The organism is Tepidiphilus sp. HLB4 (assembly GCF_054823945.1).
Map to the genome: position 1 here is coordinate 1 of NZ_JSYB01000018.1, position 108,697 is coordinate 108,697.

The window sequence follows — 108,697 nt, forward strand, 5'->3', positions numbered from 1 at the left end:
CTTGCGCTTCGCCATCCGTGAAGGCGGCCGTACCGTCGGCGCCGGCGTCGTCTCCAAGATCATCGAGTAATTGCCTTGCCCGTACAGCCCGGCGGGGATCGCTCCGCCGGGTTTTTCTTCTCCCTCGCTCTTTGGAATGAATCATGAACAACCAGAAGATCCGCATCCGCCTCAAGGCATTCGATTATCGGCTGATCGACCAGTCCGCGCACGAGATCGTCGAGGCGGCCAAACGCACCGGCGCCGTCGTCCACGGCCCGATTCCTTTGCCGACCAAGATCGAACGCTACAACGTGCTGCGCTCGCCGCACGTGAATAAGACTTCGCGCGACCAGTTCGAGATCCGCACGCACCGGCGTCTGATGGACATCGTCGAGCCCACGGACAAGACCGTCGATGCGCTGATGAAGCTCGATCTGCCCGCCGGCGTGGACGTCGACATCAAGCTGATGTAACCCCCGCTTGCATGCGGGATCGAACCGCCTTATAATGACGTGTTTTCCCCGCTGCGGCGGGTCGTTTTTCGTAAACGTCCGGTCAATCGTAACCGGTTCGAGGAGAACAACATGAGTCTAGGCCTTGTCGCTCGCAAGGTGGGCATGACTCGGATTTTCACCGAAGATGGCCAGTCCATCCCGGTGACCGTGCTCGAAGCCTCAGCCAACCGTGTGACGCAACTCAAGACGCCCGAGACCGACGGCTATGCCGCCGTCCAGATCGGGTTCGGGTCGCGCAAGCCCTCGCGCACCACCAAGGCGCTCGCCGGGCATTTCGCCAAGGCGGGGGTCACTGCGGCGCGCGTGCTGCGGGAATTCCGCGTCGATCCTGCCGAGCTCGCTTCGCTGCAGCTCGGTCAGGAACTGTCCGTGACGATGTTCCAACCGGGACAGAAAGTCGACGTCACTGGCCGCTCCATCGGCAAGGGCTTCGCCGGCGCGATCAAACGCCACAACTTCAGCTCCAACCGTGCCTCGCACGGCAACTCGATCACCACGCGCGCGCCCGGCTCCATCGGCATGGCGCAGGATCCCGGCCGGGTCTTTCCCGGCAAGCGCATGGCGGGGCATCTGGGCGACGAGACCGTCACGGTGCAGAATCTCGAGATCGTGCGCGTCGATGCCGAACGCAATCTCCTGCTCGTCAAGGGGGCGGTTCCCGGTGCCAAGGGCGGCGACGTGATCGTGCGCCCGGCGGTCAAAGGCTAAGGCGAGGTGGATATGGAACTCAAGCTATTGAATGCGCAGGGTCAGCCTGCCGGAACCGCTCAGGTCTCCGACACGCTCTTCGCCCGCCCCTACAACGAGGCGCTGGTGCATCAGGTCGTCGTCGCCTATCAGGCCAATGCTCGGCAAGCTACGCGCGCCCAGAAAGATCGCTCGCAGGTGCATCACTCCACCCGCAAGCCGTGGCGCCAGAAAGGCACGGGCCGCGCGCGCGCCGGGATGACCTCCAGCCCGCTGTGGCGGCATGGTGGCAAGATCTTCCCGAGCTCGCCCGAGGAAAACTTCAAGCAGAAGGTCAACCGCAAGATGTTCCGTGCGGCCATGGCCACCATTCTCTCGCAGCTCGCCCGGGAAGACCGCCTGGCGGTGATCGACGACTTCCGCGTCGAGGCGCCCAAGACCAAGCTCGTCGCCCAGAAGATCAAGGACATGGGTCTGGCCGGTACCCGCGTGTTGCTCGTCACCGACGAACTCGACGAGAACCTGCTGCTCGGCAGCCGCAACCTCAAGGACGTGCTGGTGCTGGCGGCGCATGAAACCGACCCGGTGGCGCTGGTGCATTTCCCCAAAGTGCTGCTCACCAAGGGCGCCGTGGCCAAATTCGAGGAGATGTGGCAATGACGATCAGCGAAGAACGCCTCTATCAGGTTCTGCTCGGACCGCAGATCTCGGAGAAGGCCACGATGCTTGGGGAGCGCCTCAACCAGGTGGTGTTCCGCGTCGCCTCCGATGCGACCAAACCCGAGATCAAGGCCGCCGTCGAAAAGCTTTTCGAGGTCGAAGTCCAGGGCGTGCGGGTGCTCAACGTCAAAGGCAAGGAAAAGCGGATGGGGCGCATCACCGGCCGTCGTTCCGGCTGGAAGAAAGCCTTCGTCTCGCTCAAGCCGGGCCAAGAGCTCAGCTTCATGGCCGGGGAGTAAACCATCATGGCAGTGATCAAGATGAAACCGACTTCGCCTGGCCGCCGTGCCATGGTGCGGGTCGTCAACAAGGAACTCTACAAGGGGCGGCCGTATCCCTCTCTCGTCGAGGCGATGACGCGCCTGGCGGGCCGCAACAACGCGGGGCGCATCACCACGCGGCACAAGGGCGGCGGGCACAAGAAGTTCTACCGCATCGTCGACTTCCGCCGCAACAAGGACAACATTCCGGCCAAGGTCGAACGCATCGAATACGATCCGAACCGCTCGGCACACATCGCGCTGCTGTGCTATGCCGATGGCGAGCGCCGTTACATCCTCGCGCCGAAGGGGCTGACGGTGGGGCAGACGGTGATGAGCGGCCCGCAGGCGCCGATCAAGCCCGGCAACGCGCTGCCGATCCGCTCCATCCCCGTGGGTTCGACGCTGCACAACGTCGAGCTCGTTCCGGGCAAGGGCGGGCAGCTTGCCCGAGCCGCCGGGGCGTCGGTGCAGCTCGTCGCGCGCGAAGGCGCCTATGCCCAGGTGCGGCTGCGCTCGGGCGAGGTGCGTAAGGTCCACGTCGAGTGCCGCGCCACCATCGGCGAAGTCGGCAACGGCGAGCATTCGCTGGAAAAACTCGGCAAGGCCGGCGCCTCGCGCTGGCGCGGGATCCGTCCCACCGTGCGCGGCGTGGCGATGAACCCGATCGACCACCCGCACGGCGGTGGCGAAGGGCGCACCGGCGAAGGCGGCGTGCCGCGCAGCCCGTGGGGTCAGCCGACCAAGGGATATCGCACTCGCCGCAACAAGCGCACGGACAACATGATCGTCCAGCGCCGGCACAAGCGTTAAGGGGTAAGCCATGGCACGTTCAGTCAAAAAAGGGCCGTTCGTCGACGCCCATCTGCTCAAGAAGGTCGAGCAAAGTCGCGCGACCAACGACAAGCGTCCGATCAAGACCTGGTCTCGTCGCTCCACGATCATTCCCGAGTTCATCGGGCTGACGTTCGCGGTGCACAACGGCCGGCAACACGTCCCGGTCTTCATCACCGAGGCGATGGTCGGGCACAAACTCGGCGAATTCTCCTTCACCCGCACCTTCCGAGGGCACGCCGCGGGCAAGAAGGCCAAACGCTAACGCTCGAGGATACGAGATATGGAAACCAAGGCTATCGTGCGCGGCGTGCGCCTTTCTCCCCAGAAAGGCCGACTCGTCGCCGACCTCATCCGCGGCAAGCCGGTGGCGCAGGCGCTCGACATTCTCGCGTTCTGCCCGCAGAAAGGCGCGCATTTGATCCGCAAGGCGCTCCTGTCGGCCATCGCCAATGCCGAACACAACGACGGTGCCGACGTCGACGAGCTCAAGGTCAAACGCATCATGGTCGAGAAGGGCGTGGTGCTCAAGCGCTTCCGGGCGCGGGCCAAAGGGCGCGGGGCGAAGATCCTCAAGCCCACGGCGCACATCATCGTTGCGGTCGGAGAATAAGGAGCAAACATGGGACAGAAAATCCATCCGACCGGCTTTCGCCTCGTCGTCACCCGTGACTGGGCTTCGCGCTGGTTCGCGCCGAGCAAAGATTTTCCGCGCCTGCTGCAGCAGGACGCCCAGGTGCGCGGCTACCTGAAGAACAAGCTCAAGCACGCCGCGGTGAGCCGCATCGTCATCGAGCGCCCGGCCAAGAGCGCCAAGATCACGATCCACTCGGCGCGTCCAGGCGTGGTCATCGGCAAAAAGGGCGAAGACATCGAGCTGCTCAAGGCCGACCTCAACCGCCGCATGGGCGTGCCGGTGCACCTCACGATCGAAGAGATCCGCAAGCCCGAGCTCGACGCGCAGCTCATCGCCGAGTCGGTCGCCACCCAGCTCGAGAAGCGCATCCAGTTCCGGCGGGCGATGAAGCGCGCGATGCAAAATGCCATGCGGCTCGGCGCCAAAGGCATCAAGATCATGACTTCCGGCCGTTTGGGCGGAGCCGAGATCGCGCGTTCCGAATGGTATCGCGAAGGCCGCGTGCCGCTGCAGACGCTGCGCGCCGACATCGACTACGGTTTTGCCGAGGCGCAGACCACTTACGGCATCATCGGCGTCAAGGTCTGGCTCTACAAAGGTGACATCCTGGCGCGCAACCAGGCGCCGCAGGAGCCCGTCGAACGGGAAGCCCGGCGTCCTTCGCGGGGCCGTCGCGAAGAAGGAGAGGGCGCGCGTCGTGGTCGTCGCACCCGCGCCGCCAAAGCGAACGTAACTTCGGGAGTGGGCGATGCTGCAGCCGAAACGAACTAAATTCCGCAAGGTCCAGAAGGGCCGAAACAAGGGACTGGCGACACGCGGGGCTTCCGTTTCCTTCGGTGAATTCGGTCTCAAGGCCATCGGTCGCGGGCGACTGACCGCCCGCCAGATCGAGGCCGCGCGGCGTGCCATGACCCGCCACATCAAACGCGGTGGGCGCATCTGGATTCGCGTGTTCCCCGACAAACCCATTTCCAAGAAGCCGGCCGAAGTCCGGATGGGGAGCGGGAAAGGGAACCCCGAATACTGGGTCGCCGAGATCCAACCGGGCAAGGTGCTCTACGAGATGGATGGCGTGAGCGAAGCGCTCGCCCGTGAAGCCTTCGCGCTCGCGGCCGCCAAGCTGCCCTTCAAGACCATCTTCGTCACCCGCAAGCTGGGAGCGGCATGATGAAAGCCAAGGAACTGCGCGAAAAAAGTGTCGCCGAGCTCGAGCAGGAGCTGATTGCGCTGCGCAAGGCGCAATTTTCCCTGCGGATGCAGCAGGCGACGCAGCAACTGACCAATACCGCGGCGATGCGCGCCACGCGGCGTGACATCGCCCGCATCAAGACCCTGCTGCGGGAAAAAGGGGTGCGTAAATGACCGAAGAAGTGCAAAACAAGACCCGGCAGCGCATGGTCGGGCGCGTCGTGAGTACGGCCCGGGCCAAGACCGTGGCCGTGCTGGTGGAACGTCGCGTGGCGCATCCGCTTTACGGGAAGATCGTTACCAAGTCCCGTAAATTCCATGCTCACTGCGAGGACCCGGCCGTGGCGCTCAACGACATCGTCGAAATCGAGGAGTGCCGTCCGATCTCCAAGACGAAGACGTGGAAAGTCGTCCGGCTCGTCGCCAAGGCGGCGTTGGCCTGATTTTTTCCCTTGCATTTTCCTGCCGCATCAGTTATAGTGCCGGACTCTCGCCCCGTCGTATGGCGGGGCGCTTCGCTTTCCCGTCCGCCCGTCGATGAAGTCGGGCGGACGTGCGAGTCCAAGACTGTCCGCACTTGCGGTATAAGTTGGAGAAATTCATGATCCAGATGCAGACCCTCTTGCAGGTCGCCGACAACAGCGGCGCGCGCAAGGTCATGTGTATCAAGGTGCTCGGCGGCTCCAAGCGCCGCTACGCCAACATCGGCGACATCATCAAGGTGTCGATCAAAGAGGCCGCGCCGCGCGGTCGCGTGAAAAAGGGCGATGTGTATAACGCCGTCGTGGTGCGTACCGCCAAGGGCGTGCGCCGCCCCGACGGTTCGCTCGTCAAGTTCGACGGCAATGCGGCCGTGCTGCTCAACAACAAGTTCGAGCCGATCGGTACGCGCATCTTCGGTCCCGTCACCCGCGAGCTGCGTACCGAGCGCTTCATGAAGATCGTCTCGCTCGCCCCCGAAGTCATCTGAGGTGTCGCAATGAAGAAGATCCGTAAGGGCGATCAGGTGATCGTGATCGCCGGCAAAGACAAAGGGCGCCGGGGGGTGGTGACGCGCCGCGTCAATGACGAGAAGCTCATCGTCGAGGGCATCAATCGCGTCAAGAAGCACGTGCGCCCCAATCCCTTGCGCGGAATCCCCGGCGGCATCGTCGAAAAAGAGATGCCGATCCACATCTCCAACGTCGCCTTGTTCAATCCGCAGACCCAGAAAGCCGACCGGGTCGGGATCCGGGTGCTGGAAGACGGCCGCAAGGTGCGCTTCTTCAAGAGCACCGGCGAATTGGTGGATGTCTAAGGAGCGAACATGGCCCGGTTGCTGCAACAGTACAAAGAAAAGATCGTGCCCGAACTCATCAGCAAGTTCGGCTACAAGTCGATCATGGAAGTGCCGCGCATCACCAAGATCACGCTCAACATGGGTGTGGGTGAGGCGGTGGCCGACAAGAAGGTTCTGGAAAATGCCGTGAAGGATCTTGCCGCCATCTCCGGTCAGAAACCGGTGATCACCAAGGCGCGCAAGTCGATTGCCGGCTTCAAGATCCGCGAAGGCTATCCCATCGGCTGCAAGGTGACCTTGCGCGGGGAACGTGCCTACGAGTTCCTCGATCGGCTCATTTCGATCGCGCTGCCGCGTGTGCGTGACTTTCGCGGCGTGGGCGGAAAAGGGTTTGATGGTCGCGGCAACTACAACCTTGGGGTGCGCGAGCAGATCATCTTTCCGGAAATCGAATACGACAAGGTCGATGCGCTGCGCGGCATGAACATCACGATCACGACCACGGCGAAGACCGACGAAGAGGCCAAGGCGCTGCTGGCCGCATTCAAATTTCCCTTCCGGAATTGAGGCTGACATGGCAAAGAAATCGATGATCAACCGCGAGGAAAAGCGTCGCAAGCTCGTGGCCAAGTACGCGGCCAAGCGTGAAGCGCTGCTCGCCAAAATCCAGGACATGAGTCTGTCCGAAGAAGAGCGCATGCAAGCGCGCTTCGAGCTGCAGCAGCTGCCGCGCAACGCCAGTCCCACGCGGCTGCGCAACCGCTGCGCGATCACCGGCCGTCCGCGCGGAACCTTCCGCAAATTCGGGCTGTGCCGCCACAAGCTGCGCGAGATGGCCTTCCGCGGCGAAGTCCCCGGCATGACCAAGGCGAGCTGGTAAGGGAGTCCGAAGATGAGCATGTCTGATCCGATCGCCGATATGTTGACGCGCATCCGCAATGCGCAGAAGGCGGAGAAGCCCACCGTCGAGGTTCCCGGCTCCAAGCTCAAGGCCGCGATCGCCCGAGTCTTGCACGAAGAGGGCTACATCGATGGGTTCGAGGTGCGTCAAGAGGGGCCGAAGTCGACCCTGGTATTGAAGCTCAAGTATTACGCCGGTCGCCCCGTGATCGAACACATCGAGCGGGTCTCTCGTCCCGGTCGCCGTATCTATCGTCCGGTTGCCGAGCTGCCCAAGGTCATGAACGGCCTGGGCGTGGCCATCGTGTCGACCCCCAAAGGGGTGATGACCGATCGTGCCGCCCGCAAGGCGCAGGTTGGCGGCGAAGTGCTCTGTTACGTCGCCTAAGGGAGATCGAGATGTCGCGTATCGCAAAACAACCGATCGAGGTTCCGGGTGGCGTCGAGGTGAAAATCGACGGCAGCCGCGTGGCGGTCAAGGGGCCGCTCGGTGCACTCGAGTTCGCCTTCAATCCGGCCGTACGCATCGTCAAGGAAGGTAACGTCTTGCGCTGTGAGGCCGACGAAAAACTTCCCGGCAGCGATGCTCAGGCTGGTACCGCCCGTGCCATCCTCGCCAACATGGTGCATGGCGTGGCCAAGGGGTTCGAGCGTCGCCTTACCCTGGTCGGCGTGGGGTATCGGGCGCAGCTCCAGGGCAACAAACTGAACCTTTCCTTGGGCTACTCGCATCCGATCGAGCACGAGCTGCCTGCCGGCATCAAGGCCGAAGTGCCTCAGCCGACCGAAATCGTGCTCAAAGGGGCCGACAAGCAGCAGCTCGGTCAGCAAGCCGCCAAGATCCGCGCCTATCGTCCGCCGGAGCCTTACAAGGGCAAAGGCGTGCGCTATGCGGATGAAATCGTGGTCTTGAAAGAGACCAAGAAGAAATAAGGGCATTCGATCATGAACAAGAAACTTGCACGTCTGCGCCGCGCCCGCAAAACCCGGGCGAAGATCGCGCAGCTGAAGGTGCCGAGTCTGACGGTCTACCGTTCCAACTCGCACATCTACGCCCAGATCATTTCCCCGTGCCGTTCGCGCGTTCTCGCTGCAGCGTCTACGCTCGACAAGGACCTGCGCGAAAAAGTGAGCAATGGCGGCAACAAGGCCGCCGCGGCGCTCGTCGGCCGCGCCATCGCCGAGAAGGCCAAGGCGATCGGCATCGAGACGGTTGCGTTCGATCGCTCGGGGTATCTCTATCATGGTCGCGTGCAAGCCTTGGCTGAGGCCGCGCGCGAAGCCGGGCTCAAATTCTGATACGGGAAAAGCGATGGCCAGGAATCAGCAAGACAAGCGGCGGCCTGCAGAGGAGCGGCAGGACGAGCTCAATGAAAAGATGGTGTCGATCAACCGCGTCAGCAAGACCGTCAAGGGCGGCCGCATTTTGAGTTTTGCGGCGCTGACGGTCGTTGGTGACGGTGACGGCGGCATCGGTATGGGCAAGGGCAAGGCGCGCGAGGTGCCGGTAGCGGTGCAAAAGGCGATGCAGTCGGCCCGGCGCGGCATGGTCAAGGTGCCCCTGAAAAACGGCACGATCCAGCACACGGTGATCGCCAAGCACGGTGCCTCCACGGTGATGATGAAATCCGCCCCTCCGGGGACCGGGATCATTGCCGGCGGCGCGATGCGTGCGGTGTTCGAGGTGATGGGCGTCAAAGACGTCATCTGCAAGATCGTCGGCTCGACCAATCCGTACAACGTCGTGCGTGCCACGATCAAGGGGCTGACGGCCACCCGCCGCCCCTCCGAGCTCGCTGCCAAGCGTGGCAAGACCATCGAAGAAATCGTGGAGTGAGCCATGGCGAACGATAAAGTCAAGGTGACCCTGGTCCGGTCGCTGATCGGCACCCGGAAGGATCATCGCGCCACCGTGCGCGGGCTCGGCCTGCGACGCCTCAACCATACGGTGGAACTGGCCGATACGCCGCAGGTGCGCGGCATGATCGCCAAGGTTTCTTATCTCCTGAAGGTCGAGGGCTGACATATGCGACTCAACACCATTCAACCGGCCGAGGGGGCCAAGAAGGCGAAGAAGCGGGTCGGACGCGGCATCGGTTCGGGCTTGGGCAAGACCTGCGGCCGCGGCCACAAAGGCCAGAAATCGCGTTCGGGCGGCTTTCACAAGGTCGGCTTCGAGGGCGGTCAGATGCCGCTGCAGCGGCGCCTGCCCAAGCGCGGTTTCGTTTCGCCCACGGCCGGTGACGTCGCCGAGGTGCGCCTCTCCGATCTCGAACGCATCCCGGTCGACGACATCGACCTGCTCGTGCTCAAGCAGGCGGGCGTGGTGCCGCGCGCGGCCAAGGCGGCCAAGGTGATCCTTGCCGGCTCGCTCACGCGCAAGCTCACCCTGCGCGGCATTGCCGCCACCAAAGGGGCCAGGAACGCGATCGAGGCGGCCGGTGGCACCCTTGTCGACGCCTGAAGCGGGTAGCCCGTCGTGACCAAAGCGACCCAACACGCCTCGGTCGGGAAGTTCGCCGATCTGAAACGCCGCCTCTGGTTTTTGCTGGGAGCGCTCGTCGTTTTCCGGATCGGCGCGCACATTCCCGTGCCGGGCATCGACCCGGCCAAGCTCGCCCAGCTCTTCCAGACGCAGGGCGGTGGCATTCTCGGCGTCTTCAACCTCTTCTCCGGCGGAGCGCTGTCGCGCTTCACGATCTTCGCGCTCGGGATCATGCCCTACATCTCGGCTTCGATCATCGTGCAGCTCATGTCTTACGCCTTTCCGGCGCTCGAGGCATTGAAGAAAGAAGGCGAAGCGGGGCGGCGCAAACTCACCCAGTACACCCGCTATGGCACGGTGGCGCTGGCGCTGATGCAGGGCTTGGGGATTGCGGTCGCCCTTGAGGCGCAGCCAGGGCTGGTGCTCGAGCCGGGCCTGATGTTCCGTTTCGTCACGGTGGTGACGCTGGTCACCGGCACCATGTTCCTCATGTGGCTGGGCGAGCAGATCACCGAGCGCGGCATCGGCAACGGCATCTCGCTCATCATCTTCGCCGGGATCGCCGCCGGTCTGCCGAAGGCTCTGGGCGGACTCTTCGAGCTCGTCTCGAGCGGTTCGATGCATCCGCTCTCGGCGCTCTTCGTCTGCGCCCTGGTGGTGCTGGTGACGGCCTTCGTCGTCTTCGTCGAGAAGGGGCAGCGCAAGATCCTGGTCAATTACGCCAAGCGTCAGGTCGGCAACAAGATCTATGGCGGCCAGAGCTCGCACCTGCCCCTGAAGCTCAACATGGCCGGTGTCATTCCGCCGATCTTCGCCTCGTCCATCATTCTCTTTCCTGCCACGCTCGCGCAGTGGTTCGGGGCGGGCGAGCGCTTTGCTTGGCTCAGGGATCTCGCGGCGGCGCTCTCGCCCGGTCAGCCGGTGTATATCCTGCTCTATGCCTTGGCCATCGTCTTTTTCTGCTTCTTCTATACCGCGCTCGTCTTCAATGCGAAGGAAACGGCGGAGAACCTGAAGAAGAGCGGTGCCTTCGTGCCCGGCATCCGTCCGGGTGAGCAGACGGCGAAATATCTCGACAGGGTGCTGATGCGGCTCACGCTCGCCGGGGCGATCTACATCACCCTCGTGTGCCTGATCCCCGAGTTTCTCATCCTCGAGTGGAACGTGCCGTTCTACTTTGGCGGGACGTCGCTGCTCATCATCGTGGTCGTGACGATGGATTTCATGACGCAAGTGCAGTCGTACGTGATGTCGCACCAGTACGAGAGTTTGCTCAAGAAGGCAAACTTCAAGACCGGCGCGCTGCGGAGGAAGTAAGGGATGGCCAAGGAAGACGTCATCGAAATGCAGGGCGAGGTGATCGAGACGCTGCCCAACGCGACTTTTCGCGTGCGCCTCGAGAACGGCCACGTGATCCTCGGCTATATTTCGGGCAAGATGCGCATGCACTACATCCGCATTCTTCCCGGCGACAAGGTGACGGTGCAGCTCACGCCGTACGATCTCACGCGCGGTCGCATCGTATTCCGTTCCAAGTGAAGAATCCAAGGAGAACTCCATGAAAGTCCAAGCTTCCGTGAAGCGGATCTGCCGCAACTGCCGTATCGTGCGGCGCAAGGGCGTGGTGCGGGTCATTTGCAAGGAAGCGCGCCACAAGCAACGCCAAGGTTGAAGCCGGGGCGCGAATCTTTTATACTTGAGAATTTCGTTTTTTGGGGTGAGTGCAGATGGCCCGTATCGCTGGGGTGAATATCCCGAATCACAAGCATACCGAGATCGCCCTCACGGCGATCTACGGCATCGGTCGTTCCCGTGCCCGCAAGATTTGCGAGGCCGCGGGCGTGCAGCCGACGGCCAAGGTCAAGGATCTGACCGAAGCCGAGCTCGAGCGCCTGCGCGAGGAAGTCGCCAAGTACAAGGTCGAGGGCGACCTGCGACGCGAGATCACCATGAACATCAAGCGGCTGATGGACTTGGGCTGCTATCGTGGTATGCGCCATCGCCGCGGACTGCCCGTGCGCGGACAGCGTACCCGTACCAACGCGCGCACCCGCAAAGGTCCGCGCAAGACCATCGCTGGCAAGAAGAAATGATGAGGTCGTTCCATGGCTAAGACTACGACGAAGGTGCGCCGCAAGGTCAAGAAGAACGTTGCGGAAGGCATCGCCCATATCCACGCGAGTTTCAACAACACGATCATCACGATCACCGACCGTCAGGGCAACGCGCTCTCGTGGGCAACCTCCGGTTCGGCTGGCTTCAAGGGCTCGCGCAAGAGCACGCCGTTCGCTGCCCAGGTGGCGGCCGATGCCGCCGGCAAGGCAGCCCAGGAATGCGGCATCAAGAGCCTGGAAGTGCGCGTGCAGGGTCCTGGCCCGGGGCGTGAATCCTCGGTACGGGCGCTCGCTGCGCTCGGGATCCGCATCTCCAGCATCCAGGACGTGACGCCGATTCCGCACAACGGCTGCCGTCCGCCCAAGAAACGTCGGATCTAACAGGAGTCGAACGTGGCACGCAATCTCGATCCCAAGTGCCGGCAGTGCCGGCGGGAAGGCGAAAAGCTCTTCCTCAAAGGGGAAAAATGCTTCACGGACAAGTGCGCGATCGAGCGCCGTAGCTATGCCCCAGGTCAGCACGGTCAAACCTCCGGTCAGCGCCTGTCCGAATTCGGTCAGCAGCTGCGTGAAAAGCAGAAGATCCGTCGCCTCTACGGGGTGCTGGAAACCCAGTTCCGCCGCGTCTATGCCGAGGCGGCCCGCCGTCGCGGCCAGACCGGCGAGAACCTGCTGCAACTGCTCGAAGGCCGGCTCGACGCCGTGGCCTACCGCATGGGCTTTGGCGCCTCACGCGCCGAGGCGCGCCAGATCGTGCGCCACAACGGCGTGACGGTCAACGGTCGCCGCGTCAACATCCCTTCCTACCTCGTGCGCCCGGGCGACGTGATCGAGCTCACCGAGAAGGCGCGAGGCCAGCTTCGCGTGAAGGCGGCGCTGGAAGCGGCCGCGCAGCGCGGTTTTCCCGAGTGGATCGAAGTCGACGTGCAAGCGGGCAAGGGGGTGTTCAAGGCCTATCCGCAGCGCGCCGAGCTCTCGCCCACGCTCAATGAAAACCTCGTGGTCGAACTCTACTCGCGATAAGCCCCTCGCAGCGACGAGAAACTGAGGATACGCATCGATGTCTTTGGATAGCCTGCTGAAACCGCGCAGCATCGACGTGGAAAATCTGTCGCCGGTGTTGGCGCGCGTCACGATGGAACCGTTCGAGCGCGGCTTCGGCCATACGCTGGGCAACGCGCTGCGGCGCGTGCTGCTGGCGGCGCTGCCCGGTTGCGCGCCCACCGAGGTACGCATCACCGGACTGCTGCACGAGTATTCGACGATCGAAGGCGTGCGAGAAGACGCCGTCGATCTGTTGCTCAATCTCAAAGGCGTCGTGTTTCGGCTGCATGAGCGCGACGACGCGACCGTGCGCCTCGAAGCCGTGGGGCCCAAGGTGGTGCGCGCTGCCGACATCCAGCTGGGTCACGGCGTCGAGGTCATCAACGGGGACCACGTCATCGCCCACGTCGAAGAGGGCGGCCGCCTGGAGATGGAGATCCGCGTGCAGCGCGGCCGGGGGTACGTCCCGGCCTCCGCGCGCAAGACGGAGGGCGATCGTGCCATCGGTCACATCCTGATGGACGCGTCCTTCAGCCCGGTGCGGCGCGTGGCCTATACGGTCGAGAGCGCTCGTGTCGAGCAGCGCACCGACCTCGACCGTCTGGTGCTCGAGCTGGAAACGAATGGCTCGATCGATCCGGAGGAGGCGATCCGCTACGCCGCCCGGGTGCTGGTCGACCAGCTCTCCGTCTTCGCCGATCTCGAAGGGCGGCAACCTGCCATCCGTTCCGAGAGCGGCGCGGCGATCGATCCGCTTCTGCTGCGCCCGGTCGACGACCTGGAGCTCACGGTGCGCTCGGCCAATTGCCTCAAGGCCGAGAACATCTACTACATCGGCGACCTGATCCAGCGCACCGAGCAGGAACTCCTGAAAACCCCCAACCTCGGCCGCAAGTCGCTCAACGAGATCAAGGAAGTTCTCGCCGCGCACGGTCTGACGCTGGGAATGAAACTGGAAAACTGGCCCCCGCCCGGTTTGGAAAAACTCGGCTGACGGTCAACGCACGAGGAAAGAACAATGCGTCACGGAAACGGATACCGCAAGCTCAACCGCACGACGAGCCATCGCCAGGCGTTGATGCGCAATCTGGCCAACGCCCTGCTGCGCGAAGAGGTCATCAAGACCACCCTGCCCAAGGCCAAGGAACTGCGCCGCTTCGTCGAGCCGCTCATCACGCTGGCGAAGAAGCCGACGCTGGCCAATCACCGGCTCGCCTTCGCCCGTCTGCGCGATCGCGAGATCGTGCTCAAGCTCTTCAACGAAATCGGCCCGCGCGTGCAGAACCGTCCCGGCGGTTACACTCGCGTGCTGAAGTTCGGCTACCGTGACGGCGACAACGCGCCGATGGCGATCATCGAGCTCGTCGACCGTGCCGGTGCCGAGGCCCAGCCGGCGCAGAACGCAGGCTGATCACTCTCTCCTTGGCGGGGAGCAGACCGAGCGCCGCACCGCTTTCCGGGTGCGGCGTTTCGCTTTTTTCAGCCTTGCGCAAGCCGCCCGGCGAGGTAGCGCCCGGTCGCGGAATCCGGATGATGGGCGATCGTCTCGGGCGTGCCGCAGGCGACGATCCGGCCACCGTCGGCCCCCGCGCCAGGCCCCAGGTCGATCACCCAGTCGGCGTGGGCGATCACGTCGAGCTGATGTTCGATCACCACCACCGTATTGCCCCGGTCGCGCAGGGCGAAGAGCGCAGTGAGGAGCTTCTCGACGTCGGCCCAGTGCAGCCCCGTGGTCGGCTCGTCGAGCACGTAGAGGGTGTGCCCCGTGTCGCGGCGCATCAGCTCCGCGGCGAGTTTCAGCCGTTGGGCTTCGCCGCCGGAAAGGGCCGTGGCGGGCTGGTTGAGCGGCAGATAACCCAATCCCAGTTCTCGCAGGGTCTCCAGCTTGCGCCGCAGCGCCGGGTGCGAGCCGAAGGGATGCAGTGCCTCTTCCACGGTGAGCGAGAGCGCCTCATGGATGTTCAGTCCGCGGTAGCGGATCTCCAGCGTCTCGCGGTTGTAGCGTTTCCCGCCGCAGGCCTCGCACGGCAGGTAGACGTCGGGGAGGAATTGGAGGTCGATGCGCCGGTAGCCCTCGCCTTCGCATACTTCGCAGCGCCCCCCTTTCACGTTGAAGGAAAAGCGGGCGGCGCGATAGCCCCGGGCGCGCGCTTCGGGCGTCGCGGCGAAGAGCTCGCGTACCCCGTCCATGATCCCGGTGTAAGTGGCCGGGTTCGAGCGCGGCGTGCGTCCGATCGGGGACTGATCGACGCGGATGAGTTTGTCGATCGCCTCGATCCCCGCAACCCTATCGCAGGGGGCGCGGTATGGGCGGCCAGTGAGATGTCCGAGGACGGCCGGCACCAGCGTCTCTTCCACCAAGGAAGATTTTCCCGAGCCGGAGACCCCGGTGACGACGACGAGCCGTCCCAGGGGAATTTCGACGTCGATCCCTTGGAGATTGTGGGCGCGGCAGCCGTACAGCCGCAGCATCGGCTCGCCTTCCCGGAGCGGGAGGGGGCGATGGGCCACCTGCAGTGGCCGTTTCAGATAGGGGGCGGTTCGGGAACGTGGCGAGGCGAGTAGCGCCGGCAGTGGCCCCGAGACGAGGATCTCGCCGCCTTCGCGCCCGGCGCCGGGGCCTATCTCCACCACGTGATCGGCGCGGCGAATCGCCGCTTCGTCGTGTTCGACCACGACCACGGTGTTGCCCAGATCGCGCAATTCCTCCAGCGTGCGCAGCAAGTCGTCCTGATTGCACGGGTGCAACCCGATGGAAGGCTCGTCGAGCACGTAGAGTACCCCGGTGAGCCCCGAACCGACCTGGCTCGCGAGCCGGATGCGCTGCGCTTCCCCGCCGGAGAGGGTATGCGAGGCGCGATCGAGCGTGAGATAAGCAAGGCCCACCTGCAGCAGAAAGCGCAGGCGCGAGCGGATCGCGCCCAACGTCAGCTCGGCCACTGGATGCGCGGCGCAGGCGGCGGAGATTTTTTCGATCGCCGCGGCGCAGCCCGACAAGGGCAGCGCCGTGAGCTCCGGCAGGCTCATCCCCGCCACGCGCACGGCCCGGGCGAAGGGTTGCAAGCGGCTGCCGCTGCAGGCAGGGCAGGGCAGGTCCTGCCAGGGCAGATCCAGCTTCTTCTCCTTGCGCGCTCTGTCTTCATCGGGGCGGTGGCGCCGCTCGAGATAGGGGATCCAGCCCTCGAAAGGATGGGACTGGCTTACCGTGCGGCCGCCATCGAGCGGGTAGCGAAAGTAGATGGCTTCTCCCCCCGAACCGAAGAGCAGGACCCGGCGCACCGGCTCCGGCAGCTCCTGCCACGGCGTGTCCAGGGAGAAACCGTAGTGCGCCGCTAAATCCTCCAGTAGCCGCGCCGAGAAGGCATTGTCCGCATCGAGCCCGGGTAAGGCGCCCTCGCGCAGGCTGCGTGCGCCCGCCGGCAGGCGATCGGTATCCAGTCTCCATTGTCGTCCCGTGCCCTCGCAGGCGGGGCAGGCGCCGGCCGGGTGGTTGAAGGAGAAACACTGGGGTTCGAGCGCAGGGGCGGTGAAACCGCAGCGAGGGCAGGAGGGCGTGGCGCTGAAGACCAGCTCTTCGCCGGCGTCGAGGTTGCGCACGATGCAGCGCCCGTGTCCCATCTTGAGTGCCAGTTCGAGCGAATCGGCGAGCCGGGCTCTTGCCTCGCCGCGCACGCGGATCCGGTCGATCACCAGGCGCAGCGGTCCGGCGGGCGCTTCTTTCAAGCCGTCGAGCTCGATGAACTCGCCTCCGGCTTCGAGGCGGGTGAACCCCTGCGCCCGCAAGGCCGCGAGCGTGCCGCCGGCTTCGCCCTCGATCGCGACAGGAGCGAGTAGGGCGATGCGCCGCCCGGCCAGGGTGCGCGACAGCTCCTCGACGAGCTCGCTCACCGGGCGATGCGTCAGCGCCTCTTCCGGATGTTCCGGACAATGCGGCGTGCCCAGGCGGGCGAAGAGCACGCGCAGATAGTCGTGGATCTCGGTGAGCGTGCCCACCGTCGAACGCGGGCTGGGGGTGAGCGTCTTCTGCTCGATGGCGATGGCCGGAGAGAGCCCCTCGATCGCATCGACCTCGGGCCGCGGCAACTGGTCGAGGAACTTGCGCGCCTGGGTGGAGAGCGATTCGACGTAGCGCCGTTGTCCTTCGGCGTAGAGCGTGTCGAAGGCGAGCGAAGACTTGCCGGAGCCGGAGACGCCCGTGATGACGATCAGTCGATGTTGGGGAAGATCGAGATCGACGTTCTTGAGATTGTGGGTACGCGCGCCGCGAATACGGATGAAGGCCATGGAGAGGCGGCTGGCAAGAAGGCACGAGGTGCGGCGTAACTGCCCGCGGGGGAGGATTTTCGTGTCTGCAGATGGGTCGTGCAGGATTCGAACCTGCGACCAACGGATTAAAAGTCCGCTGCTCTACCGGCTGAGCTAACGACCCGTCGAAGAAGGCAGAATTATAGGGAATCGTCCGCAGAACTGTCAAGCGATTTCCGCGTCTTTTCCTTCTGGGCAGGGCAGAGAAGGATGGCGAGGCTGCGCTTTCCTTTGACGCCTCATTATGGAACAATAGCAGCAACGAAGAATCGAGGAAACGACCATGCTCGACCGGGAAGGATACCGCCCGAACGTCGGCATCGTGCTCGTCAACGCGCGCAACGAGGTGTTCTGGGGCAAACGGATCCGCGAACATTCCTGGCAGTTCCCGCAAGGCGGCATCAAGAAAGGGGAGACGCCGGAAGAGGCAATGTACCGCGAGCTGCATGAGGAAGTCGGGTTGCTGCCGCAGCACGTCCGCATCCTGGGGCGCACGCGCGACTGGCTGCGCTACGACGTGCCGCGGCGCTGGGTGAAGCGCCAGTGGCGCAATGTCTATCGAGGGCAGAAGCAGATCTGGTTCCTGCTGCGTCTGGTGGGGCGTGACTCCGACGTCTGTCTGCGCGCCACCGCACACCCCGAGTTCGATGCCTGGCGCTGGGCGCACTACTGGGTGCCGCTCGATGCGGTGATCGCCTTCAAGCGCCGCGTCTATCAGCTTGCCCTGATCGAACTGTCGCGCTATCTCGACGTGCCGCCACCGCACACCCAGCCGCAGTATCGCGAGCTGATCGAGGAACTGCCGCCCGACTTGCCTGCCGCGCCGCGAATGGAGGAACGCCATGGACGCTGAACGGCTCGACGCGCTCGACCGGATGATCGTGGAATTCGATCGCGCCTTGCGCACCGTGTTCGCGCCGGCAAGGGGTGCCCGGCCCATGCCCGGGGCCGATTTGCCCGGCGGCCCGCTCGAAGAGGCCGAGCGCCGGCACGTGGAGGGGCTGTTGCGGGTGGATCACACCGGCGAGATCTGCGCCCAGGCGCTCTATCAGGGGCAGGCGCTCACCAGCCGCGACCCCGCGATCCGCGAGGCGCTGCGCCGCGCCTCTGACGAAGAGGTCGATCACCTCGCTTGGACCGAAGCGCGTCTGCATGAGCTCGGCGGACGGACCAGCCTGCTCGATCCTCTGTGGTATCTGGGTTCCCTGGCGATCGGAGTGGCGGCAGGGGTGGCAGGGGACGACTGGAACCTGGGCTTTCTCGCCGAGACCGAACGTCAGGTCGAGCGCCACCTCGAGGGGCATCTGCAGGCGCTGCCGCAGGCGGATCGGCGCAGCCGCGCCATCCTCGAGCAAATGAAGGAAGACGAGGCGGGACATGCCCGGCTCGCGGAGTCGCTTGGCGCCCGGCCTCTGCCAGCGCCGATCCGCGGCGCGATGAGGCTCGCTTCCAGGGTGATGACCACGCTCGCCTACCGCATTTGAATCGCCGCCAGCGGCGGGGTCACGCTTCCTCGACGATCTCCCAGGTGTGTTCGAGTTCGGCCGTCTTGCCGAGCATGATGGACGCCGAGCAGTATTTTTCCGCCGAGAGCTTCACCGCCCGCTCGACGCGGTCCGCATCCAGTCCCCGGCCGCGCACGACGTAGTGGAAGCGGATGCGGGTGAAGACTTTGGGGTCGCTCGGGGCGCGTTCGGCCTCGAGCCGTACTTCGCAGCCGCGCACCGCCTGCCGCCCTTTTTCCAGGATCATCACGATGTCGAAGGCGGTGCAGCCGCCGGCACCGGCGAGCAGCAGCTCCATGGGGCGCGGCGCCAGATTCCGTCCGCCCGCCTCCGGGGCTCCGTCCATGGCCACCAAGTGACCCGAGCCCGTCTCCGCCAGAAAAGTGCGCCCCTCGACCCAGCGAACCGTGCATTCCATGTCACATCCTCCGTGTTTTGCGCAGTGCAAGATTGTAGGGGATTTCTTGATAAGAGAGTCTGATTTTGTTATCGAAAAGTTTATTGTGCAGCGCGCCATTTTTTCTTGCTTTTTACGCCAGGCATCCCTATCATACGCATCAACGAATCACGACTTGTGTGGTTCGACCGGTGTCTCCTCCACCCTCCTCCTTTGGTGTGGATTGAACGCCGCCTCTTCGAGGCGGCGTTTTTTTTTTCGTCTGCCCTGGAGGATGCGATTGACAAGGGGGCTCTCCTTGCGCTAACATCGCCTGCTTTCCAGAAGGGCCAGACTCGGGCCTGAGATGATCGAGGATACGCATGAAAACGTTCTCCGCCAAGCCGCACGAAGTCACGCGTGACTGGTTCGTCGTCGATGCGTCGGGCAAGGTGCTGGGTCGGCTCGCGGCCGAGATCGCCCGTCGCCTGCGTGGCAAGCACAAGGCGATCTACACCCCCCACGTCGATACCGGTGATTACATCGTGGTCGTCAACGTCGACAAGATCCGCGTCACGGGCAACAAGGCTACCGACAAGAAATACTACCGCCACTCGGGTTATCCTGGCGGTATCTATGAGACTACATTCGAGAAGCTGCTGCAGCGCCATCCCGAGCGGGTGCTCGAGAAAGCGGTCAAGGGCATGCTGCCCAAGGGGCCGCTGGGTTACGCGATGCTGAAGAAGCTCAAGTGCTACGCCGGCGCCGAGCATCCGCACGCCGCGCAGCAGCCAAAAGTGCTGGAAATCTGAGGAGTCAGCGATGGCGGTGTCGTACAATTACGGAACGGGGCGGCGCAAGGAAGCCGTCGCCCGCGTGTTCATCAAGCCGGGTTCGGGCAATATCGTCGTCAATGGCAAGCCGCTCGACGAATTCTTTTCCCGCGAGACGGGGCGCATGATCGTGCGTCAGCCGCTGAGCCTGCTCGAAGTCGAGAATCGGTTCGACATCATGGTCAATGTCGACGGCGGCGGCGAGTCCGGCCAGGCCGGCGCGGTGCGCCATGGCATCACCCGGGCGCTCATCGATTACAACCCGGAATGGAAGGCGCAGCTGCGCGCTGCCGGGTTCGTGACGCGCGACGCGCGCGAAGTCGAGCGCAAGAAAGTCGGCCTGCGCAAAGCCCGTCGCGCCAAGCAGTTCTCCAAGCGCTGACCGTCTTCGTCGGTTCCGTTTCATGGAAAGCCACCCCCGCGGTGGCTTTCGTCGTTTTCGGATGGCGCTCTCGATTTTTGATCGCGGCCGGGTGATAATCGCATCTGGTGATCCTTGGAGGTCGGACGATGATCAAGGTAGGGGTTGTCGGTGGCACGGGCTATACGGGCGTAGAATTGCTGCGGCTGCTCAGCCACCATCCCGAGGTGTCGCTCGAGGCGATCACCTCGCGCACCGAGGCCGGAATGCCGGTGGCCGAGATGTTTCCCAGTCTGCGCGGCCACGTGGACTTGCGTTTCGCCACGCCCGACGAAGCAAGGCTCGAGCGCTGCGACCTCGTCTTCTTTGCCACCCCCAACGGCGTGGCGATGAAAGAGGCGCGGCGACTCCTGGATGCCGGAGTGCGCCTCATCGATCTCGCAGCGGATTTTCGCCTGGCCGACGTCGACCAATGGGAGCGCTGGTATGGCATGACGCATGCCGCACCCGAACTCCTTGAGGAAGCCGTCTACGGCCTGCCGGAAGTCGAGCGCGAGGCGATCGCCCGTGCGCGTCTGGTGGCCAACCCTGGCTGCTATCCCACCGCGGTGCAGCTCGGTTTCCTGCCGCTGCTCGAGGCGAATGCCGTCGCGCGCGACGGGTTGGTGGCCGATTGCAAGTCTGGCGTCTCCGGTGCCGGGCGCAAGGCCGAAGTGCATACGCTCTTTGCCGAAGCCGCGGACAACTTCAAGGCCTACGGTGTGGCTGGTCACCGCCATCTGCCCGAGATCCGTCAAGGGCTGCAGCGCATCGCCCGCGGCCTGCCGGTGGAATTGACCTTCGTGCCGCATCTCACGCCCATGATTCGCGGCATCCATGCCACCCTCTATGCGCGGCTCACGGACCCGTCACTCGACGTGCAGGCGCTCTTTGCCGAGCGCTATGCCGGAGAACCCTTCGTGGACGTGCTGCCGGCTGGTTCGCATCCGGAGACGCGCTCGGTGCGCGCGAGCAACCTGTGCCGCATCGCCGTGCACCGGCCGCAGGGAGGTGACGTCGTCGTCGTGCTCTCCGTGATCGACAACCTGGTCAAAGGGGCGGCAGGGCAGGCGGTGCAGAACATGAACCTGATGTTCGGTTTTCCGGAAACCCTGGGGCTAGACCTGGTGCCAGTGAGCCCCTGAAACCACGGGAACGGCGCGCGCCATTTCCGGTCCATAACTCCGTCGCGCCCGCGACGACCCTGACGAGGAGCCCATATCATGACGACCGAAACCCAGACCGACGACGTGCTCATCTTTACCGACAGCGCCGCCGCCAAGGTGCGCGAGCTGATCGAAGAAGAAGGCAACCCGGACCTCAAGCTGCGCGTGTTCGTGACCGGCGGCGGCTGTTCCGGCTTCCAGTACGGCTTCACCTTCGACGAGGAAGTGGCCGAAGACGACGCCGTGATCGAGAAGGGCGGCGTGACGCTGCTCATCGATCCCATGAGCTACCAGTACCTGGTCGGCGCCGAGATCGACTACGTGGAAGGAATCGAAGGGGCGCAGTTCGTGATTCGCAACCCCAATGCCACCACCACCTGCGGCTGCGGACAGTCTTTCTCCGTGTGACGCTTTCGGCAAAGATCGGCGAACGATAAGGGAGGGAGCGATGCAGATCGCAGGGGGAGTGTTTCTCATCACCGGTGGCGCCTCCGGCCTGGGAGCGGCCACCGCCCGCATGGTCGTGGCCGGTGGCGGCAGATTGGTACTTGCCGACCTCGACGAGGCGAAGGGCCAAGCGTTGGCCGCCGAACTGGCTGGTAACGCCTATTTCGTACGCACCGACGTCACCGACGAAGCGAGCGCCAAGGCAGCCGTCGCGGCGGCGGACGAGCGCTTCGGCCGGCTCGACGTGCTGGTCAATTGTGCTGGCGTCGCTCCGGCCGAGAAGATCGTCGGCAAGGAAGGTCCGCACCGGCTGGAATCTTTCGCCCGAACGATCCAGATCAACCTCATCGGCACCTTCAACCTGATGCGCCTGGCCGCTGCCCGCATGAGCGCCAACGAACCCAATGCCGAGGGGGAGCGCGGTGTCATCGTCAATACGGCCTCCGTGGCCGCTTTCGACGGTCAGATCGGGCAGGCGGCCTATGCCGCTTCCAAGGGGGGAGTGGTGTCGCTCACCCTGCCGGCGGCGCGTGAATTGGCCCGCTGGGGGATCCGGGTGATGACCATCGCTCCCGGGATCATGGAAACGCCCATGCTGTTGGGGATGCCGGCCGACGTGCAGGAGTCCCTGGGTAAGATGGTACCCTTCCCGCCGCGCATGGGGCGTCCGGCCGAATATGCCGCTCTGGTGCGGCACATCGTCGAGAACGTCTATCTCAACGGGGAAGTGATCCGCCTCGACGGCGCCATCCGCATGGGGGCAAAATGAACCGCAGCGGAGACGAACGAAGGCAGGGATGAACGAGACCACCTTGGAGCGGGCGGAGAGCGCTGCCGGCGCAGAGGAAAGCTGCTATCACTGTGGCCTGCCGATCCCGCCCCAGACGCATTTCACCGTGGTGATCGACGGCCGGGCGCGGCGCATGTGCTGTGCTGGCTGTGCCGCCGTGGCCCAGGCCATCGTCGATAACGGTTTGTCCGACTACTACCGCCATCGCGATGCCATGCCCGAGCCGGTGCGAGAAGCCCTGCCCGAGGTGGTGCGCGAGCTCGAATCCTTCGATCTGCCCGAGCTCACCGAGCAAGTCTCGCGGCCGGTGGGCGAGCACGAGCGCGAGGTCACCCTCATCCTCGAAGGCATCACCTGCGCGGCCTGCGTCTGGCTCAACGAACAGCACCTGCGCCGTCAGCCGGGCGTCACCCACGTCGAGATCAACTACGCCACCCGCCGTGCGCTGGTGCGCTGGGACCCGGAGCGCACCAGCCTGTCGCGCATCCTCAAGGCGATCGCCGAGATCGGCTATCGCGCCCATCCCTTCGATCCGAAGAAGGCCGAGGAAGTGGCCCAGCGCGAACGCCGTTCCATGCTGTGGCGCGTCTTCGTGGCCGGCTTTGCCTCGATGCAGGTGATGATGTATGCCATTCCCACTTACTTGGCAGGTGAGGGGGACATGCCGGCCGACATCGAACGCCTGCTGCATTGGGCAAGCCTCGTGCTGACCCTGCCGGCGGTGTTTTATTCCTGCGGACCGTTTTTTGCCAACGCCTGGCGCGACCTGAAGCTGCGGCGCATCGGCATGGACGTGCCGGTGGCGCTGGGCATTGGCGTGGCGTTTCTCGCCAGCCTCTGGGCGACCGTCAGCGGCCAGGGCGAGGTCTACTTCGATTCGGTGTCGATGTTTGCCTTTTTTCTGCTGGGGGGGCGTTTCCTCGAAATGCTCGCGCGCCAACGGGCGGTGCGTGGCCTGGAAGAAGTCGCCCGCGTCATCCCTGCGGTGACCGAACGGCTAGAGTCTGGTACCTGGGAACGGGTGCCGGTGGCGCGGCTCGCGCCGGGCGATCGCATCCGCGTGCGTCCTGGACAGACCATCCCCGTCGATGGACGCGTGGGTTTGGGACACAGCGAAGTGAGCGAAGCCATCCTCACCGGGGAGAGTCGCCCCATCCCCAAGGCCGAAGGGGATCTGGTGCTCGGTGGCAGTCTCAACGGCGGCGGGGTGCTGGAAGTCGTGGTGGAGCGCGTCGGTGAGGAGACGCGGCTTGCCACCATCCGCCGGGCGATGGAGCGCGCCCAGAGCGAGAAACCGGCGCTTGCCTCGCTCGCCGACCGCTATGCCAGCCGTTTCATCATCGCGGTGCTGGGATTGGCCGTGATCACCATCGGGCTGTGGGCATGGATCGATTCCTCCCGCATCGTTCCCATCGTCGTCTCGGTGCTCGTCGTCGCCTGTCCCTGCGCCCTGTCGCTGGCCACTCCCGTGGCCTTGACGGCGGCCACCGACGCCCTGATGCGCTCGGGGGTGTTGGTGACGCGCGGTCATGCCCTCGAGACCTTGGCGCGGCTCACCGACATCGCCTTCGACAAGACCGGCACGCTCACGCGCGGGCAGCTGACCGTGGTCGAGGTCTTGCCGGCGCCCGGGCGCGATGCGCGGCAGGCGCAGACGCTCGCTGCGGCGCTGGAGGCGGCGAGCGAGCACCCCATCGCACGCGCGTTCACCGGGACGGCGCCGGCAAACGTGCCGGTCGCGGCATTCGAGGCCATCACTGGCCAAGGCTTGAGTGCCCGGGTCGCCGGCAAACGGACCTGCATCGGTCGTCCCGAGTGGGTGGCCTCGACGCTTGGGCTGTCCCTCGAGGCGATGCCGCGCGCAAGCGATGATCGTGCGCTCACGCGCGTGGCGCTGGGGGACGAAACCGGCTGGATCGCCGTTTTCGGTCTGTCCGATGTCCTGCGTGAGGAGGTACCGGAGCTGCTGCACGAACTTCATGGACTCGGTTTGCGCACGCATCTGCTCTCCGGCGATGCGCCGGAGATCGCGGAAACGGTGGCGCGCACGCTCGCCATCGACGAGGTCCGCGCCGGCCTCACGCCCGAAGGCAAGATCGACGCCTTGCGTCAGGTGATGGCGCAGCCGGGGCGGGTGGTCGCCATGGTCGGCGACGGCGTCAACGACGCGCCGGTGCTCGCGGGGGCGCATGTCTCGGTGGCGATGGGTGGGGGGGCGGATCTCGCCCGACTCAATGCCGACGTCGTGCTGCTGGGCGACGATCTCTCGGGCATCGCACGCGCCATACGCCATGCGCGGCGCACGCTCGCGATCGTGGCGCAGAACCATCGCTGGGCCTTTGCCTACAATCTGCTCGCCATCCCCTTCGCCATGGCCGGCTGGGTGACGCCGTGGATGGCGGGGCTCGGCATGGCGGCGAGTTCCCTGGGCGTGGTGCTCAATGCGCTGCGCCTGCAGCGCGCGAGGTGAGACGATGGAAAGCCTCTATATCCTGATTCCGCTGTCGGTGGTGCTGGTGTTCGTCATCGGGCTCGTCTTCTGGTGGTCGGTGAAGAGCGGACAGTTCGACGACCTGCAGGGGCCGGCCTACCGCATCCTCTTCGAGGATAGGGACGAGGCCGGCTCCGGCGATGCGGTGCCTCCCTCAGGCAAGCCGGCGGATGAAGAAAAAAAGTGATGTTGTTTGACTTGCGTCAAAAACCTCTATGAAGACAAGGAATAGAATCTTCCTCGGTTTGGGTGCGAATCCAAGCCGTTTTTGGGTTCCTTGTCTCTCTGTTGGGGTTGGGGCACGCTGGGGCGTGCCCCTTTTTTTGTCCCCGCCGCCACACTTTTCCTGCGTTTGCTACGCCATCGACTAAAATGTTGACTGAAGTCAACACGACTTTGCACGTGCGGCGTATCCTACCGCCTGTCGCAGTCGGCGGACGCGCCGGGGTGATTTCGGTAAGTTCTCATTGGAGAGGTGACCATGCAAACGGAAACGACTTATAACTACAAAGTCGTGCGCCAGTTCGCCATCATGGCGGTGGTGTGGGGCATCGTAGGCATGCTGGTCGGGGTGTTGATCGCCGCCCAGCTGGTCTGGCCGCAGCTGAATTTCCCTCAGCTCGGCGAGTGGTTCCACTTCGGGCGCTTGCGCCCCTTGCACACGAACGCGGTGATTTTCGCCTTCGGCGGCTCGGCGCTCTTCGCCACGTCCTACTACGTGGTGCAGCGTACCTGCCACACCCGGCTCTTTGCGCCGGGCTTGGCAGCCTTCACTTTCTGGGGCTGGCAGCTGGTGATCGTGCTCGCCGCGCTCTCCTTGCCGCTCGGGTTCACGACGGCCAAGGAGTATGCCGAGCTCGAGTGGCCGATCGACATTCTCATCACGCTGGTGTGGGTGTCGTACGCCGTGGTGTTTTTCGGCACCATCGCCAAGCGGCAGGTGAGCCACATCTACGTCGCCAACTGGTTCTACGGCGCCTTCATCATCGCCGTGGCGCTGCTGCACGTGGTCAATAGCGCCGAAGTTCCAGTGCTTGCCGCCGGTCTTCTCACGCCGAAGTCCTATTCGGCCTACGCCGGGGCGCAGGATGCCATGGTGCAGTGGTGGTACGGCCACAACGCCGTGGGCTTCTTCCTCACCGCCGGGTTCCTGGGCATGATGTACTACTTCGTGCCCAAGCAGGCCGGTCGTCCGGTGTATTCTTACCGGCTCTCCGTGGTGCACTTCTGGGCCCTCATCTTCACCTACATGTGGGCCGGTCCGCACCACCTGCACTACACTGCGCTGCCCGACTGGACCCAGTCGCTGGGGATGATCTTCTCGCTCATCCTGCTCGCGCCGTCGTGGGGTGGGATGATCAACGGCATCATGACGCTCTCCGGTGCCTGGCACAAGCTGCGTGACGACCCGATCCTCAAGTTCCTCATCGTGTCGCTCTCTTTCTACGGCATGTCGACCTTCGAAGGCCCGATGATGTCGGTGAAGACGGTCAACGCCCTGTCGCACTACACTGACTGGACCGTGGGTCACGTGCACTCCGGGGCGCTCGGCTGGGTGGCGATGGTGACCATCGGTTCGCTCTACTACCTGATCCCGCGGCTCTACGGCAAGGTCGAGATGTACTCGAAGGATCTGGTCACGGCGCACTTCTGGATCGCTACCATCGGCATCGTGCTCTACATCGCCTCGATGTGGATCTCGGGCGTGATGCAGGGTCTGATGTGGCGCGCCACCAACCCCGACGGCACGCTCACCTATGCCTTCGTCGAGGCGGTGAAGGCCTCCTACCCCTTCTGGACCATCCGGGTGCTCGGCGGGCTGTTGTTCCTGACCGGGATGCTGGTGATGGCCTACAACGTGTTCAAGACCGTCGCGGGCGCCAAGCCCGTCGATGCGCCGGTGCTGGCTCCGGCCCATGCGTGAGGGAGAGTGAATCATGGCCAATTCCAAACACGAAATCCTCGAGCGTAGCGTCACGCTGCTCATCATCGCCACCTTGCTGGTGGTGAGCATTGGTGGCCTGGTCGAGATCGTGCCGCTGTTCTTCCAGCATTCGACCACCAAGCCGATCGACCGGCAGGGTAATCCGCTCGATGTCAAACCCTACGACGCGCTGCGCCTCACCGGTCGCGACATCTACATCCGCGAAGGCTGCTACAACTGTCATTCGCAGATGGTGCGTCCCTTCCGGGCCGAGACCGAGCGTTATGGCCACTACTCGGTGGCGGGCGAGTACATCTACGACCGCCCCTTCCAGTGGGGGTCCAAACGTACCGGTCCCGATCTGCACCGTGTGGGCGGCCGCTATTCGGACAACTGGCACATCGCGCACCTGCGCAACCCGCGCGACGTCGTGCCAGAGTCCAACATGCCGGCCTTCCCCTGGCTCGACCGGCCGATCAGCCAGCGCGACATCAACGCCATCCAGGACAAGATGAAGGCGCTTCGTGCCTTGGGCCACCCCTACACCGACGAGGAGATCGCGCAGGCGCCATCCATGCTCGAGGGCAAGACGGAGATGGAGGCCCTGGTGGCCTACCTGCAGGGCCTCGGCCGGGCGTTGTCGAATTTCCAGTGAGTGAGAGGAGGGCGTGATGGACATCAACGACCTGCGTTCCTTGGTGACGGTGCTGTCGTTCCTTTGCTTCATCGGTATCTGCGTTTGGGCGTACAGCCGCGCCGCCAAGCCGGCGTTCGAAGAAGCCGCACGCCTGCCGTTCCTCGAGGACGACGACCCGGTGCTCGCCAACGATCACAAGGAAGGGAACTAAAATGGCAGACTTCATCAATGGGTTCTGGAACGCGTACGTGATGGTGCTCGTGGCGCTGAGTATCGCGTTCTGCATCTTCATCATCGCCTTCAACATGCGGGTGAGCGGCAAGGTGGGTGAGCTGCAGCCGCACAAGTGGGACGAGACGCTGCAGGAGTGGAACAACCCGCTGCCGCGCTGGTGGATGTATCTGTATTGGCTCACCATTTTCTTCGGCATCGCTTACCTCATCATCTACCCCGGCTTCGGCTCTTTCCCTGGCATCGCCAAGTGGACCTCGGTGGGGCAGTGGGAGCAGGAGATGAAGAAGGCCGACGAGCAGTATGGTCCGAAGTTCGCCAAATACCGCAACATGGACGTGAAAGCGGTGGCGGCCGATCCCGAGGCGATGGGCATGGGCAAGCGGCTCTTCCAGACCTACTGCATGCAGTGCCACGGGGCCGACGCGCGCGGGGCCAAGGGCTTCCCCAACCTGACTGACCATGACTGGCTGGGCGGGGACGGCTCGCCCGAGTACATCAAGACCACCATCACCGCGGGGCGCATGGGCGTGATGACACCCTTCAAGGACATCCTCTCCGAGGATCAGATGAAGGACGTGGCCAATTACGTGCGCTCGCTCTCGGGCCTGTCGCACGACGCGCAGCGCGCGCAGCGGGGCGCCCAGGTCTTCGCCGAGAACTGCGCCGTCTGTCACGGGCCGGACGCCAAGGGGAATCCGCTGCTGGGTGCGCCCAATCTCACCGACGACATCTGGCTGTGGGGCTCGTCGGAGGCCCAGATCATCTCCAACGTGACCAACGGCATCCAGAACCGTATGCCGGCGTTCGGGGAATTCCTGGGCGAGGATAAGGTCCACATTCTCACTGCCTACGTGTGGGGCCTGAGCAACAAGCAGTAAGGTCTGAGGCAGCAAAACCCGCGGCGGGGCGTCTGGGGGCGTCTCGCCGCATCTTCCCTTCCCGCCGGAGTGCTTCTGTTCTATAAAGAACGCGGGTCCTGACGAAGAGTCTTCCTCATCATGAACGAACCGCTGAAAACCGCCGAGACGCGCCCTGCCGCGAAGGCCGCTGCTTCCGAAGAGGCGCCTTCCACGCTCTACGCCAAGCGCAAGAAACTCTATGTCCGTTCCACCACGGGGCCTTTCCAGCGGCTGCGGTGGTTCTTCGTCTTTCTCACCCAGGCGATTTTCTACGGTTTTCCGTGGCTCACCTGGAACGACCGTCAGGCGGTGCTCTTCCATCTCGTCGAGCGCAAGTTCTACCTCTTCGGCTGGGTGTTCTGGCCGCAGGACGTCTTCTACCTCTCGCTCATCCTGATCCTGTCGGCCTACGCGCTCTTTTTCTTCAGTGCCGTGGCCGGGCGTGTGTGGTGCGGCTATACCTGTCCGCAGACGGTCTATACCGAGATCTTCCTATGGTTCGAGGAAAAGATCGAGGGCGATCACATCAAGCGGCGCAAGCTCGACGCTTCGCCCTGGACCATGGAGAAAATCCTCAGACGCGGCGCCAAATACGCCGTATGGATCATCTTTTCCCTCGTCACGGGCTTCACGCTGGTCAGTTATTTCACGCCGCAAAGAGAGCTGTGGCATGAGCTGCTTTCCTGGAGCTTCGGCCCGTGGGAGACTTTCTGGATTTTCTTCTACGCCGGGTTTACCTTCCTCCTCGCCGGGGTGCTGCGCGAGCAGGTGTGCAAGTACATGTGCCCTTATGCGCGCTTCCAGGGCGTGATGTTCGACCCCGACACCCTCATCATCACCTACGACGCCGAGCGCGGCGAGCCGCGCGGGCCGCGCAAGAAGGGGGTCGATCCCCGGTCGCTGGGCCTGGGGGATTGCATCGACTGCGGCATCTGCGTGCAGGTCTGTCCCACGGGGATCGACATCCGCAACGGGCTGCAGTATGAATGCATTGCCTGCGCCGCCTGCATCGATGCCTGTAACCAGGTGATGGACAAGATGGGTTACCCTCGTGGGCTCATTCGTTACACCACCGAAAACGCGATGGCGAATCATTGGGACCGTGCCCAGACCATCCGGCGCGCGCTGCGTCCGCGGGTGCTCATCTACGGCGTCATCCTCATCGTGGTGGCTTCGGTGCTCTTCTGGAAGATCGCCACGCGGCCCGACGTGCGCGTCGACGTGATGCGCGACCGGGCCGCGCTCGCGCGCGAGATCCGCGGCGGCTGGATCGAGAACGTCTATACGCTCAACATCATGAACATGGTCGAACGGCCGCGGCGCTTCACGCTCACGGTGGGTGGTTTGCCCAACCTCAAGCTCGAGGGCCCGGCGGAGTTCGACGTGCCGCCCGCGACGACCTTGCCGCTGACGGTGCAGGTGCAGGCGCCGGCAGGAACGGCCCCCGCCGGGACGCACAAGATCTATTTCGAGGTCAAAGTGGTGGGCGAACCCGAAGATGTGACGCGAGAAGTGGCCACCTTCATCATTCCGGAGTAAGGCAATGGAAGCTCGGATGGATGCGCGCAATACGTCCCGGACGATACCCTGGTACCGCCAGAAATGGCCATGGCTGCTGATGCTGCCGCCGGCGGCAGCGGTGGTGGGCGGGTTCATCACCCTGTGGCTGGCGATCAAGACCTGGGATGGCTTGGTGGTCGACGATTATTACAAGGAAGGCTTGGCGATCCGCAAGACGATGGATCGATCGCTGAAGGCCGGCGAGCTCGGCCTGACCGCCTATGTGAGCATCGATGCCGAGCGTCTGCGCCTGCGCTTCGACGAGGAGCGCGCCAAGGCGAGACCGCCTTTTCTCGTCGTGACGCTCACCCATCCCACCCGGGCCGGCATGGATCAGGTGGTGCGTCTGGTGCGCGACGAGGGGCGCTACGTCGCGCCGATTGCGCCGCTCAACGCTGGGCGCTGGCTGGTGCAGATCGAAGATGAGTCCCGCGAGTGGCGACTGAACGGGACCGTGCATGTTCCCACAGAGAGCGAGGTGAAAATCGAACCGTTCGTACCTGCAGCAGACTGAAAGGAGGGACGTGCCATGTCGGATGCACTGCGTGAATTGTTTTCATCGGGGATTGGCTTGCTGAGCCTCTTCACCATCGCCTTCATCATCGTAATGGCGTTTTACATCTACCGCTACGTCAAGCAGCAGATCCAGGAAGAGGAAAAAAGTGGCAGCACCACCGCCTCTTCGGGGCAACAGCAGCACCGTTTGTCGTAACGCGAAACGAAAAAGGCCGCACGATGCGGCCTTTTTTGAGTACAGCGGGCAAAGGGGCTCAGCGGTAGACGAGCACCGGCAGCTTGCTGTGGGTAAGCACTTTTTGCGTCTCGCTGCCGAGCAGGAGGCCCGCCAGACCGCGTCGGCCGTGTGAGGCCATGAAGATGAGGTCGCAGCCGTGGCGCTGGGCGCAGTCGATGATCGCCTCCCACGGCGTGTCGCTCACCACCGTGTCGGTGTCGCACGGCACGTTTTCCTTTTCCGCCATCGCCTTGGCTTCGGCGAGGATCCGGTCGGCTTCTTCCTTGGCCGCGCGGCGGAATTGATCCGGCGTGGTGGGGTCGATCAGGGCGCCTTCGCCGTAGACCGGCAGCGGAAAATCCGGTTGGGCGTAGAAAAAGGTGATTTTCGCGCCAATGCTTTTGGCAAAGGCGACGGCGCGCTCAGAGGCGCTGCGCGACAGATCCGAGCCGTCCGTCGGCACCAGAATGTGTTTGAACATCGTGCTCCCTCCTCGAGTAGGTTAACATCGACCCATTATAACCACGCTCGGCCGAGGTGCAAGATGACGAAGAAAGGGCGACGACCGGGAAATGATGCCGAAAACCATGAAGGACACGGTGCAGGAAAAGGGCGCCGTCGCGAGCCGCCCCATTTTTTGCGCCGGCACCTTCCTCTCTTTCCCGAGGTGCGTTTCCTCGGGGGAGTGCAAGAGGTCACGGGGTCGTGTTACCACGTGGCGGCGCCTGGCGGCGAGTTTCTCGTCGAGTGCGGCATGTTCCAGGGAGGGCGCGAGGCGACGCGCAAGAACCTGGAAGCCTTCGCGTTCGATCCTTGGGCGCTGCAGGCGGTGATCGTCACCCATGCGCATCTGGATCATTCCGGTTTGCTGCCGCGTCTGGTGGCCTTGGGCGCAAGGGCGCCGATCCATGTGACGGAGGCGACCGCCGATTTGTTGCGGGTGATGCTGCTCGACAGCGCCCACATCCAGGAAAAGGAATGGGAGTGGCTCTCGAAACAGTCGCATCGTACCCGCCGCCGTCTGATGGTCTCCGATGCGCCGCTCTACACGGTGGCGCAGGCACAGGAGAGCCTGCGCTGGCTGCAGCGACACGATTATGGGCGCTGGTTTCCCGTGGTGGCGGGTGTTCGGGCCAGGTTTCATGACGCCGGGCACATCCTGGGGTCGGCCATCCTCGAGCTGGAGCTCGAGCGCGGCGACGGGGCGCTGCGCCGCTGGGTGTTCAGCGGGGATCTGGGCATGCCGGGGAGGCCCTTGGTGCGCGATCCAGCGCTGATTCCTGAAGCCGACGTCGTCTGGGTCGAATCGACTTACGGCGATCGCGAGCATCGCCCATGGGACGAGTCGGTCGCCGAGCTGGAGACGGTGCTGCGCCAGACGCTGCCGCGGGGCAACGTCGTGATCCCGGCCTTTGCCGTCGGTCGTACCCAAGAGATGATCCTGGTGCTCGCCGATCTGGTACGCCGCGGCCGCTTGAATTCTCTCAACGTGGTGGTCGACTCGCCCATGGCCACCGAGGCGAGCGAGATCTCGGCGCGCCACCTCGATCTGTGGGATGAACCCAGCCGTGAGCTTTTTTCCTGGATGCAGCGTAACCGCGACCGTTTCCGTCTGCGATTCACGTCAAGCGTGGAGGAGTCGATGGCGCTCAACGGCGTGCGCTCGGGGTTGGTGATTGTTTCAGCCAGTGGCATGTGCGAGGCCGGTCGCATCAAATATCACCTAAAATACAATTTGCCCCGACCGGAGTGCGCCATCGTCATCGCTGGTTTCCAGGCGGCGGGTACCTTGGGGCGACGGCTCGTCGATGGGGCGCAACAGGTGACGATCTTCGGGGAACGAATCGCGGTACGGGCCGGTCTCCATATGATAGGAAGCATGTCGGCGCATGCTGACCGGCAAGGTTTGCTCGGCTGGTTGCGCGGTTTTCGGCGCCCGCCGCAGCAGTGTTTCGTCACGCACGGTGAATCGGGGCAATCTCAGGCGTTCGCGGATACGATCCGCAGCGAGCTCGGTTGGTCCAGCGTCGAGATCCCGGCTCGCGGTCAGACGTGGCAGGATTCTTGGCAACGAGGAGGCCGTCATGGCGAGAAGTAGGGCACGCAATCCGCGGCAGGAGCCGCGCGAGGAAGTGGAACGGCGCATCGAAGAGATGCCCGAACAGGTGGCGGAGATCGTGCATCGCGCCATGGAGGGAAGTTTCGATCCCTTGGGCAACATCGCTCCCATCCTGCACGCGCAGGTGCTTTGGGCCTTGCATCCGGTGGCGCTGTGGTCGAAGGAGATCGAGCTCGGCAAGCGCAACGTCGCGCTGATGCGCTATGTCGCGCAGCGCCTCTCGGGTCAGTCGGCCGAGCCGCCTTTCGTTCCCGAGCCCTATGACATCCGTTGGGACCATCCCGTATGGACCGAATCGGCCTGGTGGTCGGCCCTGCAGCAGGGCTATCTCGGTTGGGGGCAGTCCCTGGTCGAGATGGTGCGCCAAACCCCCGCGATCGACGAGCGCGAACGGCGCCGCGCCGTTTTCTGGACGGGGGAATTCGTCAATGCGCTTGCACCGACCAATTTCTTTTGGACCAACCCCAAGGCGCGCGAGCTTGCCGCCAAGACGTGGGGGTTGAGCCTCGTCGAAGGGTACAAGAACTTCCTGTCTGACATGGCTGCCGGCATGGTGCGGATGACGCGGCCGGACGACTTCCACGTCGGGGTGAACCTCGCCACGACGCCGGGGGATGTGGTGCACCGCAATGGGCTGGTGGAGATCATCCGCTATGCGCCGACCCGGCCGCAGGTGCATCGCCGTCCGGTGGTGATCGTGCCGCCGTGGATCAACAAATTCTACGTACTCGATCTCACTCCCGACAAGAGCCTGGTGAAGTATCTGTGCGACCAAGGGTTCGAAGTCTTCATCATCAGCTGGAAGAACCCCACGCCTGAGATGGCCAACACGACCTTCGACGACTATCTCATGCAGGGGGTGGACGTGCTCGTCGAGACGGCACGCTCGATCACCGGCGCCGACAAGGTCAATGCGGTGGGCTATTGCATCGGCGGTACGGCCCTGGCGAGCTACCTCGCGGTGATGAACCGCAAGCTGGGAGCGGACGCCTGCCCCGTGGCGGATGCGACCTTCTTTACGACCCTCGTCGATTTCTCCGCCCCGGGCGACATCGAGGTCTTCATCGATCCGGCCACGGTCGATTTTCTCTGCCGCAAGATGCAGCTCGATGGCTATCTGCGCGGCGAGGACATGGCCGAGGCGTTCCGCCTGTTGCGCTCCAACAGCCTCATCTGGCGCTACATCGTACACGGCTGGCTCTATGGCGAGGAGCCCGAGCCCTTCGACGTGCTCTACTGGAACATGGATCCGACGCGCATGCCGGCGAAGATGCACTGCTGGTATCTGCGCGAGTTCTATCTCAACAACCGCCTCATCCAGCCCGATGCGCTGACCTTGGCCGGGGTTCCCGTGGATCTGCGCCAGATCGTGCAGCCGGTCTATGCCGTGGGCACCGAGGACGATCACATCGCCCCTTGGCAGCAGACCTTCAAGCTGATGCGGCACGTGCGCGGTCCGCGGCGCTATGTGCTGTCGAGCTCGGGGCATATTCTGGGCATCGTCAATCCGCCAAAGAACCCGCCCAAACGCAAGTATTGGGTGAGCGATCTCACCGATCCGGTGCCGCGGGCCGATTCCTGGCTCAAGTCGGCATCCGAGCATCCCCATCCCAACAGCTGGTGGGGGGACTGGGTCGAGTGGCTCAGGCCGCAGGCGGGCGAACTGGTAACGCCCAAAGACCGGGCGAGCGTGCCTTCGCTCGGGTCGGCGCCGGGAACCTACGTGCTCGAGCACTGACGCGGCTTGCCGGTTCGTTTTCAGTGCGACAGGGGCGCCTGGATGAGGGCGCGCAGACGCTCCCGGTCGCACAGGCGGATGTTTTTGTGCTGCACCTCGATGAGCCCTTCTTCCTGGAAATGCGACAGGGTGCGGGAGACCGTCTCGAGCTTGAGCCCGAGGTAGGAGCCGATTTCTTCGCGCGTCATCCGCAGCCGGAATTCCGTGCCGGAGAATCCACGGGCGGCGAAGCGCTGGGCGAGGTTGAGCAGGAATGCGGCAAGCCGCTCTTCGGCGCGCATGGTGCCGAGCAGCATCATGACACTTTGTTCGCGCACGATCTCGCGCGAGAGCACCTTGTGAAATTGCGCTTGAAGTCCGTGGATTTCGCGCGCGAGCGCTTCGAGGCGGGCGTATTCGATCACGCACACCTCGCTGTCTTCGAGCGCGATGGCGCTGACGACGTGCAGCCCCGTGCTGATGCCGTCCAGCCCCAGGAGCTCGCCGGTCATCTGGAATCCGGTGACCTGTTCCCGGCCGTCTTCGAGCACGATGGTGGTCTTGAACGAGCCGGCGCGGATGGCGTAGAGTGCTTGGAAGGGGCTGCGCACTTCGTAGAGCGCTTGATGGCGTTTGAGCTTGCGCCGCGTTCCGATGAGTTCCTCGATGCGGGCGACGTCTTCTTCGCTCAGCCCGACTGGCAGGCACAGCTCCATGAGGTTGCACTGGGAGCAGGCCACTCGCAGCTGGCGCAGGGTGGGCGGAAGTTGGAGGTCCATGGCGCTTCTCTGGGGGTAAAGGAAACGTTTTCGTTGATGGCGGTCAACTCATCGTCGGCCGTTTCGTGCCATATTATGGAGGTTGCCGCAGGCGTTCATGAGCACCGCGATGCAGGAAACCCATCGTCTCGTCGTCGACCCGGAGCTGATCCGTCGTTTCGACATCAGCGGGCCGCGTTATACCTCTTACCCCACGGCCGATCGCTTCGTCGAAGCCTTCGGGCCGGCCCAGTATGCCCGCTGGCTTGGCAGCCGCGAGGTGGGGGGGCTCAACCGGCCGCTGTCATTATACGTGCACATCCCCTTCTGCAATACGATCTGTTACTATTGCGCCTGCAACAAGATCATCACCAAGGATCATTCCCGCAGCGCGCGCTACCTCGATTTCCTCGAGCGCGAGATCGAGCTCGTCGATGGGCATCTGGCTGGCGGCCGTGAGGTTACCCAGCTGCACCTGGGCGGCGGCACGCCCACTTTCCTGGCCGAAGACGAGATGCGCCGGTTGATGGCGGCGATCCGGGCGCATTTCCAGCTCGCCGAGCATGGGGAATTCTCCATCGAGGTCGACCCGCGCAAGGTGGATGCGGCGCAGGTGGCCTTGCTCGCCGAGCTCGGATTCAACCGCATGAGCATCGGGGTGCAGGACTTCGACCCGCTGGTGCAGGCCGCGGTCAATCGCATCCAGAGTTTCGACGAGACGGCGGCGGTGCTGGAAGCGGCGCGCGACAATGGCTTCAAGTCGGTGAGCATGGATCTCATCTATGGTTTGCCGCACCAGACGGTGGAGCGGTTCGCCGCTACCCTCGAACGGGTGATCGAACTCTCGCCCGATCGCCTCTCGCTCTACAGCTATGCCCACCTGCCGCGGCTCTTCAAGCCGCAGCGGCGCATCGAGGAGGCGGCCCTGCCCACGGCGGCCGACAAGCTCGGCATCATGAAGTACGCCATCGAGCGTCTGGTCGATGCCGGCTACGTCTATATCGGCATGGATCACTTCGCCAAGCCCGACGACGAGCTGACGATCGCCCAGCAGCAGGGGCGCCTGCACCGCAATTTTCAGGGCTATTCGACCCAGGCCGAGTGCGACATGATCGCTTTCGGCATCTCCTCCATCAGCAAGCTGGGGGCGATCTACGCGCAGAATCACAAGACCGAGGAAGACTACTACGACGCGCTCGAGCGCGGTGAGCTGCCGGTGCTGCGCGGGGTGGAACTGACCGCCGACGACGTGCTGCGCCGTTCCATCATCCAGGCGTTGATGTGCCATTTCGAGCTGTCGATCGAATCGATCGAGATCGCGCATCTCATCGACTTCCGCCGTTATTTCGCGCCGGAGCTGAACGACCTGGCGCGCATGGCCGAGGCGGGGTTGGTGGAGATCGGAGATCGCTGGATCACGGTACTGCCGCCGGGGCGGCTGCTGGTGCGGGCGATCGCCATGGTGTTCGACCGCTACCTGCGCCACGACCGCGAACGCGCCCGCTATTCGCGCGTGATCTGAGGCGGCGACGTGGCCTGGAGCGGTTTCCTCGCGGTCTTCCTCATCGGGCTCCTGGGCGGGGTGCATTGCCTCGGCATGTGCGGCGGCATCGTCGGCGCGCTGTCGCTGCAGACGGCGCAGGGGGCGAAGTGGCCGCTGCATCTGGCCTACAACCTCGGACGCATCACCACCTATACCCTGCTGGGGGCGCTGTTGGGCTGGCTGGGGGCGATCGGCGGGATGCTCGAAGGGGTGCTGCCGGTGCAGCTCACGCTCTACGTGCTCGCCAACCTCATGCTGGTGGCCATGGGGCTCTATTTCCTCGGCCAGACGCGCTGGCTCGCGCCATTCGAGCGCGCCGGCCACCGACTCTGGCAGCGGATCCAGCCGCTCACGCGCCGTTTCCTGCCGGTGCGCTCGGTGGCGCAGGCGTTTCCGCTCGGTCTGCTGTGGGGGTTCCTGCCCTGTGGGCTCGTCTATAGCGTGCTTGCGACGGCGCTGCTGGCGGGCGACGGGGTGCGCGGTGCCGGGGTGATGTTCGCCTTCGGCCTTGGGACGCTGCCCAATCTGCTCGCCGCCGGGTTGCTGTTGCGGCGTTTTCGCAACGTGGCGGGACACCCTTGGGTGCGCCGCGCCGCGGGCTTCTTGGTGGTCGCCTTCGGGCTTCTCGGCCTGTGGCGCGCGCCGCAGCTGGGCGGCATGATCTGGCAGGGCGTGGTCTGCCACCCCTGAAGCCGCAGGCTGCCGTTATATAATCCTCCTCGACAGGGCCGGCGCACGCCGCCGGCTGCGATTTTTTTGTACGAGGGAGGAGTTTTCATGGCTTTCGAACGCGTTTCCGCCGGCAAGGACGTGCCCAACGACATCAACGTCATCATCGAGATCCCGGCACAGTCCGATCCGATCAAGTTCGAGGTAGACAAGGATAGCGGCGCCATTTTCGTCGATCGCTTCATGGGTACGACGATGCGCTATCCGCTCAATTACGGCTATGTGCCGCACACGGTGGCCGGTGACGGCGATCCGGTCGACGTGCTCGTGGTCACGCCGTTTCCGCTGCAACCGGGGGTGGTGATCCGTTGCCGTCCGGTGGGCCTGCTGAAGATGGAAGACGAATCGGGAGTCGATGCCAAGGTGGTGGCGGTTCCGGTGTCCAAGCTCACGCCGCTCTACGACAAGGTGCACTCGCTCGAGGATCTTCCGGAGCTCCTGCTGAAACAGACCGTGCATTTCTTCGAACACTACAAAGATCTGGAGCCGGGCAAGTGGGTCAAGGTGCTCGGCTGGGCGGGCGTCGAGGAGGCCAAGCAGGAGATCCTCGCCGGCGTGAAGAATGCCTCGTCAGCCCAGTAAAACGGCGCAGAGAGGATGAACGCGCTGCGCCTGGGCCTGGCCCAGATCGACCCGGTGGTGGGGGATTTCGCCCACAACGCGGCGCTCATCGCCGGGGTGTTCGCGCGGCTTGCCGCACAGGGCGCGGAGCTCGTCCTCACGCCGGAGCTCGCCCTGAGCGGCTATCCGCCGGAAGACCTGCTCCTGCGCCCTGATTTTTATCGCGCGGCGCGGCGCCATCTGGAATCGCTGGCGGCGCTCACCACCGAGGAGGGTCCGGCGCTTCTCGTGGGCGTGCCTTGGGCCGACGAGGGCGGTCGCTTCAACGCAGCGGCGCTGCTGCGCGGCGGCCGTATCGACGGGATCTATCGCAAGCGTCTGCTGCCGAACTACGCCGTCTTCGACGAGAAACGTTACTTCTGCGCTGGCAATGAGCCCTTCGTCTTCACCCACCGCGGCGTTCGGGTGGGGGTGGTGATCTGCGAGGATGCCTGGTCGGCCGGGCCGGTGGAAGAGACGGCGGTGCAGGGGGCGGAGCTCGTCGTGGCGCTCAACGCGTCGCCCTATCACCAGCAGAAGTGGCGTGAGCGCCAGGCCGTAGTCGCCGAGCGGGTCCGGGCCTCTGGCCGGGCGATGCTCTATGCCAACCTGGTTGGAGGGCAGGACGAGCTCGTCTTCGACGGTGCTTCTTTCGCCGTCGATGCGCAAGGCGCCTTGGCCTGGCAGGGACCGTTCTTCGCCGAGGCAGAGGCGGTGCTCGAGTGGCGCGAGGGGAGTTGGCAGCCGCATGCCCCTTGCTTCGATCCCTTGCCGCCCGAGGAGGAGCTCTATCGGGCGCTGGTGCTGGGGGTGCGCGATTATCTCGGCAAGAACGGTTTCCCCGGCGCGATCATCGGGCTCTCGGGCGGCATCGACTCTGCGCTCACGCTGTGCCTTGCCGTCGACGCGCTTGGGCCCGAGCGCGTGCGCGCCGTGATGCTGCCTTCGCCCTATACGGCGACCATGAGCCTGGAAGATGCCGCGACGCTCGCCGCCCGGCTCGGGGTGCGTTACGACGTCATTCCCATCGAGCCGGCGATGAATACGTTCTCGGCGATGCTGGAGCCTTTCTTCGCCGGCTTGCCGCCGGATACCACCGAAGAGAATCTGCAGTCGCGCATCCGCGGGGTGCTGCTCATGGCGCTTTCCAACAAGACGGGGGCGCTGGTGCTCACCACCGGCAACAAGAGCGAGATGGCCACCGGCTACGCCACGCTCTACGGCGACATGGCAGGCGGCTTTGCCGTGCTCAAGGATGTGTATAAGACTCAGGTGTATCGGCTCGCGCGCTGGCGCAACCGCAATGGTGAGGTGATTCCCGAACGCATCATCACGCGTCCGCCTTCGGCCGAGCTCAAACCCAACCAGTGCGACCAGGATTCCTTGCCGCCCTACGACGTGCTCGATCAGATCATCGAGCGCTACATGGAATGGGAATGCTCGCCACGGGAGATCATCGCCGCTGGGTTCGACGCTGCGGCGGTGCGTCGTGCCGTCACCCTTTTGAAGCGCAGCGAGTACAAACGGCGCCAGGCGCCGATCGGCGTGCGGGTGAGTCGCCGTGCCTTCGGGCGCGATTGGCGCTATCCCATCACGGCGCGCTATGCCGACGAATACGACGAGGAGAGCGGAGCATGAAAAAGATCGAGGCGATCATCAAGCCGTTCAAGCTCGACGAGGTGCGGGAGGCGCTCTCCGAGATCGGCGTGAGCGGCCTGACCGTCACGGAGGTCAAGGGCTTCGGCCGGCAGAAAGGGCACACGGAGCTCTATCGCGGCGCCGAATACGTGGTCGATTTCCTGCCGAAGATCAAGGTGGAGGTGGTCGTCACCGACGATCGCGTCGCCCAGGTGGTCGACGTCATCATGGAGACGGCGCGCACCGGCAAGATCGGCGACGGCAAGATCTTCGTGCTGCCGGTCGAGCAGGTGATCCGCATCCGCACCGGCGAGACCGACGGCAACGCGATCTGAGCCGAGTCATTCGCGGGGCGCGCGCAGCAGCACGATGAGCGCGCCACTGCCGCCGCGCGTGGGCGGGGCTTCGCAGAAGGCGAGGATCTCGTCGCGCTGCGCAAGCCAGCGCCGCGACAGGTGGCGCAGCACGGAGAAACCGCCTGGCGAGCGCAGACCTTTGCCGTGGATGACGCGGATACAGCGCAGCCCCTGGCGCCGGGCGCGGGTGAGGTAGGCCGAGAGCGCCTCGCGCGCCTCGAGCCGCGTGAGGCCATGCAGGTCGACTTCGCCTTGCAGCGCCCAGCGGCTGCGCCGCAGGTCGGTGAGCACGCGCCGCGGCACGCCGGGGCGCAGGAAGTGGGTGCTCTCATCGGCTTCCAGCCAGTCTTCGAGTTCCAGCGGGGCGAGCAGCTCCTCGGCGAGGATGGTGCGTTCGTCGGCGAGCTTTTGTCGCGGCACCGGCGCCGGGCGCGGGCGCTCGGGCTCCACCCGCGGCGGGAATGTGAGAGGACGAACGCCCGCGCGCCAGTCCGCTTCTTCGGCGGGTGCCTGTCGGGGGGCTGCACCGGGCGGGGCGGCCTTCCCTTTTTTGAGCGCAGCCAAGGGGGCCGCCCAGGCCGGCGGGCGAGGGCGGGTCATGGGATTCAGCTTCCCAGGCCGTCGAGATAGCGTTCGGCGTCGAGCGCGGCCATGCAGCCGCTGCCGGCGCTGGTGACGGCCTGACGATAGACGGGGTCTTGCACGTCGCCGGCGGCGAACACCCCTTCGATCGAGGTGGCCGTGGCGTTGCCGTGGCGACCGCCGCGCGTGACGAGGTAGCCGTTCTCCATGTCGAGCTGTCCGACGAAAAGCTCGGTATTGGGCTTGTGTCCGATGGCGACGAACACGCCTTTGACGGGGATCTCGCGCGTGCCGCCATCGACCACGTTCTTCACCCGCACCCCGGTCACGCCGGAGTCGTCGCCCAGGATCTCGTCGACCACGCTGTCGAGCACCAGCTCGATCTTGCCCGCGGCGACTTTCTCCATGAGCTTGTCGACCATGATCTTCTCGGCACGGAACTGCCGGCGGCGATGTACCAGGGTGACTTTGCGCGCGATGTTGGCGAGATAGAGCGCCTCTTCGACGGCGGTGTTGCCGCCGCCGATGACGGCGACGTCCTCGCCTTTGTAGAAGAATCCGTCGCAGGTGGCACAGGCCGACACGCCACGGCCCATGAACTTTTCTTCCGAGGGCAGGCCGAGGTACTTGGCGGTGGCGCCGGTGGCGATGATGAGCGCGTCGCAGGTGTAGCTGCCGGCGTCGCCCGTGAGGCGGAAGGGGCGCTGCGAGAGATCGGCCGTGTGGATGTGGTCGAACACGATTTCGGTGCCGAAGCGCCGGGCGTGTTTCTCGAAACGCTCCATGAGCTCCGGTCCCTGGACGCCTTCGGGCTCGGCGGGCCAGTTGTCTACCTCGGTGGTGGTCATGAGCTGGCCGCCTTGCGCAAGCCCGGTGATGAGGACGGGCTCGAGGTTGGCGCGAGCGGCGTAGATGGCGGCGGTGTAACCGGCGGGACCGGAACCGAGGATGATGAGACGGCTGTGGCGGGGGTTCATGCGAGGACTCCGAAGAAGAAAGCAGGCAGGGCGCGAGGCTGGGCCCATGAATCCAATTATAGAATGCTTACGCTTGCTGCTGCCCTCGCTGTGCCGAGGGGGATGGGCGCTGGCGTATAATTTTCCTTCCTTTCCGTGCGGTACGGCCTTGCCGATGAACTGGATCGCCTCGTTGCGTGCTTCCCGCGGTGCGCGGGAACTCGTCTGGGTGCTGCTCGCCGCGCTCGGTGTGTATTTCGCCTTGATTTTCATTGGGTACTCCCCCTCCGATCCGGGTTGGTCCCGCGATGCGGCGGTGGAGTCCATCGCAAACCCCGGCGGGCGGGTCGGGGCCTGGCTGGCGGATCTCTTCCTGTCGCTGTTCGGGATTTCCGCCTGGTGGATGCTCGCGTTTGCGGTGCGGGGTCTGTGGTCCGCCTGGCGCCTGTGGCACGGCCTCGAAGGCCCGGAACGGGGCTGGAGGGCTTCCTTTGCGGTGGCGGCTGCGGGGCTCCTTCTCTTGCTTTTGTCGAGCAGCGCTCTGGAGGCCTTGCGCTTCCATGCCCACACTTTCTCGTTGCCTCAGGGCTCGGGCCCGGGAGGGGTGATCGGCGTGACCTTGGCCGAGACGGTCGCGCGCGAATTCGGTTTCACCGGAGGAACGCTCCTTCTGCTTGCGCTGTGGATGGCTGCCGTCAGCCTGACCTTCGGGATGTCCTGGCTCGATGTGTGTGAGCGCATCGGTGCCGGGGTCGAGACGGCCGTCGGTGCGCTGCAGCGGCACTGGGAGCGGCAACGGGCCGCGGCGCCCGGTGGTGGGGGGAGATTCGTTTTTTCTCGCGGCGAAACAGCGGGTCTGGGCCTCTCTTGGCGTCGGCGATGGGAACGCTTCCTTTCGGGGGTTGGCGCCCTGCGTGCCCGCTGGCAGGCACGGCGTACCGCCCCCGGGCGCAGTGCTGTGCCGCCGCGCGTCGAGCCGAGTCTGGGGACGGAAGAAAGTCCTGCGGTCGCGCCGCGCCCTTCCGTTCGGACGGAAGATGCTCAGGCCGCCGCCAGCAGGTCGGAGACGTCTGACGAAGCGGTGCACAGACCGCCGTCGCCGAAGCAGCCGATCGAGCATGGGCGCAGTCGTGCGGGCGCCGCGCACGTTCCGGCAAACGAAGGGGCGCTCGAGCCGCTGCCGCCCCTGGCACTGCTCGATGCGCCTGCGGCTGCCACGGTGTCGGTGAGCGCCGAGACGATGGCGGCCACCGCCCGGCTCATCGAGAGCAAGCTCGCCGAGTTCGGCGTGCGCGTGCAGGTGGTTGGGACGATTCCCGGCCCGGTGGTGACGCGCTACGAGATCGAGCCGGCCACGGGAGTGAAGGGGGCGCAGATCGTCAACCTGGCCAAGGACCTGGCGCGGGCCCTGTCGCTCGTGTCGATCCGCGTGGTCGAGATCGTGCCGGGGAAATCGTGCATGGCGCTCGAAGTACCCAATCCGAAGCGCCAGATCGTGCGTTTGAGCGAAGTGCTCGACTCGCGCGCCTATCGCGAGATGGCTTCGCCCCTGACGCTGTGCCTGGGCAAGGACATCGCCGGGCAGCCGGTGGTGGCGGATCTGGCCAAGATGCCGCACCTGCTGGTGGCCGGGACCACCGGCTCGGGCAAGTCGGTGGGCATCAACGCCATGATCCTGTCGCTCATCTACAAATCGACGCCGGAACGGGTACGGCTCATCATGGTCGACCCCAAGATGCTGGAGCTGTCGATCTACGAGGGGATCCCGCACCTGCTCGCGCCGGTGGTCACCGACATGCGGCTCGCGGCCCAGGCGCTCGACTGGTGCGTGGGCGAGATGGAGCGGCGCTACAAGCTGATGGCAGCGCTGGGGGTGCGCAACATCGCCGGCTACAACGCCTTGCTCGAGCGGGCGCAGCGCGAGGGCGAATATCTCGGCAACCCCTTTTCGCTCACGCCGGATTCGCCCGAGCCGCTGGAGAAGATGCCCTACATCGTCGTCGTGGTCGACGAGCTCGCCGACCTGATGATGGTGGTGGGCAAGCGCATCGAGGAGCTCATCGCGCGGCTCGCGCAGAAGGCGCGCGCGGCTGGCATCCACCTCATCTTGGCGACGCAGCGGCCTTCGGTGGACGTGATCACCGGGCTCATCAAGGCCAACGTCCCCACGCGCATCGCTTTCCAGGTTTCCTCGAAGATCGATTCGCGCACCATTCTCGATCAGATGGGGGCCGAGACCTTGCTCGGCATGGGGGACATGCTCTACCTCGCGCCCGGAACCGGCATGCCGCAGCGGGTGCACGGGGCCTTCGTCGCCGACGACGAAGTGCATCGGGTGGTCGAATACCTCAAGCGGCTGGGGCCGCCGCGCTACGTCGAGGAGGTGCTCGCCGAGCCCGAGGAGGAAGAGGAAGGGCTGGAAGGTCCGGACGGGGGCGAGGAGAACGACCCTTTGTACGATCAGGCGGTGGAAGTGGTGCTGCGCACGCGCCGGCCCTCGATTTCCTTGGTGCAGCGGCATCTGCGCATCGGGTACAACCGGGCGGCGCGGCTCATCGAGGCGATGGAACGCGCGGGACTGGTGTCGCCGCCGGAGCACAACGGCAACCGCCAGGTGCTGGTGCCGGCGCGGGGAGAAGAGGTGTGAAGAAAGGTTTTGCGGGATGGGTGTTGGCGCTGTGGGCAATGCTGTGGGCTGGAGCGGCCATTGCTCAGCAGAGCGTGGCCGAGGAGGCGGTGCGGCGGCTCGAATCCTTCGTGACGCAGACGGGCGCGGCCCAGGGGCGTTTCCGCCAGGAGGTGCTCGACCCGCAGGGGCGGGTGGTGCAACGCTCCGAGGGGCGTTTCGTCTATGAGCGGCCGAGCCGTTTCCGCTGGGAGGTGACGGCACCGGCGCGCCAGCTGGTGGTGAGCGACGGCAAGACCGTGCAGGTGTGGGACGCGGATCTGGAGCAAGTGGTGGTGACGCCGCTCACGCAGGCGCTCTCCGGCTCGCCGGTGGCGATCCTGGCCGACGCCCAGGCGCTGCACCGCGAGTTCGCCCCCGAGGGGGGGCAAATGGAAGGGGATCACTGGGCGGTGCGCCTGCGGGCTCGCTCGGCAGAGGCCGGCATCGTGCGCGTCGTGGTCGAAGGCGAAGGAGAGCGGCTGCTGCGCATGCGCCTCGAAGATCATTTCGGCCAGACGAGCGAGATCACGTTCACCGAGTTTGCGCGGGCCTGGTCGGTGCCGCCGGCCGAGTTCGCCTTTACTGCGCCGCCCGGCACCAAGGTGCTGGAAAACCAACCGGGGCGTCGATGAGCGGGGAGGCGCGCGCGCCGCTCGCCGAGCGCATGCGTCCGCAGCACCTCGACGAGGTGGTGGGGCAGGAGCATCTGCTCGGGCCGGGCAAGCCGCTGCGGGTTGCCTGGGAGCAGGGGCGGCTCTTCTCCATGATCCTGTGGGGTCCGCCCGGTGTGGGAAAGACCACGCTCGCGCGCTTGCTCGCGCAGGCGGTAGGGGCGCGTTTCATCGCGCTGTCGGCCGTCATGGCGGGGGTGAAGGAGATCCGCGCGGCGATCGACGAAGCCCGGGCCGAGCGCGAGCGCGGCGGTACGACGGTGCTCTTCGTCGACGAGGTGCACCGCTTCAACAAGGCGCAGCAGGACGCCTTCCTGCATCAGGTCGAGGAGGGGTTGGTCACTTTCATCGGCGCCACCACCGAGAACCCTTCGTTCGAAGTGAATTCGGCGCTGTTGTCACGCACCACCGTGCTGCGGCTCGAGCCTCTGGATGCAACGGCGCTCACGACGCTGCTCGCTCGCGCCGAGGCGCGTTTTCCCGAGGAGGCGGTACCCTTGGACGATGCGGCGCGCGCCATGCTGGTGGAGCTGGCCGATGGGGACGCGCGGCGGCTGTTGAACGACGTGGAATGGCTGTGGCAGGCGGCGCGAGCCCGGGGGCAGGCGGTGATCGACGTGCCGTTCGCGCGTTCGGTGATGGGCGAGCGGCTGCGGCGCTTCGACAAGGGAGGCGACGCCTTCTATGACCAGATCTCGGCCCTGCACAAGGCGGTGCGCGGCTCCGACCCCGACGCCGCGCTCTATTGGTTCGTGCGTATGCTCGACGGTGGCGCCGATCCGCTCTATCTGGGGCGGCGCATCGTACGCATGGCGAGCGAAGACGTGGGCCTTGCCGATCCGCGCTCGCTCACGCTCGCGCTCGATGCCTGCGCCGCCTACGAGCGGCTGGGTTCCCCCGAAGGGGAGCTGGCGCTTGCCGAGGCGGTGGTGTATCTGGCCTGTGCGCCGAAGTCGAACGCCGTCTACCTTGCCTACAACGCCGCGCGCGCTTTCGTGCGTCAGGACGGCTCGCGCCCGGTGCCGGTGCATCTGAGGAATGCCCCCACCCGGCTCATGAAGGAGCTGGGCTTCGGCAAGACCTACCGCTATCCGCACGACGAGCCAGAAGGATACGCTGCCGGCGAGCGCTATTTCCCCGACGGGATGGCGCCGCAGCGCTGGTACCGGCCGGTGGAACGGGGGTTGGAGGCGAAGATCCGCGCCAAACTGGAGCACCTGCGCGAGCTGGATGCGCAGGCGCAACGGCGCCGCTCATGAACCCGCGTTGTCGGGAGCACGCAAGGGGTGATCGGCGAGCAGCCGCTTGCAGGCTTCGTGCGCCTGCTGCGCCTTGGCGGCATTGCCGTCTTCAATGGCGCGCTCGGCGATCTCGAGCAGCCAGTTGGTCAGCACGACGATGCCTTCGTCGGATTGGGAGAGGCTGCAGGCGATGAGGCCGGCGGCTTCGGCGGGGAGGTCATGATGCTCGGCCAGCAGCCCGATTTCTTCTTCGGTGAGGCTGCAATAGTCGAGGCAGTCGCGCAAGGTCAGCATGGCTCTATCCTGCCCAGGTTCAGCAAGTTCAGCATAGGTTCTGCCGAACCTTCTGTCCAATCGAATTTTCTTTTTGTTTTCAGTCTATTTCGTTGTCTGAGCCTATCGGGGAAATTTTTTACAGATCATGTCGTGGATGCCCCGCTTGGGCTCGGGGTTTGCTACACTTCGCGCTTGTCCGCGTTGGCCGCATCCAGGCGCGCGCGAGGCGAGCGCAAGCCGCGGGGCACGGTTTTTTTCCCTTTTCAGCAAAGGAGGCGACGAGATGTTGCAGACCCTTTTCGGACGGTTGCCGTTCGTGAAAACCGCTGCGGTGTCGTGGCGGCGCGTGGCGGCAGCGACCGCGTTGACGTGCTGCGCGGCGGTGGGCGCGGCGCAGGCGGCTTCGGACGACAAGCAGCTCAATATCTACAACTGGTCGGATTACATCGCCCCGACTACCCTCCCCAATTTCGAGAAGGAAACCGGAATCAAGGTGCGCTACGACACCTTCGATTCGAACGAGACGCTGTTTGCCAAGCTCGCCGCGGGCAACACCGGCTACGACATCGTCGTTCCTTCGGCCCACTGGGCGGCGATCGAGATCAAGGCGGGATTCTTCAAACCGATCGACAAATCCAAGATCCCCAATTACAAGAACCTCGATCCCGAGCTCATGAAGCTGCTCGCGACGATGGATCCGGGCAACCAGTACCTCATTCCCTGGATGTGGGGCTATACCACGGTGGGGATCAACGTCGACAAGGTGCAAAAGGCGCTCGATGGGATGCCCATGCCCGAGAATCCCTGGGATCTGCTCTTCAAGCCCGAGTATGCGAGCAAGCTGAAGAGCTGCGGCATTTCGCTGCTCGATTCCGGTGGCGACATCATGGAGGCGGCGTTCAATTATCTGAACATTCCCGTGGATAGCCACAATCCGGAGGATTTCCGCCGCGCCTGGGAGATGGTCGACAAGATCCGCCCCTACGTGACGCAGCTCTCCTCGAGCGGCTACATCAACGATCTGGCCGGCGGCAATCTCTGCCTGTCCTTCGGCTGGTCCGGCGACATCGGTATCGCCGCCAACCGGGCCAAGGAAGCGAAGAATGGGGTGAACATCAAGGTGTTCCCGCCCACGCACGGCGGGGTACTGCTCGTCGATACGGTGGCGATTCCGGCCGACGCGAAGCACGTCGACAATGCCTACAAGTTTCTCGACTATCGGTTGCGGCCGGAGGTGATCGCGGCCGACACCAATACCGTTTTCTATGCCAATCCGGTGCCGGCGTCCTTGCCGTATGTCGACGCCTCGATCAAGAGCAACGACTATGTGTTCCTCAAGCCGGAGCTGATGCGCAAGCTCCGTCCGCCGAAAGTCTATAGCAATGAGGAACGGCGCTTGGTGACGCAGTACTATACGAAATTCCGCACCAATCGCTGAATGAAGTTTTGCATGAAGTGACTCTACGCGCCCCGGTTCCGACCGGGGCGCAAATCTTTCTCCCATCACTTTCTGAGGAGTTTCGGCACCGTCATGAACCAGACCGTCGCTGCTCGCGCCGATGCCGCCGGGGGTGCGCCCGATTTCCTGAAGATCGAGTCCATACGCAAAGAGTATGACGAAGTCGTTGCCGTCAATAATGTGAACCTGGCCATCGAGCAGGGCGAGATCTTTGCCCTGCTCGGTTCGTCGGGCTGTGGCAAGACGACGCTGCTGCGGATGCTGGCCGGTTTCGAGGTACCGACGGCCGGACGCATCGTACTCGACGGCCAGGACATCACGGCTCTGCCGCCTTACGAGCGGCCGATCAACATGATGTTCCAGTCCTACGCCCTCTTCCCCCATCTGACGGTGTATGACAACATCGCCTTCGGTCTCAAGCGCGAGGGGATGCCCAAGGCGCAGATCGCCGAGCGCGTCGAGCAGATGCTCGATCTGGTACAGCTCAAGCCTTATGCCAAAAGAAAGCCGCATCAGCTCTCGGGCGGGCAGCAGCAGCGCGTGGCGCTGGCGCGCAGCCTGGCCAAGCGTCCCAAGCTGCTGCTGCTCGACGAGCCGATGGGGGCGTTGGATCGCAAACTGCGCGAGCGCACGCAGATCGAATTGGTCCATATCCTGCGGCAGGTGGGACTGACCTGTGTCATCGTCACCCATGACCAGGAAGAGGCGATGACGATGGCCGATCGCATCGCAGTGATGCGCGAGGGCCGTTTCCTGCAGATCGGCACGCCCAGCGAGGTCTATGAGAATCCGAAGAACCGCTTCGTGGCCGATTTCATCGGCAGCGTCAATCTCTTCGACGGGGAGCTCGTGGTCGATGAGCCGCATTACTGCGAGATCCAGACGCCGGAGTGCCTGTTCCACGTCGGGCACGGCGTGGAGGGGAAACAGGGGATGACGCTCACCGTGGCCCTTCGTCCCGAGAAGATCTCGCTCGAGCCCGGCTGGCAGGATCTTCCCTACAACGCCGTACAGGGGACGGTGGCGGCGCGCAGCTACATGGGCAGCTATACCGCCTATGAGATCGAGTTGCCCTCGGGGCGCCGTTTGCGCGTCACCGTCACCAACGTCGATCGCTATGAGGAGCCCTATGAGCTTGGGGTGCGCGTGACGGCGCATTGGATGCCGTCGGCGCCCGTGGTCATCGTCGAGTGAAACGCCCGCTGCAGGAGATCGCCATGCTGCGTCGCCCCTGGTTGCCGCCGGGTCGCTGGTTCGTGATCGGCGTGCCGGAGTTCTTCCTCTTCGTCTTTCTGCTGCTGCCTTTCCTGATCCTGCTCAAGATCAGTTTTTCCCACGCCGATGCCGTCGGGGTGGGGTTCGAACCTCTGATCTCGTGGCTGGAAGAGGGCACGCTCAGCATCAAGCTGCATTTCGATGCCTATCTGAGCGTGATGCAGGACGACGTCTATCTGCTCACCTATCTCTCGTCGGTGGGCTATGCCCTGCTGACGACCTTGCTGTGCCTCGTCATCGGCTATCCCTTCGCCTATTTCCTGGCCCAGAGTTTCCCGACGCTGCGGCCGGTGATGCTGATGCTCATCATGCTGCCGTTCTGGACGCCGTTCCTCATCCGCATTTATGCGTGGAAGAACATCCTGGACGCCAACGGCCTGCTCAACCAGTTCCTGCTGTGGGCTGGCATCGTGGATGAGCCGCTGCAGTTGATGTTTACCAAGTTTTCCTTCATGGTGGGCATGGTCTATGGCTATATCCCCTTCATGATCCTGCCGTTGTACGCCAACCTCGTCAAGCTCGACCGGCGGCTGCTGGAAGCGGCGGCCGATCTGGGGGCGCGGCCTTGGCAGCGTTTCTGGCTGGTGACCGTGCCCTTGTCGCGCGAGGGGATTCTCGCCGGCTCGCTCCTCGTCTTCATCCCGGCGGTGGGGGAATACGTGATCCCCGAGCTGCTCGGCGGCATCTCGATCCTGAACATCGGCCGCATGATGTGGAACGAATTCTTCATCAACCTCGACTGGCAGCGGGCCGCGGCGGTGACGATGCTGATGGTGCTCATCATCCTCTTCCCGATCTGGCTCTTCAACCGCTACCAGATGCGCCTGATGGAGGCCCGGCGATGAGACGTTTCCCGTGGCTGGCGACGCTGTGGACGGTGCTCGTCTATGGCTTCCTGTACCTGCCGATCGTGGTACTGGTGATCTATTCCTTCAACGATTCGCGCATGGTCACGGTCTGGGGCGGGTGGACCTTGCGCTGGTACGCCGAGGCGGCGGCCGACCAGGTGGTGATCGACGCCTTGGTGCTGTCGCTGGAGATCGCGGTGGCCACCGCCACCGCTTCCGTGGTGCTGGGCACCTGTGCCGCCTACGCCTTGACACGCTATCGGCGCTTCCCCGGCAAAGGGCTCTTCACCTTGCTCCTCAACGTGCCGCTGGTATTGCCGACGGTGGTGCTGGCGATGGTGCTGCTGCTCTTCTTCGTCAGCATGGAGCATCTCTTCGGTTTTCCGCAGAAGGGGTTTACGACGCTCTTCATCGGCCATACGGTGATGTGCGTCTCTTACGCCGCGATCACCATCATGTCGCGGTTGCGGGAAGTGGATCCGGCGCTGGAGGAGGCGGCGATGGATCTGGGGGCGCGTCCTTCGCAGGTGTTCTTCCTCGTGACCTTGCCGGCCATTTTTCAAGCGGTGGCCTCGGCCTGGCTGCTGACGCTGTCACTGTCGCTCGACGAGGTGGTGATCTCGGCCTTTCTCTCGGGGCCGGGAACGTCGCCGCTGCCGGTGGTGATCTTCTCGCGGGCCCGTTTGGGACTCAATCCCGAGATCAACGTCATCGGCGCCGTCACCGTCTATCTGGTGCTGGCCGGTCTGCTCCTGGCCAGCGTCTGGATGGCGCGGCGGGCCAAGCAGCGGGCGCGTGAAAATGCGGCCTTGCTGCGCCAGGCCCAGGTGGAGGCCTTGACTTCGTCTTCGGCCTCCTGACGGCCCGCTGGCGTTGCCGGGCGGGCGAGGTTGCTGGTATCGTTGCGTCTTTCTTTTCGTGACGTTCAGGATGGTGTGATGCTCGACGTTCAGTGGTTGCGTTCCCGGCTCGACGAAGTGAAGGCGGCGCTCGCGCGGCGTGGCGCGAAGATCGACTGGTCCCGGTTCGAGGCGCTCGAGTCCGAACGAAAAGATCTACAGACACGCACCCAGGAACTGCAGGCGCAGCGCAACGCCCTTTCGAAGGAAGTGGGACGGCGCAAGGGGCGGGGCGAGGATGCTTCCGACCTGCTCGCCCAGCTCGCGCTGATCACCGCCGAGCTCGACGCGTGCGAAGAGCGGCTCTCGGCCTTGCTCACCGAGTTGGAATCCTTCTTCGCCACCCTACCCAATATCCCTCATCCTTCCGTTCCCGACGGAACGAGCGAGGCCGACAACGTGGAGGTGGCGCGCTGGGGCTCGCCGCGGGTGTTCGATTTTCCGGTGCGCGATCACGTCGACGTGGGTACGCCCCTGGGGCTGGATTTCGAGGCGGCAGCGAAAATCGCCGGGGCGCGCTTTTCCGTGATGCGCGGCGACGTGGCGCGGCTGCATCGGGCGCTGGGGCAGTTCATGCTCGATCTGCACACGCGCGAGCATGGCTACCTCGAAGTCTATGTGCCCTATCTCGTCAATGCGCGCAGCCTCTTCGGGACGGGGCAGCTGCCCAAGTTCGCCGAGGATCTCTTTGCCGTGCCGCGCGATGCGGAGAATTTCTACCTCATTCCCACCGCCGAGGTGCCGGTGACCAACCTGGTGCGCGATGAGATCGTGGAGGAATCGGCATTGCCGCTGAAGTTTGTTGCGCACACGCCATGCTTTCGCTCGGAGGCCGGTGCTTATGGGCGCGACACGCGCGGCATGATCCGCCAGCATCAGTTCGACAAGGTGGAGCTGGTGCGCATCGAGCATCCGGATCGTTCTTGGGAGGCGCTCGAGGAGCTCACCGGGCACGCGGAGACGGTGCTCCAGCGCCTGGGCCTGCCCTATCGCAAGGTGGCTTTGTGCGCCGGGGATCTTGGGTTTTCCGCGGCAAAGACCTATGATTTGGAAGTGTGGCTGCCGGGGCAGAATACCTACCGCGAGATTTCTTCGTGCTCGAACTTCGAGTCCTTCCAGGCCCGCCGGCTGCAGGCACGGTTTCGGCCGGCCGGCGGCAAGGGCAAGCCCCAGCCAGTGCATACCTTGAACGGTTCGGGGCTGGCGGTGGGACGGACCTTGGTGGCGGTGCTGGAGAACTACCAGCAGCGCGATGGTTCGGTGGTCGTGCCCGAGTCACTGCGGCCGTGGATGGGGGGGCAGGAAGTGATCGAGCCCCGTCGGTGATCAAGCGCACAAAGGGGGGAGCATGGGCGTGATCGTGGGAGTGGCGAGCGCACCGCAGCCGCAGGAGCGGCGGGTGGCGCTGGTGCCGGAGCTGGTGAAGAAATACGAGGCGCAGGGAGCGCAGGTGCTGATGGCTGCCGGCGCGGCCAAGCGGGCGCATTGGGCCGACGAGGCGTTTCCGGGGGTGGAGATCGTGCCCGAGCCGGCGGAGGTGTTCCGCCGCGCGCAGCTCGTGCTGTGCGTGCAGCCGCCGCGCGACGAGGAGCTCGCGCTCATGCCCGAAGGCTCGGTCCTGGTGGGAGCGTTGCACCCCTGGGGCAGCCGCGAGCGCGTCGAGCGCCTACTCGAGCGGCGCATCACCGCCTTCGCGCTCGAGCTCTTGCCGCGCATCTCGCGCGCGCAGAGCATGGACATCCTTTCTTCCCAGGCGACGGTGGCCGGCTACGAGGCGGCGCTGATCGCCGCCGATCACAGCCCGAAGTTCTTTCCCATGCTCACCTATGCCGCCGGTACCATCCGTCCGGCCAAGGTACTGGTGATCGGGGCCGGAGTGGCGGGGCTGCAGGCGATCGCCACCGCCCGGCGCCTGGGGGCGGCAGTGGAAGCCTACGATGTGCGCCCGGAGACGCGCGAGCAGGTGGAGTCGCTCGGGGCGAAGTTCCTCGACACGGGGGTGCGGGCGGTGGGCGAGGGCGGCTACGCGCGCGAGCTCACCGAAGAGGAGAAGGCGATCCAGGCGGAGAAGCTCGGCAAGGCGGTGGGCCAGGCCGACGCGCTCATCACCACGGCTTCCATTCCGGGGCGGCCGGCGCCGCGCATCATCACCGCCGAGATGATCGCGCGCATGCGCCCCGGGGCGGTGGTGGTCGATCTGGCCGCCGAGACGGGGGGCAACGTCGAGGGTACGGTGCCGGGCGAGAAGACCTGGGTCGGCGAGGTGCTGCTGATCGGCCCGACCTTCGTGCCCAGCCGCATGCCGGTGCATGCCTCCGAGATGTTCTCCAAGAACGTGTTCAACTTCGTTTCGCTCTTCCTGCGCGAAGGAAGCTTGGCGCTGGCGTGGGACGACGAGGTGCTCGCCGGCACCTGCATGACGCACGCCGGCGAGCTCAAGAGCGAGCGGGTTCGCCAATGGCTGGGTCTGTGAGGAGGGAGCGGTGATGGACGGTTTGAGCGCGTTGTTCATTTTCATGTTGGCGGCGTTTACGGGCTACGAGGTGATCGCGCGGGTGCCGGTCATCCTGCACACACCCTTGATGTCGGGTTCGAATTTCATCCACGGGGTGGTGCTGATCGGGGGAATGATCGTGCTCGGGCAGGCGCCGTCCGACGATCCGGCCTCGCTCGCGCTGGGCTTCATCGCCGTGCTGCTGGGGGCGGCCAATGCCGCCGGCGGCTACGTCGTCACCGAGCGGATGCTGGCGATGTTCAAATCGAACAAGGGCGCCGGGGAGGGCGGGCGATGAGCACGTTCATCCATTTCATCTATTTCCTGGTGGCGATCGCTTTCATCCTCGGGTTGAAGGCGATGAGCTCTCCGGCCACGGCGCGCCGCGGCGTGCAGTGGGCGGGCTACGCCATGGTCGCGGCGGTGCTCGTCACTTTCTATTTGCCGGGGATGCACAACTACGGCTTGATGATCACCGCGATCGTCATCGGGGCGGCGATCGCCTGGTATTTGGGCAAGACGGTGAAGATGACCGACATGCCGCAGATGGTGGCCATCTACAACGGCATGGGTGGCGGGGCGGCGGCGGCGATCGCCGCGGTGGAGTTTTTGCGGCAGGACGCCGTGCATCACGCCTCGGTCGGCTTGCTCGCCGCGCTCGGGGCGATCATCGGCGCGGTGGCCTTTTCCGGTAGCTGCGTGGCCTTTGCCAAGCTGCAGGGGCTCTTGAAGAAGACCTACCAGGTGCCGCAGCAGAACAACGTCGTGTTCTTCCTCGCGCTCTTTACCTTCGGCATCGGTTTGACGATCGGTTTTTCCTCGCATCCGGGCGGTTTCGAGCTCACGATCTTCTTCCTGCTCGCGCTCGCTCTGGGGGCGCTGCTCACCCTGCCCATCGGTGGGGCGGACATGCCGGTGGTCATTTCGCTCCTCAACGCCTTCACGGGCCTGGCGGTCGGCTTCGAAGGGTACGTGCTCGCCAATCCCTTGCTGATCGTGGCCGGCACGGTGGTCGGCGCTTCCGGTACGCTGCTCACGCTCCTCATGGCCAAGGCGATGAACCGTTCGATCCGCACCGTGATCTTTGCGCCGATCACCGGCGAGGCGCAGGAGACGCAAGGGGAGGTGAGCGGTTCGCTCAAGGAATATTCGCCCGACGACGCGGCGGCTACCCTGCGCTACGCGCAGAAGGTGATCATCGTGCCGGGCTACGGCATGGCGGTGGCCGGCGCCCAGCACAAGGTGTGGGAGATGGCGCAGCTGCTCGAAGAGGCGGGGGTGGAGGTGAAGTTCGCCATCCACCCGGTGGCGGGGCGCATGCCGGGACACATGAACGTGCTGCTCGCAGAGGCCGGCGTGCCCTACGACAAGATCTTCGACCTGGAGGAGATCAACGCCGAGTTCGCCCAGACCGACGTCGCCCTGGTGATCGGCGCGAACGACGTGGTCAACCCCGCGGCGCGCACCAACAAGTCGAGCCCCATCTACGGCATGCCCATCCTCAACGTGGATCAGGCGCGCGAGGTGCTGGTGATCAAGCGCGGCAAGGGTACGGGGTACTCCGGCATCGAGAACGAGCTCTTCTACCGCGACAACTGCCACATGGTCTATGGCAGCGCGCAGGAGGTGGTCGCCCGCATCATCCAGCGCCTGAAGGAGTTGGAAGCCTGAGCGTCTGTGGGCCCGGGCCCGTGCAGGAATCGCCGCGGTCGGGGCAGCAGTTTGATTCATTGGCTTGGAGAGCGGGGATGCGCCGTGTCCTTGCATTGGCCGCGTGGGTGTGCTGCGGCGGCGTCTGGGCGCAAGGCGGGGTGCTGCCTCAGCCGGTGCCGCCGCTTGCGGCGCCTGAAGTGCGGCGGGACTTGCCCACGTCGCCGCTGCGTGAAGGGCCGGATCCGGGCTTTGCTGGTATCTGGGCGACTTCGATCGACCTGCAGACGCTCGCCCTGATGCTGCAGCTGCGCGACTGGTGCCTGAACCGCAGCATTCCCGACGAAGCGCTGCAACGTCAGCTCGAACGGCTCGGCACGCTCACGGGGCGCGAGGAGAATTGCCGGACGGTGTTGTCGCGCTGAATCGGCTTTATTCCATCCCTCTGACGTGCAGGGGTTCGCCCGACGTGACGGCCGGGCCGAACCACGGTCCTTGTTGCAATCGAACGCCCAAGGCGGCGAGGAAATCGCGTTGTCCTGCCGTGGCCACGCCTTGGGCGCGCACTTCGAGCTGCATCGCCTGCGCGAGCGATACCGTCCCGCCGACGAGCGCCTCCAGCCGCTCGTCCCGTCCCAGACCCGAGATCCACGAGGCAGGCAGCATCAGCCCGCTCCAGGGGAGCCGGGCGAGCTGCTCGAGCGGCAAGGCGGCCTCGTCGAGCCCGGCGGCGATCCAGCGGATGCCGCGTTGGGAGAGCGCGAGCAGCGTCGCTGCGGCTTCGGTGTCGAGCGCAGCGCAGGCGGGCAGATCGAGGGCGAATTCGAGCGCCTCGGGGCGGATGCCGGCGGCGAGCGCCATCTCCACCGATTGGGTCAGAGCCGGGTCGCGCAGTGCCTCCGCGGCCAGCGAAAGGGTGATGCGACCGGGCAGGCGGGGGGCGAGCACGGTCAGTCCGGCGAAGGCAGAGCGGGTCAGGCGCGGGATGGCTTGCGCCCGGCGCGCGAGTTCGGTGAGCCGTTCGGGGGCGAGGCCGGCGAAGGCGGGATGGTTCCACACGAGTCGGGCATGGGCGCCGGCAAGCCGCCGCTGCTGGAGATCGACGAGCGGCTCCAACTGCAAGGCGAAGGATTCTTCGGGGCTCTTCCTGAGCGCAACGGCGAGCGGATCGAGCGGCGGGACCGCCGGGGCGGAGGGAGTGACGGCAGGGGCGAATCGCGGCAGGCGTTCGAAGACGAGGACGCGCCATCCTCGTTGGGGCCCGTCGAGCACGCGGGCGCGCACCGGCGCTTCGCCCAGCCCCTCGATCCGGGCGAGCGGTGCTTCGCCCTCCGGCGGCCAGGCGACGGCGGCAAAGCGCGACAGCGGCTGCAGCAGCCATTCCCTCCGTTCGGCAGGGAAGAAGGGTCGAGCGGCATCGTTGAGCGCGGCGATGCGCCCGGCTTCATCCAGCACCACCACCGGCTGGGGCACGGCGGCGGCGAGTCGCGGCCAAAAGGCATCGGTGTGCGCGACGTCGCGGTATACCTCACCGATCAGGTCGGGTGAGAAGAGGATGGCATGCAGACCCGGGCGCAGGCGGGCGGCGGCGATGAAGCGGAAGAGTCGCGAGCGGCCGCCCGGCAGCGCCATGCGGATGCTGCCGCGGCTTTGCCCCTGGATGAACCAGCGGGCCCGTGCCTGCAGGAATTCCTTGTCCGAGGGGAAGAGGTTGGCGAGCGGCTGCCGGATCAGGTCGCGGTAGTCGCGCTCGAGCAGGCGGCAGGCGGCGGTGTTCGCCTCCAGGATGGTTTCGTCGCTGGTGAGGATGAGCCCTTCGTCGATGAGCTCGAGGAGGGCGAGGTACAGGCCCGTTTCCGCGCCCTCGGAGAAATCGGGCCGGAAAGGTTCGCTGGGCGGTTGGGTTTCCATGGTGACGGAGGCTCGGCGCACAATGGGCGATAGGGACACGATATCACCTTCGGTCAACGCGCAGTGGCGAAATAAGACCGGCGTAATGAGCGTTTATCCGTGCTTGGAACGGGCGGCGCGGCTGGATTTTGCTTGTGCGGTCTGGGTCGAGAAGGGGTAAGGGAACCGATTTTTGTTGCAACGCAGCATGGGCGTGGTAAACTCACTCTACCCAACAATCTCGAGCAAAGGAGAAGAAAAATGGCAAGGGACTTCAACGCGATCATGGGCTACCGTTTCGAGGAGCTGCACGTCGGGATGACGGCGGAGACGAGCCGTACCGTCACCGACGCCGACATCCTCATGTTCGCCGGCGTTTCGGGCGACATGAACCCGGTGCACATGGACGACGAGTTCGCCGCCACGACCATGTTCAAGGGGCGCATCGCCCACGGCTTTCTCACCGTGAGCTTCGTCTCGTCGGTGCTGGGCACGAAGATGCCGGGCCCGGGGGCGGTATATGTGTCACAGACGGTGCGCTTCCTCTCGCCGGTGCGCGCCGGCGACACGGTGGTGTCGCGTGCGACCGTCATCGGGCTGCTGCCGGAGAAACGGCGCGTCACGCTGGACACGCGTTGCATCGTGCGCGACAAGGTGGTGCTCGAAGGCGAAGCGGTGGTCTTCATTCCGCCGCGTTGATGCAGCGCAGCATTTCTGGAAAGGAAAGGCGCCGGGGCAGTCCGACCGGCGCCTTCTCGCGTCAACGGGGCTTGGTCTTGTCGCGCTCGATCAGCGCATAGGCCGAGTGGTTGTGGATGGACTCGAAGTTCTCCGATTCGGCGACGTAATGCACGATGCGCGGATCGGCATCGAGCCGGGCGGCGACGTCGCGCACCATGTCTTCGACGAACTTTGGGTTGTCGTAGGCGTGCTCGGTGACGTATTTCTCGTCGGGGCGCTTCAAGAGCCCATAGAGTTCGCTGGAGGCTTCTTTCTCGGCCAGTTGCACGAGCTCTTCGATCCAGACGTGATCGATCGTGCGCGCGGTGATGGTGACGTGCGAGCGCTGGTTGTGCGCGCCGTAAGCCGAGATCTTCTTCGAGCAGGGGCACAGGCTCGTGACCGGTACCACCACTTTCATGGTGAAGCGGTACTCGCCGCCGGCGAGGATCTCGCCGATGAAGGTGACGTCGTAGTCCATCAGGCTCGCTACGCCGGTGACCGGGGCGCGTTTCTCGATGAAGTAGGGAAAGCTCATCTCGATGTGGCCGGTCTCGGCTTCGAGCCGCTCGACCATCTGCCGCAGCATGGGTTCGAAATTCTCGACCGAGATCTCGCGCTCGTGGGCGTTGAGGATCTCGACGAAGCGCGACATGTGCGTGCCCTTGAAGTTGTGCGGCAGCCCCACGTACATGTTGAAGGTGGCGACGGTGTGCTGCACGCCGCCGCTGCGGTCACTCACGCGGATGGGGTGGCGGATGCTCTTGATGCCGACCTTGTCGATGGCCATGTGGCGGTGATCGGCGAAGGATTGCACGTCGGGGATGGGTTGGATCGCTTGGTCCATGTCGGGTTCTCTCGTCTCGTTCTTGGGGGGTGATCCTATCGTAGACACATGCCGTGACGGGTCAAGCATCGCCGCCATCGAAGCGCGCTATCGCCGCCTGGATGCCGTCGGCGTCGAGCCCTACCAGGCGCAGCAGCAGGGCCGGGTCGCCGTGCTCGATGAAGCGGTCCGGCAGTCCCAGGCGCAGCAGCCGGGGTGGGGTGTCCAGCGTCTGGACGATGCGCGCGACTTCGGCTCCGGCCCCGCCGATGACGGCGTTCTCTTCCAGCGTGACGAGCACGTCATGGGTGGCGGCCACGGCGCGTATCGTGGTCTCGTCGAGCGGTTTGACGAAGCGCAGGTTGACCACCGTGGCGTCGAGCCGCTCACCGACTTCGCGCGCTGGCGCCACCATCGAACCGAGGGCGAGCAGCGCGATGCGCCGGCCCTGGCGCAGCAGTTCGGCTTTGCCGATCGGCAAAGGCTCTAACCCTGGATCAAGGGGGACGCCGGGGCCATGACCACGGGGGTAGCGTACCGCTGCTGGGCCGTCGTGCAGGAAAGCGGTGGTGAGCATGCGGCGGCATTCGTTCTCGTCGGCCGGTGCCATCACCACGAGATTGGGCACGCAGGCCAGAAAGCTCAGGTCGAAGGCGCCGTGGTGCGTGGGTCCGTCGGCGCCCACCAGTCCGCCGCGGTCGATGGCCAAGACCACGGGCAGGTTCTGCAGGGCGATGTCGTGGATGAGCTGGTCGTAGGCGCGCTGCAGGAAAGTGGAGTAGATCGCCACCACCGGTTTGAACCCTTCGCAGGCAAGCCCGGCGGCGAGGGTGAGGGCGTGCTGCTCGGCAATGCCGACGTCGAAATAGCGCTCGGGGTATTCCTGGGCGAAGCGCACCAGGCCCGAGCCCTCGCGCATGGCCGGGGTGATGCCGATGAGGCGTGGGTCGCGCGCGGCCATGTCGCAGATCCAGTCGCCGAAGATCTGGGTGTAGGTGGGGCGGCTGGCCTTGGCCGGCTCCAGCCCCTTGGCGTGGTCGAAGCGCGACACGCCGTGATAGAGCACGGGGTCGGCCTCGGCGAGTTTGTAGCCGCGCCCTTTCTTGGTGACGACGTGCACGAAGCGCAGGCCGCCGAGCTTGCGCAGGTTGGCAAGCGTCGGAACCAGCACGTCGAGGTCGTGCCCATCGATGGGGCCGTAGTAGTGGAAACCGAATTCCTCGAAGAGCGTGCCCGGCGGCGAGATCATGCCCTTGACGTGTTCTTCGACGCGTCGCGCGAGCGCCTTGATTGGCGGGGCGGCCGAGAGCACCGTCTCACCCACCCGGCGCGCGGTGTTGTAGGGCTCGCCGCTCAGAAGCCGCGCGAAAACCTGGGTGAGCGCCCCCACCGGCGGCGAGATCGACATCTCGTTGTCGTTGAGGATCACCGTGAGGTCGATTCCGTCGAGGTCGCCGGCGTGGTTGAGCGCCTCGAATGCCATGCCGGCCGACATCGCCCCGTCGCCGATCACCGCCACGCATTGGCGCTTTTCGCCGCGGGCACGGGCGGCGAGCGCCATGCCCAGTGCGGCCGAGATGGAGGTGGAGGAGTGTCCCGTGCCGAAGGTGTCGTAGGGGCTCTCCTCGCGCTTGGGAAAGCCGGAGAGCCCGCCATGCTGGCGCAGCGTGGCCATGCGGTCGCGCCGGCCGGTGAGGATCTTGTGACCGTAGGTTTGGTGCCCCACGTCCCAGACGAGGCGATCGTAGGGGGTGTCGTAGACGTAGTGCAGCGCGATGGTGAGCTCGACGGAACCGAGGTTGGAAGCCAGGTGCCCGCCAGTGTGCGCCACCGTCTCGAGGATGAACTGACGCAGCTCGGCGGCGAGCCGCTTGAGTTCGGGCAGCGACAGGCGGCGCAGGTCGGCAGGGTCGTCGATGCGGCTGAGCAGGGGAAAACGTTCAGTCATGGGGGTCAGCGCCGGCGGTTGGCAACGAAACGGGCGAGCTCGCGCAGGCGCTCGGCGCGCGCGCCCACCGGTTCGAGCGCACCGAGGGTTTCTTCCAGGGTGCGCTGGGCCGCCTCGATCGCTCCCTCCAATCCCAGGAGCGTGACGTAGGTGGCCTTGGCGTGGCGCTCGTCCTTGCCGGCCGTCTTGCCCAGGGTGGCGCTGTCGGCGGTGGCGTCCAGGATGTCGTCGGTGATCTGGAAGAGCAACCCCAAGGCGTTGGCGCCGCGTTCGAGCGCGGCATAGGCTCGAGACTCGGGATCGTCGCAGTACGCTCCGGCGAGCACGGCGTAGCGGATGAGCGCCCCGGTCTTGCACCGATGCAGCGTTTGCAGCGCTTCGAGGGGAATCTTGCGGCCGGTGGCAGCGAGGTCGAGTGCCTGGCCACCGGCCATGCCGTGCGAGCCGGCCGCGCGGGCGAGGCCACGCAAGAGGCCGAGCTGGCGATCGGGTGACAGGCCGGGAAGCGGCGTGGCGAGCAGCTGGAAGGCGAGCGTCTGGAGCGCATCCCCCGTGAGCAGGGCCGTGGCTTCGTCGAAGGCCACATGGACGGTGGGACGGCCATGGCGTAGCGCGTCGTCATCCATTGCGGGGAGGTCGTCGTGCACCAGAGAATAGACGTGGATGAGCTCGACCGCCGCAGCGACGGGCAACAGGGTCTCGATGGGGGCATCGAACCCCTCGCCGGAAGCGAAGACGAGCAGCGGCCGGATGCGCTTGCCGCCGCCGAGCACGGCGTAGCGCATCGCTTCGTGCAGGCGCTGGGGTTCGGCCTCGGCGGCGGGCAGGATCTGATCGAGGAAGTGTTCGACGAGGGCGCGGCGGCGCTCGCACCACGTCTCGAACGGTTCGCGCTCAGAGAACGTCATCGTTCGGCGGGCGGGTCGAGGGGCACGAGAGTGCCGTTTTCGATGGCGAGCAGCCGCTGCTCGGCTTCGTCGAGCACCTGACGGCAGCGACGCACCAGCGCCACGCCTTGCTGATAGCGCTGCAGCGCCGTCTCCAGCGGCAGGCGGCCGGTTTCCAGCGCCTGGACGATGCGCTCGAGTTCGGTGAGCGCGGCTTCGAAGTCGAGGTGCTCGGGTGCGGCAGTGGATTCGCTCATGTCGCCTCCGTGAGGGTTTTGGGAAGGGTGAAGCGGACGTTTTCCGCCACGCCCGGCAGCTCGGCGATTTCGGCAGCGCCCAGTTCCCGCAACCGGGCGAGCACGCGCTGTACGAGTGCTTCCGGGGCCGAAGCGCCGGCGGTAAGGCCGATGCGCCGCGCGCCCTCGATCGTTTCGGCGGTGAGCGCCGTTTCGTCCTCGATGAGGTGCGCCGGAACCCCCAACGCCGCGGCCACTTCCCGCAGGCGGTTGGAATTGGAGCTGTTGGGCGAGCCGATCACCAGCACGAGATCGCATTGGGCGGCAAGGCGCTTGACGGCGTCCTGACGGTTTTGCGTGGCGTAGCAGATGTCGTCTTTTTTCGGACCGAGGATGTGCGGATAGCGTGCGGTGAGCCGCTCGATGAGGCGCCGGGCGTCGTCGACCGACAGCGTCGTCTGGGTGACGTAGGCGCAGCGTTCGGGGTCGAGCGTGAGCCGGGCGACGTCCTCCTCGGTCTCGACGAGGTGGATGCGATCGGGCACCTGCCCCATCGTGCCTTCCACCTCGGGATGCCCTCGGTGGCCGATCATCACGATGTCGTAGCCTTGGCGGTGCAGGCGCTGTACTTCGTGGTGCACCTTGGTCACCAGCGGGCAGGTGGCGTCGAGCACGGTGAGGCCGCGCGCGCGGGCCCGCTCATGGACTCCTTGGGCCACGCCGTGGGCGCTGAAGACGACCACGGCTCCGTCGGGTACCTCGTCGAGCTCTTCGACGAAGACGGCGCCGCGCGCGCGCAACGACTCGACCACGTGGCGGTTGTGCACGATCTCGTGGCGCACGTAGATGGGGGCGCCGAAGTGCTCGAGCGCCCGCTCGACGATCTCGATGGCCCGATCGACTCCGGCGCAGAAGCCGCGGGGATTGGCGAGCAGGACGGTGGGGGCGGCGTTCATGGGATTCAGCTGATGCCGATGATGTGCACTTCGAGCCGGACGGTCTTGCCGGCGAGCGGATGGTTGAAGTCCACGACGCCGTATTCTTCGGTGAGTTCCCGCACCAGCCCCGCGTAGCGCGAACCGTCGGGGGCGGCGAATTCCAGGAGCGTCATCGCGTCGGTGACTTCCGGGGGGAAATCGGCGCGCGCCACGCGCTCGACGAGCTCGGGGCGATGCGGGCCGAAGGCTTCTTCGGGCGGCAGCGTGAAGACGCGGCGCTCGCCCACGCGCAGGCCCGCCAGGCAGCGCTCGAGCGCCGGCAGCACTTCGCCGGTGCCGAGCTGCAAGGTGGCGGGAGTGGCCTCGAAGGTACTCACCACGGCGGTGCCGTCTTCGAGGAGAAAGCGGTAGTGCAGGGTAACGAGGCTGTCGGGGCGGACGGTGTCGGTCATGTCGCTCATTCCTGGGAAGCGGGGCGAGGGGTATCGTGGGGCCGGCGGTAGTGCCACAGCAGCAGCGCCACACCGACCGTGATGGCGCTGTCGGCAAGATTGAAGGCGGGCCAAGCCCAGCGCCCGGCGTGAAAGAGCAGGAAATCGTAGACGGCGCCGTGCGCCAGCCGATCGATGGCGTTGCCGAGCGCGCCGCCGACGATCAGGCCGTAGGCGAAGCGCTCCATCCGTTCCGCCCCCGGGCTCGCGGCGAGCCACGACAGCCACGCGCTCACGCCGAACGCGAGGGCGAGGAAGAGTCCTCGCTGCCAGCCGCCGGCTTGGGCGAGAAAGCTGAAGGCCGCGCCGGTATTGTATACCGAGACGAGCTGTAGGAAAGGCGCGAGCACCAGGCGTTCGCCCTCGGGAAGCCAGCGCGAGAGGGCGATCTTGCTGCCCTGGTCGAGCGCGATCACCGCCAGGGCGACGGCAAGCGTCGGCCGTAGCCGGGCGAAGGCGCTCATGCCCAGCGGCGCGTCTCGCCCGCGCCGTGCAGATTGTCGATGCAGCGTGCGCACAGGGTGGGGTGCTCGGGGTCGCGGCCCACGTCGGCCTCATAGTGCCAGCAGCGCTCGCATTTGGCGTGCGGGCTCGGTTCGATCTCGATGCCCTCGGCTTCGGGGGTATCGACCTCGACGAGGCGCACTTGGGAGGTGATGAGGGCGAACTTGAGCTCTTCGCCCAAGGCCGCGAGCGCCGTGTAGCGTTCGCCGTGAGCGCGGATCGTGACTTCGGCCTGCAACGAAGGGCCGATGCGGCCCTGCATGCGCACCGCCTCGATCGCCTTGTTGACCGCCTCGCGCGTCTCGAGCACGGTCGCCCAGCGCCGCTCGATCGTCTCGGCCTGTGGGACCGCCGGAATCTCGTGCCAGGTGTGCAGCATCACGCTGTCGTCGTCGCTGCCGGTGAGGTAGGTCCAGATCTCTTCGGCGGTGAAAGCGAGCACCGGCGCCATCAGGCGCACGAAGGCGTGCAGGATGTGGTGGATCGCCGTCTGCGCCGAGCGCCGCGGCAGGCCATTGGCAGGCGTCGTGTAGAGACGATCCTTGAGGACGTCGAGATAGAAGGCGCCCAGTTCCTCGGCGGCGTAGTTCTGCAGCGCCTGCACCACCTTGTGGAATTCGAAACGCTCGTAGTCGGCGCAGACCTGCGCCTGCAGGCGCGCCAGGCGCAGCAGGGCGTAGCGGTCGAGCTCCACCATGTCTTCCACCGGCACCGCATCGCGCGTGTGCTCGAAGTCGGCCACGTTGGCGAGCATGAAGCGCAGGGTGTTGCGCAGCCGCCGGTAGACCTCGACGACGCGATCGAGGATTTCCTTGGAGATGGTGAGCTCGCCGGAATAGTCGGTGGCGGCCACCCACAGGCGCAGGATTTCGGCGCCGAGCGTGTCGGCGACCTGCTGCGGCGCGACGACGTTGCCGCGCGACTTCGACATCTTCAGCCCTTGGCCGTCGACCACGAAGCCGTGCGTGAGCAGCCCCCGGTAGGGCGGATGCCCGTCGATGGCGCAGCCGGTGAGCAGCGACGAGTGGAACCAGCCACGGTGCTGGTCGGAACCCTCTAGGTAGAGGTCGGCCGGGTGTCCCAGCTCGGGGTGCGAGCCGCGCAGCACGTGCACGTGGGTGGTGCCGGAGTCGAACCACACGTCCAGCGTGTCGAGCACTTTTTCGTAGCGATCGGCTTCCTCGCCAAGGAGTTCGCGGGGATCGAGCCGGAACCAGGCGTCGATTCCCTCGCGCTCGACGCGCCGGGCGACTTCCTCGATGAGCTGCGCCGTAGCGGGGTGCGGTTCGCCCGTGGTCTTGTCGACGAAGAAGGCGATCGGCACGCCCCAGTTGCGTTGGCGCGAGATGCACCAGTCGGGGCGATTGGCGATCATGGCATGCAGCCGTGCCTGGCCCCAGGCGGGGTAGAAACGGGTAGCGTCCACGCCGCGCAAGGCTTTGTCGCGCAGGGTCTCGCCGTCGGGCAGGGCGCGGCCGGGAATCGTGTCCATGGCGATGAACCACTGGCCGGTGGCGCGGTAGATCGTCGGACTCTTGTGGCGCCAGCAGTGGGGGTAGCTGTGGCGGATCGGCGCGTGGGCAAAGAGCGATCCGACTTCTTCGAGCTTGGCGACGATCTTCGGGTTCGCGTCCCAGATCGAGAGCCCACCGAAGAAGGGGAGCGCAGGGTCGTAGGTCCCGTCGCCGCGCACCGGCATGAGGATGTCTTCCTGGCGCATGCCGGCCTTGAGGCAGGTGAGGAAGTCGTCGACGCCGTAGGCCGGGGCCGAATGCACCAGCCCCGTGCCGGTGGAGACATCGACGTAATCGGCCGCGATCACCAGGCTGTCGCGGGCGTAGAAAGGGTGGCGGAAACGCAGCCGGTCGAGCGCCGCGCCGTGCGCCGCGCCCAGCACGCGCCCCTCGAGCCCGTAGCGCGCGAGCGCCTGTTCGCGCAGCGCCGCGGCGAGGATGAGGGCGCCGCGGGGCGTGGCTACCAGCTCGTAGACGACTTCGGGGTGCACGTTGATCGCCTGGTTGGCAGGGATCGTCCACGGCGTGGTGGTCCAGATCACGGCGTAGATCGGCCCCTGCGGCGGCTCGCTCAGGCCGAAGGCGTGGGCAAGGCGCGCGCGCTCGGCGGGGTCTTCTAGGGAAAAGCCGACGTCGATCGCCGGCGAGGTGCGCTCGGCGTACTCGATCTCGGCTTCGGCCAGGGCCGAGCCGCAGTCGAAGCACCAGTTGACGGGTTTGAGCCCCTTGTAGAGGTAGCCGCGCTCGTAGATCTTGCCCAGCGCCCGGATCTCGTTCGCCTCGTTGGCAAAGTTCATCGTGAGGTAGGGATTGTCCCAGTCGCCCAGCACGCCCAGGCGAATGAAATCTTTCATCTGGCGCTGGATCTGCTCGGCGGCGTATTCGCGGCAGCGGCGGCGGGCTTCGTCCGGCGGCAGGTGTTTGCCGTAGAGTTTTTCGATCTGGTGTTCGATCGGCAGGCCATGGCAATCCCAGCCCGGAACGTAGGGGGCATCGAACCCGGCCAGCGTCTTCGAGCGCACGATGATGTCCTTGAGGATCTTATTGACCGCGTGCCCGATGTGGATGTCGCCATTGGCGTAGGGCGGGCCGTCGTGCAACACGAATTTGGGGCGGCCGCGGCAGACCTCGCGGATCTTGCGATAGAGCTTTTTCTGCTGCCATTGCGCGATCCAGCCGGGTTCGCGCTTGGCGAGGTTGGCGCGCATGGGGAAGGGGGTGTCGGGCAGATTGAGCGTGGCGCGGTAGTCGGTCATGGATGATCCTCGGTCAGGGGGAACGCTGCGCCGTGGTGCCGATGCCATTGGCGGGCATGGACGACGTCTTCGCCGATCTGGGCGCGCAGGGCGTCCAGATCGGCGAATTTGCGTTCCTCGCGCAGTTTGTGGAAAAAGGCGACGCACACGCGGCGACCGTAGCATTCGCCGCTCCAGTCGAGCAGATGGACTTCGAGCCGCGGCGTGAGCCCGCCCACGGTCGGGCGCAGGCCGATGTTGGCCACCGCGGGCAGGGGGGGCGCGGCCAGTCCTGTCACGGCGCAGACATAGACGCCCGGCGGTGCGAGCCGGCGCGCAGACAAGGGGATGTTGGCGGTGGGAAAGCCGAGCGCGCGCCCGAGCTTTTCGCCGTGCATCACCCGGCCCTCGATGCTGTAAGGGCGACCGAGCAGCCGAGCGGCCTGTTCGAGCTTTCCCTCGGCCACCAGGGTACGGATGAGGCTGCTGGAGACGCGCAGTCCGTCGATGCGCACTTCCGGCACCGGCTCGACGGTGAAGCCGAATCGCTCGCCGGCTTCGAGCAGTTCGGCGAGCCCGCCGCTGCGCCGGGCGCCGAAACGGAAGTCGTCTCCGATGACGAGGTGCTGGACGTTGAGCCCGCGCACGAGCAGCGTTTCGATGAATTCCTCAGCCCCGAGTCGCGCAAGGCGAGAATCGAATCGCAGCACGTGCAGGCGGTCGAGCGCCGAGTCGGCGAGCGCGAGGAGCTTTTCGCGCAGGGAGCTCAGCCGCGGCGGGGCGGCCTGCGGCGCAAAGAATTCACGCGGGTGGGGCTCGAAGGTGAGGGCGGCGGCTTGGGCGTGCGCTTCGTCGGCGCGCTCGCGCACCAGGCGCAACAAGACCTGGTGTCCGCGATGGACGCCGTCGAAATTGCCGATCGTCAGCACGGTGGGCGGATGAGGTCCGCCGATGCCTCGGATGACGCGCATAGCCGCTATGCCGGAAAAAACTTCGATTATATCGGCTGTGCAGCGAAACGGCGCCGTTTCAGCCTTTGCCGTCTCGGGCTGCCATCAGGAGCCGCGGCGTCGGTGCAGCGGCTTCGAGATAGCGCTGCAGCCCCTTGCTGATCGCCTGCGCCAACCGCTCCTGGTAGGCGGGGTCGTTGAGGCGGCGTTCTTCCTCGGGATTGCTGATGAAGGCGGTTTCGATGAGCACGGCGGGCACGTCGGGGTTGCGCAGCACGGCGAAGTTGGCGTATTCGATGTCGCGTTTGTGCAAGGGGTTGATCTCGCCGAGCGAGGCGAGCAGGTGCCGTCCGAGCTTGGCGGAATCCTGCATGGTGGCGGTGAGGGAGAGATCGAGCAGGGTCTTGGCGACGTGCTCGTTTTTTTGTCCCAGGTTGACCCCGCCGATGAGATCGGCCTCGTTTTCCTTGTTGGCGAGCCAGCGGGCGGTGGTGCTCGAGGCACCACGGTCACTCAGCACATAGACGGAGCTGCCGCGCGGGCTGGAGGAGACGACGGCATCGGCGTGGATGGAGACGAAGAGATCGGCCTGGGCGGCGCGAGCGCGGCGCACGCGCTCACCCAGGGGAACGAAATAGTCGTCGTTGCGGGTGAGGGCGCAGCGCAGCTTGGGCTGCGCATCCAGGATACGTTTCAGCCGGCGGGCCACGGCCAGGGTCACGTCTTTTTCGCGCGAGCCGAAGCGGCCGATCGCGCCCGGATCCTCGCCGCCGTGGCCAGGGTCGATGACGATCACGTAGGGGGCGCTGGCTGGAGTCCGGCCCTTGGCTGGCGGAGAAAGGGTGGCCGCAGGGGGAAGGTCGGGGGTCTCGCTCAGCTGGGGGGTGCCGGCCGTCGATGAGGCCCCATGCTTGTTGCCGAGTTCGGCAAGCAGCGCTTGGATCGGATCGCGCGGCGTTTTGGGGTAGACGTCGATCACCAGGCGATGGCGGTACTGCGCCACCGGATCCAGGGTGAAGATCTGGGGTTCGGCTTTCTGCTTGAGGTCGATGACTACCCGCACGACGTCGGGACGGAACTGACCCACCCGTACGCCTTGGATGTAGGGGTCCTCGGCCGAGATCTTGCCCGGCAGGCTCTTGAGGACTTCGTCGAGGCTCATGCCCGGCAGGTCGATCACCAGGCGGTCGGGATCGGGGACGAACTGGTATTCGAAATGCAGCGGCTGGTTCGCCTCCAGCGTGATTCGCGTATAGTCTTCGGCCGGCCAGGCGCGCACGGCGACGAAGGCCGCTCCCTGCGCCCAGCCCAAGCGGGGCGTGAGGGTGAAGGCGGCAAGCAGCGCACCCGCCTGGCCGAGAAAGCGCCGCCTGCGGGGCGTGACGGCATCGGTCAGCGCGATGGGGCGAGACGGTCGAGGCATTCGCTGGCCCTCGGGGTCGAAGCGGTGAGTCGGGCTTCGCGGCTGCCGTCGGGACGCGGCGCGAGCGCGAGCGTCAGATCCGGCGCCGGCGTGTGCGGTGCGGCTTTTTCCGGCCATTCGACGAGGCACACGCCCGTGCCGTCGAAGTATTCGTCGAGTCCGGCGCCGAAGAATTCCTCTGGCGTCGCGAAGCGGTAGAAATCGAAATGATACAGGTTCAAACCGGACACGGTGTACGGTTCGACGAGTCCGTAGGTCGGGCTCTTGACGGGGCCGGTGTGCCCCAGGGCGCGCAGCATTGCGCGCACGAAGGTGGTCTTGCCGGCGCCAAGGGGGCCGACGAGATGGATGACCCAGCCGGGAGCGAGGCAGGGGGCGAGACGCTGGGCGAGCGCCGCCGTGGCGTTTTCGTCGGCGAGGGGAAGGATGAGTTCGCGATGCAAGGACATGAGGGGCCTCGGACGGTGGAACCGATCGACTGGGCGGCGCGCAAACGTGCGATCGCCGAAGCAGCGGCCAGGCTCGGGTTTTCGGCGATGCGGGTGGTCGAGCCCGACCTGTCGGCGTGCGAGGCGGGCCTGCTCGCCTGGCTGGAAGCCAGATTCCACGGTGAGATGGATTATATGCGCCGACACGGGCTTTTGCGCGCGCGTCCCGCCGAACTGGTGCCGGGCACGGTACGGGTGATCTCTTTGCGCTTCCCCTATTGGCCGGCGGATGCGGCACCGGCGCAGGAAGTGCTCGCTGATCCGGGGCTCGGCTACGTGTCGCGCTATGCCCTGGGGCGGGATTACCACAAAGCGGTGCGCGTGCGCTTGGCGCGGCTCGTCGCGTTCATGGAGGCGATGGGGCCGCATCGGGGACGGGTCTTCGTCGATTCGGCGCCGGTGATGGAAGTGGCGCTCGCCGAGCGCGCAGGCTTGGGCTGGCGCGGCAAGCACACGCTCTTGTTGAACCGCGAGGAAGGGTCGTTCTTCTTTCTCGGCGAGATCTTCACCGACTGGCCCCTGCCGGTCGACGCGCCGATCGAAGCCCACTGCGGGCGATGCACCCGCTGCCTCGACCTGTGCCCCACGCGGGCGATCGTGGCGCCGTACCGGCTGGACGCGCGCCGCTGTATCTCTTATTTGACCATCGAGCATCCCGGGCCGATTCCCGAAGTCCTGCGTCCGGCGATCGGCAACCGCATCTATGGCTGCGACGATTGCCAGCTCGTCTGCCCGTGGAACCGCTTCGCGCGGCGCGTCGATCTGCCCGAGTTCGCGCCGCGCCACGGGCTGGATGCTCCGATGCTCACTTCGCTCTTTGCTTGGAGCGAGGGCGAGTTCCTGGAAAAGTTCGCCGGCAGTCCGATACGGCGCATCGGTTGGGAACGGTGGCTGCGCAACCTGGCCGTGGCCCTGGGCAACGCCCCCACGAGTCCGGAGGTGGTGGCGGCGCTCATGGCACGGCGCGAGCATCCCTCCGCCCTGGTGCGTGAGCATGTCGCCTGGGCGCTCGCGCGGCATGGAGTGTCTTGAAGGGCGGTGCTACACTCGCGCTTTTGCAGGGAAGGCACAGGATGACGAAGGCGGATCGCCCCATCGGGGTGTTCGATTCCGGCGTGGGCGGCCTGACCGTGGTGCGCGCGCTCATGGAGCGGCTACCGTTCGAATCCATCGTCTATTTCGGCGACACGGCGCGCGTGCCCTATGGGATCAAGTCGCCGGACACCATCGCGCGTTACGCGGCCCAGCTCACCCGTTTCCTGCTCGCGCAGGACGTGAAGATGCTGATCGTGGCGTGCAACACCATGGCGGCGGTGGCGCAGGAAGTGGTGCGCACGCTCGCCGGACCGAACGTGCCGGTGCTCGACGTGATCGAGGCTGGCGCCCGGGCGGCGGTGGCGGCCACGCGCAACGCCACGGTGGGCGTGATCGGTACGCCGACCACCATCAACAGCAACACCTATGCGCTTCGCATTCATGCGCTGCGCGGCGATGTGCGGGTGCATTCACAAGCCTGTGCCCTCTTCGTGCCGCTGGTGGAAGAAGGCTGGCTCGACCATCCGGTCACGCGCCTCACCGCCGAGGAGTACCTCAAGCCGGTGCTCGCCGAAGGAGTGGACACCCTCGTGCTCGGCTGCACCCATTATCCCTTGCTCAAGCCGGTGCTCGCCGACATCGCCGGACCGCAGGTGCGCATCGTCGATTCGGCCGTGACCACGGCCGAGCAGGCGGCGCGGGTTCTCGATGGTGCGGAGGGTCTGCGCGCCGGTGCCGGCAGCGTGCCGCGGCACCGCTTCTACGTCACGGACGTGCCGCTGCGTTTCCAGACCATCGCCGAACGATTCCTGGGGCGGGCTTTGCCGGAGGTAGTGCGGGTCGACGTGCCGGAGTAGGGCTCAAGGCTCGGGCCCGGTGGCGACGGGTCGGCGCGCATCGGCGCACCACTCGCTCCACGAGCCGGGGTAGAGGCGCGAGCCGCAAAGCCCCGCCGATTCCATGGCCAGCAGGTTGTGGCAGGCGGTGACGCCGGAACCGCACTGATGCACCACTTCCGACGGATCGCGGCCAGCAAGCAAGGCCGCGAACTCGGCGCGCAGCACCTCGGGCGGACGGAATCGGCCGTGCTCGTCGAGGTTGAGGCGATAGAAGCGGTTGACGGCGCCGGGGATGTGCCCCGCGACCGGGTCGAGCGCCTCGTTCTCGCCGCGATAGCGGTCGGGACTGCGGGCATCCACGATGAGAAAGCGACCGCTCCCGAGCTGGGCGAGGAGCTCTTCGGTGGTGACGGTGGGCATGCACGGCTCGGGCGCGGCAGGGTAGGTGCACGGCCCCGCTTGCCGAACGCTGCGATCGAACGGCAGGTTGTCGCTGCGCCAGGCGTTCCAGCCGCCGTCGAGCACGGCCACGCGCCGATGCCCGATCCAGCGCAGCATCCACCAGGCGCGCGCCGCGAACATCCCCCCATCGTCATCGTAGACCACGACCTGCGTCTCGGGCGTGAGGCCGCACGCCCCCACGAAACGAACGAAGTCGCCGTACGGCGGCAACGGATGGCGGCCGTTCGTGCCGGTGCGCGGGCTGGAGAGATCTTCGTCCAGATGCCAGAAGATCGCTCCGGGGATATGGGCTTCCATCCAAGCCCGACGCCCGAGCGCCGGATCGCTGAGATCGTGCCGGCAGTCGATCACCCGCCAGGAAGGATCGTCCAGGTGTTCGGCGAGCGTGCGGGTAGAGACGAGATGGGCGAAGGACTCATGGATTACCGCGTTCATTTCGCCCTTCCTTGAGCCAGGAAAGCGCCTCTTCCTCGGAATCGAACACCTTGATCTCCGCTTCGAGGAAAAGGCTCTCGAGCCAGGTGAGCAGGGCGAGCCAATCGTCTTCGGCCACGATGGCGATGCGGCGAAAGTCGCTCGGATGCTGACGGGCGAAGCGGAATTCCTCCCACGCGGCATCGATCGTGAACCCCAGCATGCCGCGCAGGTCGAGCAAGACGTCTACCGGACCGCCGAAACGGTTGCGGTATTCGACCGCATCCTCGAATTCCTTGAAATCCTCGAGCGTGAATTCGCCGAAGACGGCGGCGGAAATGAAGTCGTCGCGTACTTCGATGGTGATCACGGCGGCGGGCTCCCTGCGGGCGGAAAGGTCGTTTCACACTATAGCGGCACAGTGCCGCCGCTGCAAGTCGCATCCGGGCGCAAGGGCAAGCGCAAGACCGCCCTCAACCCGTGCGGTTGCGCTGCCTCCAGGGATAGGCGGCCATGCAGGGCGCGGGCGAGGTTGGCCGCGATCGACAATCCCAGGCCGCTGCCGCCGGTGTCGGGGTTGCGCGAAGGTTCCAGCCGCACGAAAGGTTCGAGCACAGCCTCGCGCGCCTCGGGCGGAATGCCCGGTCCGTCGTCTTCGACGATGAATTCGCAGCATCCGCCGGCAAGGGGCCGTAAGCGCAGCTTGGCCTGCGTCCCGTAGCGCAGGGCATTGTCGAGCAGGTTGGCGAGGATGCGTCCGAGCGCGGTCGGATCGAGGTGCGCCGTCAGCGCCGAGGCGGGCAAGTCGGCCTCGATCTCGGCGCCCCCTTCGTGATAGAGGTCGAGCAGATCGGCGGTGAAGGCGACGAGGTCCACGTCCTGGTATTCGAGGCGGGGAGTGAGGCTGCGGGCATAGTCGAGGCTGAGTTCGATGAGACGCTGCATTTCGCTGAGGTCGCGTTCGATGCCGGCGCGGGCCTCGTTCTCGGGTAACGATTCCAGGCGCAGGCGGATGCGCGCCAGCGGCGTGCGCAGGTCGTGTGCGATGCCGGCAAGCAGGGCCGTGCGCGCGGCGAGCAGCCGCTCGAGCCGTTCCCGCAAGGCGTTGAGCGTGCGGGCGGTGAGCATTACCTCGTAGGGGCCGTGTTCGGGCAAGACCGCGGCTGGGGACTCGGGCGTAAACGTCTCGAGCGCATGGATGAGCCGCTCCAGTGGCGCAGTGACGCGACGCAAAGCCCACAGGGCAATGAGCCAGGTGCCGAGCCCGGCGAGCGCGAGCGCAGCGACGATGCGCCAGGGGAGTCCGGGCGGCGGTTGGTGCGGCGCCGAGGGCAGCATTGCGCTCAGAGGGGTGCCGTCGGCGAGCACGACCGTGATGCCTGGGCGGGGCCCGGTATCGCTGTCGATCTCCCAGAACGTGAGCTCTTCCAGCGCGAGGAATTCGGCGAACACCTCTTGCCAGGATGGTGGCAGCGGTTGGAATCGGGCTTGGAGCGGCGGCGCGGCCGGTGCGACGATGAGCGGCGCGAACCCCCATGGCTGCGCCGCCTGCAGTCGTTCGCTCAGGGGCAGGGCCTCCATCACCGTCACGGCGCGCGCGAGCGCCTGGGCTGCGTCGCGCTGCAGCCTCGCCTCGGCCGCGGCACGGCCGTGATGCGCGAGCAGGGTCAGCGTGAGGGCGAAGAGGGTGACGACGGCGGCGCTCACCACCCACGCGAGCCGCGTGCTCAGACGCCGGCCGAAGGAAGCCAGCGGCGCTTGGTTCATCAGCGGCGCCTGGTGGTTCATTCGAGCACGTCGACCGGCGCGGCGAGCACGTACCCTTGACCGCGCACCGCGCGGATCGCGCGCGGCGCCTGCGGGTCGGCATCGAGCTTGGCGCGCAGCCGACTCACGGCGATGTCGATGGCGCGGTCGAACACGTCGGCGCTGCGCCCGCGCGTGGCGCGCATGAGGTAGTCGCGCGTGAGCACTTCATTGGGATGCTGCACGAAGAGCGACAAGAGGGCGAACTCGCTGCCGGTGAGCGGCTGCGACGTGCCGTCGGGCAAGAGAAGGGTGCGGGCCACGGTGTCGAATTCGACCGGGCCGATGCGCCAGCGGCGCGGCGCGAGCGAGGGTTGCGCACCGGTGCCGCGCGTGCGGCGCAGGATGGCCTTGATGCGCGCTTCCAGCTCACGCGGCAGGAAGGGTTTGGTCAGGTAGTCGTCGGCGCCGACCTCCAGGCCGAAGACGCGGTCGAAATCGTCGCTGCGCGCAGTGAGCATCAGCACCGGTACCGCCTGGGTGCGCGGATTCGCTCGCAGCCGGCGCAGCACGCTGGGGCCGTCTTCGCCGGGCAACATCCAGTCGAGCACGATGAGATCGGGTAGCCGTTGCGCCAGCACCCCGTCGAGCGCCGCGGCATCGGCCACCGCATCGACCGAGAATCCTCGCCGCCGCAGATCTTCGGCCAGCAGCCGGCGGAATTCGTGGTCGTCGTCGACCAGAACGAGATGATAAGGGGTTTCCATCGCGACGTCCCACCTCAAGGAAGATGTCGCTTCCATTATGGCGCAGCCCCGGCGAAAGGAAAAATGCGCGATCGTCGGCGAAAACAAACGTTACACGCCGCAACCCTGATGAGGGGAAAACGCCTCGTCGGTGTGCTGTAATGACCTCGTCCGCTATGGGACGGAACGCAAGGAGAGATGACGATGAACGCAACGACGCAATCTGCGACTATAAAGAAAGGGGGTGCCCGCCGCTGGCGTCAAGGGGTGCTCGCGCTGGCACTGGCCGGTGCGGCGGCATCGGGGTTTGCCCAGCCGATGGGCCCCGGGCCCGCGCCGATGGGCCCTGCCGGCCCGGGCGCCGGGCCGGCAGCGCGGCAGCAGATGACGCCGGAGCAATGGCGTGAACGCATGCAGCAGCGCCACGAGGCCGAGGTCAAACGTCTCGAGGGCTTGCTGAATCTGCGTCCCGAGCAGCGCGTGGCCTGGGAGGAATTCGTCGCGGTCTGGGACAAGCATCGCGAACGCTTCTTCTCTTACCGCTGGGATCAGGACGATGAGCGGGCGGTGACTGCTTTGGGGCGGCTACAGCAGCGCGAAGAGATGCTCTCGGCGCACCTGGAGGCGGTGCGCAGCCTGCGCGAGGCGGTGCAGAAGTTCTACACCCAGCTCGACGACGCGCAGCGCGACGTGTTCGATCGCGAGTTCCTGCGCTGGGGTAAAGGGCCGAAAGGCGGAGGACCTCGTCCCCGCTGAGCGGCTTTGCCGAAACGATCGCGGCGCGTGATTGCCTGATCCCGTCGTCGCGATCGTTTTTTTCGATCGTGAGTCCTATTGGCGTGCGGAACAAACGGCTCTAGAATGGGCTCTGAAACGATATCGGTAGCATCACCAGGAGTCCGCCCCTTGAACAACGTCGTCAAGAACCTCGCGATCTGGATCGTCATCGGCATGGTGCTGATGACGGTGTTCAACCAGTTCAACGATCAGCGCCCCGTCGCCGCCAACACCATGGAGTACTCCCAGTTCATGGAGGAGGCGAAGTCCGGGCGCATCACCAAGGCGGTCATCGATGGGCGCGTGGTCAAGGCGCTCACCGTCGATGGGCGCCAGATCACCGTCTATACGCCGGGGGTTCAGGATATCTGGATGGTCTCCGACCTCATGAAGGCGGGGGTGCGCATCTCGGCGACCAAGCCGGACGAGGGCCCGTCGCTGCTCACCAACATCCTCGTGTCCTGGTTCCCCATGCTGTTGCTCATCGGCGTGTGGGTCTTCTTCATGCGCCAGATGCAGGGCGGGGGCAAAGGCGGGGCCTTCTCCTTCGGCAAGTCGCGCGCGCGCCTGCTTGACGAGTCGAGCAACACGGTCACTTTTGCCGACGTCGCTGGCTGCGACGAGGCCAAGGAAGAAGTGCAGGAACTCGTCGATTTCCTGCGCGATCCCTCCCGTTTCCAGAATCTGGGCGGGCGCATCCCCAAAGGCGTGCTCATGGTGGGCCCCCCGGGTACGGGCAAGACGCTGCTCGCCAAGGCGATCGCCGGCGAGGCCAAGGTGCCGTTCTTCAGCATCTCGGGTTCGGATTTCGTCGAGATGTTCGTGGGCGTGGGCGCGGCGCGTGTGCGCGACATGTTCGAGCAGGCGAAGAAGCACGCTCCCTGCATCATCTTCATCGACGAGATCGACGCCGTGGGCCGCCAGCGCGGCGCCGGGCTGGGCGGCGGCAACGACGAGCGCGAGCAGACGCTCAACCAGCTGCTCGTCGAGATGGACGGCTTCGAGGGCGCAAGCGGCATCATCGTGATCGCCGCCACCAACCGTCCCGACGTGCTCGACCCGGCGCTGCTGCGCCCGGGGCGCTTCGACCGGCAGGTGGTGGTGTCGCTGCCCGACGTGCGCGGCCGCGAGCAGATCCTCAAGGTGCACATGCGCAAAGTGCCGATCGCGCCCGATGTCGACGTCTCCATCCTTGCGCGCGGCACCCCCGGCTTCTCCGGCGCGGATCTCGCCAACCTCGTCAACGAGGCGGCGCTCTTCGCCGCGCGCAGCAACAAGCGCCTGGTGGATATGGACGACTTCGAACGGGCCAAGGACAAGATCATGATGGGGGCCGAGCGGCGCTCGCTCATCATGTCCGACGAAGAACGGCGCAACACGGCCTATCACGAAGCCGGGCACGTGGTGGTGGCCAAGCTCCTCGACAAGACCGACCCCGTGCATAAAGTCACCATCATCCCGCGCGGTCGCGCCCTGGGCGTGACCATGCAGCTGCCCGAGGGCGACCGCTACAGCCAGGACCGGGAACGGCTGCTGCAGACCATCGCCGTGCTCTTCGGCGGGCGCATCTGCGAAGAGATCTTCATGCACCAAATGACTACCGGCGCCTCCAACGACTTTCAGCGCGCCACCGACATCGCGCGCAAGATGGTCACGCAGTGGGGCATGTCCGACGTGCTCGGCCCGATGGTCTATGGTGAAGAGGAGGGCGAGATCTTCCTGGGCCGCTCGGTGACCACGCACCGCAACGTCTCCGAGGCGACCATGCAGAAGGTCGACGCCGAGATCCGGCGCATCATCGACGCGCAGTACGCTCTGGCGCGGCGCCTCATCGAGGAGAACCGCGACAAGGTCGAGGCGCTCGCCCAGGCCCTGCTCGAATACGAGACGCTGGACGCCGAGCAGATCGACGACATCATGGCCGGTCGCCCGCCCCGTCCGCCCAAGGATCAAGGCAATGGCGGTGCGCCACGCCGCAGTGGCTCTTCGCCAGGGCGGGCGAGCGAGCCCCGGCCCGGAGCGGCGCCCGACTCTCCCGAACCGGCGCTGTGATGCGGTGGCTGCAGGCTGGACGCTTTCGGCTCGATCTCTCCGAGCCGAAAGTGATGGGCATCGTCAACCTCACCGAGGATTCCTTCTCCGGCGACGGGCTCGGCGCGCAGCACGACCGCGCGCTGCGCCAGGCCGAAGCCTTCATCGCGGCGGGGGTCGATCTGCTCGATCTCGGGGCGGAGTCGACACGCCCCGGGGCCGAGCCGGTGCCGGCCGAGCGGGAGCTCGAACGCTTGCTGCCGGTGCTGGAAGCCCTGCGCGGGGCGCCGGTGCCGCTGTCGGTCGACACGATGAAGCCCGAAGTGATGCGTGAAGTGCTGCGCGCCGGGGCCGATCTCATCAACGACGTGGCCGGATTCCGCCTGCCCGGCGCCATCGAGGCGGTGGCCGGCAGCGACTGCGCCCTGTGCGTCATGCACATGAAAGGCGAGCCGCGCACCATGCAGCAGTCTCCCGCCTATGAAGATGTGGTTGCGGAGGTGGAGGCATTTCTCGCGCAGCGCACGGCGGCGCTATGTGCGGCGGGCGTTGCGCGCGAGCGCATCCTGTGGGATCCGGGTTTCGGTTTCGGCAAGACGCTCGCGCACAACGCGGCGCTCTTTCGCGGCTTGCCGCGGCTGGCGGCGCACCAGCCGCTCTTGGTGGGCGTGTCGCGCAAAACCATGATTGGGCAGATCACGGGGCGGCCCGTGGGCGAGCGGCTCGCCGGCAGCCTCGCGGCCGCCGTGCTCGCGTGGGCGAACGGCGCCTCCATCGTGCGGGTGCACGACGTGGCGGCCACGGTCGATGCCCGCGCGATCCTGCGCGCCCTGGGGCCGGTCGCCGCAGACGGGGCGCTGGCCTGAACCTTGCCGTCTGATTTCATGCGACAATTCGCACCCTCTGTCATCCGGGGGTAAGGATGGGTCGTTATTTCGGTACGGATGGCATTCGCGGCCGCGTCGGCGAGCCGCTGATGTCGCCGGATTTCATCTTGAAGTTGGGCCATGCCGCCGGGCGGGTGCTCGCGCGGCAATCACGCAGTGCTGCCAAGCGCCCCGCAGTGCTCATCGGCAAGGATACGCGCATCTCCGGCTACATGATCGAGTCGGCGTTGGAGGCCGGTTTGTCGGCAGCCGGCGTCGACGTGGTGCTGTGTGGTCCTTTGCCGACGCCGGGGGTGGCCTATCTCACCCGCGCCCTGCGGCTGGAAGCCGGCGTGGTCGTGAGCGCCTCGCACAATCCCTATCCCGACAATGGCATCAAGTTTTTCGGCCCCGACGGCGAGAAACTGCCCGATGCGCTGGAAGCCGAGATCGAGGCGGCGCTCGAGGCGCCGCTCGTCTGCCGCGAGGCGCACGAGCTGGGCCGCGCCCGCCGGCTGGACGATGCCGCCGGCCGCTACATCGAGTTCTGCAAGAGCACGTTCCCCGCTTCGATGTCGCTCGAAGGGCTGAGGCTGGTGCTCGATTGTGCCCATGGCGCGGCCTATCAGGTGGCCCCGGCGGTATTCCACGAACTGGGCGCCGAGGTGGTGGCGCTCGCCAACCAGCCCAACGGCTTCAACATCAACGAAGGCGTCGGGGCGACGCATCCCGAATACCTGCAGGCCATGGTCCGCACGCACGAGGCGGATCTGGGCATCGCCCTCGACGGCGACGGGGACCGGGTGATCATGGCCGATGCCGAGGGCCGTCTCTATGACGGCGACGAGCTCCTCTACGTGATCGTGCGCGATCGGGTGCTCTCCGGGGGATTCATCGAAGGCGTGGTCGGTACGCTCATGTCGAATCTGGGGCTGGAGCACGCCTTGCAACGGCTCGGCGTGAAACTCGTGCGCGCCAAGGTGGGTGATCGCTACGTCGCCGAGGCGCTGCGCGAGCGGGGTTGGAGCTATGGCGGCGAAAATTCGGGGCACCTGCTGTGCCGCGAGGTCCATACCACGGGGGACGGCATCGTGAGCGCCCTGCAGGTGCTCGCCGCCCTGCGACGCCGGGGCGAGACCTTGGCGCAAGCCTGCGCCGATCTCGTGCGCTATCCTCAGGTCTTGCGCAACGTTCCGGTGCCGCGCGGCTACGATTGGCAGGCACAGCCTGCGGTGGTGGAGGCCTGCCGCGCCGCCCAGGCCGATCTTGCGCAGGAGGGACGGATTTTATTGCGCCCGTCCGGCACCGAGCCGCTGTTGCGCGTGATGGTGGAAGGGCGCGACGCCGCGCTCGTACGGCGCTGGGCCGAGGACCTCGCCGCCGCGGTCGAAGCCTCGCTCGTCGCGGAAAACGCATCGATGCGTTCGGGAGCGAACCCATGAAGAAGATCGTGCTCGGCAACTGGAAGTCCTTGGGGGATACGGCGAGCAACGCCGTCCTGCTCGCCGCGCTGGCCGCTCATCCGCCGGCGGCCGGTGTCGAGGTCGGCGTCTGTGTCCCCTTTCCTTTTCTTGCCCAGGCGAGGGCGGTGCTGGAGGGCACGGCGATCGGCTGGGGGGCGCAGAACGTCAGCCCCTTTGGCGCCGGGGCCTATACCGGAGAAGTGCACGCCGGAATGCTTGCCGAATTCGGTTGTCGCTACGCCCTCGTGGGACATTCGGAGCGGCGTCAGCTTTTTGCCGAGACGGACGAGCGGATTGCTGATAAAATCGATCGTTTGTTGGCGGCAAACGTCCGGCCCGTGGTCTGCGTCGGCGAGACGCTCGCCGAGCGCGAGGCAGGCGGATGGCGCGAGACGCTCGGCCGGCAGGTGGCGGCGCTCGCCGCCCGGCTCGGTCCCGAGAAACTTTCCCGCGCCTGGTTTGCCTACGAGCCGGTCTGGGCGATCGGCACGGGACACGTGGCCGCGCCGGCCGACATCGCCGAGGCGCACGCCTTCTTGCGTGAGCGGCTCATGGCGCTCGGGCTGCCGGCCGAAGAGGTCGTGATCCTCTATGGGGGCAGCGTCAAGGCGGACAACGCCCAAGGGGTTTTCGCCGTGCCGGGGTGCGATGGCGCGCTCGTCGGGGCGGCTTCGCGCGTCGTCGAGGAATTCATTGCCATCGTTGCCGCGGCCGGTGCCGCGGTGGCTCGAGGATAAGGAAACGAATCATGTCTGGACTCTGGTTTTCCGTCGTCTTGACGATCCACGTCATCATCGCCGTCGCGCTCATCGTGCTGGTGCTGTTGCAGCGGGGCAAGGGGGCCGATGCGGGCGCGGCCTTTGGCGGAGGCTCTTCGGCGAGCCTCTTCGGCGCAAGCGGCGGAGCGAATTTCCTCAGCCGCACCACGGCGGTGCTCGCCACGCTCTTCTTCCTCACGAGCTTGACGCTCACCTACCTCGCAAGCCATCGCCGCGTCGAAGGGCAGGGGAGCATCATGCAAAGCGCTCCCGCCGAACCGGTGCCGCAGTCGTCGGCCCCTGCGCCTTCTCAGGCGCCGGCCGTGCCGCAGTAAAAGAGCGCTTGCAAAAACGCGTGCTTCCGCTATAATTCGCGAACTACGCAAGCCGACGTGGTGGAATTGGTAGACACGCCATCTTGAGGGGGTGGTGGCGCAAGCCGTGTGAGTTCGAGTCTCACCGTCGGCACCAGGAAAAGCAGCCGAAACCGCTGCTTTTTTTTCGTCGAATCTATGATAAATAAATAACAACGACAACGCCGGGTTTCGTTCGTCTGGGCTCTGAAGAGCGGCAGGTTTTGCGCTATCATGAGACCGTATTCCCGACGAGCGGAGCAGCCGAGAGGTGATCATGATCGAGAATTACTTTCCGGTGTTCGTGTTTCTCGTGGTCGCGCTGCTCTTTAGCATGGCGCCGGTTTTGCTCGGCTGGTTGCTCGGCCCGCGGCGGCCCGATCCGGAAAAACTCTCGCCCTATGAGTGCGGCTTCGAGCCTTTCGAGGATGCGCGCATCCGCTTCGACGTCCGCTACTACCTGATCGCGATCCTCTTCATCCTGTTCGATCTCGAAATCGCCTCCCTCTTCCCTTGGGCGGTGGTCTTCAAAGAGATGATCGCCGAGGGGACGCACGCGCTCTATGTGTTCGGTACCGTCATGATTTTCTTGGCGGTGCTGGTAATCGGCTACGTCGTCGAGTGGAAGAACGGCGCGCTCGACTGGGAGTGAAACGATGAGCATCGAAGGTGTCATGCGCGAAGGGTTTCTCACCACTTCACTCGATACGGTGATCAACTGGACACGCACAGGCTCGCTATGGCCGATGACCTTCGGTCTGGCGTGTTGCGCAGTGGAGATGATGCATGCCGGTTGTGCGCGCTATGATCTCGACCGTTTCGGCGTGGTCTTTCGTCCCAGTCCGCGTCAATCCGATCTGATGATCGTTGCCGGCACCCTGTGCAACAAGATGGCCCCGGCGCTGCGCAAGGTCTACGACCAGATGCCCGAGCCGCGCTGGGTGATTTCGATGGGCTCGTGCGCCAACGGCGGCGGCTACTATCATTACTCCTACTCGGTGGTGCGCGGCTGCGATCGCATCGTGCCAGTAGACGTTTACGTGCCTGGCTGCCCGCCTACGGCCGAGGCGCTGCTCTACGGCATCATCCAGCTGCAGAACAAGATCAAGCGCACCTCGACCATCGCGCGCTGAAGCCCCGGAGATCCTGCCCATGAGTCGCATCGAACGTTTGGCGCAAACCCTGCAGGAGGTGCTCGGCGAGAAGGCGCTCGAGGTGCTCGTCGATCGTGGCGAGGTCACGCTGCGGGTGAGCGCCGCCGACTATCCCGTGGTGGCCGAGCTGCTGCGCGATCATCCCGATCTGGCTTTCGAGCAGCTCATCGACCTCTCCGGTCTCGATTATTCCGGCTACGGCAATCGCCCGTGGCCCGGCCCGCGCTTCGCCGTGGCCGTGCACCTGCTGTCGTTGCAGCACAACGTGCGCCTGCGTCTCAAGACCTTCGCCGAAGACGACGAATTTCCCGTGCTTCCTTCGCTGATCGAGGTCTGGCCCAGCGTCGACTGGTACGAGCGCGAAGCGTTCGACCTCTTCGGTATCCTCTTCGAGGGGCACCCCGACTTGCGGCGCATCCTCACCGATTACGGCTTCGTGGGGCATCCGCTGCGCAAGGATTTCCCGGTGAGCGGTCACGTCGAGATGCGTTACGACCCCCATTTGCGCCGTGTGATCTACCAACCCGTCACGATCGAGCCGCGCGTCAACGCGCCGCGCATCGTGCGCGAAGCCCACTACGGGGACGTCGACCATGGCTGAGATTCGCAACTACACGATCAACTTCGGTCCGCAGCACCCCTCGGCCCACGGCGTGCTGCGGCTCATTCTCGAGCTCGACGGCGAGGTAGTCGAGCGCGCCGACCCGCACATCGGGCTGCTGCACCGCGGCACCGAGAAACTTGCCGAAACGCGCACCTGGGTGCAGTCTGTCCCCTACATGGACCGGCTCGACTACGTCTCGATGATGTGCAACGAGCATGCCTACTGCATGGCCATCGAACGGTTGCTCGGCATCGAGGTGCCGATCCGCGCCCAGTACATCCGGGTGATGTTCGACGAGATCACGCGCATCCTCAATCACCTGCTCAACATCGGAAGTCATGCTCTTGACATTGGCGCGATGACGATGATGCTCTATACCTTCCGTGAGCGCGAAGACCTCATGGATGCGTACGAGGCGGTCTCCGGCGCGCGCATGCATGCGGCCTATTACCGGCCGGGCGGCGTCTATCGCGACCTGCCCGACCAGATGCCGAAGTACCAGGTGAGCAAAGTCAAGGACGAGAAGCGGGTGCGCGAGCTCAACCGCAACCGCGAAGGATCGTTGCTTGACTTTCTGGAAGACTTCACACAGCGTTTCGACGGCTATCTCGACGATTACCACGAGCTGCTCACCGACAACCGCATCTGGAAGCAGCGTACCGTCGGCATCGGCGTCGTCTCGCCCGAACAGGCGCTCGCCTGGGGCTTCACCGGACCCATGCTGCGCGGCTCCGGCGTGGCCTGGGACCTGCGCAAGAAGCAGCCCTACGAGGTCTACGACCAGCTCGAATTCGACATTCCCGTGGGCACCAACGGCGACTGCTACGACCGCTACCTGGTGCGCATGGAAGAGATGCGCCAATCGAACCGCATCATCAAGCAGTGCATCGACTGGCTGCGCAAGAACCCGGGCCCGGTGATCACCGACAACCACAAGGTGGCCCCGCCGCCGCGGGCCAAGATGAAGGAAGGGATGGAAGAGCTCATCCACCACTTCAAGCTGATGACCGAGGGCATCCACGTGCCGCCGGGTGAGGTCTATGCTGCGGTCGAGCATCCCAAAGGCGAATTCGGCGTCTATGCCGTCTCCGACGGCGCCAACAAGCCCTACCGCGTCAAGCTGCGCGCGCCGGGTTTCGCGCATCTGTCGGCGATGGACCGCATGGCGCGGGGGCATCTCGTCGCCGACGTGGTGGCGATCATCGGGACCATGGACATCGTCTTCGGCGAAATCGACCGCTGAGACGGGGAGAACGCACGACCATGCTGAGTCAAGAGTCGCTCGCGAGCATCGATCGCGAAATCGCCAAGTATCCCGAAGGCCAGAAGCGTTCGGCGGTGATGGCGGCGCTGCGCATCGCGCAGGAAGAGAAGGGGTGGCTCGCCCCGGAGACGATCGAATTCGTCGCCAACTATCTCGAGATCCCGCCGGTAGCCGCCTATGAGGTCGCGAGCTTCTACAACATGTACGATCTCGAACCGGTGGGCAAGCACAAGATCACCGTGTGCACCAACCTGCCGTGTGCCCTCTCGGGCGGAGTCCATGCCGCCGAATACCTCAAGCAGAAGCTCGGCATCGACTTCGGCGAGACCACGCCCGACGGTCTCTTCACGCTCAAGGAAGGCGAGTGCATGGGGGCCTGCGGCGACGCTCCGGTGATGCTCGTCAACAACCACCACATGTGCAGCTGGATGACGAAGGAAAAGATCGACCAGCTCATCGAGCAGCTGAGGGCCAAATGAGCGCGCAAGGACTGATCCTCAAAGGACTCGACGGCGACCGCACCTGGCGGCTAAAAGACTACGAAGCGCGCGGCGGCTACTCGGCCCTGCGCCGGCTCCTGGCGGAGAAAGTGCCGCCGGAGCAGGTGATCCAGGAAGTCAAGGCTTCGGGGTTGCGCGGCCGCGGCGGTGCGGGCTTCCCCACCGGCCTGAAGTGGAGCTTCATGCCGCGGCAATTTCCTGGCGAGAAGTACGTCGTATGCAACTCCGACGAGGGCGAGCCGGGCACTTTCAAGGATCGCGACATCCTGCGCTACAACCCGCACGCCGTCATCGAGGGCATGATCATCGCCGGTTATGCCATGGGGTGCCGGCGCGGCTACAACTACATCCACGGTGAAATCTTCGAAGTCTATCTGCGCTTCGAAGAGGCGCTCGAGGAAGCCCGCGCCGCGGGGTACCTCGGCGAGAATATCCTCGGCAGCGATTTCTCCTTCGACCTCTACGCGCATCATGGCTATGGCGCCTACATCTGCGGCGAGGAAACGGCGCTGCTCGAGTCGATCGAAGGCAAGAAGGGGCAGCCGCGCTTCAAGCCGCCTTTCCCGGCGAGTTTCGGCCTCTACGGCAAGCCCACCACCATCAACAACACCGAGACCTTCGCCTCCGTGCCTTTCATCCTGCAGATGGGCGGCGAAGCCTTCCTCAACCTCGGCAAGCCCAACAACGGCGGCACGAAGATCTTCTCCGTGTCCGGTCACGTCAATCGTCCCGGCAACTACGAGGTGCCTCTGGGCACCCCCTTTGCCGAGCTGCTGGAGATGGCCGGCGGCGTGCGCGGGGGGCGCAAGCTCAAGGCGGTGATTCCCGGCGGCTCCTCGGCCCCGGTGCTGCCGGCCGAGATCATGATGCAATGCACGATGGACTACGATTCCATCGCCAAGGCCGGTTCCATGCTCGGTTCGGGCGCGGTGATCGTGATGGACGAGACCACCTGCATGGTCAAGGCCCTGGAGCGCCTCTCCTACTTCTATTTCGAAGAATCCTGCGGGCAATGCACCCCTTGCCGCGAGGGCACCGGCTGGCTCTACCGCGTCGTGCATCGCATCGAGCACGGGCAGGGACGGCCCGAAGATCTCGATCTGCTCGAGTCGGTTTCTGGCAGCATCATGGGGCGCACCATCTGCGCATTGGGAGATGCGGCCTCGATGCCGGTGCAGAGCTTCATCAAGCACTTCCGCAGCGAATTCGAGCATCACATCGAGCACAAGCAGTGTCTGGTGCCGCCCGAAGTGCAGCGGGCGGGAAGTGAAATCTACGTGGGGCCGTCATGCTAGAACTCGAAATCGACGGGAAGCCGGTCCAGGTCGACGACGGCAGCACCGTGATGGATGCGGCAAAGAAGCTGGGCATCTACATCCCGCACTTCTGCTATCACAAGAAACTGTCGATCGCCGCCAACTGCCGCATGTGCCTGGTGCAGGTCGAAAAGGCGCCCAAGCCGCTGCCGGCTTGCGCCACGCCCGCCACCAACGGCATGAAGGTATATACGTACTCGCCAGCGGCGGTGAAGGCGCAGAAAGGGGTGATGGAGTTCCTCCTCATCAACCACCCCCTCGACTGCCCGATCTGCGACCAGGGCGGTGAGTGCCAGCTGCAGGATCTGGCCGTCGGCTACGGACAAACCGCCTCCCGTTATCAGGAAGAGAAAAGGGTCGTACACGAGAAGGATCTCGGGCCGCTGGTGCAGACGTTCATGACGCGCTGCATCAACTGCACCCGCTGCGTGCGCTTCCTCGACGAGATCGGCGGCTACCAGGAGATGGGACAGGCGTTCCGCGGCGAGCGGGCCGAGATCATGCCCTTCCTCGGGCGCACGATCGACTCCGAGCTCTCGGGCAACATCATCGACCTCTGCCCGGTCGGTGCGCTGACTTCCAAGCCCTTCCTCTACCGCGCGCGTACCTGGGAACTCACCCGTCGCCGCTCGGTGAGCCCGCACGACGGCTTTGGCGCCAACCTCATCGTGCAGTCGCGCCACGACGTGGTCAAGCGCGTGCTGCCGCTCGAGGTGGAAGCCATCAACGAATGCTGGCTCTCCGATCGCGACCGGTTTGCCTATCCCGGGCTCGAAGCGGCCGACCGGCTCACGACCCCGCTCGTCAAGCGAGACGGCCAATGGGTCGAAGTCGATTGGGCGACGGCGCTCGAAGTGGCGGTCAATCGCCTCAAGAGCGTCATCGACGAAGAGGGGGCGCAGCAGGCGGCCTTCCTCGCTCATCCCATGGCTACCGTCGAAGAGCTCCATCTGCTCAAGCGTTTGGGTGAGGCGTTGGGCGTGGGTCTGGTCGATGCGCGTCCCGATCGGCTGGATGCCAGAGCCGACGCCGCCCGCGGGGCCGCCGCCTGGCTCGGCATGGACTATGCCGCTATCGCCGAGCTCGATCGCCTTTTCGTGATCGGCTCGGCCCTGCGCCAGGAACTACCGCTTCTCGCGCATCGCGTGCGTCAGGCGGCCAAACGCAGGCTCAAGGTGGCTGCGCTCGATTTCGTCGCCGACGACTGGCGCCTGCCGGTCGCGCCGCGCCTCGTGGCCAAACCGAGCGAATTCGTGGCGCGGCTCGCATCTATCGTGCGCGCTGTGGCCGAGGAAAAAGGCGTGACCCTGCCGGCCGTGGCTGAGGCGGCCGCGGCGCCAAACGAGGCCGAACGGGCGCTCGCCCAGCAGCTGCTCTCGGGAGAGCGCCGGGCGATTTGGCTCGGAGCGCTCGCTCTGGCGCATCCGGATGCAGCGGCGATCGAATCGCTCGCATCCGAGCTCGCCCAGCTCACGGGGGCGACGCTGGGTTGGCTGCCGGCCGGAGCGAATGCCGTCGGGGCGCAGCTCGTGGGGGCGATCGGGGCCGAGACGGCGCTCGCTTCGCTTGAACAGCCGCGCCGGGCCTACCTGCTGCTGCACCTCGAACCGGAAGATTTCGCCGATCAGGCGGCGGCGCGCAACGCCTTCGAGCGCGCGCGCACCGTGGTGGCGCTCACCCCCTACGCCGGCGAGGCGCTGCGCGCCTGTGCCGACGTGCTGCTGCCGGTGGCGCCTTTCACCGAAACATCCGGCACCTTCGTCAATCTTGCCGGCATGGCGCAGTCCTTCACCGCCGTGGCGCGCCCCAAAGGGGAGACCCGGCCGGGGTGGAAGGTGCTGCGCGCCATCGGTGCGATGCTCGGATTCGCCGGCTTCGCCCAGCAGAGCTCGGAAGAGGTGAAGGCCGAGGCCCTGCCCGAAGGCTGGCAGGCGCGGCTCGCGCACAGCGGCGCTTCCGGCTTCCTGGCCGCGACGCGGCCTGCCGGCGAAGGGCTGGAGCGCATCCCGCTCGCACATCCTTACGCGCGTGATCCGATCGTGCGCCGTTCCCCGCCGCTGCAGCAGACGGCCGAGGCGCGGCGTCTGCGTCTGGCGCGGATTCATCCGGATACGGCGCAGGCGCTGAAGGTAGCCGAGGGGGATCGGGTCGCCGTGGGTGCCGGGTGTGTGGCCGAGGCGGCGCTGGACGCGAGCGTGCCGCCGGGCGCCGTACTGCTGGCTCTGGATGGGGTGTTCGCCCAGGCGGGAAGGCCGTGGGCGGTGCTGAGCGTGGAGCGTGCATGATGGAATCGACCTGGCAAACCCTCGCCTCTTGGTTCGGCCCGGCCTGGCCGACGGTCTGGGTGCTCTTGAAGATCGTCGTGCTCCTCATCCCCCTCATGCTGGCCGTGGCCTATCTCACTTTCGCCGAGCGCAAGGTCATCGGCTACATGCAGGTGCGCATCGGACCGAACCGCGTCGGTCCCAAGGGGTGGCTGCAGCCGATCGCCGATGCTCTGAAGCTCCTTTTCAAGGAAGTGATCTTCCCCACGCAGGCGAACAAGGCGCTGTACGTGATCGGGCCGATCATGGCACTCACGCCGGCTCTGCTTGCCTGGGTGGCGATTCCCTATGGCGAAGGGATGTGGATCGCGAACATGGATGCCGGCGTGCTCTTCCTGCTCGCGGTCACCTCGCTCGAGGTCTACGGCATCATCATCGCCGGCTGGGCCTCCAACTCCAAGTACCCCTTCCTCGGGGCGATGCGCGCCTCGGCGCAGATGGTCTCCTACGAGGTGGCGATGGGCTTCGCGCTCATCTGCGTGCTGCTCATCGCCGGCAGTCTCAACTTCCAGGACATCGTCCATTCGCAGGCGCAGGGGCGATTCGCGCAGATGGGTCTGGGATTCCTTTCCTGGAACTGGCTGCCGCTCTTGCCGTTGGCGGTGGTGTACTTCATCTCGGGCGTGGCCGAAACGAACCGCGCCCCCTTCGACGTGGTCGAGGGTGAATCCGAGATCGTCGCCGGGCACATGGTGGAGTATTCGGGGATGGCGTTCGCGCTCTTCTTCCTCGCCGAATACGCCAACATGATCCTGGTTTCTTTCCTCACCTCGATCTTCTTCTTCGGCGGCTGGCTCTCCCCCGTGGGATTCCTGCCCGACGGCCTGCACTGGCTGGTCATCAAGGCGGCGGTCTTCCTCTTCCTTTTCCTGTGGTTCCGCGCCACCTTCCCGCGGTTCCGCTACGACCAGATCATGCGCTTGGGTTGGAAGGTCTTCGTGCCGGTCACCTTGATCTGGCTGTTCGTGGTGACGGTGTGGATGTTGTCGCCGCTGTCGATCTGGCGCTGAGGAGAATCATACGATGGGCGCGCACAACCTGATCGGAACCTTGTTCCTGAAAGAGCTCTTCAAGGGGCTCGCCGTGACCGGGCGGCACTTCTTCGCCCGCAAGATTACGGTGCAATATCCCGAAGAGCGCACGCCGCAAAGCCCCCGTTTCCGGGGATTGCACGCGCTGCGCCGCTATCCCAACGGCGAGGAGCGCTGCATCGCCTGCAAGCTGTGCGAGGCGATCTGCCCGGCCATGGCCATCACCATCGAGGCCGAGCCGCGCGCCGACGGGTCGCGCCGCACCACGCGCTACGACATCGATCTGACCAAGTGCATCTTCTGCGGGTTTTGCGAAGAGGCCTGCCCGGTCGATGCCATCGTCGAGACGCGGGTGTTCGAGTACCACGGCGAGCAGCGCGGCGACCTCTATTACACCAAGCAGATGCTGCTGGCGGTGGGCGACAAGTACGAAGCGCAGATCGCCGCCGACCGGGCGGCCGACGCGAAGTATCGTTGAGACGGGAAAAGGACAGGCCATGGAATTCCAAACCGTCGTGTTCTACCTCTTCGGCGCGATCGCGGTGGCCGCGGCCCTGGGCGTGATCCTGGTGCGCAACCCGGTGCATGCCGCGCTCTTTCTGGTGCTCGCCTTCTTCTCCTCGGCGGCGATCTGGCTCTTGCTCGAGGCGGAATTCCTGGCCATCGCGCTCGTGCTCGTCTATGTGGGCGCCGTGATGGTGCTCTTCCTCTTCGTCGTGATGATGCTCGACATCAACATCGACCGACTGCGCGAGGGTTTCTGGTCCAACCTGCCGCTGGGGTTGCTGGTGGCGGCGGTGCTGGTGGTCGAGATGGTGCTGGTGCTCACGGGCGACTTCTTCCGCCAAGCGCCGGCGCCAGTGCCCCTGCCGGCCGATGCGAGCAACACCGCCGACATTGGACGGGTGCTCTATACCGTCTATGCCTATCCGTTCGAAATCGCGGCCATGGTGCTGCTGGTGGCGATGGTCGCCGCGGTGAGCCTGACGCTGCGCAAGCGCAAGGACGCGCGTTATCTCGATCCGGCCGAGCAGGTGAAGGTGAAGGCGGCCGATCGGCTGCGGGTGATCTCCATGCCCGCGGAAAAAGAGTGAGCGGGGAGACATGATGCTGACCTTGTCCCATTTTCTGGTGTTCGGCGCGATCCTGTTCGCGATCAGCGTGGTGGGGATCTTTCTCAACCGCAAGAACCTGATCGTGCTGCTGATGGCCATCGAGCTGATGCTGCTGGCGGTCAATACGAACTTCGTTGCCTTCTCGCGCTATCTCGGCGATATCCACGGCCAGATCTTTGTCTTCTTCATCCTGACGGTGGCGGCGGCCGAGTCCGCCATCGGGCTGGCGATCCTGGTGGTGCTGTTCCGCAACCGCCGCACCATCCACGTCGATGACCTCGACCAACTGAAGGGTTGATCCGATGAGCGCGATGAACGAAATGAAAACGCTCTATCCCTTGGTGCCGCTCGCGCCGCTGGCAGGTTCCATCGTCGCGGGGCTCTTCGGACGCTGGGTGGGTCGCCGCGGGGCGCACACGGTGACCATCCTCGGGGTGCTCGTGGCCTTCCTCGCCTCGGTGGCGATCTATTTCGACGTCAAGGCCGGCAATACCTTCAACGGGCCGCTCTATGTCTGGGGCACGAGCGACGGGCTCTCCTTCCAGGTGGGCTTTCTCATCGATCCTCTCACGGTGATGATGATGCTCGTGGTCACCTTCGTGTCGCTGATGGTGCACATCTACACCATCGGCTACATGGCCGACGACCCGGGCTATACGCGCTTTTTCAGCTATATCTCGCTCTTTACCTTCTCGATGCTGATGCTGGTGATGGCCAACAACTTTCTGCAGCTCTTCTTCGGCTGGGAAGCGGTGGGTCTGGTGTCGTACCTGCTGATCGGTTTCTGGTATACACGCCCCAGCGCCATCTACGCCAACCTCAAGGCTTTCCTCGTCAACCGCGTCGGCGACTTCGGGTTCCTCCTGGGCATCGGGCTGGTGGCGGCCTACGCCGGCTCGCTCGACTATACCGAGGTGTTCGCCAAGGCCGAACATCTGGCGGGGCTCACCGAGACGGTCACCGGTTGGCCGCTGGTGACCGCCATCTGCATCGCACTCTTCGTCGGCGCCATGGGCAAATCGGCCCAGGTTCCACTGCACGTGTGGCTGCCGGATTCGATGGAAGGTCCGACGCCGATCTCGGCGCTCATCCACGCCGCAACCATGGTCACGGCCGGCATCTTCATGGTGGCGCGCATGTCGCCGCTCTTCGAGCTCTCCGACACGGCGCTCTCCTTCGTGCTGATCATCGGCGCCACCACGGCGCTCTTCATGGGTTTTCTCGGGATCGTGCAGAACGACATCAAGCGCGTGGTGGCCTATTCGACCCTGTCGCAGCTCGGCTACATGACGGTGGCGCTGGGGGCATCGGCCTATTCGGCGGCGGCGTTCCACCTCATGACGCATGCCTTCTTCAAGGCGCTGCTCTTCCTCGCCGCCGGTTCGGTCATCATCGGCATGCACCACGACCAGGACATGCGCAACATGGGGGGCTTGCGCAAGTACATGCCCATCACCTGGATCACGGCGCTCATCGGCTCGCTCGCCCTCATCGGCACGCCCTTCTTCTCCGGGTTCTATTCCAAGGACACCATCATCGAGGCGGTGGCCGAGGCGAACGTCTTCGGCGCGGGGTACGCCTATTTCTGCGTGCTCGCCGGCGTCTTCGTCACGGCCTTCTACACCTTCCGCATGTACTTCCTCGTCTTCCACGGCAAAGAGCGCTTCGGCAAGGCGCACCATGGGCACGAAGCGCACGGACACGACGAACACCACGGACTCGCGCCGGGAGAGAAGCCGCACGAGTCGCCCCCGGTGGTGACGGTGCCGCTGGTGCTGCTCGCCATCCCTTCGGTGGTGATCGGCTACTTCACGATCGAGCCCATGCTCTACGGCGGCTGGTTCGGCGACGCCATCCGCGTGCTCGCCGAGAGACATCCGGCCATGGAGAAGCTCGCCGAGGAGTTCCACGGGCCCCTGGCGATGGCGCTGCACGGCTTTACGGCCGCGCCTTTCTGGCTCGCGCTCGCCGGCGTGGTGCTCGCCTGGTTCTGCTACCTGGTGCGGCCGCAGGTGCCGGAATTCTTCGCCCGCACGTTCCGCCCGATCTACGTGCTGCTGGAGAACAAGTACTACTTTGACCGCTTCAACGAGGTGGTCTTCGCCGGCGGGGCACGGCTGCTCGGGCGCTTCCTGTGGCAGATCGGCGATCGCACCATCATCGACGGGGCGGTGGTCAACGGCTCGGCGGCGATGGTGGGCGAGATCGCCGGTTCGGCGCGCTCGCTGCAGACGGGGCGGCTCTACCATTACGCCTTCGCGATGATCGTCGGCATGGTGGTGCTGCTCTGGTTCATCTACCGCGGGCATTGAGGCGGGATCGATTCCCGGTTTTCACGATACAACGACGACGCGCACACGGAAGAGCGACATGGCGGGAATTCCTTTACTGAGCTTGGCGATCTGGATTCCGATCCTCGGAGGGCTGCTGGTGCTCGCGGTGGGTGGCAACGACCGCAATGCGCCGCTGGCGCGGGTGACGAGCCTCTTCGCGGCGGCGCTCGGCTTTGCGGTGACGCTGCCGCTGTGGTTCGAGTTCGACGCGGCTACCTCGGCGCTGCAGTTCGTCGAGATCCGTGACTGGATCCCGCGCTACGCGGTGCACTACCACCTCGGCGTGGACGGCATCTCGATGCCCTTCGTGCTGCTCAATTCCTTCATCACGCTCATCGTCGTCATCGCCGGCTGGGAGGTGATCCAGGAGCGCGTGGCGCAGTACATGGCCGCCTTCCTCATCATGTCCGGCATCATCAACGGCATCTTCTCGGCGATGGATGCCGTGCTCTTCTACGTCTTTTTCGAGGCTTCGCTCATTCCGCTGTATCTCATCATCGGCATCTGGGGCGGGCCGAACCGGGTCTACGCGGCGATCAAGTTCTTCCTCTACACGCTCGCCGGGTCGCTCCTGATGCTGGTGGCGCTGCTCTATCTCTTCTACGCCTCCAACGGCAGCTTCGAGATCCTCGACTGGCATCGCCTGCCGCTCGACCTGCGCACGCAGCAGCTGCTCTTCCTCGCTTTCCTCGTGGCCTTCGCCGTCAAGGTACCGATGTGGCCGGTGCACACCTGGCTGCCGGATGCGCACGTCGAGGCGCCCACCGGCGGCTCGGTGGTGCTGGCGGCCATCGCGCTGAAACTGGGAGCCTACGGTTTCCTGCGCTTCTCGCTGCCGATCGCACCGGATGCGTCCATGAGCTTTCAGTGGCTGATCGTGACGCTTTCCTTGATCGCGGTGGTCTATATCGGCTTCGTCGCCCTGGTGCAGGAGGACATGAAAAAGCTCGTGGCCTATTCCTCGATCGCGCACATGGGCTTCGTCACGCTGGGCTTTTTCGTCTTCAACCGGCTCGGCGTGGAAGGGGCGATCGTGCAGATGATCTCGCACGGCTTCGTCTCGGGGGCGATGTTCCTGTGCATCGGCGTGCTCTACGACCGGATGCACTCGCGGCGCATCGCCGACTATGGCGGCGTGGTCAACGTCATGCCCAAGTTCGCCGCCTTCTTCCTGCTCTTCGCCATGGCCAACTCGGGGTTGCCGGCCACCAGCGGCTTCGTCGGGGAATTCATGGTGGCGCTCGCCGCGGTGAAGTCCAACTTCTGGATCGGTTTCGTGGCCGCAACCACCCTCATCCTCGGCGCAGCCTACTCGCTGTGGATGTACAAGCGCGTCGTCTTCGGCCCGGTGGCCAACGAGCGCGTGGCGGCGCTCACGGACATCGGAGCGCGCGAATTCTGGATGCTGGCGGTGCTCGCGTTCTTCGTGCTGCTGCTCGGGGTGTATCCGGCGCCGCTCCTGGACGTGATGCACGCCTCCGTCGATGAACTGCTGCGGCACGTGGCCGCCGGCAAACTGCACTGAGTCAAGCCCTCTACGCTGGGACGGGATAGAACATGGAATTCGAACGACCGGACTTCTCCTTGGCGGCTGCCGAGATCTTCGTGGCGGTGATGGCGCTCGTCGTCATGGTGGCGGGGACGTTCCTGCGCCGCATCAGCCGGGAGCTCGGCTATGCGCTGGCGCAGATCACCGTCATCGGCGCCGCCTTCATCACGGTCTTCTCGGTGACCGAGCCGACGGTGCGCTACACCTTCGGTACGATGTACGTCTCGGATTGGCTCGGCCAGGTGCTCAAGCTCTTCATCTACCTGTCGGTGTTCGCCTCGCTCCTCTACGGACGGCTCTACCTCATCGAGCGGCGGCTGGAGAAAGCGGAGTATTACGTGCTGATGCTGCTGTCGATGCTGGGGGCGATGATTCTGGTGTCGGCGAACAACCTGCTCGTGCTCTACCTCGGCCTGGAGATGATGACGCTCGCGCTCTATGCGCTCGTCGCCTTCGACCGCGACAACGGTCTGCGCTCCGAGGCGGCAATCAAGTACTTTGTGCTGGGGGCGATTTCCTCGGGGCTGCTGCTCTACGGCATGTCCATGATCTATGGCGCCACCGGCTCGCTCGACTTGGGCACGGTGGCCCAGGCGGTCTATCTGGGGGCGGGCGACGAGACGGTGCTCAAGTTCGGCGTGGCCTTCCTCGTGGCGGGTATCGCCTTCAAGTTCGGCGTGGTGCCTTTCCACATGTGGGTGCCCGACGTCTATCACGGTGCCGCCACGCCGGTGACGCTGCTCATCGCCTCGGCGCCCAAGCTCGCCGGCTTCGCGCTCGCTCTGCGGCTGCTCGTCGGCGGATTCTTCGGGCTGGCGGAGACCTGGCAGCCGATGCTGATGCTGCTCGCCGTGGCCTCCATCGTGCTCGGCAACCTCGCCGCGATCGCCCAGAACAACATCAAGCGCATGCTCGCCTACTCGGGTATTTCCCACATGGGCTTCGTGCTCTTGGGCCTGCTCGCCGGCGTTACCGACGGCAGTCACCAGCTTGCCTTCAATGCCTACAGCTCGGCGCTCTTCTACGCCGTTTCTTACGCCCTCATGAGCCTGGCGAGCTTCGGCATGGTGCTGTTGCTCGCGCGCACCGGCTTCGAGGCCGAGCACATCGACGACTTCAAAGGGCTCAACCGCCGTAGCCCCTGGTTCGCGGCGATGATGCTCTTCGTCATGTTCTCCATGGCCGGCATCCCCTTCTTCCTCGGCTTCTTCGCCAAGTTCGCCGTGCTCGAGGCGGTGGTTGCCGCTGGGCACACCTGGCTTGCCGTGCTCGCGGTGATCATGTCGGTGATCGGTGCCTATTACTACCTACGGGTGGTCAAGGTGATGTACTTCGACGAGCCGACGGATCGCACGGCCCTCATCGCCTCCAGCGAGACGCGCGTGCTGCTTTCCGCCAACGCCCTGACCCTGGCGGTGGCCGGCCTCATGCCGCAGGGATTGATGTCGATCTGCGCCTACGCCATCCTCACTTCCTTCTGAGCGAGGACGCTTTCCGTGTCTGCGGCCGACGACCCTCTGCGCGAAGTAACGCAGGCCTCGGATACGGTATGGGAAGGTGTCTTCCTGCGCGTGCTGCGCGACCGCGTGCGCCTGCCCGATGGGCACGAGACGACGCGCGAATACTTGCGCCATCCCGGCGCCGCGGCGATGATCGCGCTCACCGACGCCGGCGAAGTGGTGCTGGAGCGCCAGTTCCGCTACCCCCTGGGATGCAGCATCGTCGAGCTGCCGGCAGGAAAGCTCGACGCGGGCGAACCGCCACTCGATTGTGCCCGCCGCGAGCTGGAGGAAGAAACCGGCTACACGGCCGAGTACTGGGAAACGATCGGGCATTTTCATCCCTGCGTCGGCTATTCCGACGAGGTGATCCACGTCTTTCTCGCCCGCGGACTGCGTGCCGGTCGCCGTTGTCTCGATCACGGCGAATTCCTCGAGGTGCTGCACTGGCCGCTGCCGCGCCTGTGGCAGGCGATCTTTGCCGGTGAGATCACCGACGGCAAGACGCTCTCGGCCTTGTTGCTCGCCCTGCCGCGGCTGCGCGCGCTCGGGCTGCCCACGCCATGAGCACGCTCCTCTACGCCCAATCGGGCGGAATGACGGCGGTGATCAACGCGAGCGCCGTGGGCGTGATGCGCGCCTGCGCCGCATCGGGGGTGCCCTTTCTCGCTGCACGGCATGGCATCCTCGGTGTGCTCGAAGAAGATCTCGTCGTGCCCGGCGCGCTCGATGCTTCTGTGCTTGCGCGCATCTCGCGCACGCCGGGCGGGACTTTCGGCTCCTGCCGTTTCGATCTGCCGCCGTTCGACGAAGCGCCGGCCCTGCACGAGCGGCTTTTCGCCGTGCTCGAGGCGCATGAGGTGCGCTGGCTGCTCTACAACGGGGGCAACGGTTCGATGGATACGGTGCGCCAGTTGCACTTGAGCGCGCAGCGCCTGGGGTACCCCCTCACGGTGGTCGGTATTCCCAAGACCATCGACAACGACCTTCTCGGCACCGATTTTTCTCCCGGCTATCCATCGGCGGCGAAGTATCTCGCCACGAGCTATCTCGAAGCGAGCCTCGACCTGGCTTCCCTTTACGTGCGCAAGCCCCGGCTCTTCGTCATGGAGACCATGGGGCGCAACGTCGGCTGGCTCGCCGCCAGCACCTCGATCGTGCAACGCCTCGCTCCCGACGAAGGGCCGCATCTGGTGCTGCTGCCGGAGACGCCTTTTCGCACCGAGACGGTTTTCCCTCGGGTGGAGGAGACGCTCTCCCGCCTTGGTTTTTGCTCCCTCGTCGTCGCCGAAGGGGTGAAAGACGAAGCGGGGCGGCTGCTGTCGATGCGGGGAGTGGAAGCGGGGCGCTACGTCCAGCTCGGCGGGGTAGGGCTGGCGCTCGCGCAGCGGCTCGCGCAGGAATTCGGCGTGAAGTACCACGTCGCCGTGCCCGATTATCTGCAGCGCGCCGCGGCGCATTGGGCAAGCCCCATCGATTACGAGGTCGCCGACCGCTTGGGCGAATTCGCCGTGGAGACGGCGCTTGCAGGGATCTCGGCGGCGATGGTGGCGGTGGAGCGCCAAGGCGAGGCGCCGTACCGATACCGCTGCGTGACGGTGCCGATCGATACCCCAGCCAACCGCGAGCGCGGCTTTCCGCCGCAGTGGATCGATGCCTCAGGCTGTGGCGTCAATGAGGACTTCCAGCGCTGGCTCGCTCCGCTCATCGAGGGGACTTTGCCCACCCCTTGCCGTGGCGGATTGCCGGACGTGCATCTGCCCGCATGGGAGAGCCTGCCGAAGCGCTGCGCACCGTGGTCCGCGCCCTGATCGCCCCTCCCTTGCCTATAATGCTTTGCAGGCGATGCAACAGGAGAGAGGGATGCGTGCCCGGTTGCTGCAAGCCGTTTTCTTCACCGTGGTGCTCACGCTGAGCGCGTGCGCCACGCCGCTCATCCACTCGCCCGTCTTCGAGACCGAATCCCAGCTCCTCGCCGCGCGCGGTTCGCCCACGCGCGTGTGGGAGAACCCCGACGGCACGCGCACGCTGGAATACGCCACTCAACCTTACGGCTGGACCTGCTGGATGTACACGGTAGATCGCGACGGTCGCATCGTCGAGCAGCACGATGCGCTCGCGCCGGAGAATCTGGCGCGTATCAAGCCGGGCATGACCAAGGCCGAAGTCGACCGTCTGCTCGGAGCGCATCGCCGCGAGCACTTCTACTCCCTCTCCGGCGAGGAGGTGTGGGACTGGAACATCAGAAATGAATGGCGCGGCGTGCTCTTCACCCTCTTCAACGTGCATTTCAAAGGGGATGTGGTCGAGCGCACCAGCGTGAGCTACGTCTACAACTGGCTCGATCCGGATGCGATGTAACGCTTTTTCATGCGCCGTGGCGACGGAATTCGGCCAGCCTCATTCCCGAAGCGTAGAGGGTGCCGAAATAGGCGAGCGCGCAGGCGGCAAGGAGCAGGGCGAGCCGGCCGCTGCGCTCGAGGGCGGGTAGGTGCAGCCAGTCGCCGAGGCCGCGGGCTCCCCACAAGGCCACGATCCCGAGCGCGAGGGTGGCCGCCGTCACCCGCAGCAGGAATCTTCCCCATCCCGCCAGCGGGCGGTACGTGCCGCGCCGCCACAGGCCATGCAGCAGCAGTCCGGCGTTGAGCCAGGCCGCGAGGCTGATCGACAGCGCCAAGCCCGCGTGCGCGAGGGGCAGCACGAAGACGAAGAGCCCGTTCATCGCCTGGGTGGCCACCAGCGAGACGAGGGCGATTTTCACCGGTGTGCGCACGTTCTGCTGGGCGTAGAAGCCGGGGGCGAGGATCTTCACCGCGATCAAGGCCGTCAGGCCCACGCTGTAGGCGACGAGGGCGCGGCAGGTGGCGAGTGCATCCTGTGCGTCGAAGGCGCCATGGAGGAAGAGCGTGCTCACCAGCGGTTCGGCCAGCAGCGCCATGCCCGCGGCCGCCGGCAGGGTGAGGAGCACCGTCAGGCGCAGCCCCCAGTCGAGCAGAGCCTGGTAGTCTTCGCGGCTCGCGCGCGCGTGCGCCCGCGACAGGCTCGGCAGCAGGATGGTCCCCAGCGCCGCACCCAGTAACCCGGAAGGGAATTCCATCAGCCGGTCGGCGTAGTAGAGCCAGGAGACGCTGCCGCTGGGCAGCAGGGAGGCGAACACGGTATTGATGAGGAGCGAGACTTGGGCTACCGACACGCCCAGCACCGCCGGGGCCATGAGCCGCAGCACGCGGCGCACTCCTTCGTCGCGCGGGGCCCAGTCCCAGCGCGGCCAGGTGCCCAGGCGCCGCAGGGCGGGCACGTGCAGCAGCACCTGCGCGAGCCCACCCACGAGCACGGCCCAGGCGAGCGCCGTGACCGGCGGCTCGAAGACCGGCACGCCGGCGAGTGCGAGCACGGTGAAGGTGATGAAGGAGAGGTTGAGCGCCACGGGCGTGGCTGCCGGCAGGGCGAACCGACCCCAGGTGTTGAGGATGGCCGAGGAGAAAGCCACCAGCGCCATGCACAGGATGTAGGGGAAAGTGATGCGCGTCATCGACACGGCGAGCGCGAAGGTCTCGGGGCGGGCAAGGAAACCGGGAGCCGAGACGGCGATGAGCGCGCCGGCACCGACGATGCCCACCAGCGTCACGGCGCTCACTGCGGCCAGGAGCAGGGTGAAGACGCGGTCGATCAGCCGCTGCGTCGCCTGCGCGCCTTCGCGCTCGCGCGTGTGTCCCAGCACCGGAACGAAGGCTTGGGAGAAGGCTCCTTCGGCGAAGAGCCGCCGTAGCAGGTTCGGTAGCCGAAAGGCGACGAAGAACGCGTCGGTGGCAGGGCCGGCGCCGAAGACGGCGGCGATCAGCAGGTCGCGCACGAAGCCGAGGATGCGGGAAGCGAGCGTGAAACCGCTGACGGTGGCCAGCGCGCGCAGCAGGTTCATCGTGTCGGTTGCATCAAAATGGCGAAAAGGCTAGAATTATAGTTTCTTCCAAGTATTTCGGGGTTGAAGGACATGGCCAACACGGCTCAAGCTCGCAAGCGCGCCCGTCAGGCGCTCAAGCGCCGCGCGCACAATCGCAGTCTGCGCTCGCGCCTGCGCACCGCCATCAAATCGGTGCGTCAAGCGCTCGCTACTGGCGACAAACAGCAGGCCCTTGCCGCTTTCCAGGCGTCGCAGGGTGTGATCGATTCGATGGCCGGAAAAGGCATCATCCACAAGAACGCCGCCGCGCGCTACAAGAGCCGGCTGATGGCGCGGATCAAGGCGCTCGGCTGAAGAATCGCCAAAGATCCTTCTCGCCTTGGCGAAGAAAAGGCAGCTCAGGGGCTGCCTTTTTCTTGCCTTGCGTTCTCCGGTCCGTCTTCGTCATCGGAAGGTGGCGTTTCTTCGTCGGGGAAACGCAGCTGGAGGTCGTTGTCCTTGGCGAAGTTGAGCAAGAAGTGGTAGGCGAGGGGTTCGATGTCGTAGAGCCGGGCGTCGACCCGCACGGTTTTGGCGCCATTCTCGTCGGGGCCGGGCTGGACGTAGGGCGAATAGCGCATTTTATGGTCGGAGCCGAACTGCGACATGATGCCGCACAGGCGCTCGGCCCAGTCGCTGGGACGAAAGCGCTTGCCTTCGGAAGTGAGCCCGACGATGACGAAATTGCGCACGGTGGGTTTCATGGGAGGCCCGTCGAGAGTCGATCCGGCGTCACGCGAAAAGTCCAATTATAGCCCAGCCCGCCGTCCGGCCGATGTCGGTGCGGTCGCGATCCGGACGCTTCGGGGAATTTTGATGCGATAATCCTTCGTTCGTTGCGCGGTCGAATCGTTGCCGTGCCCATCGTGGAGGGAATTCGCCTCATGTTCGAAGTCATCCGTCGCAAGCGACGCATCGCCCAGGGTATTCTGCTGCTGCTGATCCTGCCCTTCGCCTTCTTCGGGATCGAGCGTTATTTCTCCGGCGGTCCCAGCCATCAGGAGGCGGCAAAGGTAGGCGATGCGGTCGTGACCACGGCCGAGCTGCGCCAGGCGGTGGAAGAGCGCACGGCGCAGCTGCGCCAACGGTTCGGTGAGAATTTCGACGCGCGCATCGTCCGCGACCCCGCGTTCGTCGAGAGGGTGCTGCGCGAGCTCATCGAGCGCCGTCTCGTACAGGTCGAGGCGGCTCGGCTGGGAGTGGTGGTAACGCCCGAAGCCTTGCAGCGGGCGATCGCCTCTTTCGAGGTGTTCCAGCAGGACGGACAGTTCTCCTATCCGCGCTACGAGGCGGTGCTGCGGGCTCAGGGGCTCACCCCTAAGGCGTTCGAGGCGATGCTCGCCCAGGATCTGGCAGTGCAGCGCCTGGTGGAACCGATCGCGCAGGGGGCCATCGTGCCGCGCGAGCAGACGCTGCAGCTGGTGGCGCAGCAGCTCGAAGAGCGCGAGGTGAGCGTGGCGGTGCGCGCCGCTGCCGACGAAGCCGACCCCGCCGGGTTGACGGAGGAGGCATTGCGCGCCTACTACGAGGCGAACGCGGCGCGTTACGTCGCACCGGCCAAGGTTCGGCTGCAGTACCTCCTCGTCGATGAAGAAGAGATCGGCCGTGGGCTTACGCCGAGCGAGGCGGATCTGCGTGCACTCTACGAGCAGGCACCGGAGCTCTTTCGCGATCCGGCCAGCCAGCAGGTGCGGCCCTTCGAGGAGGTGCGCGAGGCGCTGGCCGATTCCTGGCGCGTGCGTCAGGCTCGGCAGCGCTACGGGGAAGTGCGCGAAGAACTGGGCAACGCCGTGTTCGAGGCGATCGACCGGCTCGACCCCGTGGCCGAGCGTTTTGGCCTAAGAATCCACGAAACTGAACTCGTGCCGCTGGAGGAAGTCGAGATCGCCGGCGTGAAGAGCGACAAGCTCATCGCTGCGCTCAAGGAGGCGCAGGCCCAGGGAGGGCAGAACCTCGAACCGGTCGAACTCGCCCCCGGCAAGCTCGCCGCGGTGCGCGTGGCTGAATACGTGCCGCCGCGGGCTCTTTCTTTCGACGAAGCGCGGGCGCGGGTGATCCAGGACCTGGCGCGGGAAAGAGGCCGTGAGCGGCTGCGGGAACTGGCGCCGCAATGGCTGGAACGCCTGGAAAAGGGTGAGGCAGTGCCCGAGCTCGCGTGGCAGCCCAAGCGTAGTCTGACCCGGGCTTCCAATGCCTTGCCGCCGGAGCTCGTCGACGAGATCTTCAAGGCCACGCCTCCCTGGCCGCGCTATCTCGGCTGGGAAGCGTCCAATGGGGATCGCTGGTTCGTGCGCATCGAGGGCGTGCGCCGACCGCAGCTGCAGGCGGACGACCCGATGGTACAGTTTGCCGGCGAGCGCATCCGCTCGGTGGTGGGCAACGTGGAGTGGCGCGGCTGGCTGAAGACGCTGGAGACGCGTCACCCCGTCGTGATCCGGCGCGAGGCGCTGCAGGAGCTCACCGCGGCGCCCTGACAAACTTCCGCCGGGGCAAGCAAGCCCGGCGGATTCACGTCATTCTTGTTCAGGGTTTCCGAGCGCGGTGGTATTGAAACCCCCGTCGACGTAGAGAATCTCGCCGGTGATGCCGCTCGCCAGATCCGAACACAGGAACGCCGCGGCGTTGCCCACTTCTTCGATCGTGACGTTGCGCCGCAGTGGGGCGTTGTGCTCGTTGAATCGCAGCAGCTTGCCGAAACTGCCAATGCCCGAGGCGGCCACCGTCTTGATCGGTCCAGCCGAGACGGCATTGACGCGCGTGCCTTCGGGGCCGAGGCAGGCGGCCATGTAGCGCACCGCCGCTTCCAGGCTCGCCTTCGCCAGGCCCATGATGTTGTAGTTGGGCATGGTGCGCACGGCGCCGAGGTAGGTGAGGGTGAGGAGCGAGCCATTCCGGCCCTTCATCATCGGCCGGGCGGCCTTGGCGAGCAGGGGAAAGCTTGCCGCGCTCACTTCCTGCGAGATGCGGAAGGCTTCGCGCGTGAATCCATCGAGGAAGTCGCCGTCGAGTGCTTCGGTAGGGGCGTAGGCGATGGAGTGCACCAGGCCGTCGAGCCCGTCCCAGTGCTGGCGCAGCGCCGTGAATAGCCCTTCGATCTGCGCGTCGTCGGTGACGTCGAGCGGAAAGGCGAGCTCGGAGTCGAATTCCGCCGCCATCTTGCGGATGCGCTCTTCGAAGCGTTCGTTCTGGTAGGTAAAGGCGAGCACGGCGCCTTCGCGGTGCATCGCCTTGGCGATGCCGTAGGCGATCGAGCGGTTGCTCATCATTCCGGTGATGAGGATCTTTTTGCCGGCGAGAAAGCCCATCGGGTGTGCTCCATCGTAGTTTTATGGTGTGGCGGCGATTATACGGCAAGCCCGCGTGGGCTTTCGTATCAGCGCTTCTCGCGCATCAAGCGGGCCTTTTCGCGCAACCAGTCGCGCTCTTTTTCGGCCTCGCGCTTGTCGTGCTGCTTCTTGCCCTTGGCAAGCCCGATCGTGGCCTTGATGCGGCCGCGGGAGAAGTGCAGATCGAGCGGCACGAGCGTGTAGCCGGCGCGTTCCACCTGGCCGATGAGCCGGTCGATCTCGCGTCGGTGCAGCAGCAGCTTGCGCGTGCGCGTGGGGTCGGGATGGACGTGGGTCGAGGCGCTCGCCAGCGGCGTGACGTGCATGCCGAGCAGGAAGAGCTCGCCATCCTTGACGATGACGTAGGCTTCCTTGAGGTTCGCCCGGCCAGCGCGGATCGCTTTCACTTCCCAGCCCTGCAGCTCGATGCCAGCCTCGAAGGTTTCTTCGATGAAGTAATCGTGGCGCGCCTTGCGGTTTTCGACGATGCTCATGGACGGCGTTCCGGTGACGTGCTGGGGTAGAATCGTCGATTATAGGTGAGCAGCCGGCGAAAGCACACGATGGCCGAGGTCCATAAGCGCGTCTTGATCGATTCTCCGGCGGCGGCGATGTTCGAGCTCGTCGACCGCTGCGAAGACTATCCGCAATTCCTGCCCTGGTGCGGCGGCGTGACGCTGCACCGGCGCACCGACACGGTGACCGAGGCGACGCTGCGCGTGGATTTTCATGGTATCAAGACCCATTTCACCACGGTCAACGACAAGGAATTCCCCCACCACATGCGCATCCGCCTCAAGGAAGGGCCTTTTCGTCGGCTCGAAGGCGAGTGGCGCTTCGTGCCGCTGGGCGAGGGGGCGTGCCGTGTGGAGTTCGATCTCTACTATGAATTTGCCTCCCGCTTGCTGGAGAAAGTCCTCGGGCCGGTGTTCAACCGCATCGCGGCGACTTTCATCGATGCCTTCGTGCAGCGGGCGCGGACGCTGAAGGGCGAGGGCGGTGGCTGAGCTGCGCGTCGATCTCGTCTATGCGCCGGCCCCGGGGGTGATCGAGCGCGTCCCCCTCATCCTGCCCGCGGGGGCGACGGTGCGCGACGCGGTGGAGCGATCGGCGATTCTCGAGCGCCATCCGGATTTGCGGCCAAGCTGGGAGCGGGCCTGCAGCCTTTTCGGGCGGCTCGTGCCGCCGGAGACGCCGCTTGCCGACGGCGACCGGGTGGAACTCACCCGGCCACTCATCGCCGATCCGAAAGCGGTGCGCCGGCGCCGTGCCCGAACACCCCGCGACAAAAACCCCGAGGAGCGCACGGCTCCCTGAGGCGCTCTCGCCGGTATAATTCCGTTTTGGTCCAAGGACTGTACCATGCGACTGCTGAAGAAAGCCCTCACCTTCGACGACGTCCTCCTCGTTCCCGCCCATTCCGCCATCCTGCCGCGCGACGCGGACCTCTCCACCCGGCTCACGCGCGAGATTCGCCTGAATCTGCCTCTGGTGTCCGCCGCCATGGATACCGTCACCGAGGCGCGCCTGGCGATCGCGCTCGCCCAGGAAGGCGGCATCGGCATCATCCACAAGAACCTCACGCCCAAGCAGCAGGCGGCGGAAGTCGCCAAGGTCAAGCGCTTCGAATCCGGCATCTTGAAGGATCCGGTGACCATCCCGCCGACGATGACCGTGGGCGAGGTGCTGGCCCTCACCCGTCAGCTCGGCGTTTCGGGTCTGCCGGTGGTCGAGCACGGCAAGGTGGTGGGCATCGTCACCAACCGCGACCTGCGCTTCGAGACGCGCTTCGATGTGCCGGTGGCCACCATCATGACGCCGCGCGAGCGGCTCGTCACCGTGCGCGAGGGGGCGACGCTCGAGGAGGCGAAGGCCCTGATGCAGCGTCACCGCCTCGAACGCGTGTTGATCCTCGACGAGCACGACGTGCTCAAAGGGCTCATCACGGTCAAAGACATCCAGAAATCGAGCGAACATCCCCTCGCCACCAAGGACGAACACGGTCGCCTGCGCGTGGGGGCTGCGATCGGCGTGGGCCCCGGGACCGAGGAGCGCGCCGAGTTGCTGGTGGCCGCCGGCGTGGACGTGCTGGTGGTCGATACGGCGCACGGCCATTCGCAAGGGGTGCTCGATCGCGTGCGCTGGGTCAAGCGCACCTATCCGCAGGTGCAGGTGGTGGGCGGCAACATCGCCACCGCCGAGGCGGCGCGGGCGCTGCTCGATGCCGGCGCCGACGGCGTGAAAGTGGGCATCGGCCCGGGCTCGATCTGCACCACGCGCATCGTCGCCGGAGTGGGCGTGCCGCAGATCACCGCGATCGACGACGTGGCCGCGGCGCTGGCTGGCACCGGCGTGCCGCTCATCGCCGACGGCGGCATCCGCTATTCCGGCGACATCGCCAAGGCGCTCGCGGCCGGGGCCGATGCCGTGATGCTGGGCAGTCTCTTCGCCGGGACGGAAGAGGCGCCGGGCGAGACGGTGCTCTACCAGGGGCGTTCCTACAAGGCCTACCGCGGCATGGGCTCGCTCGGAGCGATGCAGCAGGGAGCGGCCGACCGCTATTTCCAGGACGCGAGCGCCAACGTGGAGAAATTGGTGCCCGAGGGCATCGAAGGCCGGGTGCCCTACAAGGGTCCGGTGAGCGCGGTGATCCACCAGCTGGTGGGCGGCGTGCGCTCGGCCATGGGGTATCTGGGCTGCCACACCATTGCCGAGCTGCAGGAGAAAGCGCAGTTCGTCGAGATCACCGCCGCCGGCGTGCGCGAATCGCACGTGCACGACGTGCAGATCACCAAAGAAGCCCCCAACTACCACGTCGATTGATCCCATGACCCAACACGACAAGATCCTGATCCTGGATTTCGGCTCGCAGCTCACCCAGCTCATCGCGCGGCGCGTACGCGAGGCGCAGGTCTACTGCGAGATCCATCCCTTCGACGTGGGCGAGGACTTCATCCGCGCCTTTGCGCCCAAGGGCATCATCCTCTCGGGCGGGCCCAATTCGGCCTACGCGGCGCTCGACTGGCGCGCGCCCGAGGTCGTCTTCCGCCTGGGGGTGCCGGTGCTGGGCATCTGCTACGGCATGCAGACCATGGCCGAGCAGCTGGGCGGCAAGGTGGCCGCGAGCGGAAAGCGCGAATTCGGCTACGCTGAAGTGCGCGTCACTGCCCCAAACCGCCTTTTCGGCCCTTTGCACGACCGGCGCGACGAAGAAGGGCGCGCGGTGCTAGAAGTGTGGATGAGCCACGGCGACAAGGTAGTCGCGCTGCCACCGGGCTTTGCCGTGATCGGCAGCAGCGACGCCACCCCCATCGCCGCCATGGCCGACGAGGCGCGCGGCTTCTACGGCGTGCAGTTCCACCCCGAGGTGACGCACACGCTCAAGGGCAAGGAGATGCTCGAGCGCTTCGTGCACGAGATCTGCGGCTGCGGACGCGACTGGACCATGCCCGACTTCATCGGCGAGGCCATCGCCCGCATCCGCGCGCAGGTCGGCGACGAGGAGGTGATCCTAGGGCTCTCCGGCGGAGTGGATTCGTCGGTGGCCGCAGCGCTCATTCACCGCGCCATCGGCGATCGGCTCACCTGCGTCTTCGTCGACAACGGGCTGCTGCGCCTCAACGAGGCCGAGCAGGTGATGGCGACTTTCGCGCGCAACCTAGGCGTGAAGGTGATCCACGTCGATGCGAGCGAACGTTTTCTTTCGGCGCTCGCTGGCGTGGCCGATCCGGAGCAGAAGCGGCGCATCATCGGGCGCGTCTTCGTCGAAGTCTTCCAGGAAGAGGCGGCGAAGCTGCCGCGCGCGCGCTGGCTCGCCCAGGGCACCATCTACCCCGACGTGATCGAATCGGCCGGCGGCAAGACGAAGAAGGCGGCGAGCATCAAGAGCCACCACAACGTGGGGGGGCTGCCCGAGACGCTGAATCTGAAGCTCCTCGAACCGCTGCGCGAGCTCTTCAAGGACGAGGTGCGGGAGCTGGGCATCGCCCTCGGATTGCCGCACGACATGGTCTATCGCCACCCTTTCCCCGGACCGGGGCTGGGGGTGCGCATCCTGGGGGAGGTGAAGCGCGAATATGCCGACATCCTGCGCCAGGCCGACGCCATCTTCATCGACGAGCTGCGCCGTGCCGACTGGTACGACAAGGTGAGCCAGGCCTTCGCCGTGTTCCTGCCGGTGCGCAGCGTCGGCGTGATGGGGGATGCCCGCACCTACGAGTACGTGATCGCGCTGCGCGCGGTGCAGACGCAGGACTTCATGACGGCTCATTGGGCGGAACTGCCGCATGCGCTCTTGGCCCAGGTGTCGCACCGCATCATCAACGAAGTGACTGGTATCAACCGCGTGGTCTACGACATCTCGGGCAAGCCGCCGGCGACGATCGAGTGGGAATGATTAGATGTCTGGAAGCAACCAGAGAGAACAGGCAACAAGTTTTCGGTAAGTCATTGTTAGGGATAAAAAAACAGAAATTTTTCTAGCAAGGTCTAGCAGCGTCAGGCAGGGGTAAGCGGTCGATTTTTGCTGGTATATTTGCTGGCATTCTGCGATCTGGTATCATGGGCTGCGGCGGATGCCATCGACCGAGCGCAGTGCCCGAGATGGTATCGATATCCGATAACTTATTGACGAACAAAGAAAAAATGCCGTATTTCGGCGCTTTTTCGGTGATGGTATCGAGATGCTGTCCGACACCAAGCTTCGCAGCCTCAAACCCAGCGAGAAACCGTACAAAGTCGCCGACCGCGACGGTCTGTATGTGGTCGTCACTCCCGCGGGGACGATCTCCTTCCGTTACAACTACCGACTCAATGGTCGCCAGGAAACGCTGGTGCTCGGCCGTTATGGGGCCGATGGCATCACGCTGGCTGAAGCGCGAGAAAGGCTCCTGGCCGCGAAAAAGTTGGTCAGCGAAGGTAAATCACCGGCGCGACAGAAGTCCAGGGAGAAGCGGAAGATCAGAGACGCCGAAACGTTCGGCTCCTGGGCTGAACTGTGGCTCAAGCATTACCCGATGGCTGAGTCCACAAGAGACATGCGCCGGTCGGTCTATGAGCGTGATCTAAAGGAACCGTTTGGTCGACTCAAGATGACGGAGATCGGCCACGAAGATCTTCGGCAACTATGCGACAAAATCGTGGCGCGAGGTGCGCCGGCAACAGCCGTTCATGCGCGTGAAGTCGTCCACATGGTGTATCGGTACGCGCTGGATCGCGGGCATCGTTATGAAAACCCCGCGGAACTCGTGCGGCCCGCATCCATTGCGCGCTTCCAACCAAAAGACCGAGCGCTATCTCCGCAAGAGATCTGGTTGCTTTATCAATACTTGGAGCGCGTATCGACCGCACCGACCATTCGCTTGGCGGTCAAGTTGCTGCTGTTGACGATGGTCAGGAAGTCGGAATTGACCGACGCGACGTGGGACGAAGTCAACTTTACTTTGGCGACCTGGACCATTCCAGCGGAACGGATGAAGAGAAAGCGTCCGCACGTGGTGTACCTGTCCCGCCAAGCATTGGATATTTTTATTGCCCTCAAGACGTGCGCGGGTGGGTCGCGTTACGTCTTGCCGTCCCGCTACGATCCCGACATTCCCATGAGCAAGGCCACACTGAATCAAGTGACGACCCTGGCGTGGAAGGCGGCGCAGGAAGATGGGAAGCCTTTGGGGAAGTTTTGCGTCCACGACTTGCGGCGGACGGCATCCACTCTGCTTCACGAGGCTGGCTACAACACGGATTGGATCGAGAAGTGCCTCGCCCATGAGCAAAAGGGCG

General features: G+C 65.4%; 125 protein-coding genes and 2 tRNA genes (1 of these 127 cut by a window edge). 99 read left to right on the forward strand and 28 right to left on the reverse strand.

The features are described 5' to 3' along the window. The 30 genes from OA56_RS04290 to rplQ form a co-directional block, all read left to right on the forward strand. The coding region (locus tag OA56_RS04290; protein ID WP_209223782.1) for an EF-Tu C-terminal domain-related protein at positions 1-70 on the forward strand (70 nt) is incomplete at its 5' end. Between the two features lie 73 nt (positions 71-143). After that, positions 144-455 (forward strand): 30S ribosomal protein S10, encoded by a 312-nt coding sequence (gene rpsJ / locus OA56_RS04295; protein ID WP_028874999.1) that lies wholly within the window; start codon positions 144-146, stop codon positions 453-455. Between the two features lie 111 nt (positions 456-566). Further along, complete coding sequence (rplC, locus tag OA56_RS04300) at positions 567-1,205, forward strand: 50S ribosomal protein L3 (protein ID WP_141055119.1); 639 nt, start codon at positions 567-569, stop codon at positions 1,203-1,205. A gap of 12 nt (positions 1,206-1,217) precedes the next feature. Next, entirely contained in the window at positions 1,218-1,844 is a 627-nt protein-coding gene (rplD, locus tag OA56_RS04305; RefSeq protein ID WP_461583669.1) for a 50S ribosomal protein L4, read from the forward strand. Next, on the forward strand, positions 1,841-2,143 hold the full coding sequence (gene rplW, locus OA56_RS04310; protein WP_037990027.1) for a 50S ribosomal protein L23: 303 nt from the start codon (positions 1,841-1,843) through the stop codon (positions 2,141-2,143). Before rplD ends, rplW begins: the two co-directional genes overlap by 4 nt. A gap of 6 nt (positions 2,144-2,149) precedes the next feature. After that, positions 2,150-2,977, forward strand: coding sequence for a 50S ribosomal protein L2 (gene rplB, locus OA56_RS04315; RefSeq protein ID WP_055423435.1), 828 nt, complete (start codon positions 2,150-2,152; stop codon positions 2,975-2,977). Between the two features lie 10 nt (positions 2,978-2,987). Beyond that, positions 2,988-3,263, forward strand: a complete 276-nt coding sequence (gene rpsS / locus OA56_RS04320; protein ID WP_028874994.1) for a 30S ribosomal protein S19 — start codon at positions 2,988-2,990, stop codon at positions 3,261-3,263. A gap of 18 nt (positions 3,264-3,281) precedes the next feature. After that, positions 3,282-3,611, forward strand: coding sequence for a 50S ribosomal protein L22 (gene rplV, locus OA56_RS04325; RefSeq protein WP_055423436.1), 330 nt, complete (start codon positions 3,282-3,284; stop codon positions 3,609-3,611). 9 nt (positions 3,612-3,620) lie between these two features. Continuing rightward, positions 3,621-4,406, forward strand: a complete 786-nt coding sequence (rpsC, locus tag OA56_RS04330; protein ID WP_055423437.1) for a 30S ribosomal protein S3 — start codon at positions 3,621-3,623, stop codon at positions 4,404-4,406. Then, positions 4,384-4,803: a 50S ribosomal protein L16 gene (gene rplP / locus OA56_RS04335; protein WP_141055116.1), complete on the forward strand. Its 420-nt coding sequence runs from the start codon at positions 4,384-4,386 to the stop codon at positions 4,801-4,803. Before rpsC ends, rplP begins: the two co-directional genes overlap by 23 nt. Further along, a complete protein-coding gene (gene rpmC, locus OA56_RS04340; protein ID WP_055423439.1) occupies positions 4,803-4,997 on the forward strand; it encodes a 50S ribosomal protein L29 in 195 nt (64 codons plus the stop codon). The genes rplP and rpmC overlap by 1 nt, the downstream gene beginning before the upstream one ends. Further along, positions 4,994-5,266: a 30S ribosomal protein S17 gene (rpsQ, locus tag OA56_RS04345; protein WP_055423440.1), complete on the forward strand. Its 273-nt coding sequence runs from the start codon at positions 4,994-4,996 to the stop codon at positions 5,264-5,266. The genes rpmC and rpsQ overlap by 4 nt, the downstream gene beginning before the upstream one ends. A 158-nt stretch (positions 5,267-5,424) precedes the next feature. Then, complete coding sequence (rplN, locus tag OA56_RS04350) at positions 5,425-5,793, forward strand: 50S ribosomal protein L14 (protein WP_028874988.1); 369 nt, start codon at positions 5,425-5,427, stop codon at positions 5,791-5,793. A 9-nt stretch (positions 5,794-5,802) separates the two neighbouring features. After that, entirely contained in the window at positions 5,803-6,120 is a 318-nt protein-coding gene (gene rplX / locus OA56_RS04355) for a 50S ribosomal protein L24 (RefSeq protein WP_055423441.1), read from the forward strand. Positions 6,121-6,129: 9 nt separating this feature from the next. Then, on the forward strand, positions 6,130-6,669 hold the full coding sequence (gene rplE, locus OA56_RS04360) for a 50S ribosomal protein L5 (RefSeq protein ID WP_055423442.1): 540 nt from the start codon (positions 6,130-6,132) through the stop codon (positions 6,667-6,669). Positions 6,670-6,676: 7 nt separating this feature from the next. Beyond that, complete coding sequence (gene rpsN / locus OA56_RS04365; RefSeq protein WP_055423443.1) at positions 6,677-6,982, forward strand: 30S ribosomal protein S14; 306 nt, start codon at positions 6,677-6,679, stop codon at positions 6,980-6,982. A 12-nt stretch (positions 6,983-6,994) separates the two neighbouring features. After that, the gene (gene rpsH, locus OA56_RS04370; RefSeq protein WP_141055113.1) at positions 6,995-7,390 is read left to right on the forward strand and encodes a 30S ribosomal protein S8; all 396 of its coding nucleotides are present in this window, start codon (positions 6,995-6,997) and stop codon (positions 7,388-7,390) included. Positions 7,391-7,401: 11 nt separating this feature from the next. Continuing rightward, on the forward strand, positions 7,402-7,935 hold the full coding sequence (rplF, locus tag OA56_RS04375) for a 50S ribosomal protein L6 (RefSeq protein WP_141055110.1): 534 nt from the start codon (positions 7,402-7,404) through the stop codon (positions 7,933-7,935). Between the two features lie 12 nt (positions 7,936-7,947). Continuing rightward, entirely contained in the window at positions 7,948-8,301 is a 354-nt protein-coding gene (gene rplR, locus OA56_RS04380) for a 50S ribosomal protein L18 (RefSeq protein WP_055423446.1), read from the forward strand. 13 nt (positions 8,302-8,314) lie between these two features. Continuing rightward, entirely contained in the window at positions 8,315-8,839 is a 525-nt protein-coding gene (gene rpsE / locus OA56_RS04385) for a 30S ribosomal protein S5 (protein ID WP_055423447.1), read from the forward strand. Between the two features lie 3 nt (positions 8,840-8,842). Further along, positions 8,843-9,025, forward strand: a complete 183-nt coding sequence (rpmD, locus tag OA56_RS04390; protein WP_055423448.1) for a 50S ribosomal protein L30 — start codon at positions 8,843-8,845, stop codon at positions 9,023-9,025. A 3-nt stretch (positions 9,026-9,028) separates the two neighbouring features. After that, the gene (rplO, locus tag OA56_RS04395) at positions 9,029-9,466 is read left to right on the forward strand and encodes a 50S ribosomal protein L15 (RefSeq protein ID WP_055423449.1); all 438 of its coding nucleotides are present in this window, start codon (positions 9,029-9,031) and stop codon (positions 9,464-9,466) included. A 15-nt stretch (positions 9,467-9,481) separates the two neighbouring features. After that, positions 9,482-10,804 carry a preprotein translocase subunit SecY gene (gene secY, locus OA56_RS04400; RefSeq protein ID WP_055423450.1) on the forward strand — a complete coding sequence of 441 codons (1,323 nt, stop codon included), beginning with the start codon at positions 9,482-9,484 and terminating at the stop codon, positions 10,802-10,804. 3 nt (positions 10,805-10,807) lie between these two features. Continuing rightward, complete coding sequence (infA, locus tag OA56_RS04405) at positions 10,808-11,026, forward strand: translation initiation factor IF-1 (RefSeq protein WP_028874977.1); 219 nt, start codon at positions 10,808-10,810, stop codon at positions 11,024-11,026. Between the two features lie 19 nt (positions 11,027-11,045). After that, a complete protein-coding gene (gene rpmJ, locus OA56_RS04410) occupies positions 11,046-11,159 on the forward strand; it encodes a 50S ribosomal protein L36 (protein ID WP_028874976.1) in 114 nt (37 codons plus the stop codon). 55 nt (positions 11,160-11,214) lie between these two features. Next, positions 11,215-11,580 carry a 30S ribosomal protein S13 gene (gene rpsM, locus OA56_RS04415; RefSeq protein ID WP_055423451.1) on the forward strand — a complete coding sequence of 122 codons (366 nt, stop codon included), beginning with the start codon at positions 11,215-11,217 and terminating at the stop codon, positions 11,578-11,580. Between the two features lie 12 nt (positions 11,581-11,592). Then, positions 11,593-11,982: a 30S ribosomal protein S11 gene (rpsK, locus tag OA56_RS04420; RefSeq protein WP_055423452.1), complete on the forward strand. Its 390-nt coding sequence runs from the start codon at positions 11,593-11,595 to the stop codon at positions 11,980-11,982. 12 nt (positions 11,983-11,994) lie between these two features. Next, on the forward strand, positions 11,995-12,624 hold the full coding sequence (rpsD, locus tag OA56_RS04425) for a 30S ribosomal protein S4 (RefSeq protein ID WP_055423453.1): 630 nt from the start codon (positions 11,995-11,997) through the stop codon (positions 12,622-12,624). Positions 12,625-12,661: 37 nt separating this feature from the next. Then, positions 12,662-13,639, forward strand: coding sequence for a DNA-directed RNA polymerase subunit alpha (locus tag OA56_RS04430; RefSeq protein ID WP_141055105.1), 978 nt, complete (start codon positions 12,662-12,664; stop codon positions 13,637-13,639). A 24-nt stretch (positions 13,640-13,663) separates the two neighbouring features. After that, the gene (gene rplQ, locus OA56_RS04435; RefSeq protein WP_055423455.1) at positions 13,664-14,056 is read left to right on the forward strand and encodes a 50S ribosomal protein L17; all 393 of its coding nucleotides are present in this window, start codon (positions 13,664-13,666) and stop codon (positions 14,054-14,056) included. A 68-nt stretch (positions 14,057-14,124) separates the two neighbouring features. On the opposite strand, the gene uvrA is transcribed toward rplQ, so the two are convergent. Together uvrA and OA56_RS04445 are read right to left on the reverse strand one after the other, a co-directional pair. Further along, positions 14,125-16,929, reverse strand: a complete 2,805-nt coding sequence (gene uvrA / locus OA56_RS04440) for an excinuclease ABC subunit UvrA (protein ID WP_055423456.1) — start codon at positions 16,927-16,929, stop codon at positions 14,125-14,127. Between the two features lie 72 nt (positions 16,930-17,001). Beyond that, positions 17,002-17,074 (reverse strand) — tRNA-Lys (locus OA56_RS04445). A gap of 159 nt (positions 17,075-17,233) precedes the next feature. Between OA56_RS04445 and OA56_RS04450 the strand changes: the two genes are divergently transcribed. Continuing rightward, positions 17,234-17,803 carry an RNA pyrophosphohydrolase gene (locus tag OA56_RS04450; protein WP_055423457.1) on the forward strand — a complete coding sequence of 190 codons (570 nt, stop codon included), beginning with the start codon at positions 17,234-17,236 and terminating at the stop codon, positions 17,801-17,803. Next, positions 17,793-18,434 carry a 2-polyprenyl-3-methyl-6-methoxy-1,4-benzoquinone monooxygenase gene (gene coq7 / locus OA56_RS04455; RefSeq protein ID WP_055423458.1) on the forward strand — a complete coding sequence of 214 codons (642 nt, stop codon included), beginning with the start codon at positions 17,793-17,795 and terminating at the stop codon, positions 18,432-18,434. The genes OA56_RS04450 and coq7 overlap by 11 nt, the downstream gene beginning before the upstream one ends. A 19-nt stretch (positions 18,435-18,453) precedes the next feature. Here the strand turns inward: coq7 and OA56_RS04460 are convergent, their stop codons facing one another. After that, the gene (locus tag OA56_RS04460) at positions 18,454-18,873 is read right to left on the reverse strand and encodes an OsmC family protein (protein WP_055423459.1); all 420 of its coding nucleotides are present in this window, start codon (positions 18,871-18,873) and stop codon (positions 18,454-18,456) included. 341 nt (positions 18,874-19,214) lie between these two features. Here OA56_RS04460 and rplM point away from each other — a divergent pair, with 341 nt between their 5' ends. The 14 genes from rplM (at position 19,215) to OA56_RS04530 (ending at position 30,924) form a co-directional block, all read left to right on the forward strand. After that, positions 19,215-19,643 (forward strand): 50S ribosomal protein L13, encoded by a 429-nt coding sequence (gene rplM / locus OA56_RS04465; protein WP_055423460.1) that lies wholly within the window; start codon positions 19,215-19,217, stop codon positions 19,641-19,643. Positions 19,644-19,653: 10 nt separating this feature from the next. Further along, positions 19,654-20,046: a 30S ribosomal protein S9 gene (gene rpsI, locus OA56_RS04470; protein ID WP_055423461.1), complete on the forward strand. Its 393-nt coding sequence runs from the start codon at positions 19,654-19,656 to the stop codon at positions 20,044-20,046. A gap of 128 nt (positions 20,047-20,174) precedes the next feature. After that, the gene (gene argC, locus OA56_RS04475) at positions 20,175-21,209 is read left to right on the forward strand and encodes an N-acetyl-gamma-glutamyl-phosphate reductase (protein ID WP_055423462.1); all 1,035 of its coding nucleotides are present in this window, start codon (positions 20,175-20,177) and stop codon (positions 21,207-21,209) included. Positions 21,210-21,287: 78 nt separating this feature from the next. After that, positions 21,288-21,638 (forward strand): iron-sulfur cluster insertion protein ErpA, encoded by a 351-nt coding sequence (gene erpA / locus OA56_RS04480; protein WP_055423463.1) that lies wholly within the window; start codon positions 21,288-21,290, stop codon positions 21,636-21,638. 40 nt (positions 21,639-21,678) lie between these two features. Continuing rightward, the gene (locus OA56_RS04485; RefSeq protein WP_461583684.1) at positions 21,679-22,446 is read left to right on the forward strand and encodes a 3-hydroxyacyl-CoA dehydrogenase; all 768 of its coding nucleotides are present in this window, start codon (positions 21,679-21,681) and stop codon (positions 22,444-22,446) included. 28 nt (positions 22,447-22,474) lie between these two features. Further along, entirely contained in the window at positions 22,475-24,937 is a 2,463-nt protein-coding gene (locus tag OA56_RS04490; RefSeq protein ID WP_461583686.1) for a heavy metal translocating P-type ATPase, read from the forward strand. A 4-nt stretch (positions 24,938-24,941) separates the two neighbouring features. Beyond that, the gene (ccoS, locus tag OA56_RS04495) at positions 24,942-25,145 is read left to right on the forward strand and encodes a cbb3-type cytochrome oxidase assembly protein CcoS (RefSeq protein ID WP_141055093.1); all 204 of its coding nucleotides are present in this window, start codon (positions 24,942-24,944) and stop codon (positions 25,143-25,145) included. A 294-nt stretch (positions 25,146-25,439) separates the two neighbouring features. Beyond that, positions 25,440-26,882 carry a cytochrome-c oxidase, cbb3-type subunit I gene (ccoN, locus tag OA56_RS04500; protein WP_055423467.1) on the forward strand — a complete coding sequence of 481 codons (1,443 nt, stop codon included), beginning with the start codon at positions 25,440-25,442 and terminating at the stop codon, positions 26,880-26,882. Between the two features lie 13 nt (positions 26,883-26,895). Next, positions 26,896-27,537 carry a cytochrome-c oxidase, cbb3-type subunit II gene (gene ccoO, locus OA56_RS04505; protein WP_141055087.1) on the forward strand — a complete coding sequence of 214 codons (642 nt, stop codon included), beginning with the start codon at positions 26,896-26,898 and terminating at the stop codon, positions 27,535-27,537. Between the two features lie 16 nt (positions 27,538-27,553). After that, positions 27,554-27,730 (forward strand): cbb3-type cytochrome oxidase subunit 3, encoded by a 177-nt coding sequence (locus OA56_RS04510; RefSeq protein WP_055423469.1) that lies wholly within the window; start codon positions 27,554-27,556, stop codon positions 27,728-27,730. Position 27,731: 1 nt separating this feature from the next. Beyond that, the gene (gene ccoP / locus OA56_RS04515) at positions 27,732-28,631 is read left to right on the forward strand and encodes a cytochrome-c oxidase, cbb3-type subunit III (RefSeq protein ID WP_461583690.1); all 900 of its coding nucleotides are present in this window, start codon (positions 27,732-27,734) and stop codon (positions 28,629-28,631) included. Between the two features lie 120 nt (positions 28,632-28,751). Then, positions 28,752-30,191: a cytochrome c oxidase accessory protein CcoG gene (gene ccoG, locus OA56_RS04520; protein WP_141055081.1), complete on the forward strand. Its 1,440-nt coding sequence runs from the start codon at positions 28,752-28,754 to the stop codon at positions 30,189-30,191. A gap of 4 nt (positions 30,192-30,195) precedes the next feature. Next, entirely contained in the window at positions 30,196-30,726 is a 531-nt protein-coding gene (locus tag OA56_RS04525) for a FixH family protein (protein WP_461583692.1), read from the forward strand. A gap of 15 nt (positions 30,727-30,741) precedes the next feature. Next, positions 30,742-30,924, forward strand: a complete 183-nt coding sequence (locus tag OA56_RS04530; RefSeq protein ID WP_461583694.1) for a DUF3149 domain-containing protein — start codon at positions 30,742-30,744, stop codon at positions 30,922-30,924. A gap of 58 nt (positions 30,925-30,982) precedes the next feature. On the opposite strand, the gene OA56_RS04535 is transcribed toward OA56_RS04530, so the two are convergent. Continuing rightward, positions 30,983-31,426, reverse strand: a complete 444-nt coding sequence (locus OA56_RS04535; RefSeq protein ID WP_055423473.1) for a universal stress protein — start codon at positions 31,424-31,426, stop codon at positions 30,983-30,985. Positions 31,427-31,489: 63 nt separating this feature from the next. Between OA56_RS04535 and OA56_RS04540 the strand changes: the two genes are divergently transcribed. Both OA56_RS04540 and OA56_RS04545 read left to right on the forward strand, forming a co-directional pair. Continuing rightward, complete coding sequence (locus OA56_RS04540) at positions 31,490-33,043, forward strand: MBL fold metallo-hydrolase RNA specificity domain-containing protein (RefSeq protein ID WP_461583697.1); 1,554 nt, start codon at positions 31,490-31,492, stop codon at positions 33,041-33,043. Further along, the gene (locus OA56_RS04545) at positions 33,030-34,802 is read left to right on the forward strand and encodes a PHA/PHB synthase family protein (protein ID WP_461583699.1); all 1,773 of its coding nucleotides are present in this window, start codon (positions 33,030-33,032) and stop codon (positions 34,800-34,802) included. The genes OA56_RS04540 and OA56_RS04545 overlap by 14 nt, the downstream gene beginning before the upstream one ends. Before the next feature lie 20 nt (positions 34,803-34,822). Here OA56_RS04545 and fnr read toward each other — a convergent pair whose 3' ends face one another. Next, a complete protein-coding gene (gene fnr / locus OA56_RS04550) occupies positions 34,823-35,560 on the reverse strand; it encodes a fumarate/nitrate reduction transcriptional regulator Fnr (RefSeq protein ID WP_461583701.1) in 738 nt (245 codons plus the stop codon). A gap of 97 nt (positions 35,561-35,657) precedes the next feature. Between fnr and hemN the strand changes: the two genes are divergently transcribed. The 5 genes from hemN to OA56_RS04575 all read left to right on the forward strand — a co-directional run bounded on the left by hemN (position 35,658) and on the right by OA56_RS04575 (position 40,384). Then, the gene (gene hemN, locus OA56_RS04555) at positions 35,658-37,061 is read left to right on the forward strand and encodes an oxygen-independent coproporphyrinogen III oxidase (protein ID WP_198289023.1); all 1,404 of its coding nucleotides are present in this window, start codon (positions 35,658-35,660) and stop codon (positions 37,059-37,061) included. Between the two features lie 9 nt (positions 37,062-37,070). Beyond that, positions 37,071-37,772, forward strand: a complete 702-nt coding sequence (locus tag OA56_RS04560; RefSeq protein WP_055423476.1) for a sulfite exporter TauE/SafE family protein — start codon at positions 37,071-37,073, stop codon at positions 37,770-37,772. Positions 37,773-37,859: 87 nt separating this feature from the next. After that, the gene (gene ppa / locus OA56_RS04565; RefSeq protein WP_055423477.1) at positions 37,860-38,393 is read left to right on the forward strand and encodes an inorganic diphosphatase; all 534 of its coding nucleotides are present in this window, start codon (positions 37,860-37,862) and stop codon (positions 38,391-38,393) included. 15 nt (positions 38,394-38,408) lie between these two features. Further along, complete coding sequence (locus tag OA56_RS04570; protein ID WP_055423478.1) at positions 38,409-40,049, forward strand: NAD+ synthase; 1,641 nt, start codon at positions 38,409-38,411, stop codon at positions 40,047-40,049. Further along, complete coding sequence (locus OA56_RS04575; protein ID WP_028874947.1) at positions 40,046-40,384, forward strand: P-II family nitrogen regulator; 339 nt, start codon at positions 40,046-40,048, stop codon at positions 40,382-40,384. The genes OA56_RS04570 and OA56_RS04575 overlap by 4 nt, the downstream gene beginning before the upstream one ends. A 6-nt stretch (positions 40,385-40,390) precedes the next feature. On the opposite strand, the gene OA56_RS04580 is transcribed toward OA56_RS04575, so the two are convergent. Together OA56_RS04580 and trxB are read right to left on the reverse strand one after the other, a co-directional pair. Further along, positions 40,391-41,005, reverse strand: coding sequence for a Smr/MutS family protein (locus OA56_RS04580; RefSeq protein WP_461583705.1), 615 nt, complete (start codon positions 41,003-41,005; stop codon positions 40,391-40,393). A gap of 5 nt (positions 41,006-41,010) precedes the next feature. Continuing rightward, positions 41,011-41,964, reverse strand: a complete 954-nt coding sequence (gene trxB, locus OA56_RS04585) for a thioredoxin-disulfide reductase (protein WP_461583707.1) — start codon at positions 41,962-41,964, stop codon at positions 41,011-41,013. A 154-nt stretch (positions 41,965-42,118) separates the two neighbouring features. On the opposite strand from trxB, the gene OA56_RS04590 reads away from it, so the two are divergent. Genes OA56_RS04590 through OA56_RS04600 form a run of 3 tightly spaced genes read left to right on the forward strand, consistent with a single transcriptional unit; the run spans position 42,119 to position 46,541 of the window. Then, positions 42,119-44,590 (forward strand): DNA translocase FtsK, encoded by a 2,472-nt coding sequence (locus OA56_RS04590; protein ID WP_461583709.1) that lies wholly within the window; start codon positions 42,119-42,121, stop codon positions 44,588-44,590. Next, positions 44,587-45,243, forward strand: a complete 657-nt coding sequence (gene lolA / locus OA56_RS04595; RefSeq protein ID WP_461583711.1) for an outer membrane lipoprotein chaperone LolA — start codon at positions 44,587-44,589, stop codon at positions 45,241-45,243. Before OA56_RS04590 ends, lolA begins: the two co-directional genes overlap by 4 nt. Then, positions 45,240-46,541: a replication-associated recombination protein A gene (locus OA56_RS04600; protein WP_055423483.1), complete on the forward strand. Its 1,302-nt coding sequence runs from the start codon at positions 45,240-45,242 to the stop codon at positions 46,539-46,541. The genes lolA and OA56_RS04600 overlap by 4 nt, the downstream gene beginning before the upstream one ends. Here the strand turns inward: OA56_RS04600 and OA56_RS04605 are convergent. Beyond that, positions 46,536-46,817 carry a hypothetical protein gene (locus tag OA56_RS04605; protein WP_055423484.1) on the reverse strand — a complete coding sequence of 94 codons (282 nt, stop codon included), beginning with the start codon at positions 46,815-46,817 and terminating at the stop codon, positions 46,536-46,538. The genes OA56_RS04600 and OA56_RS04605 overlap by 6 nt on opposite strands. A 265-nt stretch (positions 46,818-47,082) precedes the next feature. On the opposite strand from OA56_RS04605, the gene OA56_RS04610 reads away from it, so the two are divergent. The 9 genes from OA56_RS04610 (at position 47,083) to OA56_RS04650 (ending at position 55,849) form a co-directional block, all read left to right on the forward strand. Further along, positions 47,083-48,237 carry a polyamine ABC transporter substrate-binding protein gene (locus OA56_RS04610; protein WP_141055067.1) on the forward strand — a complete coding sequence of 385 codons (1,155 nt, stop codon included), beginning with the start codon at positions 47,083-47,085 and terminating at the stop codon, positions 48,235-48,237. 93 nt (positions 48,238-48,330) lie between these two features. Further along, entirely contained in the window at positions 48,331-49,452 is a 1,122-nt protein-coding gene (locus OA56_RS04615; RefSeq protein ID WP_461583714.1) for an ABC transporter ATP-binding protein, read from the forward strand. A gap of 23 nt (positions 49,453-49,475) precedes the next feature. Continuing rightward, entirely contained in the window at positions 49,476-50,378 is a 903-nt protein-coding gene (locus tag OA56_RS04620; protein ID WP_461583716.1) for an ABC transporter permease, read from the forward strand. Further along, positions 50,375-51,241, forward strand: a complete 867-nt coding sequence (locus OA56_RS04625) for an ABC transporter permease (RefSeq protein ID WP_141055062.1) — start codon at positions 50,375-50,377, stop codon at positions 51,239-51,241. Before OA56_RS04620 ends, OA56_RS04625 begins: the two co-directional genes overlap by 4 nt. Before the next feature lie 78 nt (positions 51,242-51,319). Then, positions 51,320-52,606 carry a serine--tRNA ligase gene (gene serS, locus OA56_RS04630; protein WP_461583719.1) on the forward strand — a complete coding sequence of 429 codons (1,287 nt, stop codon included), beginning with the start codon at positions 51,320-51,322 and terminating at the stop codon, positions 52,604-52,606. A 22-nt stretch (positions 52,607-52,628) separates the two neighbouring features. Then, the gene (locus tag OA56_RS04635) at positions 52,629-53,753 is read left to right on the forward strand and encodes an NAD(P) transhydrogenase subunit alpha (protein WP_461583721.1); all 1,125 of its coding nucleotides are present in this window, start codon (positions 52,629-52,631) and stop codon (positions 53,751-53,753) included. A gap of 13 nt (positions 53,754-53,766) precedes the next feature. Then, positions 53,767-54,072, forward strand: a complete 306-nt coding sequence (locus tag OA56_RS04640) for an NAD(P) transhydrogenase subunit alpha part 2 (protein WP_141055053.1) — start codon at positions 53,767-53,769, stop codon at positions 54,070-54,072. Beyond that, the gene (locus OA56_RS04645; RefSeq protein ID WP_141055049.1) at positions 54,069-55,445 is read left to right on the forward strand and encodes an NAD(P)(+) transhydrogenase (Re/Si-specific) subunit beta; all 1,377 of its coding nucleotides are present in this window, start codon (positions 54,069-54,071) and stop codon (positions 55,443-55,445) included. Before OA56_RS04640 ends, OA56_RS04645 begins: the two co-directional genes overlap by 4 nt. Before the next feature lie 77 nt (positions 55,446-55,522). Next, a complete protein-coding gene (locus tag OA56_RS04650) occupies positions 55,523-55,849 on the forward strand; it encodes a hypothetical protein (RefSeq protein WP_461583724.1) in 327 nt (108 codons plus the stop codon). 7 nt (positions 55,850-55,856) lie between these two features. Here OA56_RS04650 and OA56_RS04655 read toward each other — a convergent pair whose 3' ends face one another. Then, positions 55,857-57,335, reverse strand: a complete 1,479-nt coding sequence (locus tag OA56_RS04655; RefSeq protein ID WP_170210772.1) for an EAL domain-containing protein — start codon at positions 57,333-57,335, stop codon at positions 55,857-55,859. A 240-nt stretch (positions 57,336-57,575) separates the two neighbouring features. Between OA56_RS04655 and OA56_RS04660 the strand changes: the two genes are divergently transcribed. After that, positions 57,576-58,013, forward strand: a complete 438-nt coding sequence (locus tag OA56_RS04660) for a MaoC family dehydratase (protein WP_055423494.1) — start codon at positions 57,576-57,578, stop codon at positions 58,011-58,013. A 61-nt stretch (positions 58,014-58,074) separates the two neighbouring features. Here the strand turns inward: OA56_RS04660 and folE2 are convergent, their stop codons facing one another. From folE2 to tsaE, 11 genes are all read right to left on the reverse strand, one after another. Beyond that, positions 58,075-58,881: a GTP cyclohydrolase FolE2 gene (gene folE2, locus OA56_RS04665; protein ID WP_055423495.1), complete on the reverse strand. Its 807-nt coding sequence runs from the start codon at positions 58,879-58,881 to the stop codon at positions 58,075-58,077. Positions 58,882-58,942: 61 nt separating this feature from the next. Beyond that, a complete protein-coding gene (gene dxs, locus OA56_RS04670; RefSeq protein WP_461583727.1) occupies positions 58,943-60,808 on the reverse strand; it encodes a 1-deoxy-D-xylulose-5-phosphate synthase in 1,866 nt (621 codons plus the stop codon). A 5-nt stretch (positions 60,809-60,813) separates the two neighbouring features. Continuing rightward, positions 60,814-61,716: a polyprenyl synthetase family protein gene (locus tag OA56_RS04675; protein WP_055423497.1), complete on the reverse strand. Its 903-nt coding sequence runs from the start codon at positions 61,714-61,716 to the stop codon at positions 60,814-60,816. Continuing rightward, positions 61,713-61,952 (reverse strand): exodeoxyribonuclease VII small subunit, encoded by a 240-nt coding sequence (gene xseB, locus OA56_RS04680; RefSeq protein ID WP_055423498.1) that lies wholly within the window; start codon positions 61,950-61,952, stop codon positions 61,713-61,715. The genes OA56_RS04675 and xseB overlap by 4 nt, the downstream gene beginning before the upstream one ends. Continuing rightward, positions 61,949-62,887 carry a 4-hydroxy-3-methylbut-2-enyl diphosphate reductase gene (gene ispH, locus OA56_RS04685; protein WP_141055030.1) on the reverse strand — a complete coding sequence of 313 codons (939 nt, stop codon included), beginning with the start codon at positions 62,885-62,887 and terminating at the stop codon, positions 61,949-61,951. Before ispH ends, xseB begins: the two co-directional genes overlap by 4 nt. Before the next feature lie 5 nt (positions 62,888-62,892). Further along, a complete protein-coding gene (locus OA56_RS04690) occupies positions 62,893-63,321 on the reverse strand; it encodes an FKBP-type peptidyl-prolyl cis-trans isomerase (protein WP_055423500.1) in 429 nt (142 codons plus the stop codon). Between the two features lie 5 nt (positions 63,322-63,326). Next, entirely contained in the window at positions 63,327-63,824 is a 498-nt protein-coding gene (lspA, locus tag OA56_RS04695) for a signal peptidase II (protein ID WP_055423501.1), read from the reverse strand. Next, positions 63,821-66,634 carry an isoleucine--tRNA ligase gene (ileS, locus tag OA56_RS04700; RefSeq protein WP_461583731.1) on the reverse strand — a complete coding sequence of 938 codons (2,814 nt, stop codon included), beginning with the start codon at positions 66,632-66,634 and terminating at the stop codon, positions 63,821-63,823. Before ileS ends, lspA begins: the two co-directional genes overlap by 4 nt. Then, a complete protein-coding gene (locus OA56_RS04705) occupies positions 66,631-67,584 on the reverse strand; it encodes a bifunctional riboflavin kinase/FAD synthetase (protein WP_461583734.1) in 954 nt (317 codons plus the stop codon). The genes ileS and OA56_RS04705 overlap by 4 nt, the downstream gene beginning before the upstream one ends. A gap of 58 nt (positions 67,585-67,642) precedes the next feature. Next, a complete protein-coding gene (locus tag OA56_RS04710; RefSeq protein ID WP_461583736.1) occupies positions 67,643-68,986 on the reverse strand; it encodes an N-acetylmuramoyl-L-alanine amidase in 1,344 nt (447 codons plus the stop codon). Further along, positions 68,956-69,435, reverse strand: a complete 480-nt coding sequence (gene tsaE / locus OA56_RS04715; protein ID WP_461583738.1) for a tRNA (adenosine(37)-N6)-threonylcarbamoyltransferase complex ATPase subunit type 1 TsaE — start codon at positions 69,433-69,435, stop codon at positions 68,956-68,958. Before tsaE ends, OA56_RS04710 begins: the two co-directional genes overlap by 31 nt. Between tsaE and queG the strand changes: the two genes are divergently transcribed. Together queG and murI are read left to right on the forward strand one after the other, a co-directional pair. Then, positions 69,424-70,506: a tRNA epoxyqueuosine(34) reductase QueG gene (queG, locus tag OA56_RS04720; RefSeq protein ID WP_461583740.1), complete on the forward strand. Its 1,083-nt coding sequence runs from the start codon at positions 69,424-69,426 to the stop codon at positions 70,504-70,506. The two genes, tsaE and queG, sit on opposite strands and share 12 nt — an antisense overlap. 41 nt (positions 70,507-70,547) lie before the next feature. Next, positions 70,548-71,366 carry a glutamate racemase gene (gene murI / locus OA56_RS04725; protein ID WP_055423507.1) on the forward strand — a complete coding sequence of 273 codons (819 nt, stop codon included), beginning with the start codon at positions 70,548-70,550 and terminating at the stop codon, positions 71,364-71,366. A 3-nt stretch (positions 71,367-71,369) separates the two neighbouring features. Here the strand turns inward: murI and OA56_RS04730 are convergent, their stop codons facing one another. Genes OA56_RS04730 through OA56_RS04745 form a run of 4 tightly spaced genes read right to left on the reverse strand, consistent with a single transcriptional unit; the run spans position 71,370 to position 74,737 of the window. Beyond that, on the reverse strand, positions 71,370-72,245 hold the full coding sequence (locus tag OA56_RS04730) for a sulfurtransferase (protein WP_461583743.1): 876 nt from the start codon (positions 72,243-72,245) through the stop codon (positions 71,370-71,372). Then, entirely contained in the window at positions 72,226-72,594 is a 369-nt protein-coding gene (locus OA56_RS04735; RefSeq protein ID WP_055423509.1) for a SpoIIAA family protein, read from the reverse strand. The genes OA56_RS04730 and OA56_RS04735 overlap by 20 nt, the downstream gene beginning before the upstream one ends. Before the next feature lie 38 nt (positions 72,595-72,632). Beyond that, complete coding sequence (locus OA56_RS04740) at positions 72,633-73,991, reverse strand: sensor histidine kinase (protein ID WP_461583745.1); 1,359 nt, start codon at positions 73,989-73,991, stop codon at positions 72,633-72,635. A gap of 17 nt (positions 73,992-74,008) precedes the next feature. Next, positions 74,009-74,737, reverse strand: coding sequence for a response regulator (locus OA56_RS04745; protein ID WP_461583747.1), 729 nt, complete (start codon positions 74,735-74,737; stop codon positions 74,009-74,011). 183 nt (positions 74,738-74,920) lie between these two features. On the opposite strand from OA56_RS04745, the gene OA56_RS04750 reads away from it, so the two are divergent. The 24 genes from OA56_RS04750 to OA56_RS04865 all read left to right on the forward strand — a co-directional run bounded on the left by OA56_RS04750 (position 74,921) and on the right by OA56_RS04865 (position 98,014). After that, on the forward strand, positions 74,921-75,472 hold the full coding sequence (locus tag OA56_RS04750) for a Spy/CpxP family protein refolding chaperone (protein WP_461583749.1): 552 nt from the start codon (positions 74,921-74,923) through the stop codon (positions 75,470-75,472). Between the two features lie 150 nt (positions 75,473-75,622). Beyond that, positions 75,623-77,545 (forward strand): ATP-dependent zinc metalloprotease FtsH, encoded by a 1,923-nt coding sequence (gene ftsH / locus OA56_RS04755; protein ID WP_055423513.1) that lies wholly within the window; start codon positions 75,623-75,625, stop codon positions 77,543-77,545. Next, on the forward strand, positions 77,545-78,390 hold the full coding sequence (gene folP, locus OA56_RS04760) for a dihydropteroate synthase (RefSeq protein WP_461583752.1): 846 nt from the start codon (positions 77,545-77,547) through the stop codon (positions 78,388-78,390). The genes ftsH and folP overlap by 1 nt, the downstream gene beginning before the upstream one ends. A gap of 56 nt (positions 78,391-78,446) precedes the next feature. Continuing rightward, entirely contained in the window at positions 78,447-79,832 is a 1,386-nt protein-coding gene (gene glmM / locus OA56_RS04765) for a phosphoglucosamine mutase (protein ID WP_461583754.1), read from the forward strand. Then, positions 79,829-80,590 carry a triose-phosphate isomerase gene (gene tpiA / locus OA56_RS04770; protein WP_461583756.1) on the forward strand — a complete coding sequence of 254 codons (762 nt, stop codon included), beginning with the start codon at positions 79,829-79,831 and terminating at the stop codon, positions 80,588-80,590. Before glmM ends, tpiA begins: the two co-directional genes overlap by 4 nt. An 11-nt stretch (positions 80,591-80,601) precedes the next feature. Next, positions 80,602-80,946 (forward strand): preprotein translocase subunit SecG, encoded by a 345-nt coding sequence (gene secG / locus OA56_RS04775; RefSeq protein WP_461583758.1) that lies wholly within the window; start codon positions 80,602-80,604, stop codon positions 80,944-80,946. Between the two features lie 51 nt (positions 80,947-80,997). Continuing rightward, positions 80,998-81,082: transfer RNA gene (locus OA56_RS04780), tRNA-Leu, on the forward strand. Positions 81,083-81,241: 159 nt separating this feature from the next. After that, complete coding sequence (locus OA56_RS04785) at positions 81,242-81,616, forward strand: NADH-quinone oxidoreductase subunit A (RefSeq protein WP_461583760.1); 375 nt, start codon at positions 81,242-81,244, stop codon at positions 81,614-81,616. Between the two features lie 4 nt (positions 81,617-81,620). Further along, on the forward strand, positions 81,621-82,097 hold the full coding sequence (locus OA56_RS04790; protein ID WP_461583762.1) for a NuoB/complex I 20 kDa subunit family protein: 477 nt from the start codon (positions 81,621-81,623) through the stop codon (positions 82,095-82,097). 19 nt (positions 82,098-82,116) lie between these two features. Beyond that, on the forward strand, positions 82,117-82,719 hold the full coding sequence (locus tag OA56_RS04795; protein WP_461583764.1) for an NADH-quinone oxidoreductase subunit C: 603 nt from the start codon (positions 82,117-82,119) through the stop codon (positions 82,717-82,719). Then, positions 82,712-83,965, forward strand: a complete 1,254-nt coding sequence (locus OA56_RS04800; RefSeq protein WP_461583766.1) for an NADH-quinone oxidoreductase subunit D — start codon at positions 82,712-82,714, stop codon at positions 83,963-83,965. The genes OA56_RS04795 and OA56_RS04800 overlap by 8 nt, the downstream gene beginning before the upstream one ends. A gap of 20 nt (positions 83,966-83,985) precedes the next feature. After that, positions 83,986-84,465: an NADH-quinone oxidoreductase subunit NuoE gene (gene nuoE / locus OA56_RS04805; RefSeq protein WP_055423522.1), complete on the forward strand. Its 480-nt coding sequence runs from the start codon at positions 83,986-83,988 to the stop codon at positions 84,463-84,465. Beyond that, a complete protein-coding gene (gene nuoF, locus OA56_RS04810) occupies positions 84,462-85,781 on the forward strand; it encodes an NADH-quinone oxidoreductase subunit NuoF (protein ID WP_461583768.1) in 1,320 nt (439 codons plus the stop codon). The genes nuoE and nuoF overlap by 4 nt, the downstream gene beginning before the upstream one ends. Next, complete coding sequence (gene nuoG, locus OA56_RS04815) at positions 85,775-88,087, forward strand: NADH-quinone oxidoreductase subunit NuoG (protein WP_461583770.1); 2,313 nt, start codon at positions 85,775-85,777, stop codon at positions 88,085-88,087. The genes nuoF and nuoG overlap by 7 nt, the downstream gene beginning before the upstream one ends. After that, complete coding sequence (gene nuoH / locus OA56_RS04820) at positions 88,084-89,136, forward strand: NADH-quinone oxidoreductase subunit NuoH (protein ID WP_198289026.1); 1,053 nt, start codon at positions 88,084-88,086, stop codon at positions 89,134-89,136. The genes nuoG and nuoH overlap by 4 nt, the downstream gene beginning before the upstream one ends. A 13-nt stretch (positions 89,137-89,149) precedes the next feature. Continuing rightward, positions 89,150-89,635, forward strand: a complete 486-nt coding sequence (nuoI, locus tag OA56_RS04825; RefSeq protein WP_028874905.1) for an NADH-quinone oxidoreductase subunit NuoI — start codon at positions 89,150-89,152, stop codon at positions 89,633-89,635. A 19-nt stretch (positions 89,636-89,654) separates the two neighbouring features. Then, positions 89,655-90,251 (forward strand): NADH-quinone oxidoreductase subunit J, encoded by a 597-nt coding sequence (locus tag OA56_RS04830; protein WP_055423525.1) that lies wholly within the window; start codon positions 89,655-89,657, stop codon positions 90,249-90,251. Between the two features lie 13 nt (positions 90,252-90,264). Next, complete coding sequence (gene nuoK, locus OA56_RS04835) at positions 90,265-90,570, forward strand: NADH-quinone oxidoreductase subunit NuoK (protein ID WP_055423550.1); 306 nt, start codon at positions 90,265-90,267, stop codon at positions 90,568-90,570. Positions 90,571-90,583: 13 nt separating this feature from the next. Then, positions 90,584-92,584, forward strand: coding sequence for an NADH-quinone oxidoreductase subunit L (gene nuoL, locus OA56_RS04840; RefSeq protein WP_461583773.1), 2,001 nt, complete (start codon positions 90,584-90,586; stop codon positions 92,582-92,584). Positions 92,585-92,642: 58 nt separating this feature from the next. Next, complete coding sequence (locus OA56_RS04845; protein ID WP_055423527.1) at positions 92,643-94,130, forward strand: NADH-quinone oxidoreductase subunit M; 1,488 nt, start codon at positions 92,643-92,645, stop codon at positions 94,128-94,130. Between the two features lie 32 nt (positions 94,131-94,162). Next, positions 94,163-95,635 (forward strand): NADH-quinone oxidoreductase subunit NuoN, encoded by a 1,473-nt coding sequence (nuoN, locus tag OA56_RS04850; RefSeq protein WP_461583776.1) that lies wholly within the window; start codon positions 94,163-94,165, stop codon positions 95,633-95,635. 15 nt (positions 95,636-95,650) lie between these two features. Continuing rightward, complete coding sequence (locus tag OA56_RS04855; RefSeq protein ID WP_461583778.1) at positions 95,651-96,220, forward strand: NUDIX domain-containing protein; 570 nt, start codon at positions 95,651-95,653, stop codon at positions 96,218-96,220. Then, positions 96,217-97,464, forward strand: a complete 1,248-nt coding sequence (locus tag OA56_RS04860; RefSeq protein ID WP_461583780.1) for a 6-phosphofructokinase — start codon at positions 96,217-96,219, stop codon at positions 97,462-97,464. Before OA56_RS04855 ends, OA56_RS04860 begins: the two co-directional genes overlap by 4 nt. Positions 97,465-97,516: 52 nt before the next feature. Further along, complete coding sequence (locus tag OA56_RS04865; protein WP_055423531.1) at positions 97,517-98,014, forward strand: hypothetical protein; 498 nt, start codon at positions 97,517-97,519, stop codon at positions 98,012-98,014. A 7-nt stretch (positions 98,015-98,021) separates the two neighbouring features. Here the strand turns inward: OA56_RS04865 and murJ are convergent, their stop codons facing one another. Then, the gene (gene murJ / locus OA56_RS04870) at positions 98,022-99,572 is read right to left on the reverse strand and encodes a murein biosynthesis integral membrane protein MurJ (protein ID WP_055423532.1); all 1,551 of its coding nucleotides are present in this window, start codon (positions 99,570-99,572) and stop codon (positions 98,022-98,024) included. Positions 99,573-99,644: 72 nt separating this feature from the next. On the opposite strand from murJ, the gene rpsT reads away from it, so the two are divergent. Continuing rightward, positions 99,645-99,908 carry a 30S ribosomal protein S20 gene (gene rpsT / locus OA56_RS04875; RefSeq protein ID WP_055423533.1) on the forward strand — a complete coding sequence of 88 codons (264 nt, stop codon included), beginning with the start codon at positions 99,645-99,647 and terminating at the stop codon, positions 99,906-99,908. A 44-nt stretch (positions 99,909-99,952) separates the two neighbouring features. On the opposite strand, the gene OA56_RS04880 is transcribed toward rpsT, so the two are convergent. Next, on the reverse strand, positions 99,953-100,297 hold the full coding sequence (locus OA56_RS04880) for a DUF3579 domain-containing protein (RefSeq protein ID WP_461583783.1): 345 nt from the start codon (positions 100,295-100,297) through the stop codon (positions 99,953-99,955). 180 nt (positions 100,298-100,477) lie between these two features. On the opposite strand from OA56_RS04880, the gene OA56_RS04885 reads away from it, so the two are divergent. Then, on the forward strand, positions 100,478-102,067 hold the full coding sequence (locus OA56_RS04885) for a peptidylprolyl isomerase (RefSeq protein WP_055423535.1): 1,590 nt from the start codon (positions 100,478-100,480) through the stop codon (positions 102,065-102,067). A 39-nt stretch (positions 102,068-102,106) separates the two neighbouring features. On the opposite strand, the gene OA56_RS04890 is transcribed toward OA56_RS04885, so the two are convergent. Beyond that, entirely contained in the window at positions 102,107-102,898 is a 792-nt protein-coding gene (locus OA56_RS04890; protein ID WP_055423536.1) for an enoyl-ACP reductase FabI, read from the reverse strand. Between the two features lie 68 nt (positions 102,899-102,966). Continuing rightward, positions 102,967-103,413, reverse strand: coding sequence for an SsrA-binding protein SmpB (smpB, locus tag OA56_RS04895; protein WP_028874893.1), 447 nt, complete (start codon positions 103,411-103,413; stop codon positions 102,967-102,969). Positions 103,414-103,482: 69 nt separating this feature from the next. Here smpB and OA56_RS04900 point away from each other — a divergent pair, with 69 nt between their 5' ends. The 5 genes from OA56_RS04900 to OA56_RS04920 all read left to right on the forward strand — a co-directional run. Then, complete coding sequence (locus OA56_RS04900; protein ID WP_055423537.1) at positions 103,483-103,926, forward strand: type II toxin-antitoxin system RatA family toxin; 444 nt, start codon at positions 103,483-103,485, stop codon at positions 103,924-103,926. After that, a complete protein-coding gene (locus OA56_RS04905; protein ID WP_461583786.1) occupies positions 103,919-104,236 on the forward strand; it encodes an RnfH family protein in 318 nt (105 codons plus the stop codon). The genes OA56_RS04900 and OA56_RS04905 overlap by 8 nt, the downstream gene beginning before the upstream one ends. 45 nt (positions 104,237-104,281) lie before the next feature. Then, positions 104,282-105,742, forward strand: a complete 1,461-nt coding sequence (guaB, locus tag OA56_RS04910) for an IMP dehydrogenase (RefSeq protein ID WP_461583789.1) — start codon at positions 104,282-104,284, stop codon at positions 105,740-105,742. Positions 105,743-105,746: 4 nt separating this feature from the next. Next, positions 105,747-107,315 carry a glutamine-hydrolyzing GMP synthase gene (gene guaA, locus OA56_RS04915; RefSeq protein ID WP_461583791.1) on the forward strand — a complete coding sequence of 523 codons (1,569 nt, stop codon included), beginning with the start codon at positions 105,747-105,749 and terminating at the stop codon, positions 107,313-107,315. 286 nt (positions 107,316-107,601) lie between these two features. Continuing rightward, on the forward strand, positions 107,602-108,697 hold the 5' portion of the coding sequence (locus OA56_RS04920; RefSeq protein WP_461583793.1) for a tyrosine-type recombinase/integrase. 185 nt of this gene lie beyond the right edge of the window; only the first 1,096 of its 1,281 coding nucleotides appear in the window; it begins with the start codon at positions 107,602-107,604; its stop codon lies off the right edge, out of view.

Bases quoted from the DNA above. Each gene is read 5' to 3' on its own strand.
- rpsK (WP_055423452.1), top strand. From the start codon at position 11,593: ATGGCTAAGACTACGACGAAGGTGCGCCGCAAGGTCAAGAAGAACGTT.
- OA56_RS04430 (WP_141055105.1), top strand. From the start codon at position 12,662: ATGTCTTTGGATAGCCTGCTGAAACCGCGCAGCATCGACGTGGAAAAT.
- OA56_RS04790 (WP_461583762.1), top strand. From the start codon at position 81,621: ATGAGCATCGAAGGTGTCATGCGCGAAGGGTTTCTCACCACTTCACTC.
- OA56_RS04845 (WP_055423527.1), top strand. From the start codon at position 92,643: ATGGCGGGAATTCCTTTACTGAGCTTGGCGATCTGGATTCCGATCCTC.
- infA (WP_028874977.1), top strand. From the start codon at position 10,808: ATGGCCAAGGAAGACGTCATCGAAATGCAGGGCGAGGTGATCGAGACG.
- OA56_RS04605 (WP_055423484.1), bottom strand. From the start codon at position 46,817: ATGCTGACCTTGCGCGACTGCCTCGACTATTGCAGCCTCACCGAAGAA.
- nuoF (WP_461583768.1), top strand. From the start codon at position 84,462: ATGAGCGCGCAAGGACTGATCCTCAAAGGACTCGACGGCGACCGCACC.
- OA56_RS04860 (WP_461583780.1), top strand. From the start codon at position 96,217: ATGAGCACGCTCCTCTACGCCCAATCGGGCGGAATGACGGCGGTGATC.
- nuoL (WP_461583773.1), top strand. From the start codon at position 90,584: ATGAACGAAATGAAAACGCTCTATCCCTTGGTGCCGCTCGCGCCGCTG.
- OA56_RS04610 (WP_141055067.1), top strand. From the start codon at position 47,083: ATGTTGCAGACCCTTTTCGGACGGTTGCCGTTCGTGAAAACCGCTGCG.
- rplE (WP_055423442.1), top strand. From the start codon at position 6,130: ATGGCCCGGTTGCTGCAACAGTACAAAGAAAAGATCGTGCCCGAACTC.
- OA56_RS04880 (WP_461583783.1), bottom strand. From the start codon at position 100,297: ATGAAACCCACCGTGCGCAATTTCGTCATCGTCGGGCTCACTTCCGAA.
- uvrA (WP_055423456.1), bottom strand. From the start codon at position 16,929: ATGGCCTTCATCCGTATTCGCGGCGCGCGTACCCACAATCTCAAGAAC.
- OA56_RS04625 (WP_141055062.1), top strand. From the start codon at position 50,375: ATGAGACGTTTCCCGTGGCTGGCGACGCTGTGGACGGTGCTCGTCTAT.
- OA56_RS04620 (WP_461583716.1), top strand. From the start codon at position 49,476: ATGCTGCGTCGCCCCTGGTTGCCGCCGGGTCGCTGGTTCGTGATCGGC.
- guaA (WP_461583791.1), top strand. From the start codon at position 105,747: ATGACCCAACACGACAAGATCCTGATCCTGGATTTCGGCTCGCAGCTC.
- rpsS (WP_028874994.1), top strand. From the start codon at position 2,988: ATGGCACGTTCAGTCAAAAAAGGGCCGTTCGTCGACGCCCATCTGCTC.
- OA56_RS04740 (WP_461583745.1), bottom strand. From the start codon at position 73,991: ATGAACCAAGCGCCGCTGGCTTCCTTCGGCCGGCGTCTGAGCACGCGG.
- nuoH (WP_198289026.1), top strand. From the start codon at position 88,084: ATGATGGAATCGACCTGGCAAACCCTCGCCTCTTGGTTCGGCCCGGCC.
- smpB (WP_028874893.1), bottom strand. From the start codon at position 103,413: ATGAGCATCGTCGAAAACCGCAAGGCGCGCCACGATTACTTCATCGAA.
- rpsE (WP_055423447.1), top strand. From the start codon at position 8,315: ATGGCCAGGAATCAGCAAGACAAGCGGCGGCCTGCAGAGGAGCGGCAG.
- OA56_RS04675 (WP_055423497.1), bottom strand. From the start codon at position 61,716: ATGACGTTCTCTGAGCGCGAACCGTTCGAGACGTGGTGCGAGCGCCGC.
- OA56_RS04830 (WP_055423525.1), top strand. From the start codon at position 89,655: ATGGAATTCCAAACCGTCGTGTTCTACCTCTTCGGCGCGATCGCGGTG.
- rpsJ (WP_028874999.1), top strand. From the start codon at position 144: ATGAACAACCAGAAGATCCGCATCCGCCTCAAGGCATTCGATTATCGG.
- OA56_RS04570 (WP_055423478.1), top strand. From the start codon at position 38,409: ATGAACGCGCTGCGCCTGGGCCTGGCCCAGATCGACCCGGTGGTGGGG.
- ccoO (WP_141055087.1), top strand. From the start codon at position 26,896: ATGGCCAATTCCAAACACGAAATCCTCGAGCGTAGCGTCACGCTGCTC.
- rplW (WP_037990027.1), top strand. From the start codon at position 1,841: ATGACGATCAGCGAAGAACGCCTCTATCAGGTTCTGCTCGGACCGCAG.
- OA56_RS04655 (WP_170210772.1), bottom strand. From the start codon at position 57,335: ATGGAAACCCAACCGCCCAGCGAACCTTTCCGGCCCGATTTCTCCGAG.
- OA56_RS04865 (WP_055423531.1), top strand. From the start codon at position 97,517: ATGCGTGCCCGGTTGCTGCAAGCCGTTTTCTTCACCGTGGTGCTCACG.
- tpiA (WP_461583756.1), top strand. From the start codon at position 79,829: ATGAAGAAGATCGTGCTCGGCAACTGGAAGTCCTTGGGGGATACGGCG.
- rplV (WP_055423436.1), top strand. From the start codon at position 3,282: ATGGAAACCAAGGCTATCGTGCGCGGCGTGCGCCTTTCTCCCCAGAAA.
- hemN (WP_198289023.1), top strand. From the start codon at position 35,658: ATGAGCACCGCGATGCAGGAAACCCATCGTCTCGTCGTCGACCCGGAG.
- OA56_RS04615 (WP_461583714.1), top strand. From the start codon at position 48,331: ATGAACCAGACCGTCGCTGCTCGCGCCGATGCCGCCGGGGGTGCGCCC.
- OA56_RS04705 (WP_461583734.1), bottom strand. From the start codon at position 67,584: ATGCGCGTCATCCGAGGCATCGGCGGACCTCATCCGCCCACCGTGCTG.
- ccoP (WP_461583690.1), top strand. From the start codon at position 27,732: ATGGCAGACTTCATCAATGGGTTCTGGAACGCGTACGTGATGGTGCTC.
- OA56_RS04575 (WP_028874947.1), top strand. From the start codon at position 40,046: ATGAAAAAGATCGAGGCGATCATCAAGCCGTTCAAGCTCGACGAGGTG.
- OA56_RS04795 (WP_461583764.1), top strand. From the start codon at position 82,117: ATGAGTCGCATCGAACGTTTGGCGCAAACCCTGCAGGAGGTGCTCGGC.
- OA56_RS04590 (WP_461583709.1), top strand. From the start codon at position 42,119: ATGAACTGGATCGCCTCGTTGCGTGCTTCCCGCGGTGCGCGGGAACTC.
- rplC (WP_141055119.1), top strand. From the start codon at position 567: ATGAGTCTAGGCCTTGTCGCTCGCAAGGTGGGCATGACTCGGATTTTC.
- rplF (WP_141055110.1), top strand. From the start codon at position 7,402: ATGTCGCGTATCGCAAAACAACCGATCGAGGTTCCGGGTGGCGTCGAG.
- OA56_RS04600 (WP_055423483.1), top strand. From the start codon at position 45,240: ATGAGCGGGGAGGCGCGCGCGCCGCTCGCCGAGCGCATGCGTCCGCAG.
- rpsM (WP_055423451.1), top strand. From the start codon at position 11,215: ATGGCCCGTATCGCTGGGGTGAATATCCCGAATCACAAGCATACCGAG.
- OA56_RS04885 (WP_055423535.1), top strand. From the start codon at position 100,478: ATGTTCGAAGTCATCCGTCGCAAGCGACGCATCGCCCAGGGTATTCTG.
- erpA (WP_055423463.1), top strand. From the start codon at position 21,288: ATGACGACCGAAACCCAGACCGACGACGTGCTCATCTTTACCGACAGC.
- OA56_RS04525 (WP_461583692.1), top strand. From the start codon at position 30,196: ATGGAAGCTCGGATGGATGCGCGCAATACGTCCCGGACGATACCCTGG.
- rplP (WP_141055116.1), top strand. From the start codon at position 4,384: ATGCTGCAGCCGAAACGAACTAAATTCCGCAAGGTCCAGAAGGGCCGA.
- ileS (WP_461583731.1), bottom strand. From the start codon at position 66,634: ATGACCGACTACCGCGCCACGCTCAATCTGCCCGACACCCCCTTCCCC.
- rplD (WP_461583669.1), top strand. From the start codon at position 1,218: ATGGAACTCAAGCTATTGAATGCGCAGGGTCAGCCTGCCGGAACCGCT.
- OA56_RS04640 (WP_141055053.1), top strand. From the start codon at position 53,767: ATGGACGGTTTGAGCGCGTTGTTCATTTTCATGTTGGCGGCGTTTACG.
- OA56_RS04800 (WP_461583766.1), top strand. From the start codon at position 82,712: ATGGCTGAGATTCGCAACTACACGATCAACTTCGGTCCGCAGCACCCC.
- argC (WP_055423462.1), top strand. From the start codon at position 20,175: ATGATCAAGGTAGGGGTTGTCGGTGGCACGGGCTATACGGGCGTAGAA.
- OA56_RS04450 (WP_055423457.1), top strand. From the start codon at position 17,234: ATGCTCGACCGGGAAGGATACCGCCCGAACGTCGGCATCGTGCTCGTC.
- xseB (WP_055423498.1), bottom strand. From the start codon at position 61,952: ATGAGCGAATCCACTGCCGCACCCGAGCACCTCGACTTCGAAGCCGCG.
- nuoI (WP_028874905.1), top strand. From the start codon at position 89,150: ATGGGCGCGCACAACCTGATCGGAACCTTGTTCCTGAAAGAGCTCTTC.
- murI (WP_055423507.1), top strand. From the start codon at position 70,548: ATGACGAAGGCGGATCGCCCCATCGGGGTGTTCGATTCCGGCGTGGGC.
- trxB (WP_461583707.1), bottom strand. From the start codon at position 41,964: ATGAACCCCCGCCACAGCCGTCTCATCATCCTCGGTTCCGGTCCCGCC.
- tsaE (WP_461583738.1), bottom strand. From the start codon at position 69,435: ATGTCCTTGCATCGCGAACTCATCCTTCCCCTCGCCGACGAAAACGCC.
- rplM (WP_055423460.1), top strand. From the start codon at position 19,215: ATGAAAACGTTCTCCGCCAAGCCGCACGAAGTCACGCGTGACTGGTTC.
- lspA (WP_055423501.1), bottom strand. From the start codon at position 63,824: ATGAGCGCCTTCGCCCGGCTACGGCCGACGCTTGCCGTCGCCCTGGCG.
- rpmD (WP_055423448.1), top strand. From the start codon at position 8,843: ATGGCGAACGATAAAGTCAAGGTGACCCTGGTCCGGTCGCTGATCGGC.
- nuoG (WP_461583770.1), top strand. From the start codon at position 85,775: ATGCTAGAACTCGAAATCGACGGGAAGCCGGTCCAGGTCGACGACGGC.
- OA56_RS04785 (WP_461583760.1), top strand. From the start codon at position 81,242: ATGATCGAGAATTACTTTCCGGTGTTCGTGTTTCTCGTGGTCGCGCTG.
- OA56_RS04580 (WP_461583705.1), bottom strand. From the start codon at position 41,005: ATGACCCGCCCTCGCCCGCCGGCCTGGGCGGCCCCCTTGGCTGCGCTC.
- folP (WP_461583752.1), top strand. From the start codon at position 77,545: ATGCGGTGGCTGCAGGCTGGACGCTTTCGGCTCGATCTCTCCGAGCCG.
- murJ (WP_055423532.1), bottom strand. From the start codon at position 99,572: ATGAACCTGCTGCGCGCGCTGGCCACCGTCAGCGGTTTCACGCTCGCT.
- rpmJ (WP_028874976.1), top strand. From the start codon at position 11,046: ATGAAAGTCCAAGCTTCCGTGAAGCGGATCTGCCGCAACTGCCGTATC.
- rpmC (WP_055423439.1), top strand. From the start codon at position 4,803: ATGAAAGCCAAGGAACTGCGCGAAAAAAGTGTCGCCGAGCTCGAGCAG.
- nuoK (WP_055423550.1), top strand. From the start codon at position 90,265: ATGCTGACCTTGTCCCATTTTCTGGTGTTCGGCGCGATCCTGTTCGCG.
- rpsC (WP_055423437.1), top strand. From the start codon at position 3,621: ATGGGACAGAAAATCCATCCGACCGGCTTTCGCCTCGTCGTCACCCGT.
- rplB (WP_055423435.1), top strand. From the start codon at position 2,150: ATGGCAGTGATCAAGATGAAACCGACTTCGCCTGGCCGCCGTGCCATG.
- ccoN (WP_055423467.1), top strand. From the start codon at position 25,440: ATGCAAACGGAAACGACTTATAACTACAAAGTCGTGCGCCAGTTCGCC.
- OA56_RS04540 (WP_461583697.1), top strand. From the start codon at position 31,490: ATGACGAAGAAAGGGCGACGACCGGGAAATGATGCCGAAAACCATGAA.
- ccoG (WP_141055081.1), top strand. From the start codon at position 28,752: ATGAACGAACCGCTGAAAACCGCCGAGACGCGCCCTGCCGCGAAGGCC.
- rplN (WP_028874988.1), top strand. From the start codon at position 5,425: ATGATCCAGATGCAGACCCTCTTGCAGGTCGCCGACAACAGCGGCGCG.
- OA56_RS04510 (WP_055423469.1), top strand. From the start codon at position 27,554: ATGGACATCAACGACCTGCGTTCCTTGGTGACGGTGCTGTCGTTCCTT.
- nuoE (WP_055423522.1), top strand. From the start codon at position 83,986: ATGCTGAGTCAAGAGTCGCTCGCGAGCATCGATCGCGAAATCGCCAAG.
- rpsN (WP_055423443.1), top strand. From the start codon at position 6,677: ATGGCAAAGAAATCGATGATCAACCGCGAGGAAAAGCGTCGCAAGCTC.
- rpsT (WP_055423533.1), top strand. From the start codon at position 99,645: ATGGCCAACACGGCTCAAGCTCGCAAGCGCGCCCGTCAGGCGCTCAAG.
- OA56_RS04645 (WP_141055049.1), top strand. From the start codon at position 54,069: ATGAGCACGTTCATCCATTTCATCTATTTCCTGGTGGCGATCGCTTTC.
- rplQ (WP_055423455.1), top strand. From the start codon at position 13,664: ATGCGTCACGGAAACGGATACCGCAAGCTCAACCGCACGACGAGCCAT.
- OA56_RS04745 (WP_461583747.1), bottom strand. From the start codon at position 74,737: ATGGAAACCCCTTATCATCTCGTTCTGGTCGACGACGACCACGAATTC.
- serS (WP_461583719.1), top strand. From the start codon at position 51,320: ATGCTCGACGTTCAGTGGTTGCGTTCCCGGCTCGACGAAGTGAAGGCG.
- OA56_RS04710 (WP_461583736.1), bottom strand. From the start codon at position 68,986: ATGCCTCGACCGTCTCGCCCCATCGCGCTGACCGATGCCGTCACGCCC.
- OA56_RS04535 (WP_055423473.1), bottom strand. From the start codon at position 31,426: ATGTTCAAACACATTCTGGTGCCGACGGACGGCTCGGATCTGTCGCGC.
- OA56_RS04485 (WP_461583684.1), top strand. From the start codon at position 21,679: ATGCAGATCGCAGGGGGAGTGTTTCTCATCACCGGTGGCGCCTCCGGC.
- guaB (WP_461583789.1), top strand. From the start codon at position 104,282: ATGCGACTGCTGAAGAAAGCCCTCACCTTCGACGACGTCCTCCTCGTT.
- OA56_RS04635 (WP_461583721.1), top strand. From the start codon at position 52,629: ATGGGCGTGATCGTGGGAGTGGCGAGCGCACCGCAGCCGCAGGAGCGG.
- rpsQ (WP_055423440.1), top strand. From the start codon at position 4,994: ATGACCGAAGAAGTGCAAAACAAGACCCGGCAGCGCATGGTCGGGCGC.
- OA56_RS04490 (WP_461583686.1), top strand. From the start codon at position 22,475: ATGAACGAGACCACCTTGGAGCGGGCGGAGAGCGCTGCCGGCGCAGAG.
- glmM (WP_461583754.1), top strand. From the start codon at position 78,447: ATGGGTCGTTATTTCGGTACGGATGGCATTCGCGGCCGCGTCGGCGAG.
- rpsI (WP_055423461.1), top strand. From the start codon at position 19,654: ATGGCGGTGTCGTACAATTACGGAACGGGGCGGCGCAAGGAAGCCGTC.
- OA56_RS04530 (WP_461583694.1), top strand. From the start codon at position 30,742: ATGTCGGATGCACTGCGTGAATTGTTTTCATCGGGGATTGGCTTGCTG.
- OA56_RS04900 (WP_055423537.1), top strand. From the start codon at position 103,483: ATGGCCGAGGTCCATAAGCGCGTCTTGATCGATTCTCCGGCGGCGGCG.
- coq7 (WP_055423458.1), top strand. From the start codon at position 17,793: ATGGACGCTGAACGGCTCGACGCGCTCGACCGGATGATCGTGGAATTC.
- OA56_RS04460 (WP_055423459.1), bottom strand. From the start codon at position 18,873: ATGGAATGCACGGTTCGCTGGGTCGAGGGGCGCACTTTTCTGGCGGAG.
- queG (WP_461583740.1), top strand. From the start codon at position 69,424: ATGCAAGGACATGAGGGGCCTCGGACGGTGGAACCGATCGACTGGGCG.
- ppa (WP_055423477.1), top strand. From the start codon at position 37,860: ATGGCTTTCGAACGCGTTTCCGCCGGCAAGGACGTGCCCAACGACATC.
- fnr (WP_461583701.1), bottom strand. From the start codon at position 35,560: ATGGACCTCCAACTTCCGCCCACCCTGCGCCAGCTGCGAGTGGCCTGC.
- OA56_RS04660 (WP_055423494.1), top strand. From the start codon at position 57,576: ATGGCAAGGGACTTCAACGCGATCATGGGCTACCGTTTCGAGGAGCTG.
- nuoN (WP_461583776.1), top strand. From the start codon at position 94,163: ATGGAATTCGAACGACCGGACTTCTCCTTGGCGGCTGCCGAGATCTTC.
- rpsH (WP_141055113.1), top strand. From the start codon at position 6,995: ATGAGCATGTCTGATCCGATCGCCGATATGTTGACGCGCATCCGCAAT.
- rplX (WP_055423441.1), top strand. From the start codon at position 5,803: ATGAAGAAGATCCGTAAGGGCGATCAGGTGATCGTGATCGCCGGCAAA.
- OA56_RS04730 (WP_461583743.1), bottom strand. From the start codon at position 72,245: ATGAACGCGGTAATCCATGAGTCCTTCGCCCATCTCGTCTCTACCCGC.
- ispH (WP_141055030.1), bottom strand. From the start codon at position 62,887: ATGAACGCCGCCCCCACCGTCCTGCTCGCCAATCCCCGCGGCTTCTGC.
- secG (WP_461583758.1), top strand. From the start codon at position 80,602: ATGTCTGGACTCTGGTTTTCCGTCGTCTTGACGATCCACGTCATCATC.
- OA56_RS04650 (WP_461583724.1), top strand. From the start codon at position 55,523: ATGCGCCGTGTCCTTGCATTGGCCGCGTGGGTGTGCTGCGGCGGCGTC.
- rplR (WP_055423446.1), top strand. From the start codon at position 7,948: ATGAACAAGAAACTTGCACGTCTGCGCCGCGCCCGCAAAACCCGGGCG.
- ccoS (WP_141055093.1), top strand. From the start codon at position 24,942: ATGGAAAGCCTCTATATCCTGATTCCGCTGTCGGTGGTGCTGGTGTTC.
- rplO (WP_055423449.1), top strand. From the start codon at position 9,029: ATGCGACTCAACACCATTCAACCGGCCGAGGGGGCCAAGAAGGCGAAG.
- folE2 (WP_055423495.1), bottom strand. From the start codon at position 58,881: ATGGACCAAGCGATCCAACCCATCCCCGACGTGCAATCCTTCGCCGAT.
- OA56_RS04890 (WP_055423536.1), bottom strand. From the start codon at position 102,898: ATGGGCTTTCTCGCCGGCAAAAAGATCCTCATCACCGGAATGATGAGC.
- OA56_RS04690 (WP_055423500.1), bottom strand. From the start codon at position 63,321: ATGACCGACACCGTCCGCCCCGACAGCCTCGTTACCCTGCACTACCGC.
- OA56_RS04750 (WP_461583749.1), top strand. From the start codon at position 74,921: ATGAACGCAACGACGCAATCTGCGACTATAAAGAAAGGGGGTGCCCGC.
- dxs (WP_461583727.1), bottom strand. From the start codon at position 60,808: ATGACTGAACGTTTTCCCCTGCTCAGCCGCATCGACGACCCTGCCGAC.
- OA56_RS04545 (WP_461583699.1), top strand. From the start codon at position 33,030: ATGGCGAGAAGTAGGGCACGCAATCCGCGGCAGGAGCCGCGCGAGGAA.